105 protein-coding genes, 2 tRNA genes, 1 other RNA gene and 2 riboswitches (2 of these 110 only partly in view) are annotated in these 112155 nt (G+C 70.3%); of the genes, 53 read left to right on the plus strand and 55 right to left on the minus strand.

Features of this window, described 5'->3' with window-relative positions; translation table 11 throughout:
• On the plus strand, nucleotides 1–196 hold the final stretch of the coding sequence (locus tag NVV32_RS01395) for a LacI family DNA-binding transcriptional regulator (RefSeq protein ID WP_055765513.1). It extends 815 nt beyond the left edge of the window; only the last 196 of its 1011 coding nucleotides appear in the window; the start codon falls outside the window, past its left edge; the stop codon is at nucleotides 194–196.
• Between the two features lie 109 nt (nucleotides 197–305).
• On the opposite strand, the gene NVV32_RS01400 is transcribed toward NVV32_RS01395, so the two are convergent.
• The 6 genes from NVV32_RS01400 to NVV32_RS01425 form a co-directional block, all read right to left on the minus strand.
• Nucleotides 306–1154, minus strand: coding sequence for a hypothetical protein (locus tag NVV32_RS01400; protein ID WP_422391109.1), 849 nt, complete (start codon nucleotides 1152–1154; stop codon nucleotides 306–308).
• A complete protein-coding gene (locus tag NVV32_RS01405; RefSeq protein ID WP_422391110.1) occupies nucleotides 1151–1960 on the minus strand; it encodes an exodeoxyribonuclease III in 810 nt (269 codons plus the stop codon). Before NVV32_RS01405 ends, NVV32_RS01400 begins: the two co-directional genes overlap by 4 nt.
• 26 nt (nucleotides 1961–1986) lie before the next feature.
• Complete coding sequence (gene nadE, locus NVV32_RS01410) at nucleotides 1987–2811, minus strand: ammonia-dependent NAD(+) synthetase (protein WP_055765504.1); 825 nt, start codon at nucleotides 2809–2811, stop codon at nucleotides 1987–1989.
• A gap of 155 nt (nucleotides 2812–2966) precedes the next feature.
• Nucleotides 2967–3965, minus strand: a complete 999-nt coding sequence (locus tag NVV32_RS01415; RefSeq protein WP_422391111.1) for a sugar phosphate isomerase/epimerase family protein — start codon at nucleotides 3963–3965, stop codon at nucleotides 2967–2969.
• A gap of 38 nt (nucleotides 3966–4003) precedes the next feature.
• Nucleotides 4004–5176: a Gfo/Idh/MocA family protein gene (locus NVV32_RS01420; RefSeq protein ID WP_422391112.1), complete on the minus strand. Its 1173-nt coding sequence runs from the start codon at nucleotides 5174–5176 to the stop codon at nucleotides 4004–4006.
• A 93-nt stretch (nucleotides 5177–5269) separates the two neighbouring features.
• Entirely contained in the window at nucleotides 5270–6313 is a 1044-nt protein-coding gene (locus NVV32_RS01425) for a substrate-binding domain-containing protein (protein WP_422391113.1), read from the minus strand.
• A 149-nt stretch (nucleotides 6314–6462) separates the two neighbouring features.
• Here NVV32_RS01425 and NVV32_RS01430 point away from each other — a divergent pair, with 149 nt between their 5' ends.
• From NVV32_RS01430 to NVV32_RS01450, 5 genes are all read left to right on the plus strand, one after another.
• Entirely contained in the window at nucleotides 6463–7983 is a 1521-nt protein-coding gene (locus NVV32_RS01430) for a sugar ABC transporter ATP-binding protein (RefSeq protein ID WP_422391114.1), read from the plus strand.
• A complete protein-coding gene (locus NVV32_RS01435) occupies nucleotides 7980–9065 on the plus strand; it encodes an ABC transporter permease (protein ID WP_422391115.1) in 1086 nt (361 codons plus the stop codon). Before NVV32_RS01430 ends, NVV32_RS01435 begins: the two co-directional genes overlap by 4 nt.
• A gap of 85 nt (nucleotides 9066–9150) precedes the next feature.
• Nucleotides 9151–10359 carry an ROK family transcriptional regulator gene (locus NVV32_RS01440; RefSeq protein ID WP_055765490.1) on the plus strand — a complete coding sequence of 403 codons (1209 nt, stop codon included), beginning with the start codon at nucleotides 9151–9153 and terminating at the stop codon, nucleotides 10357–10359.
• A gap of 60 nt (nucleotides 10360–10419) precedes the next feature.
• Complete coding sequence (gene pyrE / locus NVV32_RS01445) at nucleotides 10420–10995, plus strand: orotate phosphoribosyltransferase (protein ID WP_055765488.1); 576 nt, start codon at nucleotides 10420–10422, stop codon at nucleotides 10993–10995.
• A 38-nt stretch (nucleotides 10996–11033) separates the two neighbouring features.
• On the plus strand, nucleotides 11034–12032 hold the full coding sequence (locus tag NVV32_RS01450; RefSeq protein ID WP_422391116.1) for an alpha/beta fold hydrolase: 999 nt from the start codon (nucleotides 11034–11036) through the stop codon (nucleotides 12030–12032).
• Between the two features lie 26 nt (nucleotides 12033–12058).
• Here the strand turns inward: NVV32_RS01450 and NVV32_RS01455 are convergent, their stop codons facing one another.
• Complete coding sequence (locus tag NVV32_RS01455) at nucleotides 12059–12838, minus strand: HAD-IIA family hydrolase (RefSeq protein ID WP_055765482.1); 780 nt, start codon at nucleotides 12836–12838, stop codon at nucleotides 12059–12061.
• A 79-nt stretch (nucleotides 12839–12917) separates the two neighbouring features.
• Here NVV32_RS01455 and NVV32_RS01460 point away from each other — a divergent pair, with 79 nt between their 5' ends.
• From NVV32_RS01460 to NVV32_RS01490, 7 genes are all read left to right on the plus strand, one after another.
• On the plus strand, nucleotides 12918–13589 hold the full coding sequence (locus NVV32_RS01460) for a TrmH family RNA methyltransferase (protein ID WP_422392076.1): 672 nt from the start codon (nucleotides 12918–12920) through the stop codon (nucleotides 13587–13589).
• An 89-nt stretch (nucleotides 13590–13678) separates the two neighbouring features.
• Nucleotides 13679–14698, plus strand: coding sequence for a class II fructose-bisphosphate aldolase (gene fbaA / locus NVV32_RS01465; protein ID WP_055765477.1), 1020 nt, complete (start codon nucleotides 13679–13681; stop codon nucleotides 14696–14698).
• A gap of 3 nt (nucleotides 14699–14701) precedes the next feature.
• On the plus strand, nucleotides 14702–15121 hold the full coding sequence (locus NVV32_RS01470; protein WP_055765474.1) for a DUF3151 domain-containing protein: 420 nt from the start codon (nucleotides 14702–14704) through the stop codon (nucleotides 15119–15121).
• Nucleotides 15122–15335: 214 nt separating this feature from the next.
• Nucleotides 15336–15539: a helix-turn-helix domain-containing protein gene (locus NVV32_RS01475; RefSeq protein WP_055768847.1), complete on the plus strand. Its 204-nt coding sequence runs from the start codon at nucleotides 15336–15338 to the stop codon at nucleotides 15537–15539.
• Nucleotides 15540–15689: 150 nt separating this feature from the next.
• Nucleotides 15690–16187 (plus strand): DUF2975 domain-containing protein, encoded by a 498-nt coding sequence (locus tag NVV32_RS01480; RefSeq protein ID WP_422391117.1) that lies wholly within the window; start codon nucleotides 15690–15692, stop codon nucleotides 16185–16187.
• Nucleotides 16187–16438, plus strand: a complete 252-nt coding sequence (locus NVV32_RS01485; RefSeq protein WP_422391118.1) for a helix-turn-helix domain-containing protein — start codon at nucleotides 16187–16189, stop codon at nucleotides 16436–16438. Before NVV32_RS01480 ends, NVV32_RS01485 begins: the two co-directional genes overlap by 1 nt.
• A complete protein-coding gene (locus NVV32_RS01490) occupies nucleotides 16435–17298 on the plus strand; it encodes an oxygenase MpaB family protein (RefSeq protein WP_422391119.1) in 864 nt (287 codons plus the stop codon). Before NVV32_RS01485 ends, NVV32_RS01490 begins: the two co-directional genes overlap by 4 nt.
• Nucleotides 17299–17360: 62 nt before the next feature.
• Here the strand turns inward: NVV32_RS01490 and NVV32_RS01495 are convergent, their stop codons facing one another.
• Nucleotides 17361–17963: a hypothetical protein gene (locus tag NVV32_RS01495; RefSeq protein ID WP_422391120.1), complete on the minus strand. Its 603-nt coding sequence runs from the start codon at nucleotides 17961–17963 to the stop codon at nucleotides 17361–17363.
• Between the two features lie 226 nt (nucleotides 17964–18189).
• Here NVV32_RS01495 and NVV32_RS01500 point away from each other — a divergent pair, with 226 nt between their 5' ends.
• Nucleotides 18190–19479: an adenylosuccinate synthase gene (locus NVV32_RS01500; protein ID WP_055768844.1), complete on the plus strand. Its 1290-nt coding sequence runs from the start codon at nucleotides 18190–18192 to the stop codon at nucleotides 19477–19479.
• Between the two features lie 82 nt (nucleotides 19480–19561).
• Here NVV32_RS01500 and NVV32_RS01505 read toward each other — a convergent pair whose 3' ends face one another.
• Both NVV32_RS01505 and NVV32_RS01510 read right to left on the minus strand, forming a co-directional pair.
• Nucleotides 19562–20347, minus strand: coding sequence for a SurA N-terminal domain-containing protein (locus tag NVV32_RS01505; protein ID WP_055765459.1), 786 nt, complete (start codon nucleotides 20345–20347; stop codon nucleotides 19562–19564).
• A 139-nt stretch (nucleotides 20348–20486) separates the two neighbouring features.
• Nucleotides 20487–20993, minus strand: a complete 507-nt coding sequence (locus NVV32_RS01510; RefSeq protein WP_235498556.1) for a DUF427 domain-containing protein — start codon at nucleotides 20991–20993, stop codon at nucleotides 20487–20489.
• Between the two features lie 77 nt (nucleotides 20994–21070).
• Between NVV32_RS01510 and NVV32_RS01515 the strand changes: the two genes are divergently transcribed.
• The 10 genes from NVV32_RS01515 (at nucleotide 21071) to NVV32_RS01560 (ending at nucleotide 33667) form a co-directional block, all read left to right on the plus strand.
• On the plus strand, nucleotides 21071–21877 hold the full coding sequence (locus NVV32_RS01515) for a carbon-nitrogen hydrolase family protein (protein WP_055765455.1): 807 nt from the start codon (nucleotides 21071–21073) through the stop codon (nucleotides 21875–21877).
• 4 nt (nucleotides 21878–21881) lie between these two features.
• Nucleotides 21882–22928 carry a LacI family DNA-binding transcriptional regulator gene (locus tag NVV32_RS01520; RefSeq protein ID WP_422391121.1) on the plus strand — a complete coding sequence of 349 codons (1047 nt, stop codon included), beginning with the start codon at nucleotides 21882–21884 and terminating at the stop codon, nucleotides 22926–22928.
• Between the two features lie 280 nt (nucleotides 22929–23208).
• Entirely contained in the window at nucleotides 23209–24936 is a 1728-nt protein-coding gene (araB, locus tag NVV32_RS01525; protein WP_422391122.1) for a ribulokinase, read from the plus strand.
• Nucleotides 24933–25661 (plus strand): L-ribulose-5-phosphate 4-epimerase, encoded by a 729-nt coding sequence (locus tag NVV32_RS01530; protein ID WP_055765445.1) that lies wholly within the window; start codon nucleotides 24933–24935, stop codon nucleotides 25659–25661. Before araB ends, NVV32_RS01530 begins: the two co-directional genes overlap by 4 nt.
• Nucleotides 25658–27172 (plus strand): L-arabinose isomerase, encoded by a 1515-nt coding sequence (gene araA / locus NVV32_RS01535; protein WP_055765442.1) that lies wholly within the window; start codon nucleotides 25658–25660, stop codon nucleotides 27170–27172. Before NVV32_RS01530 ends, araA begins: the two co-directional genes overlap by 4 nt.
• A 58-nt stretch (nucleotides 27173–27230) precedes the next feature.
• Nucleotides 27231–28349 carry a multiple monosaccharide ABC transporter substrate-binding protein gene (chvE, locus tag NVV32_RS01540; RefSeq protein ID WP_055765439.1) on the plus strand — a complete coding sequence of 373 codons (1119 nt, stop codon included), beginning with the start codon at nucleotides 27231–27233 and terminating at the stop codon, nucleotides 28347–28349.
• Nucleotides 28350–28466: 117 nt separating this feature from the next.
• Nucleotides 28467–29996, plus strand: a complete 1530-nt coding sequence (gene mmsA, locus NVV32_RS01545; RefSeq protein WP_422391123.1) for a multiple monosaccharide ABC transporter ATP-binding protein — start codon at nucleotides 28467–28469, stop codon at nucleotides 29994–29996.
• A gap of 4 nt (nucleotides 29997–30000) precedes the next feature.
• Nucleotides 30001–31236 carry a multiple monosaccharide ABC transporter permease gene (mmsB, locus tag NVV32_RS01550; RefSeq protein WP_082471137.1) on the plus strand — a complete coding sequence of 412 codons (1236 nt, stop codon included), beginning with the start codon at nucleotides 30001–30003 and terminating at the stop codon, nucleotides 31234–31236.
• Nucleotides 31237–31436: 200 nt separating this feature from the next.
• Nucleotides 31437–31991, plus strand: a complete 555-nt coding sequence (locus NVV32_RS01555; RefSeq protein ID WP_422391124.1) for an RNA polymerase sigma factor — start codon at nucleotides 31437–31439, stop codon at nucleotides 31989–31991.
• Complete coding sequence (locus NVV32_RS01560) at nucleotides 31988–33667, plus strand: hypothetical protein (protein WP_422391125.1); 1680 nt, start codon at nucleotides 31988–31990, stop codon at nucleotides 33665–33667. The genes NVV32_RS01555 and NVV32_RS01560 overlap by 4 nt, the downstream gene beginning before the upstream one ends.
• Here the strand turns inward: NVV32_RS01560 and NVV32_RS01565 are convergent.
• The 3 genes from NVV32_RS01565 to sfnG are packed head-to-tail and all read right to left on the minus strand — an operon-like array spanning nucleotide 33664 to nucleotide 36709.
• Nucleotides 33664–34167: a CoA-binding protein gene (locus tag NVV32_RS01565; protein ID WP_422391126.1), complete on the minus strand. Its 504-nt coding sequence runs from the start codon at nucleotides 34165–34167 to the stop codon at nucleotides 33664–33666. The two genes, NVV32_RS01560 and NVV32_RS01565, sit on opposite strands and share 4 nt — an antisense overlap.
• Entirely contained in the window at nucleotides 34164–35543 is a 1380-nt protein-coding gene (locus tag NVV32_RS01570; protein ID WP_422391127.1) for an O-acetylhomoserine aminocarboxypropyltransferase/cysteine synthase family protein, read from the minus strand. The genes NVV32_RS01565 and NVV32_RS01570 overlap by 4 nt, the downstream gene beginning before the upstream one ends.
• Entirely contained in the window at nucleotides 35543–36709 is a 1167-nt protein-coding gene (sfnG, locus tag NVV32_RS01575; RefSeq protein WP_422391128.1) for a dimethylsulfone monooxygenase SfnG, read from the minus strand. The genes NVV32_RS01570 and sfnG overlap by 1 nt, the downstream gene beginning before the upstream one ends.
• A 5-nt stretch (nucleotides 36710–36714) precedes the next feature.
• Nucleotides 36715–36818: riboswitch (SAM riboswitch) on the minus strand.
• A gap of 104 nt (nucleotides 36819–36922) precedes the next feature.
• On the opposite strand from sfnG, the gene NVV32_RS01580 reads away from it, so the two are divergent.
• Nucleotides 36923–37198, plus strand: coding sequence for a hypothetical protein (locus NVV32_RS01580; RefSeq protein ID WP_422391129.1), 276 nt, complete (start codon nucleotides 36923–36925; stop codon nucleotides 37196–37198).
• Between the two features lie 135 nt (nucleotides 37199–37333).
• Nucleotides 37334–37509: riboswitch (cyclic di-AMP (ydaO/yuaA leader) on the plus strand.
• Between the two features lie 3 nt (nucleotides 37510–37512).
• Nucleotides 37513–38403 (plus strand): C40 family peptidase, encoded by an 891-nt coding sequence (locus NVV32_RS01585; protein WP_422391130.1) that lies wholly within the window; start codon nucleotides 37513–37515, stop codon nucleotides 38401–38403.
• Nucleotides 38404–38467: 64 nt separating this feature from the next.
• Here the strand turns inward: NVV32_RS01585 and acs are convergent, their stop codons facing one another.
• From acs to NVV32_RS01605, 4 genes are all read right to left on the minus strand, one after another.
• Nucleotides 38468–40435, minus strand: a complete 1968-nt coding sequence (gene acs / locus NVV32_RS01590) for an acetate--CoA ligase (RefSeq protein ID WP_422391131.1) — start codon at nucleotides 40433–40435, stop codon at nucleotides 38468–38470.
• Nucleotides 40426–41319, minus strand: coding sequence for an ABC transporter permease (locus NVV32_RS01595; protein ID WP_082471135.1), 894 nt, complete (start codon nucleotides 41317–41319; stop codon nucleotides 40426–40428). Before NVV32_RS01595 ends, acs begins: the two co-directional genes overlap by 10 nt.
• On the minus strand, nucleotides 41316–42356 hold the full coding sequence (locus NVV32_RS01600) for an aliphatic sulfonate ABC transporter substrate-binding protein (RefSeq protein ID WP_422391132.1): 1041 nt from the start codon (nucleotides 42354–42356) through the stop codon (nucleotides 41316–41318). The genes NVV32_RS01595 and NVV32_RS01600 overlap by 4 nt, the downstream gene beginning before the upstream one ends.
• A 94-nt stretch (nucleotides 42357–42450) precedes the next feature.
• On the minus strand, nucleotides 42451–43275 hold the full coding sequence (locus NVV32_RS01605; protein WP_422391133.1) for an ABC transporter ATP-binding protein: 825 nt from the start codon (nucleotides 43273–43275) through the stop codon (nucleotides 42451–42453).
• A 269-nt stretch (nucleotides 43276–43544) separates the two neighbouring features.
• Here NVV32_RS01605 and NVV32_RS01610 point away from each other — a divergent pair, with 269 nt between their 5' ends.
• Nucleotides 43545–43961, plus strand: coding sequence for a CoA-binding protein (locus tag NVV32_RS01610; protein ID WP_422391134.1), 417 nt, complete (start codon nucleotides 43545–43547; stop codon nucleotides 43959–43961).
• Between the two features lie 10 nt (nucleotides 43962–43971).
• Here the strand turns inward: NVV32_RS01610 and NVV32_RS01615 are convergent, their stop codons facing one another.
• A complete protein-coding gene (locus NVV32_RS01615) occupies nucleotides 43972–44832 on the minus strand; it encodes a DUF1206 domain-containing protein (protein ID WP_422391135.1) in 861 nt (286 codons plus the stop codon).
• Nucleotides 44833–45043: 211 nt separating this feature from the next.
• Between NVV32_RS01615 and NVV32_RS01620 the strand changes: the two genes are divergently transcribed.
• Nucleotides 45044–45610, plus strand: a complete 567-nt coding sequence (locus tag NVV32_RS01620; protein WP_055765402.1) for a DUF1990 family protein — start codon at nucleotides 45044–45046, stop codon at nucleotides 45608–45610.
• Nucleotides 45611–45662: 52 nt separating this feature from the next.
• Here the strand turns inward: NVV32_RS01620 and NVV32_RS01625 are convergent, their stop codons facing one another.
• Nucleotides 45663–46070, minus strand: coding sequence for a DUF1304 domain-containing protein (locus NVV32_RS01625; RefSeq protein ID WP_422391136.1), 408 nt, complete (start codon nucleotides 46068–46070; stop codon nucleotides 45663–45665).
• A gap of 135 nt (nucleotides 46071–46205) precedes the next feature.
• On the opposite strand from NVV32_RS01625, the gene NVV32_RS01630 reads away from it, so the two are divergent.
• From NVV32_RS01630 to NVV32_RS01640, 3 genes are all read left to right on the plus strand, one after another.
• Complete coding sequence (locus NVV32_RS01630) at nucleotides 46206–47606, plus strand: acetamidase/formamidase family protein (protein ID WP_422391137.1); 1401 nt, start codon at nucleotides 46206–46208, stop codon at nucleotides 47604–47606.
• A 343-nt stretch (nucleotides 47607–47949) separates the two neighbouring features.
• Complete coding sequence (locus NVV32_RS01635; RefSeq protein ID WP_422391138.1) at nucleotides 47950–49044, plus strand: hypothetical protein; 1095 nt, start codon at nucleotides 47950–47952, stop codon at nucleotides 49042–49044.
• A 98-nt stretch (nucleotides 49045–49142) separates the two neighbouring features.
• Nucleotides 49143–49880 (plus strand): class F sortase, encoded by a 738-nt coding sequence (locus tag NVV32_RS01640; RefSeq protein ID WP_422391139.1) that lies wholly within the window; start codon nucleotides 49143–49145, stop codon nucleotides 49878–49880.
• Nucleotides 49881–49954: 74 nt separating this feature from the next.
• Here the strand turns inward: NVV32_RS01640 and NVV32_RS01645 are convergent, their stop codons facing one another.
• The 6 genes from NVV32_RS01645 to NVV32_RS01670 form a co-directional block, all read right to left on the minus strand.
• Nucleotides 49955–51580, minus strand: coding sequence for an amidase family protein (locus NVV32_RS01645; RefSeq protein WP_422391140.1), 1626 nt, complete (start codon nucleotides 51578–51580; stop codon nucleotides 49955–49957).
• Nucleotides 51581–51828: 248 nt separating this feature from the next.
• On the minus strand, nucleotides 51829–54114 hold the full coding sequence (gene purL / locus NVV32_RS01650; protein ID WP_422391141.1) for a phosphoribosylformylglycinamidine synthase subunit PurL: 2286 nt from the start codon (nucleotides 54112–54114) through the stop codon (nucleotides 51829–51831).
• Nucleotides 54115–54912 (minus strand): phosphoribosylformylglycinamidine synthase subunit PurQ, encoded by a 798-nt coding sequence (gene purQ, locus NVV32_RS01655; RefSeq protein ID WP_055765383.1) that lies wholly within the window; start codon nucleotides 54910–54912, stop codon nucleotides 54115–54117.
• A complete protein-coding gene (purS, locus tag NVV32_RS01660; protein WP_422391142.1) occupies nucleotides 54909–55169 on the minus strand; it encodes a phosphoribosylformylglycinamidine synthase subunit PurS in 261 nt (86 codons plus the stop codon). Before purS ends, purQ begins: the two co-directional genes overlap by 4 nt.
• Before the next feature lie 214 nt (nucleotides 55170–55383).
• Nucleotides 55384–55953, minus strand: a complete 570-nt coding sequence (locus NVV32_RS01665) for an SSI family serine proteinase inhibitor (protein ID WP_422391143.1) — start codon at nucleotides 55951–55953, stop codon at nucleotides 55384–55386.
• 143 nt (nucleotides 55954–56096) lie between these two features.
• A complete protein-coding gene (locus NVV32_RS01670; protein ID WP_422391144.1) occupies nucleotides 56097–56981 on the minus strand; it encodes a 3-methyladenine DNA glycosylase in 885 nt (294 codons plus the stop codon).
• 219 nt (nucleotides 56982–57200) lie between these two features.
• On the opposite strand from NVV32_RS01670, the gene NVV32_RS01675 reads away from it, so the two are divergent.
• The gene (locus NVV32_RS01675; RefSeq protein WP_422391145.1) at nucleotides 57201–60374 is read left to right on the plus strand and encodes a S8 family serine peptidase; all 3174 of its coding nucleotides are present in this window, start codon (nucleotides 57201–57203) and stop codon (nucleotides 60372–60374) included.
• 249 nt (nucleotides 60375–60623) lie between these two features.
• On the opposite strand, the gene NVV32_RS01680 is transcribed toward NVV32_RS01675, so the two are convergent.
• Entirely contained in the window at nucleotides 60624–61913 is a 1290-nt protein-coding gene (locus NVV32_RS01680; RefSeq protein WP_082471132.1) for an aspartate kinase, read from the minus strand.
• Nucleotides 61914–62130: 217 nt separating this feature from the next.
• On the opposite strand from NVV32_RS01680, the gene NVV32_RS01685 reads away from it, so the two are divergent.
• Together NVV32_RS01685 and NVV32_RS01690 are read left to right on the plus strand one after the other, a co-directional pair.
• Nucleotides 62131–63063: an ABC transporter ATP-binding protein gene (locus tag NVV32_RS01685; protein ID WP_422391146.1), complete on the plus strand. Its 933-nt coding sequence runs from the start codon at nucleotides 62131–62133 to the stop codon at nucleotides 63061–63063.
• Nucleotides 63060–64193 (plus strand): ABC transporter permease, encoded by a 1134-nt coding sequence (locus tag NVV32_RS01690; RefSeq protein WP_422391147.1) that lies wholly within the window; start codon nucleotides 63060–63062, stop codon nucleotides 64191–64193. Before NVV32_RS01685 ends, NVV32_RS01690 begins: the two co-directional genes overlap by 4 nt.
• A gap of 16 nt (nucleotides 64194–64209) precedes the next feature.
• Here the strand turns inward: NVV32_RS01690 and recR are convergent, their stop codons facing one another.
• The 4 genes from recR to ffs all read right to left on the minus strand — a co-directional run bounded on the left by recR (nucleotide 64210) and on the right by ffs (nucleotide 70253).
• Nucleotides 64210–64806 carry a recombination mediator RecR gene (gene recR / locus NVV32_RS01695; protein WP_422391148.1) on the minus strand — a complete coding sequence of 199 codons (597 nt, stop codon included), beginning with the start codon at nucleotides 64804–64806 and terminating at the stop codon, nucleotides 64210–64212.
• Nucleotides 64807–65054: 248 nt separating this feature from the next.
• Nucleotides 65055–69176: a DNA polymerase III subunit gamma and tau gene (locus NVV32_RS01700; protein ID WP_422391149.1), complete on the minus strand. Its 4122-nt coding sequence runs from the start codon at nucleotides 69174–69176 to the stop codon at nucleotides 65055–65057.
• Nucleotides 69173–70126: a tRNA glutamyl-Q(34) synthetase GluQRS gene (gene gluQRS, locus NVV32_RS01705; protein ID WP_422391150.1), complete on the minus strand. Its 954-nt coding sequence runs from the start codon at nucleotides 70124–70126 to the stop codon at nucleotides 69173–69175. The genes NVV32_RS01700 and gluQRS overlap by 4 nt, the downstream gene beginning before the upstream one ends.
• Nucleotides 70127–70157: 31 nt before the next feature.
• Nucleotides 70158–70253, minus strand: an RNA gene (gene ffs / locus NVV32_RS01710) — signal recognition particle sRNA small type.
• 112 nt (nucleotides 70254–70365) lie between these two features.
• On the opposite strand from ffs, the gene NVV32_RS01715 reads away from it, so the two are divergent.
• Nucleotides 70366–70450, plus strand: a tRNA-Ser gene (locus tag NVV32_RS01715).
• Nucleotides 70451–70498: 48 nt separating this feature from the next.
• Here the strand turns inward: NVV32_RS01715 and NVV32_RS01720 are convergent.
• Complete coding sequence (locus NVV32_RS01720; protein WP_422391151.1) at nucleotides 70499–71407, minus strand: oxygenase MpaB family protein; 909 nt, start codon at nucleotides 71405–71407, stop codon at nucleotides 70499–70501.
• A gap of 153 nt (nucleotides 71408–71560) precedes the next feature.
• On the opposite strand from NVV32_RS01720, the gene NVV32_RS01725 reads away from it, so the two are divergent.
• On the plus strand, nucleotides 71561–72064 hold the full coding sequence (locus NVV32_RS01725; RefSeq protein ID WP_422391152.1) for a glutathione peroxidase: 504 nt from the start codon (nucleotides 71561–71563) through the stop codon (nucleotides 72062–72064).
• A gap of 61 nt (nucleotides 72065–72125) precedes the next feature.
• Here the strand turns inward: NVV32_RS01725 and NVV32_RS01730 are convergent, their stop codons facing one another.
• Nucleotides 72126–73046: a hypothetical protein gene (locus NVV32_RS01730; protein ID WP_422391153.1), complete on the minus strand. Its 921-nt coding sequence runs from the start codon at nucleotides 73044–73046 to the stop codon at nucleotides 72126–72128.
• A gap of 133 nt (nucleotides 73047–73179) precedes the next feature.
• Here NVV32_RS01730 and NVV32_RS01735 point away from each other — a divergent pair, with 133 nt between their 5' ends.
• The 8 genes from NVV32_RS01735 to NVV32_RS01770 all read left to right on the plus strand — a co-directional run bounded on the left by NVV32_RS01735 (nucleotide 73180) and on the right by NVV32_RS01770 (nucleotide 80091).
• On the plus strand, nucleotides 73180–74184 hold the full coding sequence (locus NVV32_RS01735) for a LacI family DNA-binding transcriptional regulator (RefSeq protein WP_422391154.1): 1005 nt from the start codon (nucleotides 73180–73182) through the stop codon (nucleotides 74182–74184).
• Nucleotides 74181–75710 (plus strand): sugar ABC transporter ATP-binding protein, encoded by a 1530-nt coding sequence (locus tag NVV32_RS01740; RefSeq protein ID WP_422391155.1) that lies wholly within the window; start codon nucleotides 74181–74183, stop codon nucleotides 75708–75710. The genes NVV32_RS01735 and NVV32_RS01740 overlap by 4 nt, the downstream gene beginning before the upstream one ends.
• On the plus strand, nucleotides 75707–76687 hold the full coding sequence (locus NVV32_RS01745; RefSeq protein ID WP_422391156.1) for an ABC transporter permease: 981 nt from the start codon (nucleotides 75707–75709) through the stop codon (nucleotides 76685–76687). Before NVV32_RS01740 ends, NVV32_RS01745 begins: the two co-directional genes overlap by 4 nt.
• Before the next feature lie 56 nt (nucleotides 76688–76743).
• Nucleotides 76744–77688 carry a substrate-binding domain-containing protein gene (locus NVV32_RS01750; RefSeq protein WP_422391157.1) on the plus strand — a complete coding sequence of 315 codons (945 nt, stop codon included), beginning with the start codon at nucleotides 76744–76746 and terminating at the stop codon, nucleotides 77686–77688.
• Entirely contained in the window at nucleotides 77689–78642 is a 954-nt protein-coding gene (locus tag NVV32_RS01755) for a ribokinase (RefSeq protein ID WP_055765336.1), read from the plus strand.
• Entirely contained in the window at nucleotides 78639–79022 is a 384-nt protein-coding gene (gene rbsD / locus NVV32_RS01760) for a D-ribose pyranase (protein WP_055765333.1), read from the plus strand. Before NVV32_RS01755 ends, rbsD begins: the two co-directional genes overlap by 4 nt.
• A 99-nt stretch (nucleotides 79023–79121) precedes the next feature.
• On the plus strand, nucleotides 79122–79421 hold the full coding sequence (locus NVV32_RS01765; protein ID WP_055765330.1) for a type II toxin-antitoxin system VapB family antitoxin: 300 nt from the start codon (nucleotides 79122–79124) through the stop codon (nucleotides 79419–79421).
• A complete protein-coding gene (locus NVV32_RS01770) occupies nucleotides 79414–80091 on the plus strand; it encodes a LytR C-terminal domain-containing protein (RefSeq protein WP_055765327.1) in 678 nt (225 codons plus the stop codon). Before NVV32_RS01765 ends, NVV32_RS01770 begins: the two co-directional genes overlap by 8 nt.
• A gap of 12 nt (nucleotides 80092–80103) precedes the next feature.
• Here NVV32_RS01770 and NVV32_RS01775 read toward each other — a convergent pair whose 3' ends face one another.
• The 10 genes from NVV32_RS01775 to NVV32_RS01820 form a co-directional block, all read right to left on the minus strand.
• On the minus strand, nucleotides 80104–80595 hold the full coding sequence (locus tag NVV32_RS01775; RefSeq protein ID WP_422391158.1) for a DUF6328 family protein: 492 nt from the start codon (nucleotides 80593–80595) through the stop codon (nucleotides 80104–80106).
• A 30-nt stretch (nucleotides 80596–80625) separates the two neighbouring features.
• Entirely contained in the window at nucleotides 80626–81447 is an 822-nt protein-coding gene (locus NVV32_RS01780) for a hydroxymethylpyrimidine/phosphomethylpyrimidine kinase (RefSeq protein ID WP_055765321.1), read from the minus strand.
• A gap of 4 nt (nucleotides 81448–81451) precedes the next feature.
• A complete protein-coding gene (locus NVV32_RS01785; RefSeq protein WP_422391159.1) occupies nucleotides 81452–82402 on the minus strand; it encodes a TIGR01777 family oxidoreductase in 951 nt (316 codons plus the stop codon).
• A complete protein-coding gene (locus NVV32_RS01790; RefSeq protein WP_422391160.1) occupies nucleotides 82399–82902 on the minus strand; it encodes a hypothetical protein in 504 nt (167 codons plus the stop codon). The genes NVV32_RS01785 and NVV32_RS01790 overlap by 4 nt, the downstream gene beginning before the upstream one ends.
• On the minus strand, nucleotides 82899–83564 hold the full coding sequence (locus NVV32_RS01795) for a TetR/AcrR family transcriptional regulator (RefSeq protein WP_055765311.1): 666 nt from the start codon (nucleotides 83562–83564) through the stop codon (nucleotides 82899–82901). The genes NVV32_RS01790 and NVV32_RS01795 overlap by 4 nt, the downstream gene beginning before the upstream one ends.
• A 112-nt stretch (nucleotides 83565–83676) precedes the next feature.
• A complete protein-coding gene (tgt, locus tag NVV32_RS01800; RefSeq protein ID WP_422391161.1) occupies nucleotides 83677–84942 on the minus strand; it encodes a tRNA guanosine(34) transglycosylase Tgt in 1266 nt (421 codons plus the stop codon).
• Nucleotides 84943–84991: 49 nt separating this feature from the next.
• Complete coding sequence (locus tag NVV32_RS01805) at nucleotides 84992–85861, minus strand: DUF6707 family protein (RefSeq protein WP_422391162.1); 870 nt, start codon at nucleotides 85859–85861, stop codon at nucleotides 84992–84994.
• A 105-nt stretch (nucleotides 85862–85966) separates the two neighbouring features.
• Complete coding sequence (locus tag NVV32_RS01810) at nucleotides 85967–86506, minus strand: NUDIX hydrolase family protein (protein ID WP_055765306.1); 540 nt, start codon at nucleotides 86504–86506, stop codon at nucleotides 85967–85969.
• A gap of 106 nt (nucleotides 86507–86612) precedes the next feature.
• A complete protein-coding gene (locus tag NVV32_RS01815) occupies nucleotides 86613–87326 on the minus strand; it encodes a VOC family protein (protein ID WP_422391163.1) in 714 nt (237 codons plus the stop codon).
• Nucleotides 87326–87469: a CopG family transcriptional regulator gene (locus tag NVV32_RS01820; RefSeq protein WP_055765301.1), complete on the minus strand. Its 144-nt coding sequence runs from the start codon at nucleotides 87467–87469 to the stop codon at nucleotides 87326–87328. Before NVV32_RS01820 ends, NVV32_RS01815 begins: the two co-directional genes overlap by 1 nt.
• A gap of 56 nt (nucleotides 87470–87525) precedes the next feature.
• Here NVV32_RS01820 and NVV32_RS01825 point away from each other — a divergent pair, with 56 nt between their 5' ends.
• Nucleotides 87526–88128 (plus strand): YdeI/OmpD-associated family protein, encoded by a 603-nt coding sequence (locus NVV32_RS01825; protein ID WP_422391164.1) that lies wholly within the window; start codon nucleotides 87526–87528, stop codon nucleotides 88126–88128.
• Between the two features lie 174 nt (nucleotides 88129–88302).
• On the opposite strand, the gene NVV32_RS01830 is transcribed toward NVV32_RS01825, so the two are convergent.
• Nucleotides 88303–89535 carry a saccharopine dehydrogenase family protein gene (locus tag NVV32_RS01830; RefSeq protein WP_422391165.1) on the minus strand — a complete coding sequence of 411 codons (1233 nt, stop codon included), beginning with the start codon at nucleotides 89533–89535 and terminating at the stop codon, nucleotides 88303–88305.
• Nucleotides 89536–89574: 39 nt separating this feature from the next.
• The gene (locus tag NVV32_RS01835) at nucleotides 89575–90618 is read right to left on the minus strand and encodes a glycoside hydrolase family 76 protein (protein WP_422391166.1); all 1044 of its coding nucleotides are present in this window, start codon (nucleotides 90616–90618) and stop codon (nucleotides 89575–89577) included.
• A 143-nt stretch (nucleotides 90619–90761) separates the two neighbouring features.
• On the opposite strand from NVV32_RS01835, the gene NVV32_RS01840 reads away from it, so the two are divergent.
• The 4 genes from NVV32_RS01840 (at nucleotide 90762) to NVV32_RS01855 (ending at nucleotide 96949) form a co-directional block, all read left to right on the plus strand.
• Nucleotides 90762–91547 carry an SDR family NAD(P)-dependent oxidoreductase gene (locus NVV32_RS01840; RefSeq protein ID WP_422391167.1) on the plus strand — a complete coding sequence of 262 codons (786 nt, stop codon included), beginning with the start codon at nucleotides 90762–90764 and terminating at the stop codon, nucleotides 91545–91547.
• 46 nt (nucleotides 91548–91593) lie between these two features.
• Nucleotides 91594–92757, plus strand: a complete 1164-nt coding sequence (locus tag NVV32_RS01845; RefSeq protein WP_422391168.1) for an acyl-CoA dehydrogenase family protein — start codon at nucleotides 91594–91596, stop codon at nucleotides 92755–92757.
• A 200-nt stretch (nucleotides 92758–92957) separates the two neighbouring features.
• Nucleotides 92958–95774, plus strand: coding sequence for a phosphoenolpyruvate carboxylase (gene ppc / locus NVV32_RS01850; RefSeq protein WP_422391985.1), 2817 nt, complete (start codon nucleotides 92958–92960; stop codon nucleotides 95772–95774).
• A 236-nt stretch (nucleotides 95775–96010) separates the two neighbouring features.
• Entirely contained in the window at nucleotides 96011–96949 is a 939-nt protein-coding gene (locus NVV32_RS01855; RefSeq protein WP_422391169.1) for an NADP-dependent oxidoreductase, read from the plus strand.
• A gap of 172 nt (nucleotides 96950–97121) precedes the next feature.
• Here NVV32_RS01855 and NVV32_RS01860 read toward each other — a convergent pair whose 3' ends face one another.
• The 5 genes from NVV32_RS01860 to NVV32_RS01880 are packed head-to-tail and all read right to left on the minus strand — an operon-like array spanning nucleotide 97122 to nucleotide 106311.
• Entirely contained in the window at nucleotides 97122–98750 is a 1629-nt protein-coding gene (locus NVV32_RS01860) for a TspO/MBR family protein (RefSeq protein ID WP_422391170.1), read from the minus strand.
• Nucleotides 98713–99348, minus strand: a complete 636-nt coding sequence (locus tag NVV32_RS01865) for a DedA family protein (RefSeq protein ID WP_422391171.1) — start codon at nucleotides 99346–99348, stop codon at nucleotides 98713–98715. The genes NVV32_RS01860 and NVV32_RS01865 overlap by 38 nt, the downstream gene beginning before the upstream one ends.
• Before the next feature lie 59 nt (nucleotides 99349–99407).
• On the minus strand, nucleotides 99408–100319 hold the full coding sequence (locus tag NVV32_RS01870; RefSeq protein ID WP_422391986.1) for a pseudouridine synthase: 912 nt from the start codon (nucleotides 100317–100319) through the stop codon (nucleotides 99408–99410).
• Between the two features lie 54 nt (nucleotides 100320–100373).
• Nucleotides 100374–101192, minus strand: a complete 819-nt coding sequence (locus NVV32_RS01875; protein ID WP_055765280.1) for an Fpg/Nei family DNA glycosylase — start codon at nucleotides 101190–101192, stop codon at nucleotides 100374–100376.
• Nucleotides 101185–106311: an Lhr family ATP-dependent helicase gene (locus NVV32_RS01880; protein WP_422391172.1), complete on the minus strand. Its 5127-nt coding sequence runs from the start codon at nucleotides 106309–106311 to the stop codon at nucleotides 101185–101187. Before NVV32_RS01880 ends, NVV32_RS01875 begins: the two co-directional genes overlap by 8 nt.
• On the opposite strand from NVV32_RS01880, the gene NVV32_RS01885 reads away from it, so the two are divergent.
• Nucleotides 106310–106903 carry a hypothetical protein gene (locus NVV32_RS01885; protein ID WP_422391173.1) on the plus strand — a complete coding sequence of 198 codons (594 nt, stop codon included), beginning with the start codon at nucleotides 106310–106312 and terminating at the stop codon, nucleotides 106901–106903. The two genes, NVV32_RS01880 and NVV32_RS01885, sit on opposite strands and share 2 nt — an antisense overlap.
• On the opposite strand, the gene NVV32_RS01890 is transcribed toward NVV32_RS01885, so the two are convergent.
• Both NVV32_RS01890 and NVV32_RS01895 read right to left on the minus strand, forming a co-directional pair.
• Entirely contained in the window at nucleotides 106869–107609 is a 741-nt protein-coding gene (locus tag NVV32_RS01890; protein WP_422391174.1) for a DUF4232 domain-containing protein, read from the minus strand. The genes NVV32_RS01885 and NVV32_RS01890 overlap by 35 nt on opposite strands.
• A 77-nt stretch (nucleotides 107610–107686) precedes the next feature.
• Nucleotides 107687–108142, minus strand: a complete 456-nt coding sequence (locus NVV32_RS01895; RefSeq protein ID WP_200914758.1) for a 23S rRNA (pseudouridine(1915)-N(3))-methyltransferase RlmH — start codon at nucleotides 108140–108142, stop codon at nucleotides 107687–107689.
• A gap of 149 nt (nucleotides 108143–108291) precedes the next feature.
• On the opposite strand from NVV32_RS01895, the gene NVV32_RS01900 reads away from it, so the two are divergent.
• Both NVV32_RS01900 and NVV32_RS01905 read left to right on the plus strand, forming a co-directional pair.
• Nucleotides 108292–109059 (plus strand): type 1 glutamine amidotransferase domain-containing protein, encoded by a 768-nt coding sequence (locus NVV32_RS01900; RefSeq protein ID WP_422391175.1) that lies wholly within the window; start codon nucleotides 108292–108294, stop codon nucleotides 109057–109059.
• A gap of 109 nt (nucleotides 109060–109168) precedes the next feature.
• Nucleotides 109169–110020 carry an SAM-dependent methyltransferase gene (locus NVV32_RS01905; protein WP_422391176.1) on the plus strand — a complete coding sequence of 284 codons (852 nt, stop codon included), beginning with the start codon at nucleotides 109169–109171 and terminating at the stop codon, nucleotides 110018–110020.
• Nucleotides 110021–110162: 142 nt separating this feature from the next.
• Here the strand turns inward: NVV32_RS01905 and NVV32_RS01910 are convergent, their stop codons facing one another.
• On the minus strand, nucleotides 110163–110381 hold the full coding sequence (locus NVV32_RS01910; RefSeq protein WP_422391177.1) for a hypothetical protein: 219 nt from the start codon (nucleotides 110379–110381) through the stop codon (nucleotides 110163–110165).
• A gap of 73 nt (nucleotides 110382–110454) precedes the next feature.
• Here NVV32_RS01910 and NVV32_RS01915 point away from each other — a divergent pair, with 73 nt between their 5' ends.
• A complete protein-coding gene (locus NVV32_RS01915; RefSeq protein ID WP_422391178.1) occupies nucleotides 110455–111030 on the plus strand; it encodes a dihydrofolate reductase family protein in 576 nt (191 codons plus the stop codon).
• A gap of 103 nt (nucleotides 111031–111133) precedes the next feature.
• Here NVV32_RS01915 and NVV32_RS01920 read toward each other — a convergent pair.
• From NVV32_RS01920 to tadA, 3 genes are all read right to left on the minus strand, one after another.
• Nucleotides 111134–111223: transfer RNA gene (locus NVV32_RS01920), tRNA-Ser, on the minus strand.
• 56 nt (nucleotides 111224–111279) lie between these two features.
• The gene (locus NVV32_RS01925; protein ID WP_055765227.1) at nucleotides 111280–111768 is read right to left on the minus strand and encodes a pyridoxamine 5'-phosphate oxidase family protein; all 489 of its coding nucleotides are present in this window, start codon (nucleotides 111766–111768) and stop codon (nucleotides 111280–111282) included.
• Nucleotides 111769–111807: 39 nt separating this feature from the next.
• A protein-coding gene (tadA, locus tag NVV32_RS01930) for a tRNA adenosine(34) deaminase TadA (RefSeq protein ID WP_422391179.1) crosses the window boundary here: on the minus strand, nucleotides 111808–112155 show its 3' portion. It continues 150 nt past the right edge of the window; 348 of the gene's 498 nt are visible here — the last part of the coding sequence; the start codon falls outside the window, past its right edge; its stop codon occupies nucleotides 111808–111810.

Genomic DNA, 112155 nt, shown 5'->3' on the forward strand with positions numbered 1-112155 from the left:
CGTCATCGGCATCGACGACCACGAGTTCGCGGAGCCGATGGGCCTGACCACCATCCGCCAGGACCCCGAGGACCAGGGCGCCTTCGCCGCGGACCTCCTGCTCGGCGAGCTGCTGCGCAACCAGCCGGCAGACTACCCGCCGTCGCGACCGCACACCCTCGTCGAGCGCTGGACGACGGGGCCGGTCAGGCCCTGATCCGCCGTCGTCGTGCCGGGCGGGGAGCGGCACCGCGCGCCCGTTCCCGCGGTGCGGACCTCGGGCGGCTTCCGGCGGCTTCCGGCGGTGCGGGCCGGCGGCCGCGTGCTCAGGAGGAGCGGGCGAGCTGCCGGATGGGGATCCAGCGTGAGGCGAGCCGTCGGTAGGACGCCGCGGCGCCCATCATGTCCGCCTCGGCGAGGCTCTCGATGCCGAGGCGCACGTCCATCGGCGAGTCGTCGGGGAAGACGCGATCGGCGACGGGACCGTAGTCCACCTCGACCACCGCATCACGGCGGAACACCTCGAGCCACTCGACGATCTCCGTGAGTTCGTCGAGGAGGTCCATCTCCGGGGCGCCGATGGCGAGCTGGGCGACCGAACGGCGTCCGCGGTCGATGCAGTCGCCGATCCTCGCCGTGACGCGGACGGTGGTGACACGGCCGTCGTCCTCGACGACCTCCGTGAGGTCGTCCTCGTGGATCAGGGCGAACCAGGCGAACGGCACTCCCCACGTCGCCGACCGCGTGTGCAGCTTGGCCACGGAGTCCGCGAACGTGTCGGGATCGAGCCGGGCCTGATGGGCCTCGCGTGCCACCTCGGGGACGAGGACATCGATCAAGGGACCGCGCAGGCTCTGGTCGAGCGATTCGGCGGCCAGGGTGGTGCGGACGGCCAGCTGGTTGGGGCAGTAGTAGGGCGCCGTCGCGCCGTTCACGCCGGGGAAGTGCGTCACCCTGACGAGCTCGGGCTCGTGGTGGGGGAACGGATCGGAGACCGGACGCATCGCCCGGCGCAGCGACTGCTCCTGCTCCATCGACTCCGTCAGTCCGCGCCCACGGGAGCGCTGCTGCAGGATCACGAGCTGCTGCGCGTCGGAGAAGGCGTCGAGGGGCTCGTAGACGCGGAGGTAGGAGACGTACGGGAAGGGCCGGGCGTGAGCGCCCCCGCGGCTCACGGCCCGCTGAGTTCCACGATGACGGGGGCGTGGTCCGAGGCGCCCTTGCCCTTGCGTTCCTCACGGTCCACGAAGGCATGGGTGGCGCGTCCCGCCAGGGCGGGGGAGCCGAGCACGAAGTCGATGCGCATGCCCTCCTTCTTGGGGAACCGCAGCTGCTTGTAGTCCCAGTAGGTGTAGAGGCCCGGGCCGGGGGTGAACGGCCGGGCGAGATCGGCGAAGCCCGTGTCCAGGAAGGCCTGGAAGGCGGCGCGCTCGGCCGGGCTCACATGGGTGTAGCCGCCGTCGACGAAGAGATCGATGTCCCACACGTCCTCGTCCTGCGGGGCGATGTTCCAGTCACCCATGAGCGCGATCTGCGCCTCCGGGTCCTCGGTGATCCACTGGGCGGCGTGGCCGCGAAGGGTGTCCAGCCAGTCGATCTTGTAGGGCATGTGCGGATCATCGAGGGCACGCCCGTTCGGGACGTACAGGCTCCACACGCGGACCCCGCCACAGGTCGCCGCGATGGCGCGGGCCTCCTGCACGGCTTCGGTGCCCGGCTTGCCGAAGGTGGGCTGGTCGGGGAAGGTGCGCTCGACGTCGTCGAGGCCCACGCGGGAGGCGATCGCGACGCCGTTCCACTGGCTCAGGCCGAAGTGCGCCACCTCGAATCCGCTGTTCTCGAACAGGTCCCAGGGGAAGTTGTCGTCCTTGCACTTCGTCTCCTGCAGCGCGACCACGTCGACGTCGGACCGGTTGAGCCAGGCTTCGACGCGGTCGGCGCGGGCACGGAGGGAGTTGACGTTCCAGGTGGCGATCTTCACGGTCCCTACGTTACCAACGGCGCTGTTTACTCCCGCCACCAGGAGTCGAAGATGGTCACGGGTACGGTGCGCTTGTGCCGCGTGATGGAGTAGCGGTGCTCGATGGCCTTCGCTGCGTCGGGGTCCACGTCGCGACCCTCGAGGTAGTCGTCGATCTGCTCGTACGTCAGGCCGAGCTCGTGCTCGTCGGCCTGGCCCGGCAGGTCGTCGAGCAGGTCCGCCGTCGGGATCTTGTTGTACAGGGCGGCGGGTGCGCCGAGCTCCTGCAGCAGTGCCCGGTTCTGGCGCTTGTTCAGGCCGAACAGCGGCAGGATGTCCGCCCCGCCGTCACCGAACTTGGTGAAGAAGCCCGTCACGGATTCCGCACCGTGGTCCGTGCCGATCACCAGCAGGTTGTGCTGGCCCGCGATCGCGTACTGGGCCACCATCCGGGCACGGGCCTTGGTGTTGCCCTTGGTGAAGTCGGTGACCCGCTCGCCGAGGGCGTCCGCGTACTCCTGCTGGATGCCGTCCACGGCGGGGGCCACGTTGAAGACCTTCGCGGTGCGGGGTTCGATGAAGGCGAGCGCGGCCTGCGCGTCCTCCTCGTCCTTCTGCACGTTGTAGGGCAGGCGCAGGGCGATGAAGTCGGCGTCCGCTCCCTCGGAGCGCAGTTCGTCCACGGCGAGCTGGGCGAGCCTGCCGGCGAGCGTCGAGTCGAGCCCACCGCTGATACCGAGGACGAAGCCCCGGGTGCCCGTGGACCGGACGTACTCCTTCAGGAATCCGACCCGGCGGCGCACCTCCGCCGCCGGGTCGATGGTGGGCTCGACGCCCATCTCCGCGATGATCTGAGCCTGGATTTCACGCATGCCCCAAGGCTACTCCCGTTCCATTTCTACAAGGTTACGAAATCTGGGGGATGTCGGAGCGGGGTCGGCGGACCGCACCGGGCTGCCGGACCCGCGTGCGCTCCTGCGGGTCCAGCACGCCGGTCGGGTGTGCACCCGGCGTGCTCCGCCCCGGGCTACTGGCTGAACGCCGCGTCGAAGGAGGTGTCCGACGGCGAGAAGTCGAAGCGCTTCAGGAAGGCGAGCGCCTCGGGAGCGCCCTGCAGCCGGTCCATGCCGGCGTCCTCCCACTCCACCGAGATGGGGCCGGTGTAGCCGATCGCGGTGAGCGCCCTGAAGCTGTCCTCCCAGGGCACGTCGCCGCGGCCCGTCGAGACGAAGTCCCACCCGCGACGCGGGTCCCCCCAGGGCAGGTGCGAGGACATGATGCCGTTGCGCCCACCGCCCATGCGCATCTTCGTGTCCTTGCAGTCCACGTGGTAGATCCGGTCCTTGAAGTCGGAGATGAACGCCACCGGGTCGATCTGCTGCCACATGAAGTGGCTCGGGTCCCAGTTGAGGCCGAACGCGGGGCGGTGGCCGATGGCCTCGAGGGTGCGCTGGGTGGACCAGTAGTCGTAGGCGATCTCCGAGGGGTGGACCTCGTGGGCGAAGCGGACACCGCACTCGTCGAAGACGTCGAGGATGGGGTTCCAGCGGTCGGCGAAGTCCTGGTACCCGGCCTCGATCGTGGACGCCGGAACCGGTGGGAACATCGCGACGTACTGCCAGATGGAGGAGCCGGTGAAGCCCACCACGGTGTCCACGCCGAGCTTCTTCGCGAGCCTCGCGGTCAGCTTCATCTCCTCGGCGGCGCGCTGCCGGACGCCCTCCGGGTCGCCGTCGCCCCACACCCTCGGGCCGACGATCGCCTGGTGGCGGAAGTCGATCGGGTCGTCGCAGACGGCCTGGCCCTTCAGGTGGTTCGAGATGGTCCACACCTTGAGGCCGTTGCGCTCGAGGATGTCGAGGCGGTCCTGGATGTAGGCGTCGTCGTCCCAGCGCCAGGCGTCGAGGTGGTCGCCCGAGACGGCGATCTCGAGTCCGTCGTAGCCCCACTGGCCGGCCAGTTGGGCGACCTTCTCGAAGGGGAGATCGGCCCACTGGCCGGTGAACAGGGTGAATTTGCGGGACATTCGGGCTCCTTGGAAGAGTGTGGTCGGGGGCGGTGCCGCTAGATGATGCTGGTCCAGATGCTGTCGCTGACCGCGCTGCGCTCCACGCCGGCGAGGACCCTCTGGACCTGGAGTCCGTCGGCGAAGGAGGGGGCCGGCTGGCGCTTCTCCGCGACGGCCTCGATGAAGTCCTTCGCCTGGTGGACGAAGCCGTGCTCGTATCCGAGGGCGTGGCCCGCAGGCCACCACGCGGAGAGGTAGGGATGATCCGGTTCCGTCACCATGATCTCGGTGAATCCCTGCCGCGTCTGCGGTGCCGTCGCGTCGTAGAATCCCAGCGAATTCATGCTCTCCAGGTCGAAGGAGATCGCTCCCGTGGTGCCTGCCACCTCCAGGCGCAGCGCGTTCTTCCGCCCGGTGGACATCCGCGTCGCCTCGAACGAACCGACCGCTCCGCCGTCGAACCGGCCGGTGAACAGCGCGAGGTCGTCGACGGTGACCTGCCCGCGGTCCAGGCCGGGCGTGCCTCCGAGCCCGACTGCGTCGAGGGGGATCGGACGCTCGTGCACGAACGTGGTGAGCAGGCCGCTCACCCCGGTCACCTTCTGGCCGGTGATGAACTGTGCCAGGTCGACCGCGTGCGCTCCCAGGTCTCCGAGTGCGCCTGATCCTGCCTGATCCTTCTTGAGGCGCCAGGTGAGCGGTGCCTCCGGATCAACCAGCCAGTCCTGCAGGTAGCTGGCCCGGACCTGGCGCACGTCGCCGATGGCGCCGGAGAGGACGAGATCCCGTGCGAAGGCCGCTGCGGGGACCCGCCGGTAGGTGAAGCCGACCATCGCGAAGACGTCGGTGCCGGCGCGGTCGGCCGCATCCGCCATCGCCTCGGCTTCCGCCAGGGTGTTGGCCAGGGGCTTCTCGCACAGGACATGTTTCCCCGCCGCGAGCGCCGCGATGGCGATCTCGGCGTGGGAGCCACCCGGCGTGACGATGTCGATGACGTCGATGTCGTCACGGTCGACGGCCTCCCGCCAATCCGTGGCGGTCTCCTGCCAGCCCCATTTCCCGGCTGCTGCATCCACCGCCCCGGCGTTCCGCCCCACGAGCAGCGTCATCTCGGGCCGGACGGGCAGGTCGTGGAACCGCGGTGCGACCCGCCATCCCTGGGAGTGTGCGGCTCCCATGAAACCGTGCCCGATCAGGGCGATCTTCAGGGGCGCGACGTCGTGGGGCATAGTTCCTCTATCTCATGGCGGACGCAGTGGGTCGGCGCGGGGTCAGGGCACCCCGGTCCGTGAAGACCGGGATGCCCCCTCGATCCCCCGGGCCTAGGATTCGAAGGCGGTGGGCAGGTAGCGGTCGACGTTGTCGCTCGTCACCACCGGGGCGTTCAGGACGACGCGCTTGGGCACCTCGACTTCCACGAGGTCGCTCATGGCCTTGTCCTGGGCGATCAGGCGTGCCATGCGGATGCCGTCGGCTGCCTGGGTGGACGGGTAGATCACCGTTGCTTCGAGCACGCTCTCGCCGGACTGGATCTCGCGCATGGCGTTGGCTGAGCCGGCTCCGCCGACCATGAAGAACTCGTCCCGCCCGGCATTGTCGATGGCGGCGAGGACGCCGATCCCCTGATCGTCGTCGTGGTTCCAGATGGCGTCGATCTTCGGTGCCGCGGAGAGGAGCTGCGACGTCGTCGCCTCGCCGCCCTGGACCGTGAAGTCGGCGGCGACCCGGTTGTCCACGTCGAGTCCGCAGGACTCGAGCGCATCGGCGAAGCCCTGACTACGGTCCTGCGTCAGCGGCAGGGAGTCGATGCCCGCGATCTCCGCGACGACCGCGTCCTCGTTCCCGCCGAGCTTCTCGCAGATGTAGGTCCCGGCGCTGACGCCCATCCCGTAGTTGTCGCCCAGGACCGTGGCACGTGCTGCGAAGGAGCTGGAGAACTCGCGGTCGACGTTGATGACGGGGATGCCCGCCTCCATGGCCTGGGTGGCGACGGGTGTCAGCGCCGCGCCGTCGGTCGGAAGCAGCACGATGGCGTCGACGCCGTCGTTGATGAACTGTTCCACCTGGCTGATCTGCAGATTGGCGTCGTTGGTCCCCTCCGCCACGCGCAGGTCGATGTCGGGGAACTCCTCGGCCGTGGCGAGCGCCGCCGCGTTGATGGCACCGAGCCATCCGTGGTCCGCCGCCGGCCCCGAGAAGCCGATCACCACGGTGTCCCCCTCGGCCTGGTTCCCTTCGGCGGAGGCGTTGGTCGGCTGGGTGTTCGTCGCGTCGTCACCCGGTGTGCATCCGGTCAGGAGGGCGCCGATGGAGATGAAGGCCCCGGTCGTGACGAGCACTCTCCGGTTCACAGGAACTGCAAGCATGGTTTCTCCTCTTTGAGTAATGAACTTGGCAGAGCCGCGATCCTCGCCCGAGTGGGGCAACTCAGCGTGACTTGCCTCACAGTAACAGAAGCATGGAAGGAATCGACGGCTTTCCACCGATAATCGACATAACGTGTTACCTTCGTCACATGTTCGATGACGATCAGTCCCTGCCCCTGCTGGAAGTCCGCGGGATCACCAAGCACTTCGCCGGGGTCCAGGCCCTCAAGGGGGTGGACCTGCAGGTGCGCCGGGGGGAGGTGCACTGCGTCATGGGCCAGAACGGTGCCGGCAAGTCGACGCTCATCAAGACGCTGTCCGGTGTCCATCAGCCCGACGGCGGGCAGATCTACTGGGAGGGCGAGGCGATCTCCCTGCCCGGTCCGACCGCGGCGCTCGCCCTCGGGATCGCCACGATGTACCAGGAGCTCGATGTGGTCGACGGACTGTCGATCGCCGAGAACATCTTCCTCGGGCACGAGGTGTCCAGCGGGGGAGTGCTCCGCGTCCGGAAGGCCCACGGGCTGACGCGGGCACTGCTCGACCGTCTCGGTCATGGTCGGCTGTCGCCGTCGACGGAAGTCGGGGCGCTGTCGGCGGCCAACAAACAGATCGTCAGCCTGGCTCGCGCGCTGTCGCGGGACACGAAGCTCATCATCATGGACGAGCCGAGCGCCATCCTGGACTCGGGCGAGGTCGCCAATCTGTTCCGGGTGGTGCGTGAGCTCACCACGCAGGGGATCGCCGTGGTCTACATCTCCCACCGGCTGGAGGAGATCAGGCAGATCGGTGATCGCATCTCCGTCATCAAGGACGGTCGGAGCACCGCGACGGGCCTCGACGTCCGGGACACCCCGCGAGCCGAGCTGATCCGCCTCATGACCGGCCGGGACATCGAGAACGTGTTCCCCGAGCGGCGGCCCCCGGCTGCTGACGCGCCGGTCGTGCTGACGGTGGAGGACCTCGAGCTCGACGGCCACTTCGACAGGCTGAGCTTCACCCTGCGCGCCGGTGAGGTCCTGGGGCTCGCCGGACTGGTGGGCTCGAAGCGCTCGGAGATCATCGAGACCATCTACGGAGCGCGCAAGGCGTCCTCGGGGACGGTCACCGTCCACGGGAAGGTCCTTCGCCCGGGCTCCGTCACCGCGGCCGTCGATGCCGGTATCGGCCTGTCCCCGGAGGAGCGCAAGAGCCAGGGACTCATCCTGGACGAACCCGTCTTCAAGAACGTCACGCTGTCCACCTTCGGGCGGTTCGCCCGAGCCGGGTATCTGGACGAGGCGGCCGAGCGGCAGGCTGCACGCGAGCAGATCGCGGCGCTGGAATTGCGTCCCGCCGATCCCGACCGCCCGGCCCGGACCCTCTCCGGCGGCAATCAGCAGAAGATCCTGCTGGGCCGGTGGCTCGTGCACGGCACCTCGGTGCTCCTGCTCGACGAACCGACGCGCGGCGTCGACGTCGGAGCGAGGGCCGAGATCTACGAGCTCATCCGTGCGCTCGCCGTCGCCGGCACCGCCATCATCGTCATCTCGAGTGAGATCGAAGAAGTCCTGGGACTCGCGGACACGGTGCTCGTCATCGACGACGGCAGGGTCCTCACCCAGACGAACGCCAGCGACCTGGACGAGCACGGCGTGCTCGACCTCATCATGAAGGGAAGTGCCGCGTGAGCGAGCAGAACACGAAGGTGGCCGAGCCGAACCCCCGTGCGACGGAGCACGGACGGCCCGTGCGGGCCAATCCGCTGCACGCCTTCCTGCGGGGTTCGGCAGGGCGCAACCTCGGACTGGTCATCGCGCTCGCCCTGCTCCTCGTCGTGGGAGCGATCACCAGTGGGGACCGCTTCCTGAACCTCGAGAACATGCTCACGATCCTCCGGTACGCATCGATCATCGGTGTGGTGAGCATCGGCGTGACCTTCGTCATCACCGCCGGCGGGATCGACCTGTCCGTCGGGTCGGTGATCGGCCTGACGACGGTCGTGGCGAGCCTCACCAGCGTGCAGATGGCGGCCGCGCAGTCCTCATGGCTCCTCATGGTGATCGTCGCCCTCGCCGTCGGTGCCGCTGCCGGGCTCGTCAACGGCGTCCTGATCGCGTACGGCAAAGTGGTGGCCTTCATCGCCACCCTGGCGATGCTCATCGGTGCACGTGGCCTCGCGGAGCTCATCTCGGGCCGCAGGACGCAGGTGGTCAGCAACCGTGACTTCCTCGAGGTCCTGCGCGCCGACCTGCTCGGCGTCCCCATCCTGGTCTGGATCTTCGCCGTGGTCGCCGCGGGCGGCTGGTTCCTCCTGAACCGCACCACCTTCGGTCGGCGCACCATCGCCATCGGCGGGAACCTCGAGGCATCCCGGCTGGCCGGCATCAAGGTGAGGCGCCACCTGGTGTACCTCTACGTCCTCGCGGGGTTCACGGCGGGTATCGGCGGCATCATGTACCTCGGCCGCACCACGGCCGGTACCTCCACGCACGGGCTGCTCGTCGAACTCGACGTCATCGCCGCCGTCGTCGTCGGCGGGACCCTGCTCGTCGGGGGCCGGGGCACGATCATGGGCACCGTGCTCGGGGTGCTGATCTTCAGTACCCTCATCAACGTCTTCACCCAGAACAACCTCGACACCTCCATCCAGGCGCTGGCCCGGGCCCTCATCCTCGTGGGGGCCGTCCTCCTGCAGCAGCGATTCGCCGCGCAGGGGCCGCGCAGACGCCTGAAGAACGCGGTCCGCACGGACGCGGCGGCGGCGAACTGATCACCGTGGAGCGGCGTACCAGGGGTGGATCACGCACCGTCCCAGGCGACCCTTGTTCCGTCGGTTTCCATGCTGTAATGAGTCGATGCGTGACGTAAGTAGCTTCAACGGCCTCGGCTCCTCCGGAGCCAGCGAGCTCTTCCAGATCCTGCGCGACGGACGGCCCCGCACCCGATCCGAGCTCGCCGCCCAGATGGGACTCGCGCGCTCCACGGTGACGCTGCGCATCGAATCCCTGATGGAGCTGGGCCTGGTCGGTTTCGTCGACGATGCCGTCTCCACGGGCGGGCGGCCGTCCTCGCGGATCGCCCTCAAGGCGGGGAGCAAGGTGGTCCTGGGTGTGGACATCGGGGCGTCGCACCTGCGCGTGGCACTGACCGACCTCACGGGTCACCAGCTGCGTGAAGCCGCTCGTTCGATTGAGGTGGCCATCGGCCCGACCGCGGTCCTCGATGCGGTGGTGGAGATGGCCTCCGAACTGCTGGCGGACTCGGACCGCGACCTCGCGGATCTGCTGGCGATCGGGGTCGGTGTGCCGGGGCCCGTGGAGCACAGGACGGGCATGCCCATCAACCCGCCGATCATGCCCGGCTGGAACCGCTTCGACGTCCCGGGCTACCTGCAGGACCACTTCCACGTCCCGGTCCTCGTGGACAACGATGTCAACGTCATGGCCGTCGGGGAGCGGAACGCGGCGTGGCCGGACACCGGTGAGCTGATCTACGTGAAGGTCGCCACGGGCATCGGCTCGGGCATCGTCTCCAACGGCATGCTGCAGCGTGGGGCGGACGGTGTCGCCGGCGATATCGGGCACATCCGCGTGCACGACGGCACGGGCGTCCCCTGCCACTGCGGAAACCTGGACTGCCTCGAGGCCGTCGCCTCCGGCCCGGCCGTCGCCGCGAAGCTCCGTGCGCTCGGGCTGGACGCCCGTACTGCCGAGGATGTCGTCCGTCTCGTGGGAAGCGGGAACAAGGACGCGGTCCATGCAGTGCGCCAGGCCGGTCGTGATGTGGGAGAGGTCCTCTCGGCGTGCGTGAGCCTGATGAATCCGTCGGTCATCGTCATCGGCGGGTCGATGGCGCTCACGGGCGAGCATTTCATCGCCGGTATCCGTGAGGTCGTCTACTCGCGCACGGTCCCCCTCGCCACGCAGCACCTGCAGATCGTGCAGTCGTCCTCCGGGATCGATGCGGGCGTCCTGGGCGCGAGCATGCTGGCCATCCATGACGCGATGTCCCCCCAGCGGATCGACGACATGGTCCTCGGCCTCGGGGAGACGATCCCGGGCTGAGACCAGCGATCGCCGCTGGCCCGTGCGCAGCGTGACACGCGCTCTCGATAGACTGGCCGCATGACCGCCGAGACCTCCGTGCAGACCTCCGACCGCTCCCGGCTCCTGGAGCTGATCAAGGACCTCGCCGTGGTGCACGAGCGCGTGACGCTCTCCAGCGGCGTCGAGGCGGACTACTACATCGACCTCCGGCGGATCACCCTCCACCACGAGGCGTCGGTGCTCGTGGGCCGGGTCATGCTCGCGCTGCTCGACGACGCCGGCATCGCGTTCGAGGCTGCCGGCGGTCTGACCATGGGCGCCGATCCGGTGGGTAACGCCGTCATGCACGCCGCCGCGCAGGCCGGCCGGCCCATCGACGCCTTCGTGGTCCGCAAGACCCAGAAGACGCACGGGATGGGCCGCCAGGTCGAGGGGCCGGACGTGTCCGGCCGTCCCGTCGTCGTCCTCGAGGACACCTCCACCACGGGCGGTTCCGCCCTGACCGCGGTCGAGGGCGTGCGCCGTGCCGGCGGTGACGTCCGGGCGGTCGCCGTGATCGTGGACAGGACCACGGGGTCCAAGGAGCGGATCGAGTCCGAGGCCGGGGTGCCCTACCTCTTCGCCTTCGGCAAGGAAGAGCTGGGCCTCGCCTGACGGGCACCTCCGGCAGCGCGGACGGAGTCGAGCGGCGGGTGGACGACGACGCACTCTCTCTGCAGCGTGCCCGCGACTTCCGCGAGTCCTCCCGCCGGTCCTTCCTCATCGGCTCGGCGCTCGCCGCTGTGGTCGGCACCGACCTCGCGTTCACGCGGGTCATCCAGTCCCAGCGCGAGCAGACGCGGATCCTGCCGCTCGACGACGACGCGGCGCGCGCCCGCTTCCCGAACGACCGCTGGGTGCTGTTCCCCGGGTACAAGACCAGCTGGGAGGAGGGGCTCTGGATCCTCAACTCCCTCCGGCCGGCCCTGGCACGGCGTGCACAGATGGCCGTCATGGGGTACTCGAACAGGGGCTTGGACATCAACAACGTGGTCGCCACCATGAACCGCTACGTCGACAACTTCCGGCTCGAGAAGCTGTACTTCTACGGCCACAGCTTCGGCGGGATGGTGGCGGTCGAGGTGGCCGCCCGCCTGCGGGACCGCGGCATCCCCGTGGAACTGGTCCTCCTCGATTCCTCCCCGTCCAGCCGGTTCGACGTGCGGGACCAGCGCATGTTCGACGGCGTGGTGCTGCTCTACGAAGCCGGTGTCCGCGTGCCGATCAGCCTGCGCGGCACGTACGAGCTCGGCGAGCGGATCGTCCACAAGAACGAGCGGACCTGGAGCCAGATCGTCGACCAGACCCTCGAGCAGGTCTCGCCCCTGGCTCCCAGCAGCGAACTCATCCAGTCCGAGTCCTCGTACATCTACCACTTCGACGTCTCGCGCTTCAGCCTGTCCCTCGGGGACACGAAGGTGGTGTTCGCCGGCAACCCGGACGACGGCGTCGTCGACTACGCGACGGCGCGGACGGGCTGGGCGCGGGCACTGCCCGACAACGTGGTGGCGACGGACTATGTCACCGGGGGTGCGCTTCCGGCCCACGCCAGCCCCCAGTGGAACCCCGGTATCTACCAGTCGATCGTCACCGCGGTGCAGGACGCGTACGTCCCGGCTCCCGGCGGCGGCGGGTGGAAGCGCTACTTCTGAGGCGGGTCCGACCGTGTCCGCTCGCGTCAGACCTGGTCGATCAGGTCCGCGACGGAGTCGACGATCTGCGCCGGGCGAAAGGGATAGGCCTCGATGTCGGCCGGCTGCGTGATCCCGCTCAGGACGAGCACGGTGTGCAGCCCGGCCTCCATGCCCGCGATGATGTCGGTGTCCATCCGGTCGCCGATCATCGCCGTGGTCTCGGAGTGCGCGTCGATCTGGTTCATCGCCGAGCGGAACATCATGGGGTTCGGCTTGCCGACGATGTAGGGGTCGCGGCTCGTCGCCGCCGTGATCATCGCGGCGATCGCGCCCGTCGCGGGGAGCGGGCCCTCCTTGGACGGACCGGTGACGTCCGGATTGGTCGCGATGAACCGTGCACCGTCGAGGATGAGGCGCACGGCCTTGGTGATCGCCTCGAACGAGTACGTGCGCGTCTCGCCGAGCACCACGTAGTCCGGGTTCGTATCCGTGAGGACGAAGCCTGCCTCGTGCAGCGCCGTCGTCAGTCCGGCCTCGCCGATCACGTAGGCGCGGCCGCCCGGCAGCTGGTCCCGCAGGAACTGCGCGGTGGCGAGCGCGGACGTCCAGAGGTTCTCCTCGGGGATCTCGAGGCCCGATGCCTTCAGGCGGGCCGCGAGGTCGCGAGGCGTGTAGATCGAGTTGTTCGTCAGCACCAGGAACCGCTTGGACGTGGCGACCCATCGGTCGATCAGTTCGGCCGCGCCGGGGATGGCGTGGTTCTCGTGCACCAGGACCCCGTCCATGTCGGTGAGCCAGCACTCGATGTGTTCGTTCTCGCGCATGTTCGTCCTTCCGGGGTGGGCCGTCCGCTGCCAGTCTTCCACCTTTGCCGCCGTCTACGCTGGGACGGTGGAAGAAACCCTGCCTGAGCCCGGACGCACCGACGACGACCCGGCGGCGGCTCGGGACGGCGCGCCCGGTGCGCCCCCGGTCGGGGTCGGTCCCTGGGCGGGCGCGTGGCCCGACGGCGACCACTGGGACCGCGAGCTGCTGGCGGCGGGGGACACCCGGAACGTCGTGGACAGGTACCGCTACTGGACCCACGAGGCCATCGTCGCGGACCTCGACGGACGCAGGCACGGCTTCCACGTCGCCATCGAGAACTGGCAGCACGATCTCAACATCGGCTCGGTGGTGCGCACGGCCAACGCCTTCCTCGCCCAGGAGGTGCACATCATCGGACGACGACGGTGGAACCGGCGTGGGGCGATGGTGACGGACCGCTACCAGCACGTACGGCACCACCCGACGGTCGCGGACTTCACCGCCTGGGCGGCAGGGGAGGGCCTCGCGGTGATCGGGATCGACAACTTCCCCGACTCGGTGCCGCTCGAGACGTACGACCTGCCCGAGCGCTGCGTCCTCGTCTTCGGACAGGAGGGCCCGGGCCTGACGCCCGAGGTGCACGAGGCGGCGGAGGCGACGCTGTCGATCGCCCAGTTCGGCTCGACCCGCTCCATCAACGCCTCCGCCGCGGCCGCCATCGCGATGCACGGCTGGGTGCGGCGCCATGTATTCGGCCAGCACGCCTGAACGGGCCGTCCGGGCCGACTTCTTCTGCGCCCGGAAGACCCGCTCGCTAGGATGAGGCAAGCACTCACCACCACGAAGGAGTCCTCAGCATGCCTATAGCAACCCCTGATGTTTACGCCGAGATGATCGACCGCGCGAAGGCGGGCGGGTTCGCATTCCCGGCAGTGAACGTGACCTCCTCGCAGACCCTGAACGCCGCGATGCGCGGCTTCGCCGAGGCCGGCTCGGACGGCATCGTGCAGGTCTCGACGGGCGGCGCCGCCTACTGGTCCGGCGCGAGCGTCAAGGACATGGTCGCCGGTTCGCTGGGCTTCGCCGCCTTCGCGAAGGAGGTGGCCAGGAAGTACGACGTCAACATCGCCCTGCACACCGACCACTGCCCCAAGGACAAGCTGGACGACTTCGTGCTGCCGCTGCTCGCCGCGTCCGAGGAGGCCGTGAAGAACGGCCGCGACCCCATCTTCAACTCGCACATGTGGGACGGCTCCGCGGAGACGCTCGAGGAGAACCTGCGCATCGCCCGGGAGATCCTGCCCCGCGCCGCCGCCGCGAAGATCATCCTCGAGGTCGAGATCGGCACCGTGGGAGGCGAGGAGGACGGCGTCGAGCACGCCATCAACGACAAGCTCTACACCACGGTCGAGGACGCCCTCGCGACCATCGATGCCCTCGGCGCAGGCGAGCACGGCCGCTACATCACGGCGTTGACCTTCGGCAACGTGCACGGCGTGTACAAGCCGGGCGGCGTGAAGCTGCGGCCGGAGATCCTCAAGGAGATCCAGGACCAGGTGGGGCAGAAGCTCGGCAAGGACAAGCCCTTCGACCTCGTCTTCCACGGCGGATCCGGTTCCTCCGACCAGGAGATCGCGGATGCCGTCTCCTACGGCGTCATCAAGATGAACATCGACACGGACACCCAGTACGCCTTCACACGCCCCGTCGCGGACCACATGCTGCGCAACTACGACGGCGTCCTCAAGGTCGACGGCGAGGTCGGCAACAAGAAGACGTACGACCCCCGCGTCTGGGGCGCCTCCGCCGAGGCCGGCCTCGCGGCCCGCGTCGTGGCCGCCGCGACGTCGCTCGGGTCCGCCGGAAAGAAGCTCTGACCCGTGTCGGACGAGTTCCGCAGGAACCTGCTGGGTCCGGAGCCGACGCTGCTGCCCGAGGAGACCGACGTCGTCGAGCGCCTCGCCGCAGGTGACGAGGCCGTGGATCTCGCGGCCAGGCACCCGACGTCGTCGCTGGTCTGGGCGATCCTCGCCGACGAGGCCTACGGCGAGGGACGCACCATCGAGTCCTACGCCTACGCCCGCACCGGCTACCACCGCGGGCTGGATGCGCTGCGGCGCAACGGCTGGCGGGGTACGGGTCCCGTCCCGTACTCGCACGAACCGAACCGTGGCTTCCTGCGCGCCCTGTACGCGCTGGGACGTGCCGCGGCGTCGATCGGCGAGATCGAGGAGGCCGAGCGGATCGCGGTGTTCCTCAGGGAATCGGATCCGGAAGCGAGCGCCCAGCTCGCGAACTGACGGCGACCATGGATCTCAGGACGGGCGGAGCGGCGCGAGCCCCCGCCCGTCCTGCTGTCCGGGCGCCCTGGGCCAAGCAGGTCCTAACACACTCCGAATCGTGATGCCCGGAACCATTAACGAGTAGTGCATTTCCTTGTGCAGCTGTTACGCGTGCGGCCAGAGTTAAAGGCTCCACAGAGCGTGGTGAGGCGAATCGGGAGCGGTGCTGGATATGTCGACAGGTGTGACCACGGGACAGTTGTACACGGTCGCGGAAGTAGCGGCGATGATGCGGGTCTCGAAGATGACCGTCTACCGGCTGGTGCAATCGGGGACCATCCAGAGCATCAGGTTCGGCAGGTCCTACCGGGTGCCGCAGAGCGCGGTGCGCGACTACATCGACTCCACGAACCGCGGGTCCGACTACTCGATTTGAGGGTGGAGGCCCACTCCGGCCCGTCCCCGGAGAGGACCTGATGGACTGCGGCGGCACGAGCGGTGCCGGGCATAATCCGTCTGTCGTTAGGCTTGTGATATCGATCGATGAACGATAGCTTTATGCTGACCATCAGTAGAAGGAGCTGTCATGCACCACATCACCGTCGTGGCCCTGCGCATCGTGCTGGGCCTCATCTTCGCCGGTTCGGTCGTCATCCAGGTCGTGATGCTCTCGTTGCTGACCCTCGACGTCTCGACCGCCGACCCCGACGTGGCCCTCATCAGGACACCGCTGGTCGTCCTCACGGTGCTCGGCATCCTCGCCCTGCAGGTCGTTGTCGTCTGTGTGTGGGGGCTGCTGACCATGGTGCGGCGCGGCACGGTCTTCTCGACGGATGCCTTCCGCCTGGTGGACATCGTGATCGGGGCCTTCACCGCCGCGAGCCTGCTGGCCTTCGGACTCGGCGTGGCCCTCGCCCCCGGGGAGGCGGTGGCCCCCGGCGTCGTCCTGCTCATCGGCGGCGTGGCGGTGATGATCGGTGCGGTGGCGCTGATCGTCCTCGTGCTGCGGGCGCTGCTCGTGCAGGCCGTCCGCACCGACCTCGAGGCACGCCAGCTGCGCACCGAACTCGACGAGGTCATCTGATGGCGATCATCGTGCGGATCGACGTCGAACTCGCGCGCCGGAAGATGAGCGTCGGGGAGTTCGCCGAGCGCATCGGCCTGACGCCCGCCAATGTCGCCGTGCTGAAGAACGGCCGCGCGAAGGCCGTCCGCTTCAGCACGCTCGAAGCGATGTGCAGGGTGCTCGACTGCCAGCCCGGCGACCTGCTGGAGTGGACCGACGAGGACGACTCCGCGTCCGGCGGCGTCCCCTCGGACGAGGATCCTGCATGAAGGGCCTGACCCGGTTCTTCCCCGGGGCCCCGGCGCCCGGCCTGCCCGGCGATGCGGGCCTCTTCGGTCCCGACTCCACGGCCTGGCGTGTGGCCCGCGAGCGGCTGATCGTGGCGGGCGGCCCGGCAGCCCTCCTGCTGCAGGTGGCCCACCCGCTCGTCGCCGAGGGCGTGCGCGCCCACAGCGGCTTCGCCTCCGATCCGCTGCAACGACTGCGCGGGACGCTCGACGCCGTCCTGACCGTCACGTTCGGGGACCACGGCCAGGTCAGGGACGCGGCACGGGAGGTCGCGGGGAAGCACCGTCCCGTCCATGGCACACTGCCCGACGACGCCGCGTCCATGCCCGCCGGTACCGCCTACAGTGCCTTCGATCCGGGTCTGGCCCTCTGGGTCTTCTCGACTCTCGTCTGGACGGCGATCGAGGTGACGGACGGGTTCCTGCGCCCGCTCGGGCCCGGGGAGCGGACGGACTACTACCGCGACATGAAGCAACTGGGCCGGGTCTTCGGGGTTCCCGAGGCGCTCCTGCCCGAGGACTACCCGGGCCTCGAGCGCTACGTCGACGAGCAGGTACGCGACGTGCTCGACGTCGGCCCCACCGCCCGGCTGATCGCCGGGCAGATCCTCGCGCCGGAACCGCCGATCGTTGCCCGGCCGCTGCGCCCCGTCCCGTCCGTCCTGGCTGCGGCAGTCCTCCCCGAGACCCTGCGGCAGGCCTACGGGTTGCCCTGGCGACGCCGGGAACGGCTGGCGTTCGCCGTCATCCGGCGCGCCGCGCGCGTCGTCGTGCCCCTGCTCCCGGACCGGCTCCGCCACTGGCCGCACTACCGGGTGGCGCGCGATCGGATGGGCCGGTAGCAGGGGGAGGTCGTGGCGGCGCCCCGCGACCCGGCGCGGACGCATGGGCCAGGCCCGGCAGGTCAGGCCCCGGGGCGCCTGATCGTCGTCGTCACGGTGACCAGCTGGGGGCGCGGTGGCGCCGAACTGAACCCGAAGCGGACGGGCGGGCTGACGGCGGCCAGCGTGCCGAGGTCCGAGCCGCGCCAGGACGCCGTCGCCCCCGTGAGGGAGCGGGCGGATGTCACGCCGTAGTACTCGGTCCGGCCGTTGCCCGCGGAGCCCGCCGTCGCGACCCCCTTGACCAGGAGCGATGCCACGGGGTTGATCAGTGCCAGCCAGCGGGGATGGGTGGCCAGGCGCGAGGGGAGGACGCCGAGCAGCCGCCCGAGCAGCGTCACCGGACCGACCTCGGCCTGGACCTGCAGGTCCCCGGCATCGACGAGGAGGCGGGACGAGTCCAGCGACGAGACGATCTCGAGGAGGACGACGTCGTCGAAGGTGTAGGTCGCCCCCACGTAGTCAGCGATCTCCCGGCTCGGCGCGAGCAGGGTGCGCACGCCGGCCGAGTCCTCCATCATGACGTCGGTGAAGGCGCCGAACGGAGACGCGTCCCACCTCCCGATCACCAGTCGCGTACCCGAGGCGGTGCCGATCCCGGCGATGTGTCCTTCGAAGCGGTCCATGGGCCCATTCTCCACGCCCCGGCGCGGGTGGACGCCGGTGTCACACCGGCCGGTCCCGCCCCCGTCATCCCCGACGCCTTTCGACGGCCCGTGAGCGCCTCGGCTAAACTCGGACGGTAAGAGCCCCAGTGGCCGCGCTCCGTGCGGCCGGTTGGGGCGTTCTGATGCACGGCGAACTCCACCGCGGTCGCGCGGGGAGGACCCGTACCGAATGGGGGAGGATCCCATGCCAGCAATCGTCATCGTCGGCGCCCAGTGGGGCGACGAGGGTAAGGGCAAGGCCACTGACCTGCTGGGCGGCCGGGTCGACTACGTCGTGAAGCCGAACGGCGGCAACAACGCCGGGCACACCGTCGTCGTCAATGGCGAGAAGTACGAGCTGAAGCTCCTTCCCGCGGGCATCCTCAGCCCCAATGCCGTCCCGATCATCGGCAACGGCTGCGTCATCAACCTCGAGGCACTCTTCGACGAGATCGACGGACTCCAGGCCCGCGGGGCGGACACGTCGAAGCTGCGCATCTCCGCCAACGCCCACCTCGTGGCGCCGTACCACCAGGTGCTCGACAAGGTCACCGAGCGTTTCCTCGGCAAGCGCGCCATCGGCACCACGGGCCGCGGGATCGGTCCGGCCTACATGGACAAGGTGGCCCGGCTCGGCCTGCGGGTGCAGGACGTCTTCGACGAGTCCATCCTCCGCCAGAAGGTCGAGGGCTCCCTCAAGCAGAAGAACGAGCTGCTGGTGAAGGTCTACAACCGCCGCGACGTCGAGGTCGAGGAGGTCGTCGAGTACTTCCTGTCCTTCGCCGAGCGGCTCAAGCCCCTCGTCATCGACTCCACCTTCGTGCTCAACGAGGCGCTCGACGCCGGCAAGGTGGTCCTCATGGAGGGCGGCCAGGCCACCTTCCTCGACGTCGACCACGGCACCTACCCGTTCGTGACGTCGTCGAACCCCACCGCGGGCGGCGCGTCCGTCGGATCCGGGATCGGTCCCACGCGCATCTCCCGCTCGATCGGCATCATCAAGGCGTACACCACGCGCGTGGGCGCCGGTCCCTTCCCGACCGAACTCTTCGACGAGATGGGCCTGTACCTGCAGAAGACCGGCGGTGAGTTCGGCGTCAACACCGGGCGTCCACGCCGTTGCGGCTGGTACGACGCCGTGCTGGCGCGCCACGCCTCGCGGGTCAACGGCTTCACCGACTACTTCGTCACGAAGCTCGACGTCCTCACGGGCATCGAGACCATCCCCGTGTGCGTGGCGTACGACGTCGACGGTGTGCGCCACGACGAGATGCCCATGACGCAGACCGACTTCCACCACGCGAAGCCGATCTTCGAGTACTTCGACGGCTGGACCGAGGACATCACGGGAGCGCGGACCATCGAGGACCTGCCGGACAACGCGCAGACCTACGTGCGGGCCCTCGAGAAGCTGTCCGGCACGCGGTTCTCCGCGATCGGCGTGGGGCCGGACCGGGACCAGACCATCGTGATCAACGACCTTATCGGCGACTGAGCCCGGCCGGCCCGAACCCGGCCGCAGACACGGGCGGCACCCCGCGCTGCGGGGTGCCGTCGCCGTTCCGATCGCGCATGGATCACAGGTTGACGGTGATGTCCGCATCCTCGCGCAGCTGCGCGATCAGGGTCTGCGTCGCCGTGGACAGCTTCTCGCCGGAGAGCTGCTCCTCGATCTGCTCACGCACGTCCTCCAGCGGGGGGATCGGCGTGCTCGTCTCGCCGCTGGCCTCCTGCTGCGCAACGGCGGAATCGTAGGTGTCCTGGATCTCCTGGTCGCTGGGGGCGGTGTCGCCGGCCTCCTCGGCGAGCAGCGCGTCCAGCTTCACCTGGTCCGAGAGCTGCTGGTCGAAGGCGCCCTCGTCGAGGCCCTGCTCCGCGAAGGCTGCGCGCAGTTCCTCCTCGGACCCCAGACCGCTGGTCTCCAGGAGGTCGCTGATCGCCGCGGCGCGGGCCTCGTCGGTGGCCTCGATGCCCCGGGCGTCCGCCTCCTGCCGGAGCAGCTCGGTGCTCACGAGGTTGTCCGCAACGGTGGTCTTCAGCAGGTCCTGATCGAGTTCCTGCCCGCCGGCCTGGGCCGAGGCGGCGGCCTGCTGGAACTGGCTCGTGTACGTGGTGGTGAAGGTGTCGCGGCTGATCTCGGTCCCGTTGACCACGGCGACGACGTCGGGCAGGCCCTCGAGGTCCGGCTCCGGCAGGGCAGGGGCCGATTCCGCGGTGCCCGTCGCCGGGTCGCTCGCGGCGCTCGACGCGGGGGCGCTGTCCGCGGTCCCGCCATCGCCGCTGCAGGCGGTCAGTACTGCCGCCGCCCCGATGAACACGGCAGCGAGCAGCTGCCTCTTCCGTGCTGTGGCTCCGAAGGCCATGGTCCTTGTCCTCACCTCGTGGTCCGGGTCAGCGTGCCACTGTAGCAACCGCGGGTGACAGGCGGCGGCGTGAGCGCCGGCGGTCCGCTGGTTGCAGGGCTGCGGCGGAGCGGGGGTCCCTGGGGCCGCTGCTCCCGCATCACCAGCCCCAGGTGCCGGCGCCACCCTTGAACGGCCCGACGATCGACCCCGTGATCCAGCCACCGTAGAAGTCGCCCTCCTGCGCCTGCACCGTCTCTCCGTCGACCGTGCAGGAGTCCATCTGCGACGGATAGATGGCGGCGCGGGTGGACAGCTCCCCGTACCCGGGGACGGGGGCGGGGTAGGTCCACGCGCCGCGGGTGTTCCGGGCACTGCCGGCGACCACGTCGAAGTAGCTCGCCGCGCCCTTGAACTCGCAGTGCGTGGTGCCCTCGACCGGGACCAGCACACCGGGTGCGAAGTCGTCCAGGGGCAGGTAGTACACGGGCGGGTGGCTGGTCTCGAGGACCCGAACCGCCCGGGTGGTCCGGACGATCACCTGCCCGCCGAAGCGGACCTCGATGGTGGCGGGCGAGGCCTCGACGCGCGGGGGCCGCGGGTAGTCCCAGACGGACTCCTGGCCGGGTCCGGGCGTGACGCGCTTGTTCTTCATCGGGTTCCTCATGCCACGAGGCTACTCCGGGAGGCTGGGCGTGAGTCTGTACGCTGGACGCACCATACCGCCTACACGTGAGGTTCAGCATGAAAGTCAGCGTTGGCCAGTTCAGACCCGGCGGGGAGGCGACGGCGAACCTCGCGGTCATGCGGGAGCTGGCCGCCGAGGCCACATCCGAGGGCGCGGAACTGATCGTCTTCCCCGAGGAGTCGATGTTCTCGATCGGCAGGGTCGAGGGTTCGCTCCAGCAGGCGGTGGAGGAGAACTGGACGTCCTTCGTCCAGCAGCTGTCCTTCCTCGCGGCGGAGCAGTCCATCGCGGTGGTCGCGGGCGGGTACGAGTCCAGCGGCGAGGAGCGGCCGTTCAACACGCTCGTCCTCATCGACGCCACGGGGCGGATCGTGGACACCTACCGCAAGCTGCACCTCTACGACGCCTTCAGCTACCAGGAGTCCACGCGCATCAAGCCGGGCGACGGCGGCATCAAGGTCGCGGAGCTCGGGGGCGTGCGGGTGGGACTGATGACTTGCTACGACGTCCGCTTCCCGGAGCAGGCGAGAGCCCTGGCCGACGCCGGCGCGGACCTCATCTGCGTGCCGGCGGCCTGGTTCAAGGGCGAGCACAAGATCGACCACTGGGAGACGCTGCTGAAGGCGCGGGCCATCGAGAACACGCTGTGGGTCGCGGCGGCGGGTACCTCCGGCGGCCACACCATCGGGCACTCGGCCATCATCGATCCCATGGGCATCCCGCAGGTGTACCTCGAGGACGAGGAGCGCGGCGTCGTCACCACCGAGGTCACGCGCCGCCGGGTCGACGACGTCCGCGAGTTCCTGCCGGTACTCCGCAACAGGCGCTTCGCCCGGAACGACACCATTGTCGACTCCCACTGACGCGGTGACGGCTTCGGACGGCCCGGCGCCGCCGCGAGCCCCGAACATCCGCGACGTCGCCCGACTCGCCGGGGTCTCGCACCAGACGGTGTCGCGGGTCCTCAACGGTCACCCGAGCCTCCGCGCCGAGACGCGTGACCGCGTGCTCGCGGCCATGGAGGAGCTGAGCTTCCGGCCCAACCGTGCTGCCCGCGCGCTGGTGACGAGCCGCTCCACCACCATCGGTGTGCTCGTGAGCAAGGGCTTCGAGTACGGGCCCGCAGCCAGCCTCCAGGCGATCGACAGCGCGGCCCGGGAGGCGGGGTACGGGGTGGACGTGGCACACCTCGACGACGTCGACGACGGTTCCATCCGGTCCGCCCTCGACCGCCTGCTCGCGCACGGGGTGGACGGCCTCATCATCCTCGCGCCGCAGACCCGGACGCTGGCGGAGATCGAGCACCTGTCCATCACCCTGCCCTTCGTGACGGTGCACTCCGCGCAGGGCCACGACGACCACCGGCTCTCGGTCGACCAGTCGGGCGGGGCGGCGCTCGCCACGCGGCACCTCATCGACCTCGGCCACCGGCGGATAGCGCACGTCGCCGGGCCCGACGGGTGGCTCGAGACGGAGGCGCGCATCCGCGGATACCGCCGCGCGATGCGGGACGCGGGCCTCGACCCGGAGCCGCTCCTCGCGGGCACCTGGACGGCCGACTCCGGCTACCGCGCCGGCCACACCCTGCTCGCCGGGGCCTCCTCCCGGGGCGTGACGGCGGTCTTCTCCTCGAACGACCAGATGGCCCTCGGCCTGCTCCATGCCCTGCGTGAGGGGGGACGGAGCGTGCCGGAGGACATGAGCGTGGTCGGGTTCGACGACGTCCCCGAGGCCGCCCACTACCAGCCACCGCTCACGACGGTGCGGCAGGACTTCCCCGAGCTGGGCCGGCGGTGTGTCGCGCGGCTGCTCGGGCTCATCGGTGAGGCGGAGCCCCATCGGGGCGGGGACGCCGCCCCCGAGGTCCGCACGGAACTCGTGCCGAGGGGTTCGACGGCGCGTCCGCCCTCCTGACCCCTGCGGCACCGGGACGCCCGAGGCGCCGTCCCACCCGCAGGGCGTGCGGGCGCCTCGCTCGTGGAACCATGCTCCGGCTGCCCTCGCGCGGGCCGGTTCCGGGGCGGGACGACAGCTCGGCCGGTCGTCCCCCGGGCGTGACCGTTGACACAGCCCACCCGGAAGGACCTACACTGTTAGCCGTTGATGTGAACGGTCACATGGCCGATCACGTACAGCTCTCCGATCCACCAGAGCATCGCTTCGCGGTCTCGAGAAGAACAAAGAGGTCCTTCCCTTGAGTGACTCCACCCCGGGCTCCGCGACGACTCCGGCCGGTGCCGGCGGCGCTACCTACGTGATCGGCGTCGACTACGGCACCCTGTCCGGCCGTGCCGTCGTCGTCCGCGTCTCCGACGGTGCCGAACTCGGTGCCGCGACGCTCGAGTACCCCCACGCCGTCATGGACACCACGCTCGCGGCCACGGGTGCGCAGCTGCCGCCCGAGTGGGCCCTGCAGGTGCCCTCCGACTACGTCGACGTCCTCCGCTCCGCGGTCCCCGCCGCCGTCCGCGAGGCGGGCATCGACCCGCAGGACGTCGTCGGCATCGCGACCGACTTCACCGCGTGCACCATGGTGCCCACCCTCGCGGACGGCACCCCCCTCAACGAGGTGCCGGGCTACGAGGGCCGCCCCCACGCCTACGTGAAGCTGTGGAAGCACCACGCGGCCCAGGCGCAGGCCAACCGCATCAACGAGCTCGCGGCCGCACGCGGCGAGGCGTGGCTGCCCCGCTACGGCGGGCTCATCTCCAGCGAGTGGGAGTTCGCCAAGGGCCTCCAGCTGCTCGAGGAGGACCGCGAGCTGTACGACGTCATGGAGCACTGGGTCGAGGCTGCCGACTGGATCGTCTGGCAGCTCACGGGGGAGTACGTGCGGAACGCGTGCACCGCGGGCTACAAGGGCATCTACCAGGGCGGCGCCTATCCGTCCGAGGAGTTCCTCGCCGCACTCAACCCCGACTTCGCCAGCTTCGCCCGCGACAAGGTGGAGCACACCATCGGCGCCCTGGCGTCGAGGGCGGGATCCCTCTCCGAGGAGGCCGCCGCCTGGACGGGCCTGCCCGCGGGCATCGCCGTCGCCGTCGGGAACGTGGACGCCCACGTCACCGCTCCCGCGGCGCAGGCCACGGACCCGGGCCAGATGGTGGCCATCATGGGTACCTCCACCTGCCACGTCATGAACTCCGACCGCCTGAGCGAGGTACCGGGCATGTGCGGCGTCGTCGACGGCGGGATCGTGGCGGGCTTCTACGGCTACGAGGCCGGCCAGTCCGGCGTCGGCGACATCTTCGCGTGGTTCGTCGCGAACCAGGTGCCGGGGGAGATCCGGGATGCCGCTGCGGCAGAGGGACTCAGCGTGCACGAGTACCTCACCGGGCAGGCGCAGGGGGAACCCGTCGGCGCCCACGGCCTGGTGGCCCTCGACTGGCACTCCGGCAACCGGTCCGTCCTGGTGGACCACGAGCTGTCCGGGACGATCGTGGGCCTCACCCTCGCGACCAAGCCGCACGAGGTCTACCGTGCGCTGCTGGAGTCCACGGCGTTCGGCACCCGGAAGATCGTCGAGACCTTCAACGCGTCCGGCGTCCCGGTGACGGAGTTCGTCGCCGCCGGCGGGCTCATCCGGAACCCGTTCCTCATGCAGGTCTACGCGGACGTCCTGAACATGCCCATCTCCGTGATCGGCAGCGCGCAGGGCCCCGCCCTCGGCTCCGCCATCCATGCCGCCGTCGCCGCCGGTGCGTACGAGGACATCCACGCGGCAGCCGCGGCGATGGGCCACCTGGACCGCGCCGCCTACACCCCTGACCCGGAGAGGGCCGACGCGTACGACGCCCTGTACCGCGAATACACCGACCTGCACGACTACTTCGGCCGCGGCACCAACGACGTCATGCACCGGCTCAAAGCCCTGCGCCGTGCGGCCCGCACCGCCGCTGCCCCGCAGGCGGTGTCGGCATGAGCACCTCGACCCCCGCGACCTTCAGCCCCGAGGTCGAGGCGGCGATCCTCGCCGTCCGGGAGGACGTCGCCGCCCTCCACGCCGAACTCGTGCGCTACGGACTCGTCGTCTGGACGGGCGGGAACGTCTCCGGCCGCGTGCCGGGCGCCGACCTGTTCGTCATCAAGCCCTCCGGCGTCAGCTACGACGAGCTGGCGCCGGAGAACCAGATCCTCTGCGACCTCGACGGCAACGTCGTCGACGGCACTCCCGGATCCGAGCGGTCGCCCTCGAGCGACACCGCCGCCCACGCGTACGTCTACCGCCACATGCCCGACGTCGGCGGCGTGGTGCACACGCACTCCACCTACGCCGTCGCCTGGGCCGCCCGCGGCGAGCCGATCCCCTGCGTGATCACGGCCATGGCGGACGAGTTCGGCGGGGAGATCCCGGTAGGTCCGTTCGCGATCATCGGTGACGATTCGATCGGCCGCGGCATCGTGGACACCCTCACCGGCCACCGCTCACGCGGCGTGCTCATGAAGAGCCACGGGCCCTTCACCATCGGCAGGGACGCGAAGGATGCCGTCAAGGCGGCCGTCATGCTCGAGGACGTGGCACGGACCGTCCACATCTCCCGCCAGCTCGGTGCGCCCGCCGGGATCCAGTCCGAGCACATCGACTCACTCTTCGACCGGTACCAGAACGTGTACGGTCAGCCCTCGACCCCAGGAGCCCCAGCATGAGCCCGCTCAGCACCACCCTCGACACCTACGAAGTCTGGTTCCTCACCGGCAGCCAGGACCTCTACGGCGAGGAGACCCTGCAGCAGGTCGCGGAGCAGTCCCAGGAGATCGTGCGGATGCTCGCGGACTCGGGGCTCCCCGTGAAGGTCGTGTGGAAGCCGACCCTTAAGGACTCCGCCTCGATCCGCCGCATGGCGCTCGAGGCCAACGCGGCGGACCACGCGATCGGCGTGATCGCCTGGATGCACACCTTCAGCCCCGCCAAGATGTGGATCGCGGGCCTCGACGCCCTCCGCAAGCCGTTGCTGCACCTGCACACGCAGATCAACGTGGCGCTGCCGTGGGCCGAGATCGACTTCGACTTCATGAACCTCAACCAGGCCGCGCACGGCGACCGCGAGTTCGGGTACATCCAGTCGCGCCTCGGAGTGCCGCGGAAGACCGTCGTCGGACACGTCAGCAGTCCCGACGTCTGCGCGAAGGTCGCCTCGTGGCAGCGCGCCGCCGCCGGCTGGGCCGCCGTCCACGAGCTCAAGGTGGCCCGCTTCGGCGACAACATGCGCAACGTCGCCGTCACCGAGGGGGACAAGACCGAGGCCGAGCTCCGCTTCGGCGTCTCCATCAACACGTGGGGCGTCAACGACCTCGTCGCGGCGGTCGAGGCACAGTCGGACGACGACGTCGACGCCCTCGTGGCCGAGTACGAGGAGACCTACGACGTGGTCCCGGAACTGCGCCGGGGAGGTGACCGCCACGAGTCGCTGCGCTATGGTGCCCGCCAGGAACTCGGCCTGCTGTCCTTCCTCGAGGAGGGCGGTTTCGGTGCGTTCACCACCAACTTCGAGGACCTCGGCGCGCTCCGGCAGCTGCCCGGCCTCGCCGTGCAGCGGCTCATGGCCCGTGGCTACGGCTTCGGGGCCGAAGGCGACTGGAAGACCGCCGTCCTCGTCCGTGCCGCGAAGGTCATGGGCTCCGGACTCCCCGGCGGCGCCTCCCTCATGGAGGACTACACGTACCACCTGACGCCGGGGGAGGAGAAGATCCTCGGCGCGCACATGCTCGAGATCTGCCCCACCCTCACCACGTCGAAGCCCTCCCTCGAGGTGCACCCGCTCGGGATCGGCGGCAAGGAGGATCCGGTGCGGCTGGTGTTCGACACGGACGCCGGAGCCGGCGTCGTCGTCGCGATGTCCGACATGCGGGACCGCTTCCGCCTCACGGCCAACGCCGTCGAGGTCGTCCCGCCGGACGCCCCGCTGCCCAACCTGCCGGTCGCGCGCGCAGTCTGGAAGCCGGAGCCGAGCCTCGAGACGTCCGCGGCGGCCTGGCTGAGCGCCGGCGCCGCGCACCACACCGTCCTCACCACCGCGGTGGGCCTCGAGGTCTTCGAGGACTTCGCGGACATCGCCGAGGTCGAACTGCTGCGGATCGACGCCGACACGAAGCTGCGGGACTTCCAGCGCGAGCTGCGCTGGAACGCCGCGTACTATCGGCTCGCGCAGAAACTGTAGAAGCCACTCCCCGAAAGCCGGCACTGCCGCCGGAAACCACTCACAAGAAAGTTCCACCATGAATCGGAAATACCTGGCCGGCATCGCGGCCGCCAGCATCCTGACCCTCAGCCTCACCGCCTGCGGTGGAAGCAGGGGCGGCGGCGACGACGCCGCTGCGGAGGGCGGCTCCAACGAGGGCGCCAAGATCGGTGTGGCCATGCCCACGCAGCAGTCGGAGCGATGGATCGCCGACGGCGAGAACGTCAAGAGCCAGCTGGAGGACCTCGGCTACGAGGTCGACCTCCAGTACGCCAACGACGACATCCCCACCCAGGTCAGCCAGATCGAGAACATGATCAACGGCGGCGTGAAGGCCCTGGTCGTCGCCTCGATCGACGGCACCACGCTGACGAGCGTGCTGGACCAGGCGGAGGAGCAGGACATCCCCGTCATCGCCTACGACCGCCTCATCAACGGCTCCGACACCGTGGACTACTACACCACCTTCGACAACGAGGAGGTCGGCGTCCAGCAGGCCACCTCCCTCCTGACGGGCCTCGGGATCCTCGACGCCGAGGGCGCCGAGACCGGCGAGGAAGGGCCGTTCGACGTCGAGCTCTTCGCCGGCAGCCCGGACGACAACAACGCCACCTTCTTCTGGGACGGCGCAATGAAGACCCTCCAGCCCTACCTCGACAGCGGCGTGCTGCGCGTGCCCAGCGGCCAGACCGAGTTCGAGCAGGCCGCGATCCTCCGCTGGCTCCCCGACACCGCGCAGGACCGCATGGAGGACCTCCTCACGGTCGGTGGCGGTGAGCAGCTCGAGGGCGTCCTGTCGCCCTACGACGGCCTGTCCATCGGCATCATCTCGGCCCTGACCTCCGGCGGCTACTCCGCGGACGACCTCCCGGTCGTCACCGGCCAGGACGCCGAGGTCGGCTCCGTGAAGTCGATCATCGCCGACGAGCAGTACTCGACGATCTTCAAGGACGTCCGCGAGCTCGGCAAGCAGGCCGTCACCATGGTGGACGCCCTCATGAAGGGCGAGGAGCCCGAGGTCAACGACACCGAGACGTACGACAACGGCGAGAAGATCGTCCCGTCCTACCTGCTCGAGTCGCAGATCGTCACGGTCGACAACTACGAGGCCGCGCTCGTCGAGACCGGCTACTACACCGAGGACGAGCTCAAGTAGCCGTCCCGCAGCACCCATGATGCCTGTGGCTCCGGACCGACCCTGGTCCGGAGCCACAGGCGCTGTACCTCGCCCGGCCCCTGCCGGGACTTCCACTCAAGTAAGCGAGGCTCGACCATGGCGGAGAACATCCTCAGGATGCACCGCATCACCAAGACCTTCCCTGGCGTGAAGGCACTGCAGGACGTCAACCTCGACGTCGCGCGCGGAGAAGTCCACGCGATCTGCGGGGAGAACGGGGCCGGCAAGTCGACCCTCATGAAGGTGCTGTCCGGGGTCTACCCCCACGGCACGTACGACGGCGACATCGAGTTCGAGGGCGGGGTCGTCGAATTCAAGGACATCCGCGACAGCGAACGCGACGGGATCGTCATCATCCACCAGGAACTGGCCCTGTCCCCGTTCCTCTCCGTCGCCGAGAACATCTTCCTCGGCAACGAGCGCGAGAAGCGCGGGTTCATCGACTGGAACGAGACCAACCTGGAGGCGGCCAAGCTCCTCCGCCGCGTGGGGCTCGACCTCAATCCCGTGGTCCGTGCCGGTGACATCGGCGTGGGGAAGCAGCAGCTCGTGGAGATCGCGAAGGCGCTGTCCAAGAACGTCAAGCTGCTGATCCTCGACGAGCCCACCGCAGCCCTGAACGACGAGGATTCCGCGCACCTCCTCGGGCTCGTGAAAGGACTCCGCAAGGAGGGCATCACGAGCATCATCATCAGCCACAAGCTCAACGAGATCAGGGCGATCGCGGACTCCGTGACGATCCTCCGTGACGGCCGCACCATCGAGACGCTGAGCCTGCACGACGGCTCCGTCACGGAGGAACGCATCATCAAGGGGATGGTCGGCCGGGACATGGCAAGCCGCTACCCCGACCGCACACCGGTGATCGGCGAGGAGGTGCTCCGCGTCGAGGACTGGACGGTGCACCACCCGCAGGAGTCGGCCCGCGTGGTCGTCGATGCGGCCAACCTCTCCGTGCGTGCCGGCGAGGTGGTCGGCATCGCCGGCCTCATGGGTGCAGGCCGCACCGAACTCGCCATGAGCATCTTCGGCCGCAGCTACGGCTCGAACATCACCGGGACGCTCTACAAGAACGGTGCTCCGATCACGGCGCGCACCGTCGGCGAGGCGATCCGGCACGGCATCGCGTACGCCACGGAGGACCGCAAGAAGTACGGCCTCAACCTGATCGACGACATCAAGCGCAACGTGTCCGGTGCCGCCCTCGGCAAGCTCGCGAAGCGCGGCTGGGTCGACAGCGGCCGTGAAGCCGTCGTCGCCGGCGACTACCGGCGGTCCATGAACATCAAGGCCCCGACGGTCACGGCCATCACCGGCAAGCTCTCGGGTGGGAACCAGCAGAAGGTGGTGCTCTCCAAGTGGATGTTCTCGGACCCCGACGTCCTGATTCTCGACGAGCCCACCCGCGGGATCGACGTCGGCGCCAAGTACGAGATCTACACGATCATCAACCGCCTCGCCGCCGAGGGAAAGGCCGTCATCGTGATCTCCTCCGAGCTGCCCGAGCTGCTCGGCATCTGCGACCGCATCTACACCCTCGCCGAAGGCCGCATCACCGCGGAAGTGCCCATCGGGCAGGCGACCCCCGAACTCCTCATGCAGTACATGACCAAGGAAAAGGACTGACTCCATGGCTACCACCGTCAAGGACCCCGCGGTGACCGCGCCGCCGCCTCCCGTGAAGCACGGGCTGGCCTTCCTCACGAGCCGGCTGCGGCAGATCGGCATCTTCGTCGCCCTCATCGTCATCGTCGCCCTGTTCCAGGTGCTGACCGGCGGCGCGCTGCTGATGCCGGACAACGTCTCGAACATCATCGTCCAGAACAGCTACATCCTGCTCCTGGCCATCGGCATGGTCATGATCATCGTCGCCGGGCACATCGACCTGTCCGTCGGATCGGTGGCGGCCTTCGTCGGTGCCATGTCCGGGATCATGGTGCAGGACTGGTCCTTCCCCTGGTGGCTGGCCTTCATCGTCTCCCTCGTCATCGGCGGCCTCGTGGGCGCCTGGCAGGGTTTCTGGGTGGCCTACGTCGGTATCCCGGCCTTCATCGTGACCCTCGCGGGCATGCTCGTCTTCCGCGGGCTCACGCAGATCGTCCTCGAGAACCAGCGCATCACCGGATTCCCCGAGGAGTACCGCCAGCTCGGTGGGGGCTTCCTGTTCCCCGGACTCTTCCCGGCGGAGACCAACATCCTCGACTGGACCACGGTGGGCCTCGGCGTGATCGCCGTCGTCCTGCTCGTGGTCAGCCAGCTCCGGGGGCGGGCCACGCGCGCCCGCCTCGCCCTCGAGGACGAGCCCGCGGCGTGGTTCTTCACCAAGCTGGCGTTCATCGCCGTCCTCATCCTGGGACTGACCTACCTGCTGGCCGGTTCCCGCAGCGGGACACCGATCGTGCTGGTGGTGCTCGGGATCCTGATCGTCGCCTACAGCCTCGTCATGAGCAACAGCGTGTTCGGTCGCCACGTCTACGCCCGTGGTGGCAACCTCCAGGCGGCCCAGCTCTCCGGCGTCAACACCAAGCGGATCGACTTCATGCTCTTCGTGAACATGGGCGTGCTCGCGGCACTGGCAGGACTGATCTTCACCGGCCGGCTCAACTCCGCCGGCCCGGGTGCGGGCAACCTCTTCGAGCTCGACGCCATCGCGGCGGCGTTCATCGGCGGGGCGGCCGTGACGGGCGGGGTGGGAACGGTCATCGGTGCCATCACCGGCGGCCTCATCATGGGCGTGCTCAACAACGGCATGTCCCTGCTGGGCGTCGGCATCGACTACCAGCAGTTCATCAAGGGCATGGTGCTGCTGCTCGCCGTCGGCTTCGACGTCTTCAACAAGCGCCGCGCATCCAGCGCCCTGAAGTAGGCGGGAAGAAAAAACCGGAGAGGGCGTAACCTTCCCGTCCCGCCCGTCGATTACGAGTATGTAAGCGCCGCACCGAGGCTTATCCCCCAACGGGCCTCGGTGCGGCCTTTTCTTTGCCGCAGGCCTTCGAGGCCGGAGCCTGCGGGTGGGACAGAGCGGTTACGATGGTGTCGCCGCCCCGCCCGAACAAGGAATAGACCGTGGTCACACCGCTGCCTGAGGATGCGCTCACCCGCGCTCAAGCAGGCGAACCCGCGGCCTTCTCCCTCCTCTACCAGGCGCTCGGTCCGGCAGTGCTGGGATACTTCGCGGGGCGCGGCTCCGAGGATCCGGAAGCCCTGACCCAGGAGGTGTTCCTCACCGTCTTCTCGAAACTCGACACCGTGGCAGGGGGGCTCGCCGGACTCCGGACCTTCACGTTCTCCGTCGCGCACGCCCGCTACGTGGACGAGGTGCGGAGGAGGGCCCGGACACCCGTGGTCGTCGGCTACGAGGCGGACGGTGACACGCGGCTGACGGACTCCGCCGAGACCGTGGCCCTCGGGCAGCTCGACCTCGGAGGTGCGGGAACCATGCTCGCCCAGCTCAATGACGATCAGCGTGATGTGCTCCTGCTCCGCATCGTCGCCGAACTGCCGATCGACCAGGTGGCCGGGATCCTGGGGAGATCGGCGGGATCGGTCAAGCAGTTGCAGCGGCGGGGACTGCTCAAGCTGAAGGAACTCGTACACCCCAACGAATCGGACGCGCTATGACTGGTCATGACACCCCGTCGCCGGACCCCGTGCTGCCTCTCCTCCAGGAGTCCGGCATCCCCGAGGACCCGGCCCTCGTCCGCGCCGTCGGGATCGTCCGGGACCTCGCCGCGGGCCCCGCGCCCGATGCGTCCGCAGCCCTGGCACAGCTCATGGCCGACGGCGGCAAGGCAGGGCAGGGGCGGCGCCACAAGCGCCGCATCACCTTCATCGGCGGTGCACTCGCCGTCTCGATGGGAGTCGGGATATCCGGCGTCGCCGCGGGCACGGTCCACTTCCCCCAGGGGATCGGTGACGCCGTCGAGTCGATCACCCGCTTCTCCATCCGCGACAGCGCTGATCGCGCCGAGCTCGGCCCTGCCCCGCTGGTCCAGGCCGGTGCCGGCAGGGCGCCGTCCGGTCCGGCCGGCGGCGCGCCCCTGACGCTTCCGGCCGCACCACCGCCGGCACCTGCCGCGGCCCCGGCCCCCGGTGGTCCTGCAGCCGGGCCGGGAGCGGGTGACGCCCTGCCCGGCGGAGCGCCCGCCCCACGCGACAGGGCTCCCGGTGCATCCCCCGGTGGTGCAGGAGCTCCGACGAGCGTGCCCGCCTCGGTGTCGGGTGCTGCTCCCGCCGCGGCGTCGGTTCCCGCCGTGCGGTCCGTCGTCGCCCCCTCGTACCCGATGCCGACCGCGGCTGCGCCGACCGCCACCTCGCCGGGCAGTCCGACGACGGCGGGAGCGAACCGCGTACCCGCAACCCGGGCGCCCGTGCCCGCGCCCGCGCCCGGGACGACCACCGCGCCGGGCCGGCCACCGGGTGCCCCCGGTCCCCGTCAGGAGCGCCCGGCGCCGGGTCCGGGCAAGGCCACGCCCGGCGTCCCGGCCGGTCCCCGGGACACGAACGCCGGCACGAAGGCTGTCCGCGAGCAGGCTCGGCGCATCGGCGATCCCGGGCTCCGGGGGTCCACCCACGCGGTCCATCCCGATGGTGCTCCGACGTCGCCGCACGCCGCGCCGATGCCCGGTCCGCAGCACCGCTTCCTGCTGATGGCGCCCGTCGAGCCATGGGACGCGCCGGTCCTGTCCGCCCCGCTGTGGGAGGAGGATCCGTGGCTGTACACGTTCGTCGCCGACCCGGGAATCGATGACGGGACCTGGTGGAGCCTCCCCGCGGATGCTCCGGTGCCGGTCGATCCTGCAGCTGCGCCGGAGGAAGCCCCGGTGCGCGACGGGACACTCCACCACGGTCCCGTCGACGCCCCGGTGCCTGGGGTGACTGCTGTGCCCGACGCTCAGGTCGATGCTTCAGCGGGCGTCGCCCCGGCCGGGAACACGGGCGGAGCGGTATCCGTCGACGGCGCGGCTCCCGGTCCGGTCGACCCTGCCGCGCCGGACGACGGATCAGCAGACGCAGCGATCACGGCGCCGGAGGCCGAGACCTCCGGGTCGGGTTCCGTGTCGACCTCCGACGGCGGCACGCTGACGGGACCTGCCATGGCGCCCAGCAGTGACGGCCCCGTGCCGGTACCGGCCGGCACCGGAGTGACGACCCCTAGTGTCCCGGGCGTCGTTTCCGCCGCGGACGTTTCCGCCGCGGACGATGCCGACGCGGGAGACGACGACGCGGACGATGGCGCCCCGGCCCACGCAGGCGACACCCCGACGGAGGACAGCGCTGCAGCGCCGGCCGGCTAGGACGTGATCTGCCGCTTCGAGGAGATGACTCCGGTGTTGAAGCCCGCAAGGTTGAGTCCGCCGTGGAAGCGCGCGTGCTCGATCTTGATGCAGCGGTCCATCACGACGTCCAGGCCCGCCGCCTCCGCGGAACGCGCCACGTCCTCGTGCCAGGAGCCGAGCTGCAGCCACAGCGTCTTCGCTCCGACCTCGAGGGTCTCCTCCAGCACGGACGGCAGGTCGTCGTGCTTCCGGAACACGTCGACCACGTCGGGGACCTCGGGGAGATCCTTGAGCGACGCGTAGGCGGGCTGCCCGAGGATCCGGCCGGCCACCGGATTGACGAAGTACAGGCGGTAGGGCGAGGACGACTGCAGGTAGGTCGCCACGAAGTAGGACGCCCGCGACGGCTTGTCGGAGGCGCCGACGATCGCGACGGACCGGGCGCTCCGGAGCAGGGCGAGCCGCTCGGGCGCCGAGGGCCCCTCCCACGTGCGAGGTGCTGCTTCCGTGCCGCTCATGCTCCCACTCCCACTGCGCGCGTCGCCGACGCGTCGTCGTCGTTCCCGCCCGCCGCTTCCTGCGGGAGGTCGTCGAAGGCCTCGTCCGTCGCATCGACCGCGAGGGCGAGTGCCTGGTCGATGTCCCACAGGATGTCGGCCAGGTCCTCCAGGCCCACGGAGATGCGGACGAGGTCCTCGGGAACGCCCGCCGCGACCAGCTGTTCGGTGGAGAGCTGCTGGTGCGTCGTCGAGCCCGGGTGGATCACGAGCGTCCGGGAGTCGCCGACGTTCGCGAGGTGCGAGGCGAGCTGCAGCGACTCGATGAACTTCTGGCCCGCTTTCCGCCCGCCCCGGATGCCGAAGCTGAACACGGACCCCGGCCCCTGCGGGAGGTAGGTCCTCGCGCGCTCATGGTGCGGGTGGGTGGGCAGGCCTGCGTAGTTGACGTACTCCACGCGGGGATCGGCCTGGAGCCACTGCGCTACGGCGAGGGCGTTCTCGAGGTGCTCGTCGAGGCGCTGGGCGAGCGTCTCGACGCCCTGCAGGAGCTGGAAGGCCGACGTCGGCGAGAGGGACGGGCCGATGTCGCGGAGCTGCTCGGTGCGGAGCTTGGTGAGGAACCCGTACTCACCGAAGTTCGCCCACCACTGGATGTTGCCGTAGGAGGGCACCGGCTCGGTCATCATGGGGAACTTGCCGTTGCCCCAGTCGAACCGGCCGCTCTCGACGATCACGCCGCCGAGGGTGGTGCCGTGGCCGCCGATGAACTTGGTGGCCGAGTGGATGACGATGTCGGCGCCGTGCTCGATGGGCCGCACGAGGTAGGGGGTGCTCAGTGTGGAGTCGACGATGAAGGGGATGCCGGCGTCGTGCGCCACCTTCGCGAGTCCCGCGAGGTCGGAGATCTCACCGGACGGGTTCGCGATCACCTCGGCGTAGACGGCCTTCGTGTTCTCGCGGATGGCCGCTGCGTAGTCCGCCGGGTCGGTGCCCGGCACGAAGGTGGTCTCGATGCCGAAGCGGCGCAGCGTGACGTCGAGCTGGGTCACCGTCCCGCCGTACAACTGGGAGGCGGCGACGATGTGATCGCCCGCCTGGCACAGGGCCGCGAAGGTGATGAACTCGGCACTCATGCCCGACGCCGTCGCCACTGCGCCGATCCCGCCCTCGAGGGAGGCGATGCGCTCCTCGAAGGCCGCGACGGTGGGGTTGCCGATGCGCGAGTAGATGTTGCCGTACTTCTGCAGCGCGAAGAGGTTCGCGGCGTCGTTCGTGTCCTTGAACACGAAGGACGTGGTCTGGTAGATCGGGACGGCCCGCGCGCCGTGCGTCGCGTCGGGGGTTCCGCCGGCGTGGAGCGCACGCGTGCGGAAACCGAAGGAACGTTCTGCCATCAGACACCTGCCTTGCTGGGATGGGTTCCGGCGAGGGTCTCGTCCGGATCGAAGTCGACGCCGGCCCTGCGGGCCGCATCCGCCTCGAGCTCGCGCACGATCGGGAGGATGTCCGTCCCGAAGGCGGCGACCTCCTCCTGGAAGTGCAGGTAGCAGGTCAGGAAGAGGTTGACGCCGATCTTCTTGTACTCGACGATCCGCTCGGCGATCTGCTCCGGAGTGCCGATCAGCTGCGTCCGGAAGCCGTCGTTGTACTGGATGAGGTCCTCGAAGGAGGAATCGGCCCACATGCCCTTGCCGTCCTTCGTGGAGGCGCCCGCTTCCTGCACGGCGTCGCGGAAGCCCTCGACCGCGGGACGGTGGGCCTTGGCCACGATCTCACGGAGCGTGTCACGCGCCTCCTTCTCGGAGTCGCGGGCGATGACGAAGCCGTTCAGCCCGTACCGGGGACGGCGCCCGGCGGCGGTGGCCGAGGCCTGCACCCCGGCGATGTTCTCCCTGAAGCCGTCGAGGTCCTTCCCGTTCGAGAAGTACCAGTCGGCGACCCGGCCGGCAGTGGCCTGCGCCGCCGTCGAATTGCCGCCGAAGAAGACTTCCGGGTGCGGGCGGCCGGGGACGTCGACGGGCGGGGGGCTCAGTGTGAAGTCCGTGATGTCGTAGTACTTCCCCGACTGGCTGTAGCCCTGTTCGGTCCACAGGCCCCTGAGCACGCGGATGAACTCCTCCGTGCGGACATAGCGCTCGTCGTGCTCGAGCCACTCGAGGCCGAAGTTCACGAACTCGTCCTTCAGCCAGCCGGAGACGATGTTCACGGCCGCGCGGCCGTTCGAGATGTGGTCGGCCGTGATGATGAACTTGGCCAGCACGCCCGGGTGCCACATCCCGGGGTGGACGGCGGCGATCACCTTGAGTCTCTCGGTCGCGGCGAGGAGGGCGAGCGAGAAGCTCGTGGCCTCGTGCTGCTTGTCCGCGCCGTACGAGGCGGCGTACCGCGTCTGCGAGAGGGCGTACTCGAAACCGGCGTCCTCCGCGATCCGGGCGAGCTTGCGGTTGTAGTCGAAGTCCCAGCTGGTGCGCTGCTCGATGGTCGAGACCACGAGACCACCACTGACGTTGGGGACCCAGTAGGCGAACTTCAGGGGAGTGGACAGGTCGGCGACGCTCATGACTTCCTCCATCGTTCTGGCAGTAGCACCCTACTGTCCCCGTGGTGCACGGGGGCCAGGGTTGCTGCGGCGTCAATGAGCCAGATCTCTCGGCCGCTCGGGATGGTCAAGCACGAGTGTGACATCGGGGTCGCGACAATCCAAACAATGTGTCGTTCTGCGTGGTGCCGGATGTCAGGGCGGAGTCCTGGTCCGTACGCCTAGGGTTGGTGCATGGATCACGGCGGAACCGAGGAGTGGAGGGCTGCTACGCGCGAGCAGGAGCGCCTCCTGTGGAACACCCTGTGCTGGGTCGGTGCCGTCCTCACGCTCGTCCTGGGCGGCAGCATCGTGACGGCATCGAGTATCGGCGGGACATCCGTCGGAGTGTGGTTCTTCGTGCAGCAGTGCGGCCTGCTGATCCTCAGCGCGACGGGGACCGTGCTCGCCTTCCGCCGGTGGCGTTCCGCGGGATCGCGCCGGGAGCGCACGCCGCAGGGCGATCGGTGACCGGCGGGAAGGGCAGGATACGCCCCGTTACAGAAATGTGACAAACGCCCGGAGCGCTGGGTACTCTCAGTCGGTGCTCCCGTCCACGTGGGGCGCTCCCGCACGGATTGCCGAGCCCTGCCGCCGATCGGGATACGTCCGCATACACCGAAGGCAGGGACGGGGGAACCATCAGTTCCACCGGACGCGCAGGATCCCTGCACGCGTCCTCGGGGTTAAGTCGCACCGCACCGCCCACCGGCGGTGCCCGCGGCCGGGTGACTCCCATCCGAACCCGACAGCTCACCCCGCAGGCATGGGAGAGGTATAGAACCATGTCACGAATCACTTCACCGGCACGCCACCGCGCGGACGTCGACGGAAACCTCGCGCTGCAGGGCCTGTCCCGCGCCGCGAAGAGCGGAGCCACCGCCGTGGGCCGCCCGGTCGCCATCGTCGCCGTGACGTCGGGCCTCGCCCTCAGCGCCGTCGGCACCGCACACGCCGGCACCTACACCGCCGAGGGCACGACGGCTCAGACCGCCGCGGTCGCCCCCGCTGCCGCAGCAAGCGCCGCGGGCACCGCCCACACCGTCGCCGCCGGCGACACCCTGGGTGCCATCTCGGCCCGCTACGGCGTCGAGCTCACCACGGTCCTGACCGCCAACGGCCTCTCGCTCGCATCGGTCATCTTCCCCGGACAGACGATCGTCATCCCCGCCGCCGGTGCTGCTGTCGCGGCGCCGGCCCAGACGGTGTCCGCCCCGGTCGCCGCAGCACCAGCTGCTCCTGCCGTCCAGCAGGCCGCCGCAATCGCTCCGGCTCCGGCCGTGTCCACGGAAGCCGGATCGGGTGTCTACCTGGCCTCGGCAGCGATCACCCCGGTCGCCGCCGAGACCGCTCCCTCGGGCAACGCCGCGGGCGCCATCCTCGGCTCCGCCCGGGCGCAGCTCGCTGCCGGTGCCGTGCAGGACTGCACCGTGCTGGTCGAGAAGGCCCTGCGCGCGGCAGGTATCTCCGTCGGAGATCTCGGCCCCTCGCAGTTCTTCCAGTTCGGCGCCCAGGTGTCCACCCCCGCTCCCGGTGACCTCGTCATCACGGGCGGCCACGTGGCCGTCTACGTCGGCGGCGGCCAGGTCATCAGCAGCGGCATGAACGGCATCAACGCCACCATGCAGCACCCTCTCTCGGATCTTCCGGGAGCATCCTTCGTCCGGGTGGGCTAATACCGGACGGACCACGCACGGGAGACGGCAGGCGCTTGGACGGGGCGCCTGCCGTCTCCTTCGTTTAACCGCGGTGCAGACCTGTCGGAGTGGCGCCTCGGACGCTGAGGCGGAGGACGTCCTGGATCCCGGGGATGCACCCCTCGTTCTGCAGGGATGTCGTGTCCCCCAGCTCCGTGCCCTCGAAGAGCTGAGTGAGCAGGCGCCGCATGATCTTGCCGGAGCGCGTCTTCGGCACGTCCTCGACGACCACGACGGCCGAGGGGCGTGCGATCGGGCCGATCGCCTCGGCGACCTGGGCCCGCAGCGTCCCGGAGACGTCGATCGACGGATCGGTACCGGTGGCCAGCACCACGAAGGCCGCGATGGCATGGCCCGTCACCGGATGGGCGATCGGGCACACGCCCGCCTCGACGACGAGCGGGTGGGCGACGAGGGCCGACTCGATCTCGATCGTCGACAGCCGGTGACCGGACACGTTGATCACGTCGTCCACGCGCCCGAGGATCCAGGTGTCGCCGTCGTCGTCGTACCGCGCGCCGTCGCCGGCGAGGAACCACCCCTCGGCAGCGAACATCCGCCAGTAGGAGTCGAGGTAGCGCTGGGGATCGCCCCAGACGGTCCGGGCCATCGCAGGGCCGTGACGGTCGACGACGATCAGGCCCTGCTCGCCCGCCGGCACCGCCGCGCCGTGCCGGTCGACGATCCGCGTGGAGACCCCCGGCAGGGCCCGCGCCGCGCAGCCCGGCTTGAACGAGGAGTCCGTGGGGCTGGGGGAGAGGATCGTGGCGCCGGTCTCGGACTGCCACCACGTGTCGACGACGGGGAGCTCGTCGCGGCCGAGGTTCCGGCGGAACCAGCGCCAGGCTTCGGGGTTCACGGCCTCGCCGACCGTCCCGAGGACGCGGAGGCTCGAGAGGTCCCAGGTGGACGGGACACCGTCCGGGAACCAGCCCATGAGGGAACGGACCAGGGTGGGCGCCGTGTAGTAGCTCGTCACGCCGTAGCGTTCGATGATCTCGAAGTGGCGGCCGGGGTGGGGCGTGTCGGGTGTGCCTTCGAAGATCACCTGCGTGGCGCCGTTGGAGAGCGGACCGTAGATCTCGTAGGTGTGTGCCGTCACCCAGGCGAGATCGGCGGTGCACCAGTGCACGTCGTCGTCGCGCTGCGCCGGATCGGGGTGGCTGAACAGGTGCTCGAAGCTCCACGACGCCTGCGTGAGGTAACCGCCCGCGGTGTGGACCAGACCCTTCGGCCTGCCCGTGGTCCCCGAGGTGTACATGATGAACAGGGGCGTCTCGGCGTCGAACGCCTCCGGCTCGTGGTCGCTGGGCGCGGCGTCGACGGCGTCGTGCCACCAGACGTCGCGGCCGTCCGTCCACGGGACGTCCGAGCCGGTGCGCCGGATCACGAGGACGTGCTCGATGCTGCTGCTGCCCGCCACGGCGGCGTCCGCGTTCGCCTTGACCGGCACGGCCGTTCCGCGGCGGTACTGGCCGTCCGTGGTGACGAGGAGTCTGGCTCCGGTGTCCTCCACGCGGAAGCGCAGCGCCTCGGCGGAGAACCCGCCGAAGACGAGCGAGTGGACCGCGCCGATCCGCGCGCACGCGAGGGTGATGACGACGGTCTCGACGAGGACCGGGAGATACACGACCACGCGGTCGCCCTTCCCGATCCCGAGGGCGAGCAGCGCATTCGCCGCACGGCACACCTCGTCCTGCAGGTCCGCGTAGGTCACCGTCCGGCGGTCACCGGGTTCACCCTCGAAGTGCAGGGCCACGCGGTCCCCGCGACCGGCACGGACATGCCGGTCCGCGCAGTTGACGGCGACGTTCAGAGTTCCGCCGGCGAACCATTCGATGACGGGGACGCTCAGCGTCCCGTCCGCCCGGGGCTCTGCCTTCGCGAAGGAGTGCAGTGTGTCCCAGGGTCCGGTCCATTCGAGCCGGGCCGCCTGCTCGGCCCAGAAGGCCAGGCGCGCCGCCTCGTCCTGCGCGGGTGCCGCGGCGTGCGTCGTCGTGCCTAGGCCCACCGGCGCACCGCCCAGCGCTCGGCGATCCCGAGCAGGGCGTCCGTGGTCTTGCCGATGATCGCCAGCAGGATGATGGCGAGGAGGATGCGGTCCACGCGCCCGTTCTGCTGGGAGTCGACGAGCAGGAAGCCGAGCCCCATCGACGAGGCGATGAGCTCCGCCGCGACGAGGAACAGCCACGACTGGGCGAGCGCCAGCCGCAGGCCGGAGAACAGGGCGGGCACGACGGCGGGGAGCTGCACCGTGGTCAGCAGGCGCAGGCCGTTGACCCCGAAGGCCCGGGCCGCCTCGACGAGGTTCCGGTCCACGTGGCGCAGTCCGAGGTAGAGCGTCGTGAAGACGGGGAAGAAGGCGCCGATGGTGATCAGGGTGACCTTCGAGTCCTCGTTGATGCCGATCCACAGGACCAGGAGCGGCACCCAGGCCAGCGACGGGACGGCGCGCAGGGCGCCGACCGTCGGGGTGAGCAGGATGTCCGCGACGCGGGAGAGGCCGAGGACCGCGCCAGCCACCACGCCGAGCACGGACCCGATCAGGAAGCCGAGGACCACGCGCTGGGTGGAGATGAGGATGTGCGTGGCGAGCTGGCCGCGGTCCACGAGATCGACGGCGGCCGCGAGGACCGAGGCGGGGGAGGGCAGCTGCGACGGCTTGAAGAAGCCCGACGCCGTGCTGAGGTGCCAGCCGAGCAGCAGGAGGGCGGGGACGATCAGGCCGAGGAGGATGATGCCGATGCGGCGTCCCGTGCTGCGCCGGGCACCGCTGCCGGACCCTGCCGGGACATCGCCCCGGCCGACGGCGTCCTCGGCTGTGACGGGAGAGCCGATGGCCGCCAACCCGGCCCGGCTGATCGGGACGGCCCGCTGCCCCACCTCGGAGCTCATGAGCCGGCGCCGATCGAGGCGGGATCGGCCTTCTCGACCAGCGAGGGATCGAGGAGGGACCCGAGGGCCTCGTCGATCTGCTCCTGCGACTGGACGTCGCCGGTCTCGACGAACACGGGGCCGATCTTCTCGAGCACGGCGCGCTGCGCGTCACCCGGGGCCGGGTCGACGTCGAGGTTGGTGCGCTCGATGATGACGGAGTTCGCGACCGCCGGGTCGATGGCAGCGACCTCCGCGAGGATGGCTGCCGTCTCCTCGGGGTTCTCCTTGGCCCACTCCCGCGCCTTCTCGTAGGCGTTCACCACGGTCTGGGCGACGTCGGGCTTCTCCGCGAGGAAGTCCTCCGTCGCGTTGAGGAACCCGTAGCTGTTGAAGTCGATGTCGCGGAAGAACAGCTGCGCGCCGTCCTGCTCCGCCGCGGCCATGATCGGATCGAGGCCGGCCCACGCGTCGACGGCGCCGCTCGCGAGTGCCGCGCGGCCGTCCGCGTGCTGCAGGTTCTCGATGGTCACCTCGGACTGGTCCACGCCCGCCGCCTCGAGCGCCTGCAGGAGGAAGAAGTAGGGGTCGGTACCCCTGGTCGCAGCGATGGACTTGCCGCGCAGGTCCTCCACGCTCGTGATGCCCGAGTCCGGCAGCGTCACCAGGGCGGACCACTCGGGCTGCGAGTAGATGTCGATGGCCTTGATGGGGGACCCGTTGGACCGGGCGAGGAGCGCTGCCGATCCCGCCGTGGAGCCGACGTCGATCGCTCCGGCGCGCAGGGCCTCGTTCGCCTTGTTGGAGCCCGCGGACTGCACCCAGGTGACGGTGATGTCCTGGTCGGCGAGTTCCTCCTCGAGCCAGCCCTGCTCCTTGATGATGAGGCTCAGGGGGTTGTACGTGGCGAAGTCGATGTTCAGGGTGCCGCCCTGCGTGCCGCCGTCCGCTGCGGCAGGGGCGGTATCGGAGGCGTTCTCACCTGCGAGGCACCCGCTCAGGCTGAGCGAGAGCGCGGAGGCGAGGGCGAGGGTGGGCAGGAGGGCGCGGCGGTTCATGGTGGTCCTTCATCGAAAGGGAGGTGCGGAAAGGGAGCGAGGGCGCCAGGGAAGTCCCCGGCGGGACCCGGCGGGCAGTGCGGCGGAGGGCGGGCTAGTGCCCGGTGACGCCGAGCAGGGAGAGCAGCGAGCTGCGGAGCGCGCCGAGATCCGCGGAGTTGCGGTCCCGTGGCCGGGCGCCCGGGACGGTGACGAGCTCCGTGATCGTGGAGCCCTCGCGTGCGTCGTCGTGGCCGTCGTCGTCGCGCCCGAGGACCAGGATGCGGTCCGCGAGCTGGAGGGCCTCGTCGACGTCGTGCGTCACGAGCAGCACCGTGGTGGGCTGCGCGCTGTGGATGTCGAGGAGGAGGTCCTGCATCCGGAGGCGCGTCAGCGCGTCGAGTGCCCCGAACGGTTCGTCCAGCAGCAGGACGCCGGGATTGCGGGCGAGGGCCCGTGCCAGGGAGGTGCGCTGCGCCATGCCGCCGGAGACTTCCCGTGGACGGTGCTTCGCGAAGGCGTCGAGGCCCACGAGCTTCAGCAGTTCGAGGACCTTCGCCTTGCCCGCGCTGGCACTCGAGGACTTGGGCAGTCCGATCGCCACGTTGGCCTGCAGTGTGTGCCACGGCAGCAGGCGCGGTTCCTGGAAGGCCACGGCGCAGCGTTCGTCGATCCCGGAGACGGGCGTGCCGTCGATGAGGACCTCGCCGCTGTCCGGCACGTCGAGTCCCGCGGCGGCCCGCAGGAGCGTGGACTTGCCGCAGCCGCTCGTGCCGAGGATGGCCAGGATCTCGCCCGGCTCCACCTCCACCGACACGTCCCGGAGGACCGCGCGGCGGCTGCCTGCGGCACCGAAACTCCGACCCAGGCCGGAGAAGTGCACGCCGAGGGCCTGCTTGGAGGTGGTGCGGGTGGTGCCGGGTGCCAGAACTGCAGTCATGGTGTCTCCATCGGTCCTGGCGGTAGCACCCTACGGACCGGGCCTTCGCCACCGCGGAGCGGTGGTTCCCAGGGCTCGGACCTCGCTATCGCCGCGCGTCCGGGGGATGCACGACGACCAGGGTTGCTGCGGCTTCACTGATCCAGGTCTCTCGGCCGCTCGGGATGGTCACTCCCATGAAACGCCCGCGGCACGGCAGGAGCAAAATAGGGCATGTAACAAAGGCTGTAACAATCCCCGCGCGGGCTCGACGCATCGGAAAGAGGCACATGGCACACCGGAACGATCCAGCCGTGATCGGCAGGCTCCTGGGCGAGCACGGGCGGTGGGCCGTCGTCGGGCTGTCGAACAATCCGCGGAGGGCTGCCGTCGGGGTGTCGAGGTTCCTGATGGACAGGCTCGGGATGGAGGTGGTCCCGGTGAGCCTCAAGGGCGACGACGTCCACGGGCAGAAGGGCTATACGCGCCTCGCTGACGTCCCGGGAAGCATCGATGTCGTCGACTGCTTCGTGAACTCGAGCCGGGTCGGCGCGGTCGTCGATCAGGCGATCGCCGTGGGGGCGCGTGCGGTGTGGCTGCAGCTGGGGGTCATCGACGAGGACGCCGCCCGTCGGGCCGCGGACGCCGGGCTCGAGGTCGTCATGGACACCTGCCCCGTCATGGAGGCCCCCGCCCTGGGGCTGTAGCGCCCCTGACTCACATGCGCTGGTACTTCGAGCGCACCACCATGAACACGCCGTAGGCCATGAGCCCGAGTGCGACGGCGCCGAGCAGCCACGTCCCGAAGGGCTGGTCCCGCAGGGACTTCAGTGCGCCGTCCAACCCGGTGGACTGCTCCGGGTTGTTCGTGACCGTGGCGACGAGGATCAGCACGCCGAGGACCCCGAGCGCGAAACCCTTCGCCACATAGCCCACGGTGCCGAGCGCTGTGACCGCGGTGCCGATCCCTCCGGTGGGCAGGCCGGAGAGCTTCCTGCGGAAACGGCGCGTCGCCCCGCTGTAGATGAAATAGCCGCCGACGACGAGGATACCGACACCGACCGCGAAGAGGAGCGCCACGCCGGCCGGCTGCGCCATGAGGGACGCACTGAGTGAACTGCTGGAGCTGCTGCTGTCGCTCGACCCGCCAAGCGCGAACTGCCCGAAGGTCGCACCGATGACCGCGTACACCACGGCCTGGCCACCGTTCTTCGCGCGGGCCGTCAGCTTCTCCTTCCCGCTGAGCGCGCGGACACCGAAGAAGATCTCGCTGAGGAAGAAGAGGGCGAGCGCGATGCAGCCCAGGAAGCAGAACCACAGCAGTGCGGTGCCCCCGGGACTGCCGGCGAGCTGGCCGATGGCTCCGCTCTGGTCGGCGCTCCCCGATCCGCCCGCCGCGAGTCCCAGCGCGATCACGCCGATGACGACGTGCAGGATCCCCGCAGCGACGTAGCCGGCGCGGGCCGCGAGTTCGAAGCCCTTCGAGTCGGCTGCTTCCTCCGCGGCGTCCGAGGCCCGGTCCATCGCGTCACCGTTCCCGCCCCCCGCGCTCCTGCCCGACGTCGTCCCTGATGCCATGGTGGTCCCGCCTTCCTGGTGGCGCGGCGGGGGATGTCTCGGATGAGTCCCGCCGGTCCGGACCTCATCCTGCCACTGCTTCCCCGGGATGGGGAGCCACGGCGGGTGGTCCGCCCCCGGGCCGTCCGGCCCGCGACCGGCGCGGTGGTCCACTAGGTTGGGTCCGGGGCGGCGGCCGGCACGGCACCGCACACCGACGGAAGAGGATGCCATGGAGCAGTTCACGTACGAGGAGCGCGGCGCGACCGATCGGCCGTTCCCCGACTCGCTGGAGGGCGGCTGGCCCTCCGGGTACACCGTGATGGTCGAGTCCCGCGAGATCGCCACCGACGATCCGTCCGCATCGTTCATCGCGCTGACCGAGGGCATCCTGGCGTGGGAACTGCACCGGGGTGCCGGGCTCACTATGGATTCGCCCGTCGAACGGGCCGAGCCCGGGGCGCACGTCATCTCCGGATTCGGCCTCGGGCGAGCGCGCATCAAGGCACCGTGCCGCGTGATCTGGTCCAGGGCACCCCAGCTCGACGGCGCCGGCAGGGCGGTACCCGGCCAGCGGGGCGGCTTCGGGTACGGAACGCTGCCGGGCCACCCCGTGCGGGGCGAGGAGGGTTTCTACGCCGAACTGACGGCGGACAACCGGTTGCTGTTCATCTGCTCCGCCTACAGTGTCCCGGCCGGCCCCCTGTTCCGGCTCGCCGCGCCGGTCACCCGTCTGACGCAGCGCTACGTCCTCTCGCGCTACGTCGCGGCGGCACGGGCACTGGCCCGTCTCGGCTAGGCCGGACCTGCCCAGGGCTTGTCCGGCAACCCGTCCGGCGGCCGGGCCGCAATCACACCAGGACGAGGAGCCCGAGCAGGGCGATCAGGGGAGGCAGGCCCTGGATCGCCGCCGGGCGGGCGAGCTTCCTGTTGCCGAGGATCAGCACGAGCGCCGCAGCGAGCATGGAGCCCGTGGACAGGACGATGAACCCGAGCCCGATCGCCGCGGCTGTCACTCCGCCGAGGAGCATGAGGACGACGCCGGCCAGCGCGCCGACCGCGAGGAACAGATTGTAGAAGCCCTGGTTGAAGGCGAGCGGCTGCGTGGTCTCCGCATCCTCCTGGCTCGCGATCCCGAAGACGCGCCACGTCCGCTCCAGCCGCCAGCGGACCGACTCCAGGACGAAGATCAGGACGTGGACGAGCGCGGCGGCGACGGCGGCCACGGCGGTCAGGGGCGGGAGCGGCAGGGGTTCCATGCGTCAGAGCGTACGTGGCCTGATCGGCCTTCGAGCGGGCGGAGGCGCAGGACTTCTGGCCGAATCGGATCCGAAACGGGAACGTAACCACCGGCGCATAGCTTGTGAAGCTCCACGACCCGGAAGAGGTTCAGCATGGATGACGCAGTGGGGCAGCAAGCGGCCGAGGTACTCGCCGACGGATTGGGCAGGCGGAGATTCATGGGGGTGGTGGCGGCGCTCGGCACCCTGTCCGCGGCGTCGGTCGCGGGGGCACCCTCTGCGCTCGCAACCGCTCCCGGAGGCGGCGTCGTCGTGCCTGCCAAGGCTCCTGACGCCCCGGGGAAGCCGCCCGGCAAGGGTGGGCCCGGCGCCGACGTCCTGCAGCCCGGACGGGGGCGGATCACGGGGGACAGCTACCTCTCGTCCACGCCGGACGAGGTGCTGTGGGGGTACGTGCCCACGGTGCACGCCACGCCGGTGATGACCATCCGGTCCGGGAGGACCGTGACCATCGACGCGCTCTCGCACGAGGGGATCCTCGAGGACCAAGGGCGGGATCCGCTCGAGTACTTCGGGTCGCTGGGCGTGGACAGATCCTCCGTGCTGACGGACGCCGTCGAGATCGCGGCGGGCTACCGGCGGACCCAGCGGCGGTTCGACGTGGACGGGCCGCACATCGTGACGGGTCCGATCGCCGTCGAAGGTGCCGAACCGGGGGACGTGCTGAAGATCGAGACCCTGGACGTGGTGCCACGCGTCCCGTACGGCGTGGTCTCCAGCCGGCACGGCAAGGGCGGCCTGGCATCACTCCCGGGCCCCGCCGCACCCGCCGGCATCACCCTCGACGAGGTCATGCCACCGGTGGCGACCGACAACCGCGCATCGGGTGTGCCGACCGACTACGGGAACGTCTCGGTGTTCACCAGGATCGAGAAGGGCAAGGGTGTGATGACGAGCGGGGACATGGAGGTCCGGTTCCCCCTGCGGCCCTTCATGGGGATGATGGGCGTCGCCTTCGCCGAGGCCGAGGGACTGACGGCCCCCGAGGCCAATTCGGTTCCCCCCACCCTCGGCGGGGGGAACATCGACATCCGGCACCTCGGTGCAGGCTCCACTTTCTACCTTCCGGTGCGGGCCCCGGGCGGACTCTTCTACGTCGGGGATCCGCACATGGGCATGGGCGACGGCGAGGTGGCCCTCACTGCGATGGAAGGGTCCCTCCGCGGGACCTTCCGCCTGACGGTCTGCAAGCCGGGCTCGGGCGATGCGCCGTCCGTCGCCTACTCCTATCCCTTCGCGGAGACCAAGGACGCGTGGATCCCGATCGGCCTGTCCGATCCGGACGGTCTCGCCGGCGGAGGAGTGTCGAGCGACCTGGACGTCGCGATGCGCCGCGCCGTCGTGAATGCCCTGGACTTCCTCGAGCACGATCGCGGCATGGACCGGGCCATCGCCTACGCGTACCTGTCCGCCGCGGCGGACTTCGCCATCTCGCAGGTGGTCGACCGCACCGTCGGCGTCCACGGACTGATCGCGAAGGCGCACTTCGGCTGACACCGGAGGCACGACGGGAGGCGCCGGAGGGCGGTACCCCTGTCCCTCCGGCGTGCCGCGCTGCAACGGAATCGGCCGACGTTACGCCCGATGCCAAACCGTTACATCCAGGACCACCCGGTCCATTGCCCACGGCACCGATCACGCCTAGGTTGAAAAGTACAGCGATCGCCCAGCCCATCCTCAGGAACCTCTGGGCTTGGGGCAGGACCACCCGATCGGCGGACCACGGTTTTCTGCAGGCGGCGCCCTCCCCGGAGGACGCCGCCTGCTTGTGGCGCCGCAGGCTGCGCCGTCGGGAATGGCCCGGGGGAATCTACGTGTTTTCAGGAGACGCGCACACATGATCGTTGCAAAAAAATGGGTTGCTGCCGGATCGACGGCCACCCTTCTCGCCGGTGGACTGTTCCTCGGCGCTCCGATGGCAGCAGCCGCACCCGGTGATGCCGCCTGCCTGCAGGCGTCCACGCAGTTCAACGCTGCTCTCGGCCTCGCCGGGATCGACGTCACCTTCGTCAACCAGTTCGAAGCCGCGACGGCCGCCGTCGTGACCACGGCGGCGGAGTACGAAGCCATCGCCCTGTCCCTCAACATCGACGCCCTGCTCGCGGATGCCGAGACGACGAACATCGCTGCCGAGGACGCACAGGTCGCCGTCGAGCTCGCACAGGTCGCCGTCTCGGAAGCGCAGATCGCCGCAGACGCTGCGTCGGCTGCCGCCGCCGCCGCACTCGTGGCCGCCGGCGACGCCCAGGCCGATGTCGATGCCGCAGTGACTGCTGTCGGTGTTGCGATCGACGCATCCGATCCGGTGGCCTACCCGGATGTGGCGACGGACCCCGCGGTCATCGCTGCCCGCGCCGACCTCGAAACCGCCGAGGCCGCGCTCGTCACTGCTGACGCTGCAGTCGTCGACGCTGATAGCGCAGTCGTCACGACCGGCACCGCTCTTGCCGAAGCCGGCGTCGCGCTCGACGCGGCAGCAACTGCGGAGACCGCCGCCGTCGAGGCCGCGATCGTCGCTGCTGCTGCAGCGGACGCCGCGCTGAACGACTCGTCGTTGCTCGCCGCGGAGGCGAACCTCGAAGCAGCCAGCGCCGAAGCCGAGCGCCTCGCGCTTCAGCTGAGCAGCGATCCGGCCGTTGCGGCGGAGCTCGTCGAACTGTTCAAGGCGTTCCTCGCTGCCTGTGACGCCGGTGCCATCGGCGTCACCCCGGTCGCCCCGGTCGCCCCGGTCGGCGTGTCCGCGCCCACCACCTCGGCTCCCGGCGTCAAGGGTCCTACCGGCACCAACAAGGGCCTCAACGTGCAGACCGCCGTCACTACCGAGGACAACAGCCCGGCTGTCGCACTCATCGCGGCACTGCTGGCGGTCGGTGTCGCGGTTCCCGTGGCGACCGCGGCCCGCATGCGTCGTCTGGAGCGCGCACAGCGCTAGTACACTGGCTGTCCCGGTGCGGGTCGCGGTCTTCCGACCGCGCCTCCCGCACCGGGACAGTGCACCCTCCCTCTTCCAACCCGAGGACAGCGCAGCACATGGTCCAGCACCGCAGTCCCGACGTAGCCCCCGGTGACGAGCCCGGCGCCCCCGCACCGGAACCCGCCAGGCGGACGTTCGGGAAGCGCTGGCTCGCCCTGCCGCTCGTCGCGGCTGCCGGCCTGGCGATCGCCGTCTCGGTCATGCCCCCGGAATCCGCCGGAGCCCCGACCGCAGCGGCGTCGTCCACGGCCGCTCCTTCCCTCTCGGCATCGGCATCGGCAGCGCCATCGGCCATCGTTCCCGCGCCGGCCCCCGTCGAGACGTCACCTCCTGCCGTCGATCCTGGACCGGCGGCCGCCCAGCCTACCGGCCTGTCCTTCCCTGCAGCCGCGATCGACATGGCCGTTCTCCCGCTCACCCCGAGCGAGGAGGACCTCTCGTCCCAGAGCCTCGTGCCGCCGCTGACGACCGACGCCTACTGGATCAGCTCATACGGTGTCCCGGGTGCCGGATCGGTCAACACCACGTACATCGCCGGCCACAGCTGGGACGGCAAGGACGCACCCTTCAACCGGCTCAGCGACGAGTCGCTCGTGGGCCAGGAGTTCACGCTCGCCACGCAGACAGGCAGCATGACCTACGTGGTGGACTCGGTCATCACCCACGACAAGGACACCCTGAAGGACAGCGATATCTGGAACATCGTGCCCAATCGGGTGGTGCTCATCAGCTGCTACACCGAGGACCCCTGGGGCAAGAACGTCGTGGTCACGGCCATGCCGAAAGCTGCCTGACAGGATTCTCCCCGGCACGGAGGAGGCCCCCACCCGCGAAGGGTGGGGGCCTCCTGTGCTCACCCGGTGCGTGCCTACTTCCTGCCCTTGCCCGGCTTGACCGCTGTCGTCGTGCACGAGGCGTCCCACTCTGTCACCGGAACCACCGAGGTGCACCGGAACAACGACGGGTTGAGGTTCTGGGGCGACTGCCAGGCCTTGACGGCCTGCTCGAAGTCGTAGGCGAAGCCCAGCAGGTCCTCCTCGCTCCATGCGGTCCCGAGGAAGACGACGCCGGAGGGGCGCCGGTTGGCCTCGGTGTAGCCGGACGGCACGATCACCGACGGGTAGCCGGCCCGCGCGCCGACCCCCACGGTCGCCGAGTTGGAGACGATCGCGTCGAGGTCGTTCGTGGTGAGGAGCGTGTCGATCGCCGCGCGGCTCTCTGCCAGTCCTGTGTCCCTCGCCGCGACGTACTGCGACTCCTGCACCGGGTCGTCCAGGTCCACGGCCTCGGAGGCGGTGAGCAGCGTCTGCCCGAACTTCAGCGCCGCCGGAGCATTCGCGGTGTTGTACGCGATGATGTCGCTCAGCGTGTCCATCGGAGCATCCTCGGGGAGGCGCGCCAGGTAGGCGTTCAGGTCACGTTCGAACTCCAGGGTGAGGATGCTGGGTGCCGCGCTGCCGCCGACCGTCACGGGTACCAGGGTGGCACCCTGCGCCCGGAGCTGGTCCAGCGCAGCGGTGTAGACGGGGTCGGTGGTGCTCGCGACGTAACCGAGCCGCCGACCCTCGAGCGCGGTGTCGCTGAGGGCCCCCGTGAAGTCGACGTCGTCGCTCGGGTTCGCCGCCGTCGCGGGGTCCTCGGGATCGATGCTGGTCATGGCCGTCAGGAGGGCCGCGGCGTCGTACACGGACCTGGTCATGGGTCCCGCGGTGTCCTGCGTCGCCGAGATCGGGATGATGCCGGTCCTGCTGGCGATGCCGACGGTCGGTTTGACGCCGACCAGCGAGTTGGCGCGAGCGGGACTGAGGATCGAGCCGGAGGTCTCCGTGCCGATGGTCAGGGTGGCCAGGCCGGTGGCGCCTGCCGAGCCCGATCCGGCGCTCGAGCCGCTCGGCGTCTGGCTCACGTCGTAGGGGTTGAGGACCTGGCCGCCGAGGGAGCTGTACCCGGCGGGCATCCCGCTGGTCATGAAGTTCGCGAACTCGGTGAGGTTCGTCTTGCCGATGATGATGGCACCGGCCTTCCTCAATTCCGTGACCAGCGGGGCGTCCGCAGCCGGATAGGAGTTCGCGAGGGCGACCGATCCCGCGGTGGTCGGCATGCCGGCGACGTCGATGTTGTCCTTCACGAGGACGGGCACCCCGTGCAGGGGGCCGCGCACGGTGCCCTTCTTGCGCTCCTGGTCGAGGGCCTTGGCTTCCGCCAGGGCGGAGGGGTTGATCGACCGCACGGAGTTGAGGTGCGGGCCGTCGATGCTGAGGGCCTGGATCCGGTCGAGGTAGGCCTGGGTCAGCGTCTCGGACGTGAAGCTGCGCGCCGCGAGTCCTGCCTGCACCTCGGCGACACCGGCGGTGCTGAGGTCGAGGGGAAGCGGCTTCGGCGCGGCGACCGCCGGACCGGGTCCCGCGACGACGGCGGCGGCGAGCAGCCCGGTGGCGAGGCCTGCGGTGACGCGCCGGGTACGGGGCCGTGCGGAGGGGATCGTGAAGGGCATTCTGGTGTCCTCTGTCGGAGTGATGGATCCGGCCCGGAACGACGCTGTGGGAGCGCTCCGAGCAGTCCTGTCATCCCAGCAGGGCCGCGTTTCCGGAGCGCCGCGCTCGCGTTACGCGCCGGTTACGCCGACAGCCACCTCCACTCCTTCGACGCCTTCGACGCCTTCGACGGCTCCCGCACCGGTCGTCGTCCGGCTCGGCGGGCCACCTCCGGGGCGGCCGGCGGGACTCCCCGCCGGCCGGGACCCTAGCCGAAGTGCTTCGGCAGTGTGCCCTCGTGCGCCTCGCGGAGCTGGTCGATCGGCAGGTTGAAGTAGCCCTGCACGTCGAGCGCCTGGTTCTCGGTGTCCACCACGCCGATCCGGATGGTCGGGAAGTTCCGCGCTGTGCACATGTCGTTGAAGCGGACCTCCTCCGAGCGGGGGACCGCGACGACCGCGCGTGCCTGGCTCTCGCTGAACAGTGCCGTGAAGGCATCGATCCCGTCGCGCTCGCACAGTTCGTCGAGGCCGATCCGCGCGCCGACGCCGAAGCGCAGCGCCATCTCGCTCAGTCCTGCCGCGAGCCCGCCCTCGGAGAGGTCGTGGGCGCCGTCGATCATGCCGTCGCGTGAGCAGTTCACGAGGATCGCGGCGAGGGTCTTCTCCGCCGCGAGGTCCACCACCGGCGGCTGTCCGCCGAGGTGCCCGCGCAGGTTGGCCCACTCGGAGCCGTCGAGCTCGTCCGCCGTCGTCCCCAGCAGGTAGACGGCCTGGCCGTCCTCACGCCAGCCGGAGGGCGTGCGGCGGGCGACGTCGTCGAACACGCCGAGCACGCCCACCACCGGGGTGGGGTGGATGGCGATGCCGCCGGTCTGGTTGTACAGCGAGACGTTCCCGCCGGTCACCGGGACGCCGAGTTCCTGGCAGGCGTCGGCGAGGCCGCGGACCGTCTCGGCGAACTGCCACATGACCTCGGGGTCCTCGGGGGACCCGAAGTTCAGGCAGTCGGTGACGGCGAGGGGCTCGGCGCCCGACGTCGCCACGTTGCGGTACGCCTCCGCGAGGGCCAGGCGCGCTCCCTCGTAGGGGTTGAGGTAGGAGTAGCGTCCGTTGGCGTCCGTGGAGATCGCGACGCCCAGGCCGGTCTCCTCGTCGACCCGGACCACGCCCGCGTCGTCGGGCATGGCGAGAGCCGTGTTGCCCTGCACGTAGCGGTCGTACTGGTCGGTCACCCAGTCCTTCGAGCACATGTTCGGTGATGCCATGAGTTCGAGGACGGCCGCGCGGAGGTCCGTGGGCCGCTCGGCGGCGAAGCCGTTCGCCTGGACGCCGTCGAGCCACTCGGGGCGGTGGTAGGGCCGCTCGTAGACGGGACCCTCGTGGGCCACGGTGCGGGGATCGACGTCGACGATCTTCTCGCCGTCCCACTCGATGATGAGGCGGCCCGTGTCGGTGACCTCGCCGAGCCAGGAGTACTCGACGGCCCACTTGTCCATGATGGCCTCGAAGTCCGCGACGTTCCCGGGCGTGACGACGGCCATCATGCGCTCCTGCGACTCCGACATGAGGATCTCGCCGGGGGTCAGGGAGGGGTCACGCAGTAGCACGTTGGTGAGCTCGACATGCATGCCGCCGTCGCCGTTGGAGGCCAGCTCGGACGTCGCGCAGGAGATCCCCGCGGCGCCGAGGTCCTGGATGCCCTCGACCACGGAGGCCTTGAACAGCTCGAGGCAGCACTCGATCAGCACCTTCTCGGCGAACGGATCGCCCACCTGCACGGCCGGGCGCTTGGACGGCTTCGAGGAGTCGAAGGACTCCGACGCGAGCACGGAGGCGCCACCGATCCCGTCGCCGCCGGTGCGGGCGCCGAAGAGGACCACCCTGTTGCCGGCGCCGGAGGCGTTGGCGAGGCGGATGTCTTCGTGCCGCAGGACGCCGACGGCAAGGGCGTTGACCAGCGGGTTGCCCTGGTAGACGGAGTCGAAGACCACTTCGCCGCCGATGTTCGGCAGGCCGAGGGAGTTGCCGTAGCCGCCGATGCCCGCGACGATCCCGTGGACGAGGCGCGCGGTGTCCGGGTGGTCGATCGCGCCGAAGCGCAGCGGATCCATGACGGCGACCGGGCGGGCGCCCATCGAGATGATGTCGCGGACGATCCCGCCGACCCCGGTGGCCGCACCCTGGTAGGGCTCCACGAAGGAGGGGTGGTTGTGGCTCTCCACCTTGAACGTCACGGCCCAGCCGTCACCGATGTCCACCACGCCGGCGTTCTCGCCGATGCCCACGAGGAGGTGCTCCTTCATGGCGTCGGTGACCTTCTCCCCGAACTGCCGCAGGTGCACCTTGGAGGACTTGTAGGAGCAGTGCTCGCTCCACATCACCGAGTACATGGCGAGTTCGGCGCCGGTGGGACGGCGGCCGAGGATCTCCTCGACCCGCTGGTACTCGTTCTCCTTCAGGCCGAGCTCGGCCCACGGGAGCGCCTGGCCGGGCGTGGCCTCGGCGTTCGCGACGGTGTCGATGTTGAACCTACGGGACGTCTCTGCAGTCACTTAGCCCACCAGTTTCTTGAGTACCGAGGTGAAGATGCCGAGCCCGTCGGTGCCCCCGCGGACGCCGACCTCGCCGCGTGCGGAGGAGTCGGGGCCGAAGCCCGCCTCGACGGCGTGCTCGGGGTGCGGCATGAGGCCGACGACGTTGCCTGCCGCGTTCGAGATGCCGGCGATGTCGCGGCGCGAGCCGTTCGGATTGCCGTCGACGTACCGGAACACCACGCGGCCCTCGCCCTCGAGCTCGTCGAGCGTGCGGTTGTCGGCCACGAACTGCCCGTCCTGGTTCTTCAGCGGGATGACGATCTCCTCACCCTGGCCGTAGTCGGAGGTCCAGAAGGTACCGGCGTTCTCGACGCGCAGTCGCTGGTCCCGGCAGATGAAGTGGAGGTGGTTGTTCTTGATCATGGAACCGGGCAGCAGGTGCGCCTCGGTGAGGACCTGGAATCCGTTGCAGATGCCGAGCACGGGCAGGGCGTCGGCGCCGCCGGAGGCAGCAGAGGTGATCTGCTCCATCAGCGGGGCGAAGCGGGAGATCGCGCCGGCGCGGAGGTAGTCGCCGTAGGAGAAACCACCGGGGATGATGACGGCGTCCACGTTCCGGAGGTCGTGGTCGCCGTGCCAGAGGTGGATGGCGCTGCCGCCCGCGAGGCGGACGGCCCGGACGGCGTCGCGGTCGTCGAGCGAGCCCGGGAAGGTGACCACACCGACGGTCACGCCGTTCAGCGGGCTGTCACCATTGGTCGAGGCGACGGGCTGCGGCCCGCCGATGAGGGGCGTCTCGAGGCCTGCGGCGGTCACTGGCCGTCCTCCTCGATGACCTCCACGCGGGTGACATCCTCGATGACCGGGTTGGACAGCAGCGTCGTCGCGGCGTGGCGCGCCTGCTCGAGGACCTCTTCGGTCACCTCGCCGTCGACGGTCAGTTCGAAGCGCTTGCCCTGGCGGACGCCGGCGAAGCCGGTAAGGCCGATCCGGGGAAGGGCTCCCGCGATCGCCTTACCCTGCGGGTCGAGGATCTCGGGCTTGGGCATGACGTCGACAACGATCCGGGGCATCCGGCAACTCCTGTGCGTGAGCGGCAAGTGCTGGGGGTTCCAGCATTGAATGCAGGAGCCCGGAAGTGCCGTCTCACGCCGTGTCCGAGGGACCGTCCTGAGGACTGTCCGGGATGACACCGGCGCTCCGCGAGCTTGCCCGACAAGTCTACCGGGAACCGGAGGGCGCCCTGGGCCGCCGGTGCGCGCACCGCCGCGCGATGACGCAGCGCCGCTACTGCGCGCCGGGCGTGCCCAGGATGTCCTTCACCCGGTCCCAGCGCGAGATCTCGCAGCCGTCGGTCAGCGCGAACGCCGCGACCACGGAGGTCCCGTCGATGTCGCCGGTGATGCTCGCGGTCTGCGGGCCGCCGTACTGCTGGGTGCAGATGACGTCCTTGTTCGGGCGGGCGGTGAAGAACTGCGCGCCGAGTTCTCCCAGGCGCGAGCAGGCTGCCTCCGCATCGGGCAGGGTCGACGCCGGCCCGGGGGTGCCGTCGACGCACTCGAGTACGTACTGCACGGGTTCGGCCGCTGCGTCCTGCTTGAAGGAGATGGTCAGCCTGGCGTTGGTGCCCGAGGCCGTGGTGGCCGGCGCCGTCGCCGGACGGGTGGGCGGAGTCGTCGGACCCGTGGCGGGGGCGGACGGCGCGGGCGTCGGCTCCGGCGCTCCGGACGACGGCGAGGGCTGGGGAGTGGCTGACTGCACGGTGGTCTCCTGCTGGGTCGGTTCTGCGGCCGGACCGCCCTGGCTGCATGCCGTCAGGGCGAGGGACAACGCGACGAGGGGCGGAACGAGCGCCACGATCCTTCGGCGCGGTCCGTGCGGTGCGGTCGTCGGACCGATCATGTTCATGGCGTCCCCCTCGGCTGGCTCACCAGCGTAACCGCTGGTCGAAGGACAACGAAGGACGACGGCGGCACGTCCCGCCGTCGTGCCCGGACGGTTCAGGTGTCAGCGAGCGCGCGCCCGAGGTGCTCCAGGAGGCGGGCGCGGAGGATCTGCGACTCCTCGGCGAAGCCCCGCTGCAGCCGGACGTACTCGGCCTTGCCCTGCGCCGACTCGATCTCGATGGGCTCGTACCCCCACTCGGCGAGGTCATAGGGGGAAGCACGCATGTCCATGGTGCGGATGCGCCAGGACAGTTCGAAGCAGTCCATGACGATCCCGCTGGGCAGCAGCGGCGTGAGCTTGTACGCCCACTTGTACAGGTCCATGTTGGCGTGCAGGCACCCGGGCTGCTCCAGGTCGCGCTGCGTCTCACGCGTGGGCGTGAGTTCGTTCAGCGGGACGGCTTCCGGCGTGTAGAAGCGGAAGGCGTCGAAGTGCGTGCAGCGGATGCGGGCGGCCTCGACGACGTCGTCCGTGCCCGCGGCGCCGAGCCTGAGGTGGAGGTACTCGTGGCGGATGCCGTTGACGGCGGAGCGGTACGCCATGGCCCACTCGTGGAGGCCGAAGCAGCCGAACTGCGCGGGGCGCGCGGCGGTCCTGGCGAGGATGAGGCGGGCGAAGTCGATCGCCTCACGCCGCTCCTCAGCGAACCGGCGGGCGTCCACGCGGACGCCGTCACCCTCGACGACGTAGTACTTCCAGTCCGCCCGCTCCCGGGCCGCCGGGCCTTCGAGGAGCACGCCCGCACCCGGGTGCCACCGCAGCAGCCGGCCGGGCTTCTGGTTGTAGTAGGTGAAGAGGAAGTCCTCCACGGGGTGCTTGGCCCCACGCGACCGGCGCTCGAGGTAGGGGTCGGAGAATCGGGACACCCGCTCGTGGTGACGGTGCGCCTCGTCCTGCCAGTCCGCTTCTGTGCGGTGGGTCAGGAGGGCGGCAGGCATTGACCCATTATCACCCCGACCGGAATTGGTAAATACCCTGTGTAAATTCTGCGTGACGCGGCCCCGATGCGGTGGCAAGCGTGTGTTGCCTCGGGTAAGTTTGTGCACGCCGTGGCGTCTGTGAGCATCATCACAGGTCGGGGGTCCTATCCAGGAGACCGCGGCACCGGGGGAACGGCTGTGGCCGGCCCGCACTTTTACGAGAGGCACTACCTTCCTATGACACAACGGAGAAAAGCCGGGCAGGGGCGCAGCACCCTGCGCACTGCCACGGCTATCGTTCTGGGTCTGCCGCTACTGGTGACGTCGACGGCCGTGGCGCCTGCTGCCTTCGCAGCGCCCCTGCCCGCCACCACGGTCTCACCCCAGAAGGCACCCGCCAAGGAGCTCGACCCCGCGCAGTACCCGGACGGCAAGTACATCGTCGTACTCGCCGACAAGCCGGTGGCCACGTACGAGGGCGGCGTCGAGGGAATCGCCCCGACCAAGCCCGAGGAAGGCGCCAAGCTGGACGCCACCGCCGGGAACGTCCAGCAGTACTCGGAGTTCCTCGAGACCAAGCAGCAGGAGGTCGCAGCAGAGGGTGACGTCGAGATCAAGCGCACCTACACCGCTGCGATCAACGGCTTCGCCGCCGACCTCAGCACCGACCAGGCCGTGGAGCTCGCCAAGAGCGACGACGTCCTGTTCGTCGCTCCGGACGTCGAGAACGCACCCGACTACTCGAGCATCGACTTCCTCGGCCTCAACGGCAACAAGGGGTCCTGGAAGACCCAGTTCGGCGGAGAGAAGAATGCCGGCAAGGGCACGGTGGTCGGCGTGATCGACACCGGCTACGCCCCCGACAACCCCTTCTTCGCCGGATCACTTGTCAAGCCGCTCAAGGGCAACTCGAAGCCCAAGGTGGGCGAGCCCTACCTGAACGCCGCAGGTAAGATCGCGATGCTGAAGACCGACGGCAGCACCTTCATCGGTGAATGCCAGGTCGGCGAGGACTTCGACGGCAGCCTCTGCAACTCGAAGGTCCTCTCCGCCCAGTACTTCGCCGACACCTTCCTCGACAGTGTCGGAGAAGCGGACCGTGCACCCCAGGAAGTCATCTCCCCGGTCGATATCGACAACCACGGTACGCACACCGCGAGCACCGCCGCCGGCAACGCCGGTGTGACCCAGCGGGTGGACGGCCGCGACTTCGGCGTCTCCTCCGGCGTCGCCCCCGCCGCCAAGATCTCCGTCTACAAGACCTGCTGGGAGGACAACGATCCCGAGACCGGCGGTTGCTACTCCTCGGCCGCCATCGATGCGATCAACAAGGCGATCCTCGACGGCGTCGACGTCCTGAACTACTCGATCTCCGGCAGCGCGACGACGACGACGGACCCCGTGTCCCTGGCCTTCCTCTCGGCCACCTCGGCCGGGATCTTCGTGGCCGCTTCGGCGGGCAACTCCGGCCCCACCGCCAGCACCGTCAACCACGGTGCTCCGTGGATGACGACGGTCGCCGCCAGCACGTTCAACTACGAACTGCAGGGCACCGCCGAGTTCTCCGACGGCACCAAGTACCGTGGCGCGTCGATCATGCGCAACGGCGTTGCGGCGAGCCCCGTCGTACTGGCCGTGAACGCAGCAGCAGCCGGTGCCACCAACCCGAACCTGTGCGGCCCCAACACCCTGGATCCCGCGAAGGTCGCCGGCAAGATCGTGGTCTGTGACCGCGGCGTCGTCGACCGCACCGCCAAGAGTGCAGAGGTTGCACGCGGCGGCGGCGTGGGCATGATCCTCGTGAACCTGGTCGATTCCTCCACGGACACGGACCAGCACGCCATCCCCACCGTGCACGTGAACGCCCCCGAGGCGCTCGAGCTCAAGGCGAAGGTCGCCGCCAACCCGGCCATCACCGTCGCACTGAAGGCCACGGACACCACGGGCAAGCCCCTGCCTCCCACCCCGCAGATCGCAGGATTCTCCTCGCGCGGTCCGCTGCTCGCCACCGATTCCGACCTGCTGAAGCCGGACATCACGGCTCCCGGTGTCGCCGTCCTCGCGGGCGTCTCCACCGTCGGTTCCAATGGCGCACAGTTCGGTTTCCTGTCCGGCACCTCGATGGCATCGCCCCACGTGGCGGGTCTCGGAGCGCTCGTGCTCGGCAAGAACCCCACGTGGTCGCCCGCAGCCGTCAAGTCGGCCATGATGACCACCGCCTACCCGCTGAAGACCGCCACCGGCGGCGTCGAGACCGACGTCCTCGCCGTGGGCGCCGGCCACATCAACCCGGCCACCGTCCTCAGCCCGGGCCTGGTCTACGACCAGAACGAGGACGACTACCTCAGCTTCATCGAGGGAACCGGCGTCGCGCTCGGTATCGACGGCATCGAGCCCGTCGCCGCGAAGGACACCAACGTGCCGTCCTTCGCGCTCGGCAACCTCACCGGCCGCACCGAAGTGACCCGAACGGTCACCGCGGTCACGCCCGGCATCTACCGCGCCACGTCCAACGTGCCCGGAGTGAAGGTCACGGTCACGCCGTCGATCCTCAACTTCAGCAAGGCGGGCGAGACCCGGACGTTCAAGGTCTCCTTCGAGAACCAGAGCGCGCCCTTCGGGTCCTTCGCCGCCGGTTCGCTCACCTGGTCCGGCCAGGGCAAGAAGGTCACCTCCCCGGTGGCGGTCCGCCCCCAGGCCCTGAACGCTCCCGCCGACGCCGCGTTCACCTCGGCGGGCCCTGACGGGTCCGGCAGCTACGACGTCATCTCGGGGACCAACACCCCCATCCAGATGACGCTCGAGGGCCTCTCGAAGGCGGAGACCGCGGACATCGAGCTCGTGCCCGGTGGCTCCGCCAACGCGAACAACGCGAGCAACGCCGTGAAGGACGTCGTCGTCCCCGAAGGCGCGACGGCCGCAAGGTTCTCGGTGCGCTCGGACGATCCCACGGCTGACTTCGACATGTTCCTGATCACGCCCGCCGGGACGGTCGAGCAGGTCGCGACCTCCGACGCCAGTGAGACGTTCGTCCTCGAGGATCCGGCTCCCGGCACCTACCGCATCATCGCGAACCTGTACTCGAGCGTCGACAACAGGGCCACCTCCGGCACCATCGAAGGTGTGGCCCTCGGCGCGAACGAGGACAACGCGACCCTCACCCCGAACCCGCTCGCACTGGCGAACGGCACCACGGGCGCCGTGACCCTCAACTGGACCGGCCTCACCGCCGGCGCCTACGTGGGCCGCGTCAGCTACGCAGGATCCTCGGCCATCACGTATGTGAGTGTCGCGGTCGGCGGAGCGGGCGAGGTCGCGGTCGCACCGGCGGCCGAGCTCCCCTCCGTCAGTCCTGCGGACAAGCTCGTGACCGGTCCCCGCGAGGCGATCACCCCCACGGGCAACAAGTAGGCCATGCCTGACTGATCGACGACACGAAGAAGGCCGGCGGATCCTGATCCGCCGGCCTTCTTCGCGTCCCGGCCCGATCGGGGCGGGCTTCCCTCCCACCGACCGGACCCCATCCGCGGGAATGTCCGCTCCTGTCCACCCTGCGGAGGTCGTCGGTGGGAGGGGCGACGTCGGACGCCCGCCCGACAGCCGTCACCTCCGCAGCCACTGCTCCGCCGGGGCGATCGCGCTGCAGGTGGATCCGGCAGGTCAGCGCCCGCTGCCGGCGTAGACCGTGGCGGTGGTGTCGCCGTCGAGCTCGAAGGCCGCGTGGACGGCCCGGACCGCGGTGTCGAGCAACTCGGCGCCGGTGACGACGGAGATGCGGATCTCCGAGGTGGAGATCATGTCGATGTTCACGCCGGCGTCGGACAGGGCCCGGAAGAAACGGTAGGAGACGCCCGGATTGGAGCGCATGCCCGCACCGATCAGGGAGAGCTTGCCGATCTTCTCGTCGTACTCGACCGTCTCGAAGCCCACGCGGTCCTGCGCCGCGCCCAGGGCGGCGAGCGCATCCGCGCCGTCGACGATGGGCAGCGTGAAGGAGATGTCGGTGCGGCCGGAGCCGTGCGTCGAGACGTTCTGCACGATCATGTCGATGTTCGTGTTGGCACCCGCGACGATGCCGAAGATCTCCGCGGCCTTGCCGGGGATGTCGGGTACCCCGACCACCGTGACCTTCGCCTCGGAGCGGTCGTGTGCAACGCCGGAGATGATGGGCTGTTCCAAGGGTTCTCCCTCTTGAATCTTGATCTGGTCGTCGGGACTGGGCAGCACCCAGGTGCCTTCGTTGTGGCTGAACGATGAGCGGACGTGGAGGGGTACCCCGAAACGCCGTGCGTACTCGACACAGCGCAGGTGCAGGATCTTCGCGCCGGACGCGGCCATCTCCAGCATCTCCTCGCTGGAGATGGTGTCGATCTTCTGCGCGGACGGGACCACGCGCGGATCCGCCGTGTAGACGCCGTCGACGTCGGTGTAGATCTCGCAGACGTCGGCGTCGAGCGCTGCCGCGAGGGCGACGGCGGTGGTGTCCGAACCGCCGCGGCCGAGCGTCGTGATGTCGTTGCTGTCCCGGCTCATGCCCTGGAACCCGGCCACGATCGCGACGTCGCCCTTCTCGATGGCCGTCCGGATGCGGTGCGGGGAGACGTCGATGATGCGGGCCTTGCCGTGGATGGCGTCGGTGATCATGCCGGCCTGGCTGCCGGTGAAGGATTGGGCGGACGCTCCGATGCCGTGGATGGCCATCGCGAGCAGGGCCATCGAGATGCGCTCGCCGGCACTGAGGAGCATGTCCATCTCGCGCGCGTCGGACGCCGCGGGACTCACCTGGCCGGCGAGGTCCAGCAACTCGTCCGTGCTGTCGCCCATCGCGGAGACGACGACCACCACCTGATGGCCTGCGGACTGGGTGTCGACGACACGCCGGGCCACCCGCTTGATGCCCTCGGCGTCGGCGACCGAGGACCCGCCGAATTTCTGGACTATGAGGCTCATGCACTCGCTCACTGGTGAAGGGCGGACGACGGCGGTGGACCCGGCCGCACGGATGGTTGCGAAAGGGGCGGCAGCATCGGCGCCTCGGCGGGCGGCGGGCGTGGGCCCGGCGCCGGTGCAAGTGTAGCGGCGCCCTCTTTGCGCTCCCAAAGTCTGGGTCCGAATAAGTAGGGACCCCTACCGGTGCAGACGGAGTCCCGTCGCATACCCTCATACCATGACCAACGACTATGGGGGAATAGTTGTCGAGGGGGTTGCGCGGCGTTTCGGCACCGTGCAGGCGATCCGCGACATCGATTTCGAAGCTCCGCCCGGAGAAGTGACCGCACTGATCGGTCCCAACGGTTCCGGCAAGACCACACTGATGCTGATCCTCGCGAGCCTCCTGGCTCCCGATCTCGGCACGGTCCGGGTGGCAGGATTCGATCCCGTCAGCCACCCGGCCGAGGTGCGGAGCCGCGTCGGCTGGATGCCGGACACCCTCGGCGTCTGGGATTCGCTCACCTCGCTCGAGGTGCTGAAGACGCTCGGGGCGCTCTACGGGATGAGCGCGGCCGACTCTGCCCGGCGGGCGGAGGAACTCCTGGTCTCCGTGAACCTCACCGAGTTCGGTCGGCAGCCCGCCCGCGTCCTGTCCCGCGGTCAGCAGCAACGGCTCAGCCTCGCGCGGGCGCTCATCCACGACCCCGCGGTGCTGCTGCTCGACGAGCCGGCCTCGGGCCTGGATCCCGGGTCCAGGGTGGAACTCCGGTCGCTCCTGCGCTCCCTGGCCGCCGACGGCAAGACCGTCGTCGTCTCCAGCCATGTCCTCTCGGAACTCGACGAGATCGCCGACCGGGCGGTGTTCGTGAGCCGCGGACAGTCGGTGAAGAGCCAGACGCTCGACGAAGCCGGCAGCCAGACGCGCCGCTACTACGTCCAGGCCGAGCCCATGTCCGCCCTCGCCGAGGCATTGCAGAGTTACGGCGTGCGGTTCGAGACGCGCGGTGACTCGCGGCGCGAGGAGTTCCTCGTCCAACTCGGCAGCACCGCGGAAGCGTCCTGGCTGCTGCGCACCCTGGTGATGAGCGACGTCGTCGTCACCGCTTTCGCGCCCGCCGGCGGCGCGCTCGAGGAGACCTACATGAGCCTGGATACGGATCGACGATGAGCACCGTGACTGAACCCTCGAGCCCGCAGCCCGTCCGCACGGTGGCCCTCCCCTTCCGGTCCGCCGTCCGCACCATCTTCGTCCTGGAGATGAAGCAGCGGCTCCGCGGCAAGGGCTGGTACTGGATGCTCGGTATCGGGTTCGTGGTGATCGGCTTCATCTTCGTCCTCGGAACGGGGGTGATCGGCACCATGGACAACCAGGGCGGCATCCTGTTCGACCTGATCGTCGGATTCGTGCTGCTGTTCGGCCTGCTCGTCGCCCCCGGTCTGTCCGCGAACGCCGTCAACGGGGACCGCGCGGGCGGTACGCTCGCCATCCTGCAGGTCACCCTCATCACCCCGGGGCAGCTCCTGGCCGGCAAGTGGCTCGCGTCCTGGGTGGGGTCCCTCGCGTTCCTCGTCCTCAGCTGCCCGTTCATCTTCTGGGCACTGGCCCTCGGGGGCGTCAACCTGCCGGAGGCCCTGGTCTCGCTGGTGATGCTCGCCGTCGAGCTCGGGGTGGCCTGCGCCATCGGTGTGGGCGTCTCCTCGCTCGCTACCCGTCCGCTCTTCTCCATCGTGAGCACCTACATGCTGGTGGCGCTGCTCGCCGTCGGCACGGTGATCGTCTTCGGGCTGAGCACCCTGCTGGTGATGGAGGAGCGGACGGTGCGGTCCTCGTACTACACCTATCCGGAGAGCAGCATCGACAGCCTCGGAGTTCCCGCTCCGGACGCCGAGATGGAATGCGTGGCCCAGACGTACACCACCGACCTGCCGGACACGCAGTACATCACCTGGATCCTCGCGGCCAATCCGTTCGTGGTGGTCGCCGACGCCGTCCCGTACACCCTGCCCGAACCCGGCAGTACCGGCGGTCAGCCGATGGGGTACTCCACCGGCCCGTTCTACACACCCGGCGTCATGGAGACCATCAGTCAGGGAGTCCGCTCTGCCCAGGCGGGCCCGGACCTCGAGGTGACGTGCGAGGAGTCGATGGGCGGCATGCAGCCACTCCCGCAGGGGGTGCCGATCTGGCCGCTCGGGCTGGGGATCCAGCTCCTGCTGGCGGGCGGACTCCTCCTGATCGGCCGGCGGAGACTGACCATGCCGGCCAGACGGCTGACGCAGGGGACGCGCATCGCCTGACGCAGGTGTGCGGGGCTCAGGACATGACGCGGCGACCCTCGAAGGCGCGGCCGAGGGTGACCTCGTCCGCGTACTCGAGGTCCCCGCCGACCGGCAGGCCCGAGGCGAGCCTGGTCACCGGGATGCCGATGGTCTTGAGCATGCGCACCAGGTAGGTCGCCGTCGCCTCACCCTCGAGGTTCGGGTCCGTGGCGATGATGATCTCCTGGATCTGATCGTCCGAGAGGCGCGCGAGCAGTTCCCGGATGCGCAGCTGGTCCGGACCGACACCGGCGATCGGATTGATGGCACCTCCGAGGACGTGGTACCGGCCCCGGAAGGACCGGGTCCGCTCGACGGCGATGACGTCCTTGGACTCCTCGACCACGCAGATCATGGTCGGATCTCGGCGCGTGTCGCGGCAGATGGCGCACTTGTCCTGCTCCGCCACGTTGCCGCAGACGATGCAGAACTTCACCCGTTCCTTGACGGTCGTGATGGCCGTGACGAGCCGTTTCATGTCGTCACTGTCCGCCTCGAGGATGTGGAACGCGAGGCGTTGGGCGGACTTCGGCCCCACCCCGGGCAGGCGTCCGAGCTCGTCGATCAGCTCCTGCACTGCTCCTTCGTACACGCTGTTCCCTCTCTGCACTGCTTCGGTGGTGGTCGTGCGGGCGCCGGTCGACGGCGGCTGCCTCCGGTGATGGAGTGGCCGGCGTCGGCGCCGCGGTGTCCGTGCGCCGCCGTCCAGGCCGGCCGCCACACGAGGACCCGGCACTGCTTCCATTGTCCGCCCTGTGGGGGCGCCTGGCGTCCAGAATCGCGCGCCCCCATCGACTCCACCCGGCAGCGGGCGACGCCGTCCTGGCGGGAGCGGGCAGCCTACTGACCGTCGAGGCTCCGCTCCTCGACGAGCCGCCCGTTGAGGATCCGCTCGATCGCGGTCCTGCCCACGAGGCCGGACTCCTCGATCGTCTCGTCATCGGCGCTCGGCTCGTCCTCGACGAAGCGGAGGTCGACCGTACTGCGCACAGCGGCTGCTTCCTCAGCCCGTTTCCGCTCGGCCTCGTCGAGCAGTTTCTGGTAGCGGCTGACCGGCTTGCGCTGCGCGTTGCCGGGATCGGCCGGTCGGTCGGACGGTGAGCCGACCCTCTCCGCTGCGTCGCCGGGCGCGACGACGGCAGCGGATCCTCCTGCCATCGGTGCCGGTGCGGGTGGGCCCTGGGCGGCGGGCGCGGAACCGGAACTGCTGTCCACCGCAGGAGCGTCCCTGCGGATGAAGCTCGGAATGACGGGGCCGGCGGGACGTGCGCCGGCAGGTGATGCCCGCGGCCCATCGGCCTGAGGCGATGCGTCCGGTCCACCGGCCTCGGGTGGGCGCTGGGCAGGCTGCACCTGCGGCGACAGTCCGTCCCCGGGATCGGCCCGGTCGGCGGTCCTTGCGTCGCCGTCCGGCGATCGGTCGGGCGATCGGTCCGGCGTAGGGGCGGGAGGGCTCCACACGACACTGCGTGATGCGGTCCGCTCGGACGCCTGCTGATCGGCTCGTCCCGCCGGGGCGGGCGCCTGCCGAGATGATCCGCCGTCGGGCGGGAGGCTGTGCTGATCGGCTTGTCCGGACGGAGCGGAGCCCGGTGCGCGCGGGGCCTGGGCCGTTGGATCGGCACTGCCGGAGTGTCCTGAGGTGCGGGGGCCCGGGCGGACAGGACCACCTGACCGCTGGCCCACTCCTCCGGCGGCGGCGTGTGAGCCGGACCGCTCGGGCGGATGGCTGGCACTCGGCTGCGCTGCACGTCCGCCCCGCTGTCCGCCGCCACGGTCCGGGCGGGAGGCCTGGTCGACGCCGGGCGACGGCGATCGACGGTCGTAGGGATCCGCGGGGACGGATCCCCAGCCGGGGCCGGGGTCGAAGGCTTCCTCCGGTGGTTCCACCAGAGCCCAGGAATCGTCGGACATGGACGGATCCCAGGCGCCGACCGCCTCCTGCCGAGTCTCGTCACGGGTGCCCGGTCCGGTCGTGCCCTTCGGGTGCTGTGCGGCAGGTCGACCCTGGTGATCGGTGAGAGCGCCTCTGCCGGCTGCGGCGTTGCGGGACGCTGGCGTGCCCGATGAGGCAAATGCGGCATCGGGCGCCGGGCCGGTGCTGGCAGGACCACGTCGTGGAGCCTCCGCACCCGTCCCGGGCGGCGTGGCCGAGGGTGGGGATGCGACGGTTCCTGGGGCGTCTGCGTCATCCCTCGGGGATGCCGTCCCAGCTGGCGTGGGGACCCTATCGGCCGAAGATCCAGCCGGGCCGGGCTCAGCAGCTGCGGCAGGTGCACTGACGACCGGCGTCCCACCGCGGCGGGGTGCGGCAGCAGCGTGCGAGGAGGCGCTGTCGGACGAGGGTGCGACGGGGCCGGGTGCGGCAGCAGCGGGCGAGGAGGCGCTGTCGGACGAGGGTGCGACGGGGCCGGGTGCGGCAGCAGTGTACGAGGAGGCGCTGTCGGACGAGGGTGCAGCGGGGCCCGGTGCGGTGGAAGCAGCAGGGCCTGGAGCAGCGGGTGCACCGACGCCCGGCGTTCCACCAGGGCGGGATCCGGCGGCGCCGGACGAGGGGCTCTCGGCGGGCGGTGCGGGAGGGCCGGCTGCAGCAGCAGCGCCGACGCTCGTGGGCCGCTCTGCAGGCCCAGGAGTGGGCACGGTGAAGCCCGGGTCCGGGCTCCCCGGACCGTTCTGGCTAGCCGGTACTTTTGGGCCCGACTCACCCGCCCCGTCGGCGTCATGGACCGCTTCGATGGAACAGGTCAATCCGAGGACCTTGTGGATGGCCTGCTTCACGTTGTCCATGTGCTGACCGCGCTGGAACCCGATGGCCGTTCCCTGGTTGGCGAAAGCGAGGACCAGTTGGTTGCCCTCGAAGGAGTGCGGTTTCGCGGACACGTTCACGATCAGCCAGGTGGCCCGCTTGATCTTGGCCACCTCGTCCATGATCTCCGGCCAAGCCCGCCGCACCATCTCCACATTCCCGCCACCGCGGGCCGTTGGCGGAGCACCCTGCGCACCTGCAGATGCGCCGGGCTCGGCAGTGGGGGTCGGCCGGGCTTCCGGACCAGAACCGTGGACGTCCGCTGGACGGGGGGCTGGACCGCCGTCGTCCTGCTCGGGACGGCGTCCCTGGGCGTCACCGCGGGACACCGCAGGTTGCGTCGACTGCCTGTCCTCCGCAGCACCCTGTGCGCCGCGATCGGATGACGAGGTGCCGGGGTGCGCGTCGCTCGGTGCGACGGACGAAGCGGGGCGGGAAGGGGTAGGGCCGGATGCGGCGGGACCGGCTGCGATAGGCCCGGACGGTTCCTCGGCTGCGGCTGCGGTTGCAGCTGGAGCAGAACCCGTGCCGCCTGACGTGGGACCGGCACCGGCACCGGCGCCGGCACCCGCGCCGGCTGCGGCACCGGCGGCACCTGGATCGGTCCCGGCTCCGGATGAAACAGGAGCCGCACCATCGCCGGAGGCCCTCCGGTCCGCCGGCCCGTCGTTGAAGGCCGAATCGGTGGAGACGCCCCAAGCGCCACCCCAGTCGGGTGACGAGTCCGCCGGCGCGGAGCCCTGCCCGGCACGATCGGCGCGCGCGGCTGCAGGGACGGCCGGCACGGCGGGGGAATCGGCCGACCGTACTGCTGCGGGGATGGCCGGAGCGGCGGGATCGGCTGCGGGAAGCGACCAGCGCGCCGCCGCTTCTTCGGCGTTGCGTGGGACGTCCAGCCGCGGCCGCGCCGGGCGCGCTGGCGCTGCATCGGATTCCGTCTCGGGTGACGCCTCGGGTGATGCAGTGGGTGACGCCGTGGCCGGGGCGCCGCCGGCGTACTCGAGGCGCCGCTCGATGCGGTCCACGCGGGCGAGGGTCCCCCGGACCGATGTGTCGGCGGCGGGCAGCAGGAGCCGCGCGCACAGGAGTTCGAGGTGCAGTCGTGGCGAGGTGGCGCCGGTCATCTCGGTCAGCGCCGTGTTGGTGATGTCAGCCGAGCGGGACAGCTCCCCGGCGCCGAGCTGCGTCGCCTGCGTCCGCATGCGGTTCAGCTGGTCGTCCGGGACACCCCGGAGGATCGAGGAGGCACCCTCGGGTACCGCATTGATGACGATCAGGTCCCTGAAGCGCTCGAGCAGGTCCTCGACGAAACGCCGCGGATCGTGACCGGTCTGGATGACGCGGTCCACGGCGTCGAACACCGTCCCGGCGTCTCCTGCCGCGATCGACTCGACGACGTCGTCGAGCAGGGTGGCGTGCGTGTACCCGAGGAGGGAGACCGCGAGCTCGTAGTCGAGGCCTGCTTCGCCGGCGCCTGCCATGAGCTGGTCGAGCACGGAGAGAGAGTCGCGGACGGAGCCGCCGCCCGCTCGGATGACGAGCGACAGGACGCCCGGCGCCACCGGCACGTTCTCCTGCCGGCACAGCAGTTCGAGGTACCCCATGAGGGGCTCCGGCGGAACGAGCCGGAAGGGGTAGTGGTGCGTCCGCGAGCGGATGGTGCCGATGACCTTGTCCGGTTCGGTGGTCGCGAAGATGAAGAGGATGTGCTCCGGTGGCTCCTCCACGATCTTCAGGAGGGCGTTGAACCCGGCGGACGTGACCATGTGGGCCTCGTCGATGATGAAGATCTTGAAGCGGTCGCGGACGGGCGCGAACGTGGCGCGCTCACGGAGGTCCCGGGCGTCGTCCACGCCACCGTGGCTCGCGGCGTCGATCTCGATGACGTCGAGGCTCCCGGAACCGTTGCGGGCGAGTTCCACGCAACTGTCGCAGACGCCGCAGGGCGTGGAGGTGGGCCCCTGCGCGCAGTTCAGGCATCGGGCGAGGATGCGCGCGGAGGTGGTCTTGCCGCAGCCGCGCGGCCCGGAGAACAGATAGGCGTGGTTGATGCGATCCTTGTCGATCGCTGCCATCAGGGGGTCGGTGACATGCTCCTGACCGATGACGTCCGCAAAGGTCTCCGGACGGTAGCGACGGTAGAGGGCTGTACTCACGGAAGAACCTTATCGGTTGATGCTGACGGTTTGCATGCCGGGCCGGCGGGGGTGGAGAACAGGTCCGAGGGGTCCACGACCCACGGCTGCCGCGGGAGGCGCGCCGGGTCGAACGCCCCGAGCGCGGCCTGGAGCGATCCCTCCGGAAGCCCGAGGGAGGACAGCAGGAGCGCGAGGACCGCACCGGGCGTCCGCCCCTGAACGGCGAGGTCCTCCAGTGTCACGGCTCCATCCCGTTTGGCGAGGCGGCGCCCCTCGGCCGTGACCGCCAGGGGGACGTGCGCGTATGCCGGGGCGGGCAGGCCGAGCAGGGAGGCGAGGTAGGCCTGGCGCGGCGCGGACGTGAGCAGGTCGTCCCCGCGCACCACCTGGTCGACGCCCTGCGCGGCGTCGTCGACGACGACGGCGAGGTTGTAGGCGATCACCCCGTCGTTCCGCCGCAGCACGACGTCGTCGACCGGCGCTGTCACACTCCCGGCGAGGACGTCGTCGACGGTCCAGGTGTCCACCGCGGATCTCAACCGGAGCGCCGGCGGGCGCTCGCGGCGCCGTCGTGCCCGGTCCTCCGTGGTGAGGTCACGGCACGTGCCGGGGTAGAAGCCCGGACGCGCATGCGGTGCGCCGGCCGCTTCGGCGACATCGCGGCGCGTGCAGAAGCACTCATAGGCGAGGTCCCGCTCGATCAGCGTGCGGAGGGCCCCGGAGTAGAGATCGGTGCGGTCGCTCTGTCGGAGGACGGGGGAGTCGGAGGTGATCCCCAGAGCGGCGAGTTCCGCCAGCTGATCCGCCTCGGCACCTGCCCGGACGCGGTCGAGGTCCTCGACCCGGAGGAGGAAACGGCGCCCGGTGGACCGGGCGAACAACCAGGCGACGACGGCGGTCCGGAGATTGCCGACGTGCAGCCGGCCGGAGGGGCTGGGTGCGAAGCGACCGGCGCCCGTGTCTGCCACCGTGCACCCTCCTCGGCTGGACTCGCTTAAAAGTGAAGACCCCCCATGCACCTGCCAGAGCCCGCTTACCCTTGCTACCTTCCGGTCCTGGGGGAGTTCACAGGATGACACCACATGAGGGGCCGGGAAATAGTCTACACAGCTGACAGCGCCGCTCCCGAATCGACGGCGGGGCCCGGAACGGGGCGCGATTCGGCAGGATCCGCTTGTATGGGTATTCTGGTATCTGCTCCGAACGAGGAGGATTCGCCTAGCGGCCTATGGCGCACGCCTGGAACGCGTGTTGGGTTCACGCCCTCGGGGGTTCAAATCCCCCATCCTCCGCTCATAGCAATCAGCAGGACCCCGGCATCCGTGCCGGGGTCCTGCTGTCTATGCGGGCGAGCCGCCGCCGATCCTGCGGATGCGGGTCTTCGCGGCCGCCTCGGCGGGACCCTCGGGCCCGAGCCCGAGCCGGATGACGCCGAGGACGAGCCGCACCGCCGGACGGATGGGCAGCGGGAGGGGGCCGAGCGACGGGACGCGCAGCCCGAGCATCTCGCGGTGCCGCGGCTCGAGCGTCGCCACCGCGCCCGCCAGGAGGATCTGGTAGCCGAGGCGCTGGGACCGTGGCAGGGGCGGGTGCCGGATGTACGCGAGCGCCTCCTGCACCTGGTCGCTCCCGGTCAGCTCGTCGTCGAAGGCTGCCAGCTGGGCCCGGAGTTCCGCCTCGGACCGCGGCGGGTCGTCGAGGCCCATCAGCTCGCCCGCGGCCGCCCACTCGCGGACGTACTCGTCGACACCGCCGGGGATGGGCCCGCCGTACGCCCGGTGCGCCGCCACGAAGGCGTCGGTGAAGGCCAGGTGCACCCACCGGATGAGGTCCGGATCCGCTGCCGAGTAGGCCTTCTCGGTCCCGCGGCTGTCGACGTAGGTGCCGTGCACCCTCGTGTGGAGCCGCTGCACGAAGGCGGAGCCCTCCTGCGCGGCGACCCTCGAGCCGTAGGTGACGGTGTAGATCCAGCGGATGGTGTTGGCCAGGCGCCCGAGCGGCTCCTCGCGGAAGCTGGAGTGCGCGTGCACGCCCGCCATCGCGCCGGGATGCAGGGCCTGGAGCAGGAGGGCGCGGATGCCCGCGACGGTCGGGGTGATGGAGCTGTGGACGGTCCACACCGCGGATCCAACCGGGAAGTAGCCGGGATCGTCGCCCTTCTCGAACTCGAACTGCCACTGCGGGATGGTGGGATCGCCGTCGGTGAAGGTGGTGCGGAGTTGCGTCTTCCACGTGGCGATGATTCCCATGCGGCGATCCGTCCTGTCGGTGCTTCCGCGGCCTGGAGGGCCGTCAGCCTTCCAACGTCCTCCCGCCCCGGTTTGCTCCGGGGACCGCGGTGGTGCCCATCCGCATGGCAGGGTGGAACGAAGCAGGAGCACACCACCTACCAGGGAGCAGCCATGTCCTCGACGGACCTGTACGGGATCGATCTCACCATGAACGACGGCACGCCGAGGTCGTTCGGCGACTTCCGCGGCCGGCCCGTCCTGGTGGTCAACGTCGCGTCCAAGTGTGGTTTCACGCCCCAGTACGCGGGGCTGGAGGCGCTGTACAGCAGGTACTCCGAGCAGGGCCTCGTGGTCCTCGGCATGCCCTGCAACCAGTTCATGGGGCAGGAACCCCTGAACGACGGCGAGATCGCCGAGTTCTGCTCCACCACGTTCGGCGTGACGTTCCCGCTGATGGCCAAGGGCGATGTCCGCGGGAAGGACCAGCACCCGCTCTACCAGCAGCTGACGACCTTCAAGAACGGTGTCTTGCCGGGCCTCGTGAAGTGGAACTTCGAGAAGTTCCTCGTCAACCGCGACGGCGAGATCGTCGCACGCTTCGCGCCCACGGTGGAGCCGGACGCCCCCGAGGTCGTCGCCGCCATCGAGAAGGTCCTGGAAGCCCAGGCGGCCTGAGCCGGACGCCCCCGGCAGCAACCCTCGTGCACCGGCCAGTGGGCGCCGGCGCCCAGGGATCCTAGCCGAGCGAGGCCACGCACCGGGCGAGGAAGGCGGCGCCCGCCTCCTCGTGGATGAGGGCACCTTCGGTGATGACCTCGTAGGGCTTCGCCGGGACGCCGTCCGCGGGCCGGACGTCCACGTGTGCGACGTCGAACCCCTGCTCGTGCAGGTAGTCGGCCATGGCGTAGTCGGTCCGGGAGTCGCCCACGGTCCGCCAGGCGCGCGGAGGGTCCATGAAGGGTGCGACGAGCGTGAGGGCCCGTTCGGCACCCACGTCCTTGCCCGTCCGCACCGATTCGATGTCGGTCGAGATGATGGTCGGGTCCACGCGGTAGTCGATGTGGCCGTTGCTGTCCGGTTCCTCGCGGTCGAGGCGGGACGCACCCATGTCGTGGCTGTGCAGGATGTCCATCGCGTCGTCGTCGAACCCCTGCTGCCCCACCAGGTAGTCCGCGTTGGTCGCGGTGAGCAGCTGCTCCACCGAGACCATGGCGAGCTTGGTCTGGTCGAAGAACATGAGGTCGGCGTACTTCTCCTCCACGAGATCGCGCACGTCGTCGGCGAAACTCACCGGCAGGGCGAGGTCGCGGTCCACGAAGACCTCCCCGGCGCCGTCGGCCGTGAACGAGAACCAGGTGGCACCCTTCTCGCAGACGGCGTGGAAGGTGACGCCGACCGGGATGCCGGCCGCCATCATGGGCGCCATCACCTGCTCCCGGATGAAGGCGTCCGAGCGGCCTGTGTTGAAGACGACGGGCCAGCCCGCGGCGGCGAGGGTGAGCAGATCCGCGATGATGCCTGCCGGGACGGTGCGCGTCACCGGACTGGCGACGGGCCCGTCGACATCGAGCAGGAGTCCCACCGTGGGCTGCCCCGAAGCTGCGATGGGCAGTGCGGGGGCGTCGGGCAGGAGGTCGAGTGGGGCATCCGTAGGCATGTCCCCATTATGTTCCCGCCCGGGCCGCCCTTCCATCCGCGGCTGTTTGACAGCCGACGTGATCTGCAACATACTCGTGGAATCGATTCCATGGAATCGATTCCACAACGGCGTAGGGAGCAGCGTGCGGTCAGTGACGATCAAGGATGTCGCCGGGAGGGCGGGCGTCTCCACCGCGACGGCGTCCCGCGTCCTGTCCGGTCATCCCAGTACGTCCCCCGCGGCACGGACCGCCGTCGAGCAGGCCGTCGCCGACCTCGGGTTCCGCCCCAATGCGCAGGCGAGGTCGCTCCGCAGGACGACGACCCAGACTCTCGGGCTCCTCCTGCCCGACATCCGCAATCCCTTCTTCGCCGACCTCGCGCATGCCGTCGAGCAGCGTGCACGCGACTTCGGCTACCTCACGCTGTTCGGCAACGCGAACGAGAGCGTGGAGCAGCAGGACCGCTACTTCGACGTCATGCTCTCGCAGCGCGTGGACGGGCTGATCGCTGCTCCCCAGGGTGACAGGGCGAGCCTCGCCGGTATCCTCGGCAGCGGGCTGCCCACGGTCTTCGTGGACCGGGTGATCGACGGCGCCGACGTGCCGAGCATCAGCCCCGACAACCGGACCGGCATCCATGAGGCCGTGGAACACCTGCTCGGGCTGGGACACCGGCGCATCGGCTACATCGCCGGGCCACAGAGCACGTCCACGGGCCGCGAGCGGCTCCGGGCGTACCAGGAAGCGATCAGCGGAACCGCCGCGGACGACGACGGCGACCTGGTCCACGTCGGCGACTTCCAGGCGGCGAGCGGCGCTGCCGGCGCGCATGCGCTGCTCGACCTGGCCGACCCGCCGACGGCCGTCCTCGCGGCCGACAGCCTCATGTCCATCGGGGCCATCGGCGTCTGCAACAAGCGCGGAGTCGCCATCGGCGCGGACCTGGCCTTCGTGGGCTACGACGACATCGAGGCCTTCGCGCTGCTGAACCCGGCCCTCACCGTGATCGCACACGACGTCGATGCGATGGGACGGGGTGCGGTCGAGATGCTCGTGGCCGTGATCGCCGGCGAAGCGGCGGAGTCCCGGGTCCTGCCGAGCCGGCTGATCGTCCGCGGTTCCACCATGGATTCCCCGAAAGGACCCTCCGCATGAGCACGCCCATCCTGTCCCTCGAGCGCGTGACGAAGTCCTTCGGATCGGTCACCGTCATCGACGGCGTCTCCGTGGACGTCCACCCCGGCAGGGTCCAGGTACTCCTGGGGGAGAACGGCGCCGGGAAGTCGACGCTCATCAAGATGATGGCGGGGGTGTACCAGCCCGACGGCGGTCGGATCCTCGTCGACGGCCGCGAGGTCACCCTGCCGGACACGAAGGCCTCCGAGGCACTCGGCATCGCCACCATCCACCAGGAACTCAACCTCGTGGGCTCCATGAGCATCGCCGAGAACATCTCGCTGGGACGCCTGCCGAAGCGCTTCGGACTCGTGGATCGGCGGAGGATGAAGGAGGACGCCCGCGCGGCCCTCGCCCTGATCGGCCTGGACCTCGATGTGGACCAGCACGTCGGTGAACTCGGCATCGCCCGGCAGCAGCTCGTCGAGATCGCGAAGGCGCTGAGCATGGATGCCCGCATGCTCATCCTCGACGAACCCACGGCGGCACTGACCAAGCGCGAGATCGCAGCCCTGTTCGGCGTCGTCGACGACCTCCGGGCCCGCGGCGTCGGCATGGTCTTCATCTCCCACCACCTCGACGAGATCGCCGCGATCGGGGATTCCGTGTCCGTCCTCCGGGACGGTACCTTCATCGCCGAGGTCCCCGCGACCACCGACGAGGACGAGCTCGTCCGCCTGATGGTGGGCCGCGACATCGCGCAGCAGTTCCCGCGCCGCCGTGAGTTCGACGGCGTCCCCGAGACGCTCCTGTCGGTCCGGAACCTCTCCACGAAGGGAATGGTCAACGACGTCTCCTTCGAGGTGCACGCCGGGGAGGTCGTGGCCCTCGCCGGGCTCGTCGGGGCGGGACGCACCGAAGTGGTGCGGGCCATCGCGGGCGTCGATCCCTACCTCACGGGTTCCGTCGCCGTCCGCGGCAGGGAGCTGCCGAGGCTCGACGTCGGGGCAGCCATCCGCGCCGGCGTGGGCCACGTTCCCGAGGACCGGAAGGTGCAGGGCCTCGTGCTGGGAGCGAGCGTCAACGACAACATCGGCTACGCGACCCTGGCCTCGACGGCGAAGGCGGGAGTCGTCGACTTCGCCGGCCAGCGCGCCCGCGCGCAGGGCGTGGCGGACACCCTGCGCATCCGGATGCGTGATCTCGATCAGCCCGTGGGCAGCCTGTCCGGAGGCAACCAGCAGAAAGCCGTCTTCGCGCGGTGGATCCTCGCCGAATCCTCGGTCCTGCTGCTGGACGAACCGACACGCGGCGTCGACGTCGGGGCGAAGGTCGAGATCTACGAGTTGATCAACGCCATCACGGCTGCCGGAGGCGCCGTCGTGATGGTCTCCAGCGAACTCCCCGAGGTCCTCGGGATGGCGGACCGCATCCTCGTGATGAGCGGCGGCCACATCTCGGGCGAACTCGACGCCACCACCGCAACCCAGGACGCCGTCATGTCCCTCGCCGTCCGTGACGTGCAGAGGGACCTCGAAGACCAGCAGATGAAGGACGAGGCATGAGCATCGCAAGCCGACCAGCCGTACGGAAGCCCGGTACGGGCGCCACCCGGGTCAGGACGTTCGTCGCGGAGAACGGCGCTCTCGTGGGTCTCGTGGTCCTCGGGCTCGCGCTCTTCATCGCGACGCCGGACTTCCTGACCGGGCCGAACCTCCTGAACATCGGGATCCAGGCGTCGGTCATCGCCGTCCTCGCCTTCGGTCTGACCTTCGTGATCGTGGCCGGCGGGATCGACCTCTCGGTGGGCTCCGTCGCCGCGCTCAGCGCCATGGGGTCCGCCTACATGTTCAGCACCGCGGCCCTGCCGGGATGGCTGGCACTGATCGGCGGACTCCTCGTCGGGACGCTCGCCGGCGCCGTCAGCGGATTCGCGGTCGCCTTCGGCAGGCTGCCCTCCTTCATCGCGACCCTCGCGATGCTCAGTGTGGCCCGCGGACTCACGCTCGTGCTCTCCGACGGCAGGCCCATCGCGACGGCGCCCGCCGTGTCCTTCCTCGGCGGCAACGTGGGTCCCGTCCCCATGCCGATCGTGATCCTCGTGATCGCCGGGATCGTGGCCGCCCTGATCCTCAACTACACCGTGATCGGCCGCTACATGTACGCGGTCGGCGGCAACACGGAGGCAGCCCGCCTCTCGGGCATCCCCGTGCGCCGGGTCCTCGTCACGGTCTTCGCGCTGTCCGGCCTGTTCGCAGCCCTCGCGGGGCTGCTGCTCTCCGGTCGCCTGGACTCCGCACAGCCCCAGGCCGCGGCGGGCTACGAGCTCGACGCCATCGCCGCCGTGGTCATCGGCGGAGCCTCCCTCGCCGGGGGCGTCGGCCGGATCAGCGGCACCCTGATCGGCGCGCTGGTGCTCGTGGTCATCCGCAACGGCCTGAACCTGCTCAACGTGTCCTCCTTCTGGCAGCAGGTGGTGATCGGCGTGGTCATCGCCCTCGCCGTCGGCATCGACTCCCTCCGCCGGAAGACCGGCCACTAGCCCCACCCCGCAGCACCGTCCCGTCCGAAACACCACCCCCACTCCAGAAGGATCCGATGATGAACTCCTCCACACCCCTCAAGGCCGCGGCCGTCACCATGTCGCTCGCACTGCTCCTCGGCACCACGGCGTGCAACCGCGGCGGTGACGACGCCGCCGCGGACAGCCGGAGCGTCACGCTCTCCGTCTCCACGCTGAACAACCCGTTCTTCGTCGAACTGCGCGACGGCGCCCAGGAAGCGGCGGACGCAGCAGGCGTCGACCTCGAAGTGGTCGATGCCCAGAACGATTCCGCCACCCAGACCAACCAGCTCGCCACCGCGGCGACCAGCGGCACCGACGGCGTGATCATCAATCCCGTGGACTCCGACGCCGCAGCAGCGTCGGTGGCCCCCCTCGTGTCGAACAGCACGCCGATCGTCGCCGTGGACCGCGCTGTCAACGGCGCCGAGGTCCAGTCCCTCGTCTCCAGCGACAACGTGGCCGGCGGCAAGCAGGCCGCGGACGAGCTCGCGAAGGCGATGGGGGAGCAGGGCACGGTGATCGTCCTCCAGGGTGTCGCCGGGACCTCCGCCAGCCGCGACCGGGGAGCCGGCTTCGCCGAAGGCATGGAGGCCTACCCCGGCATCGAGATCGTCGCCCAGCAGACCGCCAACTTCGATCGTGCCGAGGCCCTCAACGTGGCCACCAATCTCCTGCAGGCGAATCCGGGGGTCACCGGTCTCTTCGCCGAGAACGACGAGATGGCCCTCGGTGCCATCCAGGCCCTCGGCGCCCGGGCCGGCGAGGACGTGAAGGTCGTCGGGTTCGACGGCACGGCCGACGGCCTGGCCGCCATCGAGGCCGGCACGCTCACCGCGACGATCGCGCAGCAGCCCGCCGAGCTGGGCAAGCGCTCCGTCGAGGTCCTCGTGCAGCTGCTCGATGAGGAGGCCGTCGAGGAAGCCATCCCGGTCCCCGTCACGACCGTCACCACCGAGAATGTCGCGGACTTCGCCTAGATGAGCACACTGTCGCCGGGCATCGTCGTCGTCGGGTCCATCAACGCGGACCTCGTGGTCACCCTCGCACGGCACCCGCACCCTGGTGAGACCGTGCTCGGGCGCTCGATGACGGTGCTGCCCGGCGGCAAGGGCGCCAACCAGGCGGTGGCGGCCGCGCTGCTGGGCGCGGACGTCGCGATGATCGGTGCCGTGGGATCGGACGCCTACGCGGACGTCGCGTTGTCCGCACTGTCGGCCGCGGGCGTCGACCTCGGCGCGGTCAGCAGGCTCGACGGCGGGACCGGCGTCGCCGTCGTCGAGGTGTCCGACGACGGGGAGAACACCATCGTGGTGCTGCCCGGTGCCAACAAGCAGGTCACGGCGGACCTCGTTGCGGCGTCCGCGGAGGCGATCCGCGGCGCTGCCGTCGTCATCGTCCAGGGCGAACTGCCGGCAGCATCCATCGAGGCCGCTGTGCGGGCCGCTACCGGGCGCGTCGTCGTCAACCTGGCGCCCGTCATCGGGATCGAGCGCGACGTCCTGCTCCGGGCAGATCCGCTCGTGGTCAACGAGCACGAGGGAGCCCTGGTCCTCGAGCAGCTCGGCGGAGCCGCGACGGGCGGCCACGGCTCCGTGGTCGAGGCGCTCCTCGCCTGCGGCTTCGCCTCCGTGGTGATGACGCTCGGCGGCGCGGGAGCGCTGCTGTCCGACGGCGCCGCCGTGCGTCCGGTCCCGGCGCCCACGGTCTCCGCGGTGGACACCACGGGTGCGGGGGACGCCTTCGTGGGCGCGCTCGCGGCCCGGCTCGCCGCCGGGAGCACCCTCGACGATGCCGTGCACTTCGCCGTCCGCGTCGGCTCCTACGCCGTCCAGCACCCGGGAGCCCAGCCCTCCTACCCCACGCTCGATGACGAGCTGCCCGAACCACAGCACCCGCGCATCGCGGGTCCCCAGCAGGAATCGAGTCCGTGAAGAAGTCAGGCATCATCAACGCACCCCTCAGCCGGGCTCTGGCGACGCTCGGCCACGGCCACCTCGTGGTCATCGCCGACTGCGGACTCCCGCTGCCGGATTCGGCGTCCGTCCTGGACCTGGCGCTGGTGCGCGGAATCCCGTCCTTCACCCAGGTGCTGGACGCGGTGCTCGCCGAGATCGTGGTGGAGGGCAGTACGGCCGCCGCGGAGGCCCGGGGGTCGGCCGTGGACGCCTGGCTCGAGGACAGGGGCCTGCAGCCCACACGGATCTCCCACGAGGACCTGAAGGCACTCCTGTCCGAGGCGCGGCTCATCATCCGGACCGGAGAGGCCACTCCCTACGCCAACGTCGTCCTGCAGTGCGGCGTCGACTTCTGACGTGTGCGTTCCGTGCCCGGGGGTAACCTTTGGGCCACGAGATGCCTGCTTCCGGGCGACCGCGTTCCATTGCCCCGCGCAATTACCTAGGCTGTAGCAGTGATCTTCAAAGCAGTCAGTGACGGCCGGCCGTACCCCGACCACGGACACGTGACCCCCAAGGACTGGGCCGAGGTGCCCCCGCGGCAGGTCCGGCTCGACGAACTCGTGACCACCAAGACGACGCTCGACCTCGAGGCGCTGCTGGCCGAGGACTCGACCTTCTTCGGCGACCTGTTCCCCCATGTGGTGCAGTGGAACGAGACCATGTACCTGGAGGACGGCCTGCACCGCGCCGTGCGGACCGCGCTGCACCAGCGGACCATCCTGCACGCGAGGGTCCTCGTCCTCAATGACTGAGGAGGACTCGCCGCGCCGTCAGCGGGCGCAGGCGAAGCGGGATCCCACCGAGTGGCACGGGCACAGGATCGTCACGGAGACGGATCTCGGCGCGGTGTTCCAGGAGGACGACGCCGCCCGTCGACGTCGTGCCTCGATGCGGCGCATCCGCCACGGAGTGGTGCTGGTCGTCCTGATCGGCCTGCTCGCCGCCGCCGTGTACGTGGCGCTCGGGATCGCCCGGGGTGACATCAGCGTCGGTGCGGCCGAGGCCTCCCCCGAACCGACGTCCACCTGCCCGGCCGGGCCGTTCGACTACCAGGACCCGAGCGCGATCACCGTCAACGTCTTCAACAGCACCACGATCGACGGCCTGGCGACGACGGCGGCCGACCAGCTGCGCGGGCGCGCCTTCGCGGTGCGGGACATCGGCAACAGGCAGGTCGGATCCACCGGGATGACGGCGATCATCGTCTCGGGCGAGGGCGGACGAGCCAACGCGTTCACCGTGCAGCGGACGATCCCCGATTCGCTCTATGTGGCCGACGATCGCGAGGACCGGACGGTGGACGTGATCGTCGGGTCCTCCTATACGGGCATCGTGCCCCCGGAGGGCGTCGACATCACCCCCGCGGCGCTCAGGTGCGCCGGTGGGGACGAGACGCCCGCCCCGACTCCCGCCGCTCCCTAGCAGGCGTGGGCGTCAGGCCCGCCGTCGCAGGGCTGCGCGCCGGACACCGAGGGGGTACACGACCCAGAGGACCAGCACGACGGCGAGCACGGACGCGCCGACGGTCAGCCCCGCCGCACGGTTCACCACCAGGTCGAAGACCAGCCACGCCGTACCGGCGAGCACCAGCCCCACGAGGGCGATCGTCGTCCGGATGAGGGCCGCGGTGCGGCGGACGAGCGTCGCCTTCACCCGGAGGCCGAAGAGGACGCGGTGCAGGTTGACCGAGGTCAGCACGAGTGCCGTGATCAGGGCGGACAGACAGACCAGGCAGAGATACACGGTGACCTGGACGTCATCGAGTTCGGTGAAGCGGCTCTGGAAGGGCAGCGTCAGGAGGAAGCCCGTCAGGATCTGGATGCCGGTCTGCATCACGCGCAGCTCCTGCAGCATCTCCTGCCAGTTGCGGTCCAGGCGCTGGTTGCTGCTCTCGCCCCGGCCGTCGTCCTCCTCCGGGCTCCTCATCCGGGACGCATCCTCCGCGCGGAGGGTCCGTCAGGCCCGCGCGCCGCCCTGCCAGACGGCGTCGAACGGTGCGTTGGACGCCACCCGGTTGCGGATGCCCTCCGTGACGAAGGCCTTGGCCGTCCGCGCGGCGTCGAGCGGAGCCGCGCCCTTGGAGAGCTCCGCAGCGATGGCGGCGGCGAGCGTGCAGCCCGCGCCACTGACGGCGACCTCGCCGACCTTCGGCTCGGACAGCACCTCGAGGGTCTCGCCGTCGAAGTAGACGTCGACGGCGTCGGGGCCCTCGATGCGCACGCCGCCCTTGGCGAGGACCACCGCGCCGCTCTGCCGGTGGATGATCCGCGCGGCCTCCTTCAGGTCCTCGAGATCGTCGATGGAGATGCCCGAGAGTGATTCGGCCTCGAAGTGGTTCGGCGTGACGAAGGTGGCCAGCGGCAGGATGTTCGCCTTCAGGGCCTGATCCGTGTCCAGCGCGGCGCCGGGCTCCTGGCCCTTGCAGATCAGCACGGGGTCGAGGACCACGTGGTCCCACTCCTGGCTCCCGAGCGCGGTGGCGACGGTGTCGATGGTGGCAGGTGTGCCGAGCATGCCGAGCTTCACGGTCCTGAGCGGGTAGCAGGACTGGATGGCCTCGAGCTGGTCCGCGATGACCTGCTGGTCCACGGGGACGAAGCGGTGCTGCCAGTCCCTCTTCGGGTCGAAGGAGACGATGCAGGTCAGCGCCACGATGCCGTACACACCGAGCTCCTGGAAGGTCTTGAGGTCGGCCTGCGCACCGGCGCCACCGGTCGCCTCGGACCCGGCGATCGTCAGGGTGATGGCGGGGGCAGGGCGGGTCTGGGTATCGGGCATGCCCCTAGTGTGCCCGAACCGGTGCGGGCGCTTCCACCCCGCCGGGGGTGAGGATCTCCTGGAGCGCCGGGCCCAGGGTGGGGTGGTCGAACGTGAACCCGGCGTCGAGGAGTTTGCCCGGGGAGACCCACCGGCTCTTGAGGACCAGCTCGGCCTCGGTGCGGATGATCACGCCGCCGAGTTCGAGGAGCCAGGCCGGCGTCGGCAGGCCGGCCGGGACGTGGAGGCGCTCGCGGACGGCGGCCATCAGCTCGGCATTGGTCACCACACCGGGGGCTGCGAGGTTGACGGGACCCTCGAGGGCCGGGGTCGCAGCGATGAGGACGACGGCGCGGTACAGGTCGTCGAGGTGGATCCAGCTGAACTTCTGCGTGCCCGGCCCCATCCGGCCGCCCAGACCTGCCCGCGCCAGCGTGGAGGGGGGCGTCATGACGCTGCCGGGGCCCAGGACGATCGCGATGCGCAGGGCGACCTTCCGCACGCCGGGCGTGGCGGCGTCGGCGAGGGCCTGCTCCCACGCCCGTGCCACCGCGACGGAGAATCCGGTGCCGAGGTCGCCGTCGTCCTCGGTCTGCGGCCGGTCCATGGCATGCCGGTAGATGGTGCCGGTGCTGGAGTTCATCCACACCCGCGGCGGCGTTCCACCACTCTCCCTGCACAGGGCGAGGGCACGCCCGAGCTCCTCGGTGGTGTCGACCCGGGAGGAGAAGATCGCGTCCGCGTTCCGCTTGCCGTAGCGGCAGTCGACGCTCCGGCCGGCGAGGTTGACGAGGGCATCGGCTCCGTCGAGCACGCTCGCGAGGGCCGCTGTGTCCCCCCAGACGGCGGACCCGCTGCGGCCGATGGTGCGCACCTCCACCCCGGCCTCGGTGAAGCGCCGGACGAGGTGCGTCCCGATGAAGCCGGACGCACCGGCGATGACGGCCGTCTGCACGGTGTTCGGGACGACGGTCATCGCGTGCGGACCAGCCTCCAGACACTGGCGCGGGCCAGGGCGCCCGCACCTCCGATGACGAGCGCCGTGGGGAGACCGTCCCCGAGGGCCGTCGACGGGGACAGCAGGGCGGCGACCACGAAGGCGGCCACCGCGAAGACGGCGAAGAAGACGCCGACATGGATCCACTGGTTGCGGACCGGCCGCAGGAGGTATCCGACGACGACGCCGAGGGGCAGGCCGGTCACCAACCCGATGCCGAGGCCGTACCAGAGGGCGATCACGAAGATGCCGAGGCCGCCGGAACCCCACCGCAGCGCGAAGACCAGGGCGAGGGTGACCACGCCGACCAGGAAACCGACCACCACGGCGCCGACCCCGAAGGTCACGTGGTGCCGGGAGGGCGTCCGTCCGTCGTCGGCCAGGGCGAATGCGTCCGCCAGGGTGCCTTCGTCGTCGTCCGCCGCGCTGCCACGGCCCGTGCCGTCGACCGGTTCGCCGGGGCCACGTGGCGGGATCACTGCCGTGTCCCGCGGATGAGCTGGACGATGTCCTCGACGATCTTGCGGACCACGGGCAGCCGGGACAGGATCACCAGCTTCGACATGAGCGGTGCGGCCTGGTCGATGAGGCGGCGGGTCCGGGCCTGGCCCGGCGAGGAGTCGTACACCCAGAAGAGCGTGACCCCCATGGAGGCGTACCAGAGCAGTTCGGGGAGGTCGTCCCGGATGGCCAGCGGTGGCTGCGGACGGGACATCAGCACTGCCTGCCGGAAGAGGGAGATGGCGCGGGCCCGGGCCACGGCCGATTCGCTGCCGAACGGGCTCGTGGTCGCGGAGGGCTTGATGACGATGCCGATGAAGTTCGAGCCGAAGTCGTGGTACGAGCCCATGACGTCGATCCCCGTGTTCAGCACGATCTTCAGGAGTTCGCCGAGATTCTGGCCCTCACGCAGGAGCGGCAGTGCGCGGGTGCGGTGCTCCTCCTGCAGGCTGCGGTACAGCTCGTGCACGAGGTCGTCCTTGGAGGCGAAGTAGTAGTAGGCGCTGCCCGTGGAGACGCTCGCGGCAGTGGCGATGGCTCGCATGGTCGTCTTCTCGTAGCCGATCTCGCGGAACAGCCGCAGTGCGGTGGACACCAGCAGCTCCCTGGTGGCTTCGCTCTTGGCCGTCGACGTCGGCATCGGACTCCTTCTTGAACCTGTTCAATTCGAAGGGTACGCCCTTTTTGAACACGTTCAATGAATGGCCTAGGCCCGGTCTCCCGACGAAGGGTCCGCCTCCGGCGCCCGGCGATCAGGCGTAGTAGCGGCCGAGCACCTCTGCCTTCAGGTCGTAGAACGTGCCCTCCTCGAGGGCCGCGCGGGCGTCGTCGACCATCCGCACCACGAAGCGCTCGTTGTGGATGGAGATCAGCGTCGCCGAAACCATCTCCTTCGCCTTGAACAGGTGGTGGATGTAGGCGCGCGTGTAGTGCGTGCAGGTGTAGCAGTCGCAGCCCTCGACCAGCGGCGTGAAGTCCCGCTTGAACCGGGCGTTGGAGAGGTTCCACCGGCCGTCCGGCGTGTAGAACGCCGAGTTGCGGGCCACCCGGGTGGGGGAGACGCAGTCGAAGGTGTCCGCCCCGTTCTCGATCCCGGTGAAGAGGTCGTCCGGTTCGGAGATGCCGAGCAGGTGGCGCGGCCTGTCCTCGGGGAGCTCGTCGCTGCACCACCCGAGAATGGTCCCGAGGTTCTCCTTCTCCAGGGCGCCGCCGATGCCGTAGCCGTCGAAGTCCATGGCCCCGAGATCCGCCGAGGCCTTCCGCCGCAGGTCCTCGTACTGGGCCCCCTGGATGACGCCGAACAGTGCCTGGTACGGGCGATGGCTGCGCTCCGCGGTGAGCCGCTGGTGCTCGACGATGCACCGCTCGGCCCACAGGCGGGTGCGTTCGAGCGATTCCTCCTGGTAGCCGCGCGAGTTCATGAGGGTGGTCAGCTCGTCGAAGGCGAACATGATGTCCGCGCCCAACCGGTGCTGCACCTGCATGGAGATCTCCGGCGTGAAGCGGTGCCGGTCGCCGTTGAGGTGGGACTTGAACCAGACGCCGTCGTCGTCGATGTGGGCGAGACGCTCCTTGCCGACGGCCACGCGGTCGTCCGCCCCCGCCGCCTCGGCGTCCACCGGCACATCCATGGTGATGACCTTCTTGAACCCGGAACCGAGGCTCATGACCTGGAACCCGCCCGAGTCGGTGAACGTGGGGCCGGGCCAGTTCATGAAGGCACCGAGCCCGCCGGCCTCGTCGAGGATGTCCGCCCCGGGCTGCAGGTAGAGGTGGTAGGCGTTGGCGAGGAGTGCCTGGGCGCCGAGCTCGGCCATGGCTCCGGGCAGGACGGCCTTGACCGAGGCCTTGGTGCCCACGGGGATGAAGGCCGGTGTGCGGATCTCGCCGTGCGGCGTGGTGATGGTCCCGGTGCGCCCGTGCCGCGGTCCCGGTCCGCCCGCTCCCGGTGTGGTCTCCTCGATCCGGTGGTGGACGGCGAAGGAGAACGAGGACTGCTGGGACTGTGGATGCACCATCCCATTTTGCCAGCCCGACGACGAACGCCCGGACGTGATGCGGGGCCGCCTACCTGCCGGTCAGCCGGCCGTCCAGGGCGGTGACGGCTGCGAGCTCGGCGGCGATACGCCGTTCCAGGACGTCCCGGCTCAGCGTCTCCGATCCGCCGTGTGCCCGCAGGTACAGCAGCACGCCGATGCGCAGGACCCGCCAGTCCCGCTCGACGTCGGTCCGGCCCGCGGCCGACGCGCGGAGGATCTCCGGATCGTAGACGTTGGGCTCGTTGAGCTGCCGCTGCCGGTACATGGCGGCGGTCTTGGCACGGAGCGGGTCCGTCTCGGCGTCGTCGGCCGCGCGAAGGGCGGCGGAGTACCGGGCGGAGCGGGCGTCGTCGTGGCGCGTGAGGTACGCGGCGATCGCCAGGCCGCCCTCGATCCACTTCCACCGGCCGAAGTTGCCGTCGAACGGCAGTCCGGCGAGGAGGTCCGCGACGGAGAGGGCGGACGCCGTGTCCCCCTCGTCCACGAGGAGGGTGAGCGCGAACTGGTGCAGGTCCTGCAGGTTGCTGCCGGACTTCAGGTTGATGCCGCGGGCCAGCCTCGCGGCGACACCCTGCAGGGTGTCGCTGTCCGGGTGCGCCTGAGCGATCTGCGCCACGAGTTCCTCGGGAGAGCCGTGGTCCGCGGCGACGGCGGAGACGCCGAGCTCGGAGTCGACGGGTACGAGGTAGGCCATGGAGCCGGTGGCGATCCTGACCTGCCGACCGTCGGCCAGCGTCGCGACCACGAGGGCGGGTACGCCGAAATCGTCGTTCACGACGGCGATTCCCGTCACCTCCGCCGTCGCGTCGCCGTCGGGCAGTGCGAGGACGTCACTCGCCACCACGACTTCCGCCGGAACCGCGCGCAACCCGGTCCTGTCCATCCTGTTCACCATCATGTGCGTCCTGCCAACCTCTGCCAATAGCCCCCGGACGATCCTCTGCTCCCCAGCGCCCGTCTCACGATACGGGAACCGGGCGTCCGGTCCGGAGCCCCGTCGCGGCTAGCGGCCCCATCCGGCATGCGCGAGCGCCTGGCGGAGCAGATCTGCTCGACCGCCCGAGAACTCGGCCTGGATGGAGGGGCTGAGGGCCTCGGCGGGTGTCAGCCAGGAGAGCTCGAGCGCATCCTGGCGGGGGTTGCACTCGCCGGTGACGGGGATGAGGTAGGCGAGGGCGACGGCGTGCTGACGGTCATCGGTCAGTCCCGTCTCCGAGGGCGAGGGGAAGTACTCGGCGATCGTGAACGGCAGCGGCGACGGCGCCAGCTGCGGAAGGGCCATCGGGCCGAGGTCCTTCTCGAGGTGCCGCAGCAGGGCAGCGCGGATGGTCTCCCGGTACATGACCCGGCCGGAGACGAAGGTCCGCACCATCTCGCCCTGCTCATTGGCCTGTAGGAGCAGTCCCACCTCGTTGACGTACCCGAGGGTGTCGCACCGCACGGGGATCGCTTCGACGTAGACCATCGGCAGGCGGCGGCGAGCCTCGTAGAGATCATCCTCGGAGAGCCAGCCCGGATTGGGGTCAGGGGTGCGTACGTTCATACCCCAGTTCTAGCGCAGACCCCGGCCCCGGCGGAGACGGCGCGCGGTTCTTCGGCCCGTGGCTGAATCCGGCGCAGCGACGGGCAGGGTGCGGACAGGGCGCGGATCAGGGCGCCGTGGGGTTCTCGACGTCACGCTGCGCCTCATGGACGACGACCTCTGCGCCCCACGGTGCGGCCGTACGGAGCGAGCGTCCGTGGCTCTCCTCCACCACGTCGTGGTCGAAACCGGCGCCGGACACGCGGGGGACGAGGTCCCGGACGTCACCCTCGTAGTCGAAGGCCAGTCCGCAGCCGGCGGCGGGCCCGGTGATAGCGGCGACGAGGCCCCCGTTCTTCGCCCGGAAGGCGTGCAGGGTGCCGGCAGGTGATCCGATGCGCGGCTTAGCGCCGAGATCCGCGAGGACGCGCGCTGCGGCGGCGTCGTCGGTGGTGTACCAGAGCGCGAGGACAGCGAGGGGTGACGCCGGGGCCCCGGTGTCCCGCGGTCCGGCGTGGGCCAGGAAGCTCAGGCCGTCGGGCGCCGTGATGCGGGCCGCCGGCCCGTGGCCCTCCGCGGTGAGTTCGACGGCGGTGCCCGCCTCGGCGGTCCGGCGAGCGAACTCGTGCACGTCACCGACCTCGAACGCGAGCGCCGTCGTGCCGTGCTCCTCGCTTCCCGGGGTGCAGGCGTGCAGCGCGACCCTGCCGCTCCCGGCATCGAACACGGCGCAGGAGTCGTCCGGCTCGCGGTCCCGGGCGGGAGTGAGCCCGAGTGCCGTGAGGAAGCGGGTTCCCCGGGCGAGGTCCGCTGTGTACACGAGGGGCCGGACGCGGAGCATCAGTTCTCCTCCAGGTAGGCACGGAGCGCCTGCTCGACGAACGCCGAGAGGCTGAGGGCCTCATCGATGCTGCGGTGCTTGACCTCGCGGACGAGGTCCGGGGGGAGGTAGACGTTGAACTGCACTTTCGCCGGGTCGGGCATGCCCGGATACTAGCAAACTAGTATGATGACGGCTGCCTCCGGCGTACGGTTGACGCATGAAGCCCGAGCCCCCCGAACTCCTGCTGCCGGACGCTGCCGCCTGGCGACGGTGGCTGGAGGACAACCACCGGACCTCGCCCGGCGTGTGGCTCATCGAGCACAAGAAGGGCGGCACGACGACCCTGCTCACCTACGCACAGGCTCTGGACGAGGCCCTGTGCTTCGGCTGGATCGACGGCCAGGCCCGGTCCCGGGACGAGGGCAGCTACTTCCAGCGCTTCACCCCGCGCGGGCCGCGCAGCATCTGGTCGATCCGCAACCGCACCTACGTGGACCGACTCAGGAGTGAGGGCCGGATGCGCGAGGCGGGGGAGCAGGCGGTGGCCGCAGCACAGGCGGACGGCAGATGGGACAGGGCCTACGCGGGCCCGGCGACGGCGGAGGTCCCCGCCGAACTCGCGGCGGCGATCGACGCTGACCCTGCCGCGCTCGCGATGTTCGGCACGCTGTCCTCCCAGAACCGGTACGCCATGATCTTCCGGATCTCCCAGCTGAAGACGCAGGCGGCGAGGGAGCGGAACATCGCGAAGTTCGTCGCGATGCTCGCGCGCGGCGAGACGATCTATCCCCAGAGCGGCCGGACGCGCGGCGGCGGGTAGGCCTGTGGTCAGCGTAGCCAGCCGGGTCCGGTCGCATCAGCTCCCCAGGCCGCGGTTCTCAGGAGAGGGACGGACCCGTGACGCCGGCGGTGCTGGCTCGGGACCGGCATGACGGCGTGGCCGTCCCCGTTCCGTCGGTTCCCACGGGCGCCGTGCAGGGCGACCCCCGTCGGGTCAGTCCAGGGCTGTGACCTCGTAGGTGTGCCCGGCTGCCCTCAGCCGTTCCACCAGGACGGTCCCGAGGGCGGACGCCGGGGTCAGGGAACCGGCGGCAACGGGCAGGCTGTCGCCGTCGAGGGCCAGTGAGAGCGCCGTCTCGCCGGCCATCACCGCGGTGGCGGCATATCCCGGGTCGCCGGGGCCCGAGGCGGTGGCCTGGTAACGCCGGCCACTCTCCGTGGCCGCGGTCACCTGGGAGCGGAACCAGCCCGCCTGCCGCGCAGCCACACCCGGTCCGGATCCTGGCGCCGGAAGGACCCGGTCGAGGATCTTCCGCGTGGGTGGGAGGGCGAGCGCGGCACCGAACGCCCGCAGGCCGAGCGCCGTCGCCCCGGCCATCACCGCGCCCCTCACTCCGCGCCCCGTCCCCATGACCTCGCCGTAGCGCAGGGACCGACCGTACGCCCAGCCCTGCAGCGCATTGCTGCGGCGCACGATCCGCGTGTTCGCGGATGCCATGACGAAGGGCGCCGTCCGCCGCCCGTCCGCCGCCCGGCCGACCCAGCCCAGGTCCCGCGGCTGCCGGGTCGAAGGCTCGGCGGACCGGTCCGGGCTGAGGGAATAGGGGTCCGCCGCCAGCGACCGCTGCACGGGGTCCGACCGCATGCCGTCCAGCTGTCCGCGCATCGAGTCGACCGTGCCCCCGCTGAAGCCGCCCTTGGCGGTCGCGACGAGCTGCACCTCGGTCAGGCCGCCCGCGCCGTCCGCCTCGGCAGCCTGATGCAGGAGGAGTACCGCGAGATCGGAGGGGACGGAATCGTACCCGCAGGCATGGACGATCCGCGCGCCGGTCGTTCTCGCGCGCTCGCCGTACCGGTCGATGGCCTCGCGGACGAAGGACACCTCTCCCGTGAGGTCCCCGTAGTGGGTGCCGGCGTGGGCGCAGGCCTCGACGACCGGCAGCCCGTACTTCGCATAGGGGCCCACCGTGGTGAAGAGGACGCTGGTCCCCTCGGCCAGCGCCGCGAGCGAGTCGGGGTGCTCCGTATCGGCCTCGATGAGAGACCAGTCGTGCGCGGCAGCGGGCAGCCTCGACCGCACGGCCTCGAGTTTCTCCCTCGACCTGCCGGCCAGTCCCACCCGCAGGTCCGCCGGGGCGTGGTCGGCGAGGTAGCCGGCGATCAGTTCGCCGACGAAGCCGGTAGCACCGAAGAGGACGAGGTCATGGGCGCGCGCTGAGGTCTCCATCCCTGCAGTCTTGCACCGCCGGGGCCGGGACGCAGCCGGTCAGTCCCCGGCGGTTCCGGTGGACCCGGCCCTGGACCGAGCCTCGAGCACCATCCACGCCTGCAGCTGGGACGACAGGCTGACCGGGCCGTCCTGCACCGGCGGGAGGACGAGCGTCCCCCCTGCGGTCCGCCGGCCGTCCCACAGGTGGTGCGCCGTCGCGTCGAGCAGCCGCCGGGCCGTCGCCGAGGCGGCGGGGCCGATGCCGGCGACCGCCGCCCCGGCGAGGTACCGGGCGAGGATGCCGGTGAACAGGCCGGCATCGCCGCCCGCGGCCAGCGGCAGCACGCCGTCGTCGTCGGCGACTTCCCGCGCGATGGCGCCGACGAGATCGGCGGCGGCGGAGAGGTTGTCCGCCCCTCCGACCTCGACCAGCGCGCCGAGCACCGTGCCCTGGTTGTAGGTGTGGAGGCCCCGGTCCACACGCCCGTCGGCCTTGATCCCGTCCAGGAAGAGCCCACTATCCTCGTCGAACAGGCGGTCGCGGAGCCAGTCGAGCAGGTCCTGCGCCCGCGCGGTCTCTCCGGCGCGGGCGAAGAACACCGCCGCGGGCGCGGTGCTGGGCGTGTTCTTGTAGTCCCGCGTGGTGTTCCAGTAGACCCCGCCGCCGAGCTCGGCGGTGTGGGCCGAGCGCAGTGCGGCGCCGAGGATCCGCACCCGGCGCCGTGGCCGGCGTCGCCCCTCGACGGCGTCGAGGCGCTGGAGAGCGAGCGCCAGCCATGCCATGTCGTCGTAGTAGGAGTTCCGCCAGCGGCCGCCGTTGCGGAGCCAGATGCCGCGCGCCAGCTTGCGAGCCTCGGGCAGCGCGCCGGTCCCGTCGCCTGCGCCGCCGCCTTCGCCCGCGCCGGAGGTTCGGAGGTGCTCGTCGAGGAGGCAGTCCAGGAAGTGGGCCTGCCACCAGTAGTGCCAGTGGCTGCGGGCGCTCGTCGGCGGCGGGAAGGCGATGGATCCGAGCCGGGTACCGGGGACGTGCAGGCTGCGCCGCGCGAAGAGCTGCCGCACGCCGGCCGCGGTGATCGAAGCTGCGTCGTCGGGGATGGGCATGTGACCACCCTAGCCACGTCGGCGTCACCCGGCATTGGGCAGGATGCGCAATGGATTCCCTGCCGGGTGCGCAGTGGGCCACGTCACAGTACGCTGGGCGCGAGGACGGACCAACGGCGGTCCACCCGGGCGGAAGGGTCGGCATGGACATCAGGGGATCGGTGGCACTCGTCACCGGAGGTGCGTCGGGACTCGGCCTCGCCACCGCCCGGCGGCTGGTCGACGACGGCGCCTCGGTGGTCCTCGTGGACCTCCCGCAGTCCGCCGGAGCCGACGCAGCGCGTACCCTCGACCCCTCGGGCGAGCGGGTCAGGTTCATCCCCGCAGATGTCGCCGACGCCGCTCAGGTGCAGGCGGCCGTCGACGTCGCCGTGGACCTCGGCCCGCTGCGCATCGTGGTCAACTGCGCGGGAATCGCGACGCCGGGCAAGGTCCTCGGGCGCGACGGCGTCCTGCCGCTCGAGCAGTTCACCCGCGTCATCACCGTCAACCTCGTGGGCACCTTCAACGTCATCCGGCTCGCCGCGGATGCCATGGCCCGGACGGCGACGGTCACCGGTGCCGGCGGCTCCGACGAGCGAGGGGTCATCATCAACACCGCGTCGGTCGCCGCCTTCGACGGGCAGATCGGCCAGCCCGCCTACGCCGCGTCGAAGGGCGGGGTCGCAGCCATGACGCTCCCGATCGCGCGTGAACTCGCGCGGTCGCTCATCCGCGTGGTCACCATCGCCCCCGGCATCTTCGAGACGCCCATGATGGCGGGCCTGCCCCAGGAGGCCCAGGATTCATTGGGCGCCCAGGTGCCGCACCCGTCCCGTCTCGGCAAGCCCGTCGAGTACGCGGCGCTTGCAGCACACATCATCGAGAACCAGATGCTCAACGGCGAGACGATCCGCCTCGACGGTGCCATCCGCATGGCGCCGAAGTAGCCGCACCAGGTCCTCCCGGTCTCAGCTCGATTGAAAGGACGGCTCGATGGAGAGCCAGCTTCCCACCGCCGATTTCCTCGGTTTCGAATCCCTCCTCGCCGGTCACGAGCGCGAGAAGCTCCAGGACGTCCGTGACTTCCTGGCCAAGGAGGTGGCTCCGCGATGCGCCGAATGGTGGAACAGGGCCGAGTTCCCGCACGAGATCCTGCCGAAGCTCGCGGGCCTGAACCTCAGCACACCGGTGCAGCAGGGCTACAGCCACCTGTTCAGTGGGCTCGTGATCGCCGAGATGACGCGGGCCGACACCTCGATCGCCACGTTCTTCATGGTGCACCACGATCTCTTCGTCGAAGCCCTGCACATGTTCGGCAGCGAGGAGCAGAAGGCCCGGCTGCTGCAGGACGCCATGGACCTGAAAATCACCGGCGCGTTCGCCCTGACGGAACCCCTGCACGGGTCCGACGTCGCCGGCGGCATGGCGACCACGGCCACCCGCGACGGCGACTCCTGGATCCTCAACGGCGCCAAGCGGTGGATCGGCAACGGCACGTTCTGCGACTACATGCTGCTCTGGGCCCGGGACACGGAGACCGGGGGAGTACGCGGCTTCATCCTCGACGCCACCCTGCCCGGCGTCACCCGCACCACGATCGCCAACAAGACCGCCCTGCGCACCGTCCAGAACGCCGACATCACCCTCACCGACGTGCGCGTCGGCGAGTCCGACCGCTTCGCCGGCATCGAGACCTTCAACGACACCCGGCAGCTCCTGCTCGGCTCCCGCATCCTCGTCGGCTGGCAGGCCGTGGGCCAGCAACTGGCCGCGTTCGACGTCGCCCGGCAGTACGCCGTGGAGCGCCACCAGTTCGGCAGGCCGATCGCGGGCTTCCAGCTCGTCCAGGACCAGCTCGTCACCATGATGGGCAACACGACCGCCTGCCTCGGTGTCATGGCGCGCATCGCCCAGCTGCAGGAGCAGGGCGCATCGGACATGCCCCAGGCCGCCTTCGCCAAGTCCTTCACGACGGGGCGCATGCGGGAGACCGTGGCCCTCGGGCGAGGGATCCTCGGCGGGAACGGGATCGTGACGGACTACGGGATGGCGAAGATCTTCGCGGATGCCGAGGCCGTCTACACCTACGAGGGCTCCTACGAGATCAACAGCCTGATCGTCGGGCGGGCGCTGACCGGCATCTCGGCCTTCGCCTGACGTAGCCGGGCCCGTCAGCGGACCCCGTGCACGAAGCGGCGGCAGGGCGGCCCGGAGGTCACATGACGGACGCGGTGAGGCGCACGCCACATGACTGGGTAGTATCCCAACAGCAATCCGTCGTATCCAGTGCCGCATACGCCTCGTTTTCCGTGCCCTGAAAGCAGGCTGTCGTGACAGTGCCCCTCGAAGTGTCCTCCGTGCGTGCCACCGCTCCGTCCGGTGCGTCCGACGGCGACATCAGCCACGATCTCCGCGCCGACGTGCGCCGGGTCAGTACCCTGCTCGGCGAATCGCTCGTCCGGCAGCACGGCCAGGAGCTGCTCGATCTCGTGGAGCGCGTCCGGCTGCTCACCAAGCAGTCGAAGGAATCGGGCACCGTGGGCGACGCCGGGGAGCGGGCCGCGCTCGCCGGGCAGGTACGCGACCTCCTCGCGGCCCTGCCGATCGACCGGGCAACGGAGCTGGTGCGCGCCTTCGCCGCCTACTTCCACCTCGCCAACGCGGCCGAGCAGGTGCACCGTGTACGGGGACTCCGCACGCGGTCGGAGGAAGACGGGTGGCTGGCGCAGACGGTCTCGCGCATCGCCTCCGACGCCGGCCCGGAAGCGCTCGCCGCCGTCGTGCAGGAACTGGACGTCCGCCCCGTCTTCACGGCACACCCCACCGAGGCCTCGCGCCGCTCCGTGCTCGACAAGCTCCGGCGCCTCTCCGACGTCCTCGCGGAGACCGGTGCGGAGGGATCGCAGCAGCGCCGGCGGCAGGACCGGCGGCTCGCCGAGGTGATCGACCTGATCTGGCAGACCGACGAGCTGCGGCAGGTGCGGCCCACGCCCATCGACGAGGCGCGCAACGCCATGTACTACCTGGGGGACATCCTCACGACCTCCATGCCCGAACTGCTCGAGGACCTCTCTGACCTCCTGGCGCAGCACGGGGTCACCCTGCCGGCCGCTGGGGCGCCGCTGCGATTCGGCTCGTGGATCGGTGGGGACCGCGACGGCAATCCGAACGTCACGGCCGCGGTGACCCGCGAGATCCTCCAAATCCAGAACCAGCAGGCCGTCCGTATCTCCATCCATTTCATCGACCGGCTCATCTCGTCGCTGTCCTCGTCCACGGCGATCGTCGGGGCGTCCGGGGAACTGACCGCGTCGATCGAGCGCGACCTCGCGAACCTCCCGCGGCTCGACAAGCGCGTCCTGGAACTGAACGCGCAGGAGCCCTACCGGCTGAAGCTCACCTGCGTGAAGGCGAAGCTGCTCAACACCGCGGCCCGGGTGCAGAACCAGACGGCGCACGAACCGGGGCGCGACTACCTCGACGCCGCGCAGATCCTCGCGGACCTCGCGCTCGTGGGGGACTCGCTGCGGCAGCACGCGGCGGGCCTCGCGGCCGACGGCGCCCTCGCGACGGCGTCGCGCGTCATCTCCTCGGTGGGTCTCCACCTCGCCACACTCGACATCCGTGAGCACGCCGACATGCACCACGACGTCGTCGCGCAGCTGACCGACCGGCTTGGCGAACTGGACGTGCCCTATCTGGAGCTCGACCGCGAGGGCCGCCTCCGGGCACTGTCCCGTGAACTCGCCTCCCGGCGCCCGCTCGCGACGGTCAACCCACCGCTCGACGACGGCGCACGCCGTACCTTCGACGTCTTCCGTGAGATCGCCTCGGCCCTGCGCACCTATGGCCCCGACGTCATCGAGACCTACATCGTGTCCATGACCCGTGGGGCGGACGACGTCCTGGCGCCCGTGGTGCTCGCACGCGAGGCAGGACTGGTCGACGTCGTCGGGGACGGATCCGGCGGACCGGACTCGGGCGCGTTCGCGAAGATCGGCTTCGCGCCGCTGCTGGAGACCGTGGACGAGCTGCGCGTCTCCGCCGAGATCGTGGACACCCTGCTGTCCGATCCGACCTACCGCGAGGTGGTCCGCCTGCGGGGTGACCTGCAGGAGGTCATGCTCGGGTACTCCGATTCCAACAAGGAGTCCGGGGTGCTGACCAGCCTCTGGGAGATCCACAAGACGCAGCGGCGCCTGCGCGACGTCGCAGCCAAGCACGGCGTCCGCCTCCGGCTCTTCCACGGGCGAGGCGGATCGGTGGGCCGCGGGGGCGGTCCCACGTACGACGCCATCCTCGCGCAGCCCAACGGCGTCCTCGAGGGGGAGATCAAGTTCACCGAGCAGGGCGAGGTCATCAGCGACAAGTACTCGCTGCCGGCACTGGCCCGCGAGAACCTCGAACTCTCCCTCGCCGCCGTGATGCAGGGCTCGGCGCTGCACCGGACACCACGCACGTCCGAGGATGATCGCGGGCGCTGGGCGGAGGTCATGGAGACCGTGTCGGATGCCGCGTTCTCGCGGTACCGCTCGCTGATCGACCATCAGGACCTGCCCGCCTACTTCCTCGCCTCGACGCCGGTGGAGCAACTGGGTTCGCTGAACATCGGCTCTCGTCCGTCGAAGCGCCCCGATTCGGGCAGCGGCCTCGGCGGCCTCCGCGCCATCCCGTGGGTATTCGGCTGGACGCAGTCCCGGCAGATCGTCCCGGGCTGGTTCGGCGTCGGGTCCGGGCTGCGTGCCGCCCGCGAGGCGGGCCACGAGGGCCTGCTGTCCGAGATGCTGGAGCGCTGGCACTTCTTCCGCACCGTGGTCTCCAACGTCGAGATGACCCTCGCGAAGACCGACCTGGAGATCGCCGCGCACTACGTGGAGGCGCTGGTCCCGGCGGAACTCCAGCACCTCTTCGGCGTGATCCGGGCGGAGTACGAGCTGACGCTCGCCGAGATCCGGCACCTCACGGGGGAGCAGGAGCTCCTCGACGACCAGCCGGTGCTCAAGCGGTCCCTCGCCGTGCGGGACCAGTACCTCGACCCGATCTCCTACCTCCAGGTCGAGCTGCTGCGCCGCGTGCGGGCGGAGGCCGACGGCGGACAGCCCGATGGTCGGCTCCAGCGGGCCATGCTCATCACCATCAACGGTGTGGCCGCGGGGATGCGCAACACGGGCTGACCCGGCTCGGCGGGGTTCTGCCGGTGGGTGGGCGTCCTGCGTACCCGGCTCGTGCCCCTCTGCCGGCGCCTACGCGCCCGGTGCGGGCCCCTCTATCGGTGCCTCCGCGTCCCTGGTTCCTCCCGTGCTCGTCGACCGGCACAGCGTGCTCGACGGAATAGCGGCCGGGAGTGGTCGGTTGCCGCCTTCGGAACCCGAACACCGCCGGCAGCGACCGGACGAGCAGGAGGAGCACCATGAAGGCAGTCTTTTACGAGAAGTACGGCGATCCCGACGTCCTGCAGTACGGCGAGCAGCCGGACCCGAAGGTGGGGCCGGACTCGGTGCTCGTCGACGTGCGGGCCTCATCCGTGAACCCCGTGGACTGGAAGATCACCGCCGGGTATCTGGATGCGGCCCTGCCCACCTCCTTCCCCGTGATCCCGGGGTGGGACGTGGCCGGCGTCGTGGTGCAGCCCGGACCGTCCGTCACCGAGTTCGAGGCCGGTGACGAGGTGATCGGGTACGTCCGCATGGACACCGTGGGGCTCGGCACCTTCGCCGAGCAGGTCGCCGCTCCGGTGCGAACGCTCGCCCGCAAACCGCGGAACATCTCCTGGGCGAAGGCGGCGACCATGCCGCTGGCCGGGCTCACCGCCTATCAGTCGCTGCAGGCCGTCGGTGTCGGTGAGGGTGAGACCGTCCTGGTGCACAACGGAGCCGGTGGCGTGGGGACCTATGCCATCCAGATCGCGACGGCGTGGGGCGCCCGGGTACTGGCCACCGCGTCCGAGAAGAACCACGAGTTCCTGCGTTCCCTGGGTGCGGAGCCGTTGACCTACGGGAAAGGGCTCGCGGAGCGCCTCGCCGAGGCAGCGCCGGAAGGGCTCGACGCCGTCGTCGACTTCGTGGGCGGCGAGGACTGGGTCGCTTCCCTGGAGCACCTGAAGTCCCCGGAGCGGATCGCCTCCGTCGCCGACGCCGAGGTCAAGGACCGGGGCGGGCGCTACATCTTCGTCCGCCCGAACCCGGCGGATCTCCTCGCCCTGACGGAACTCGTCGAGGCGGGCAGCGTCACGCCGGTGCTCGCGGAGAGCTTCCCGCTGGAGCGGGCCGCCGATGCCTTCCGCAGCAGCATGGACGGCCACATCCGCGGCAAGATCGCCGTCACCGTCGGTGAGCAGGGCCAGGGGTAGGCGCGCCGGCATCCCGAGGCAGCCTGTCGAGGCGTCGCACCCGTCGGGGCGGCGCCTCAGGTGTGCCGGGATCGCCTGTCCCTCGCAGGGCGCGAGCTCGTGGGACTGGTCGGACGCGGCCGGTCACAGCACGCCGGCGTGGGGGTGCTCAACAAGCGGGAGGGCTCGCGTCCTAGGAGCGTGAGTCCTCGTAGTCGTCGTCGCCCAGCAGGTCGATCGGGTCGCGGAGGGCGTCCTCCTCGGCCCGCAACCAGCGTCGGTAGGCGTGATCGACGCGGTGCCGGCGGGAACCGGCGGTGATGAGGAGCAGGAAGATCGCGAGGGCCGCGGCGAGTGCCACGGCCAGCGAGGGCGGCTCAGCCAGTGCCCGCTCGACGGCGATCCACAGCAGACCCCATGACGTGGCCGCGGCGACCGACAGCCGGCCGCGATCGGTGGAGCAGATGACGGCCGCCGTCAGGAGGATCGCGGCGATACCGACGATCGCCCAGGTGGTGCCCTGCCACTCGAAGAGGTCGAACCGTCCGGCGGTGAAGAACGCCGCTGCATTCGCTCCGGCCGCCAGCAGCACCCAGCCGAGATACAGGCCGATCGGCGCATCCACGAGCGCTCCCTCCACCCGTGTCTGGGTGGGATGGGAGTTCAGGGTGCGCACGGCTGCCAGGAGCGTGAAGAACAGCAGCATGATGACGACGAGGCTCACCGTGAGCCCGCCGGCCTGGGCACTCAGGATCCATGCGAGGTTCAGCAGCATCGAGGCCGCAACGGTCCAGCCGAGACGCCGTTGGCGTCCGGTGCGCCGCTGCGACGGGAACCACTGGAACACCGTGTAGGCCACGAGCCCCGCGTAGATCACGCTCCAGATCGAGAAGGCCGACGACGACGGCGCCAGGAGCGTCGCGTCGGGGGAGAACAGGCCTCCTGCCGCATCCCTGATCGACGGGCCGCCGAAGGCGCCGACCCCGGCCGCCGAACCCAGGATGCAGGCGATCGCGCAGAGCGTCACGGCTGCCTGCCGGACGACGTCGGCGTCCCAGGCGCCGATGTGCCGGATCGTCGCTGTGCTGCCGCGGCGGATCGCCTTCCCCGCGGTGCTGCTGCCTCCGGCGATCGCCATTCCTGCGGCGCTGCTGCCGCGACCGATGGCCTTGCCGGCCGTGGCGCTGCCCTGGCTGATCGCCTTACCGGTAGCGACACCGCTGCGACCGATCGTCCGTCCGGTCACCCCTGCGGCACGGCGGGCCCCCACCGCCGCGACCCGTGCCGCCTCTGCCGCCACCCGCCGCCGTTCGCCGGCGGCCGTGGAGGACGTGCCGTCCGTGGCGCTCGTGTCCGCCGGGATCCGCGCCTTCCCCTTGTCGGACTTGCCGGACTTGCCGGCCTCGTCGGGCCTGCCGGGCCTGCCGGGCCTGCCGGGCCTGTCGGGCCTGCCGGGCCTGTCGTCCTTGTCGGCCTTGTCGTCCTTGTCGGCGCCGTCGGCAGTGGCAGCGGTGCGGTCCGTCCTGGCAAAGCCGGCGTCCGTGGCGGCAACGGAGGCGGTGTCGGAGCCGGAGCGCGTGGACTCCGGGGTTCCTGCGCCGGTGGTCGCCGATGTGCCCTTCGCAGGATCGGAGCCGGCGGACCGTGGAGCCGCGGAATCGTCGCTCGTCGCGGGAACAACCCGGGGCTGCGCTGCCTTGAGCCGTTCGAGGACGCTCGCGGTGTCCGAGGGCAGCTCGGGCGCGGGGCTCTCCTGCACGATCCTCGGCGGCCCCGCCGGCTTCTCAGGGAGCGTCGGACCCGGGTTTCTCGGGGTGCTCATGCGTCGTTTTGGCCTTCCGGTGTTTCTTCAGGGCGAGGATTGCCGCCGTGATGGCTCCCACCAGCGTACCGACCGCCATTCCGAGCAGGGCGCTCACCCCTGCGGGCAGGCCCGTGGACGCTCCTGCCACGAACCCCAGGCCTACGAGCCATGCCGTCCACAGCACGCTGCCGCCGGCGGCAGCGAGCATGAACGGGCGCAGGGGCAGCTCGGCGATCCCGGCGACCGCCACGCTGGCCGTGCGGCCGCCCGGGAGGAACCGGACCGCGACGACGGCCGCGTACGTGGGGGAGCTGCCGGCCTTCTCGATGACGTTGCGCAGCCCGCGGTGGATGGATCGTCCCCAGCGGAACCGGTCGAGGAAGTGCGTCAGCCTGCGGCGGAAGAGCAGGAAGAGGGCGACGTCGCCCACCCAGCTCCCGGCGAAGGCCACGACGACCGCGAACGGGAGGAAGAGCAGGCCGTGCGCCGACATGGTGCCGGCGCCGATGACGAGGAGTTCCGAGGGCACGACGGGGATGATCACGTCCACGACGATCACGGCGAACATGACGAGGAGGTAGAGCGGTGATGGGATGTCCGTGCCGGGCAGGTCCACCCTGTAAATCTACCGCCCAGCACCCCTGTGTGGACCGCCGTCTCGCGCCCGGTCCGTGGCTATCGGGCGAACTCGGCGAGGCCCAGTCGTGAGGCATAGGCCCGCTCGGTGCCGTCCACCGGATCGGTGAACGCGATGCTGTGGGCGAGGAGTTGCAGGGGCCGCGCGTAGTCGTCCGGAGCCTGCGGATGCAGCACGGGGTAGAACGGGTCGTTGATGATCCCCAGCCCGAGAGAGGCCATGTGCAGCCGGAGCTGGTGCGTCTTGCCCGTGTGCGGCTGTAGGCGGTACAGCCCGCGCCCCGCCCGCTCGTCCAGGAGGCTGACGGTCGTGTGCGTGTTCGCGGGTCCCTCCACCTCCTGCGCCAGGAGGTAGGTGCGCGACTTCACGATCCTGCTCCGGACGTCCAGCGGGGCCGTGTCCAGGCCCAGCTCCGGGCGGACGGGCGCGACGGCCCGGTATTCCTTGCTGATGCGCCGGTTCTCGAACAGCAACTGGTAGGCGCCCCGCGTCGCGGGGTCGACGGCGAACATCAGGACGCCCGCCGTCATCCTGTCCAGGCGGTGCATGGGGATCAGGTCCGGCAGGCCGAGCTCCACCCGGAGGCGGACCAGGGCCGATTCCGCCACGTACATGCCGCCCGGAGTGGTCGGCAGGAAGTGTGGTTTGTCGACGACGAGCAGCCGCTCGTCCTGGTGGAGGATCGACAGCTCGACCGGGAGCCGTTCCTCGACGGGCAGTTCGCGGTAGTACCAGACGAACGTGTGCTCGCCGAGCGGGGTGGTGCGCGTCAGCACCTCGCCTCCGAGCGCCACGACCTCGCCGCGGTCGAAGCGCTCGCCGATGCCGTCGGGGTCGACGTGGTCGAAGCGGTCGAGGATGTAGTCGAGGGCCGTCTCCCACGGGCCCTCCGCCGGGAGCCGCAGCCGCGTGGCATTGACGCCGTTGCGCACGGGCAGGGGAGAGCGCATCGCCATCAGGGCGTGACCTGCCCGTGGTGGTCCATCCGGTGGTGACTCATCCCGTCAGGGTAGTGCCGCTCCCGCGGGTGCTTCCACCCGGGGCTGGCAGTGCGGGCAGTAGTAGAGCTCGCGGAGTTCGGTCTCCCTGTCCCCGAGCTGCTCCAGCGCCACGGGCGTACCGCAGCGCAGGCAGCCGCGGCGGGACCGGCCGTAGACCCAGAGCGTGTTGCCGCGGAGCTGGCCCGTGGTCGCCCGGGTGCTGCGGGCCTTGTTCGCCTCCAGCAGCTTCTTGGACAGCTCGACCATGCGCGGCAGATTGGGTACCTCGCCCACGGGGGTCAGCGGATGCACCCCGGCGAGGAAGCACAGCTCGCACCGGTACACGTTGCCGATCCCGGCGAGGTTCCGCTGGTCGAGCAGGGCGAGCCCGATGGGCCGCTCGGGCTGGTCGCGGAGCCGCCGAAGCGCTTCGTCCGGATCCCAGTCCGGCCCCAGGAGGTCCGGTCCGAGGTACCCGACGGCGTCGTCCTCCTCCGCACGCGAGATCACCCGCAGGAAGCCGAGTTCGAAGCCGACGACGACGGCGTCCTCCGTCTCGAGGATGCACCGCGCCTTGAAGGCGGGGCGCCGCCACTTCTCGCCGTGAGCGTAGACGTGCCAGAGCCCCTCCATCTTCAGGTGGGAGTGGATGTCCCAGCCGTCGTCCCCGCCGCCACGGATCAGCAGGTGCTTCCCGCGGGACACGGCCTCCTGGACGGTGTCCCCCGTGAAGTCGACGGTGGCGAACTTCGGCACGCGGACGTCGCAGCGCGTCAGCACCCGGCCCGCGAGTGCCCGGTGCAGTTCACGGGCCGCCCGCCAGACGGTGTCCCCCTCAGGCACGGATCCTCAGTCCCTTCGGTGTGGTGTAGAAACCGGCGTCGGCGAGCGCGCGCCCGATGTCCGTGTCGAGGATCTCGCCGCCGTTCACCTTCTCGAGTGCCATCTTGTCCGCGGCGCCGCGCCGGATGATCAGCACGAGGGCCAGCGCCGCGGCACGGAGGACCAGGGCATCCTCGGTGAACGTCAGGAGGGTCTTGCCGCCCCGTTCGACGTAGAGGGCCAGGGCTCCGTCCACGAGTACCACCAGTGCGCCGGCCTTCCGCCCGGCACGGTGCCCGCCGTCCGCCTGCGGCCAGCTGAGGGCCGCCCCGTAGGGGTTCGCGGGATCCGTGGCGGCCAGGGCGACGGCGTTCAGGGGCGCGGCCTCACCGCCCAGCACGTCCTGGGCCGTGGGCAGCTGGTTGTCGGCGCTGAAGGACCGCAGGCGGTCCACCGTCGCCGGTACGGCGAACTGCGCCGCACCGAGGTGCTCGATGAAGTAGCCGCGTCGGCACCGGCCCATCTCCTCGAGCCGCGCCAGCACCTTGTACATGAGGCCGAATCCGCCCGGGATGCCCTCGTTGCCCACGGCGCCGCGCGTGACCACGCCGTAGCGGTCGAGCAGGAGCTCGGCGGTGGCATGCGCGTGGAGCGTCGTCTCGGCCTCCACCGCGGGCAGCATGTTCCAGCGGCCCGCGGCCAGGGGAGGCGTGGGCCGCTGGTAGCCGCCCGCCCCGCCGTCCTCGGCTGCCGCACTGAGGCGCATGGAGGCGCCGGTCAGGGACTTCCCCGGGGCGCGGCCGAGCCGCCCCGCCCGCGAGGTGCGGGCGCGTGCCGGGACGGGGCGCTGCTTGTGGGCCGTCTTCCCGTTGGCCAGCAGCGAGCGCACCGGCGTGAAGGTGTCATTGCTGATGCGGCCCGCCCACACGAGGTCCCACAGCGCGGTGACGACGGCGGTGTCCGAGGTGGCCTCCTGGACATCGAGCAGGTTGGTCAGCTGCCGGAGGAAGTAGCCACCACCGCCGGCCAGCAGATCCAGCAGCGCGGAGTGCAGCGACGTGGGCTCGAAGGCCGGGTCGGGGCGCAGCGTGAGGGGTGCGTTCTCGGCCAGGTGCAGGGCGATCCAGCCGTCGTTCCCGGCGAGCGACCCGGCCCCCGACCAGACGACCTCGCCCGTCGCGGTCAGCTCGTCGAGCATGGCCGGGGTGTAGTTCGCCACGCGCTGGGCGAGGATCAGGGGCTCCCAGGCCGAGGCGGGGATCGGGACGCCGGAGAGCTGGTCGATCACGGTGACCACGCCGTCGAGTCCCCGCAGGCCCGACCCGATGTGCTGCCAGGCGGGGAGGAACCTGCCGTAGGCGGTCGGGTCGACGGGCTCGACCTCCTGGCGCAGCGCCGCGAGCGAACGGCGGCGCAGCCGCCGCAGCACCTCGACGTCGCACCACTCGCTGGAGGCCGGCGCGTGGAGGGTGATGGTGCCCGGAGCGGCACCCGAGTCCGCGGAGATGTCGAGGACGGGGACCGATTCCGCGGGCCGGAACTCCCCCTCGACCACGCGCCCGGCGCCGGCGAGGCGCTGCAGGGATCCCGTGACGACGGCGACACCGAGGCCCAGCTGGGCCGCCGCCTCGGCGGCGGTGAAGGGACCGTGCGTGCGCGCATAGCGGCCCACGAGGTCGCCGAGCGGATCCGCGACCGGCTCGATGAACGCCAGCGGGATGCCCATCGGCAGGGGGACGCCGATGGCGTCGCGCAGGCGGGCGGCGTCCTCGACGGCGGAGATCCGCTCTACTCCGGCGATGTTCACGGTGAGCGCGCGGTTGGCCTTGACGAGGACGGCGACGTGCTGCCGGACGAGGTCCACCGACGCGGTACCGCGGAGCGGTGCGTCCTCGCCCGGGTCACCCGCCGTGGTGGCGTCCCCGGCGGTGGCGTCCCCGGCGCCGACGTCGTCATGAATCGGCGTGGCTCCGGCACCCTCGGCCGGCGCCGTGGTGCCGGCGGGTGCGTCGAGCCGCTCGGCGATCTCCCCGACGGTGAGGGGCCCGAGGATGCGGATCAGGTCGGCGACGCCCTCGAGCCCGCGGGCCCGCCGGTCCGCCTTCAGGCGCTGCAGCTCCAGCTCCGTCTCGGCGATGACCCGGGCGTCGAGCAGCTCGCGCAGTTCCGCGCGGCCCAGCAGTTCGTTGAGGAGGGTCGGGTCGAGGGACAGTGCCGCGGCCCGGCGTTCGGCCAGCGGCGAGTCTCCCTCGTAGAGGAACGAGGCGACGTACCCGAACAGCATGGACCGGGCGAACGGCGAGGGCTGCTGCGTGGTGACCTCGACGATCCGGAGTTCCCGGCGCTCCAGCGATGCGGCGAGGTCCTTCAGCGCCGGGAGGTCGTAGACGTCCTGCAGGCACTCACGCACGGTCTCGAGCACGATCGGGAAGGTCGGGTACTTCTTGGCGACGTCGAGCAGCTGGGCGGAACGCTGGCGCTGCTGCCACAGCGGGGTGCGCTTGCTCGGGTTCTGGCGCGGCAGGAGCAGGGCCCGCGCGGCACACTCCCTGAACCGCGAGGCGAAGAGTGCGGAGCCGCCCACCTCTGCGGTCACGATCCCGTCCAGTTCCTCCGCGTCGAACAGGAAGAGATCGGCGCCCGGTGGTTCGTCGTCCATGAGCGGCACCCGCAGCACGATGCCGTCGTCGGAGGCCATGGCGGACCCGTCCATGCCGTACCGCTGCTCGAGCCGTGCGCCGACGGCGAGGGCCCAGGGGGCGTGCACGGGCATGCCGAACGGGCTGTGGAGCACCACGCGCCAGTCGCCGAGTTCGTCGTGGAAACGCTCGACGACGAGCGTGCGGTCGTTCGGGACCACCTCGGTGGCCTCGCGCTGCTCGGTCAGGTACGTGATGAGGTTCCCCGCCGCCCAGGCGTCGAGACCGATCCTCTCGCACCGTTCCTGCGCCTTCTCGGGCGTGCTCCCGGACATCTCCCGGTTGAAGGCGCCGAGGGCGCGGCCCAGTTCCACCGGCCGGCCGAGGGAGTCGCCCTTCCAGAAGGGCAGTTTGCCCGGCTGGCCGAACGCCGGGGACACGAGCACGCGGTCGTGCGTGATCTCCTCGATACGCCAGCTCGTGGCGCCGAGCGCGAAGACGTCTCCCACGCGGGACTCGTAGACCATCTCCTCGTCGAGTTCACCGACGCGGCGCCCGCCCGCGCGGGGGCCCTCGCCCTCGGAGCCCACGAGGAAGACGCCGAAGAGCCCGCGGTCGGGGATGGTGCCGCCGGACGTGACGGCGAGGCGCTGCGCTCCGGGCTTGCCCGTGATGGTCCCCTCGACGCGGTCCCAGATGATGCGGGGCCGGAGCTCGGCGAACTCGTCGGAGGGGTACCGACCGGCGAGGAGGTCGAGGGTCGCGTCGAAGGCCGAGCGCGGAAGGGTGGCGAACGGGGCCGATGCGCGGACGACGTCGAACCACTCCTCGACGTCGATGGTGCCCAGCGCTGCTGCCGCGACGGTCTGCTGGGCCAGGATGTCCAGGGGATTGGTGGGGATGTACAGGGGCTCGATCTGCCCGGCGAGCATGCGCTCCACCGTCACGGTCGTGTTGACGAGGTCCCCACGGTGCTTGGGGAACAGGACGCCCTGCGACACCTCGCCCACCTGGTGCCCCGCGCGCCCGACGCGCTGCAGTCCGCTCGCCACGGAGTGCGGCGATTCGACCTGCACCACGAGGTCCACCGCGCCCATGTCGATCCCGAGTTCCAGGGAACTCGTCGCGACCACGCAGCGCAGGCGCCCCGACTTGAGGTCGTCCTCGATGAGGGCACGCTGGTCCTTCGACACCGAGCCGTGGTGGGCGCGCGCCAGCAGCGGTTCGGCACCGGTGCTCTGGCCGGCCTGCGCCATCATCTGCGCGGGTGTCGCGGTCGTATGGGCATAGGGCTGGGCGGAGGAGGACGCCGCCGTCGCGTCGGGGGCGTCGGGGTCACCGCCGGCCGCCCACACGGCATCACGCTCGAGGCGCTCCGCGTGGATCTCGTTGAGCCGCGCGGTGAGCCGCTCGGCGAGCCGCCGCGAGTTGGCGAACACGATCGTGGACCGGTTCTGGCCGATCAGGTCGACGATCTTCTCCTCGACGTGCGGCCAGATGCTGGCCTGGGGCACGGAGTCGCCGTCGTCGTCCCCCGTGGCCACGGCCCCGCCGAGTTCCGTCATGTCCTCCACCGGCACCGTGACCGTCAGGTCCCACTGCTTCTTCGACGGCGGAGCGACGATCTCCACCGGTGCGTTCCCCGAGAGGAAGCGCGCCACCGTCTCCCTCGGCTCCACGGTGGCGGACAGGCCGATGCGCTGCACGGGCTTGTCCAGCAGGGCGTCGAGGCGGGCGAGGGATACGGCGAGGTGCGCGCCGCGCTTGGTGCCGGCGACGGCATGGACCTCGTCGATGATGACGGTGTCCACCTCCATCAGCGTCTCCCGCGCCTTCGACGTGAGCATCAGGAACAGTGATTCGGGCGTGGTGATGAGGATGTCCGGCGGACGCGTCAGCATGGCCCGCCGCTCGGCCTGCGGCGTGTCGCCCGAACGGACGCCCACCGTGATGCTCGGGGCGGGCAGCCCGAGGCGCTTCGCGGTCTGCGTGATGCCGATCAGGGGCGCGCGGAGATTCCGCTCGACGTCGACGCCGAGCGCTTTCAGGGGTGAGATGTAGAGGACGCGCGTGGTGCGCTTCGGCTTCTTCGGTGGGGCCTTCCGGCCCTTCGCCGGTACCTCGGGGGCGTCCTCGTCGGCATCGCCACTCCCCTCGCCCGAGGCGATGAGCCGATCGAGGGCCCAAAGGAACGCCGCGAGGGTCTTGCCCGAGCCGGTCGGGGCGACGACGAGGGCGTTGGAGCCCGCGGAGATCGCGGACCACGCGCCCTCCTGCGCCGGCGTGGGCTCGGCGAAGGCCCCGGCGAACCACTCATGGGTCGCGGGGGTGAACCTCGTCAGCACCGGCGTCGTCACCCCATCATCATGCCCCAGCGCACCGACACTCGGGCCTTCCGCGGATGCGCCGTCCGCCGCACCGCGGGGCTGCCGCGGAACGGGAATGGCGCGCAGTAGGTTTCGACGAAGGGCTGGACGGAACGGCTGACGGGAGCAGGGCATGACGGCCGGAGCAGGCAGGGCGCAGCGACCGGGAGATGCCGGACACGTGTCCAACAACTGGGTGCCAGTGGCCGCGATCGGCGTGCTCTTCCTCGGCGGGGCGGTCGCCGCGGTCCTGGTCGACGGCGACACCGGCCGGATCGCGGCCTATTTCGTCGTGAGCACGCTCGTGCTCGTCCTCGTGACGGCCCCCTGGCTCATCCGTCACCCGCCGGCGATCAGCGCCCGGACGGGCGCCTACCTGGTCCTTGCCGTCGTGGTCGAGCTCGGGGCGCTGCTCGGCGGGGCCGTGGCGGCGTTCCACGGCCTGGGTGCGTGGGTGGTCCTGGGGATCGGCCTCGCGATGTACGGGCTGCTGGAGCGGGGGCGCGTCATGGTGACCGCCGGGGTGGCCACAGCCGTCCTCGGGCTCGCGTCGATCGTCGCCGACCGGCCGTGGCTGACGCTGGTCCTCGCCCTGTCGACCGCCGCGCTCATCGGCTTCGCGGCATGGCGCCTGCGGGAGACGGGCCGGCAGCAGCCGTCGAACCGGCCCCGGGGCGGCCCTCCTGCAGCAGCTAGGACGCGGGCTGCAGTGTTCCCACCCGCATGAGCACGATCGACGCTGCCGAGCACGCCGGGATGTCCTGCGGCAGGACGAGCGAGTCGATCGCGCCCGGGGGGTACACGCGTACACCCGCGGCCTGCGTGATGCCGCAGTCCGCCCCGTAGTTCTCGGCGTTGGTCTGCTGGAGGGTGGTGCTCGCGGAGGCTCCCGGCGCGAGGGTGACGGCGGCCGCCGCCGTCCCGTCGCGCTCCGCGGGAGCTCCGATCTGCGTGCCCGCCGCGTCCACGTAGGAGACGCCCGGGTACCCCTGGACGGTGCACTCCCGGTCGGAGGCATTGGTGAGGACGAGTGTGCGGTAGACGCTGCCCGCGGCACCGCCACCGAGCTGGTCCTCCACCGCACCGGTCAGCTGCGCCGCCGTGCAGGGACCACCGGCGGTCGGCACGGCGACCGAGGGGCTCGGTGAGGCGGACGGCGACGGGGCGTCGCCCGGGGCAGCAGACGCCGACGGCGTCGCGGAGGCGGGTGCGGTCCCCGTGGGACCCGGTGCGGCGGAGGGGGCGGCGGATGGGGCTGTGGACGGTGCAGTGGTCGGGGCGGCCGAGGGGATGGCGGACGCGCCTGCGGTTCCGGCGGACGTCGCCGCCGTCCCGCCGTCGGATCCGGAGGCGGTGCAGCCGGTCACCGCCGCCAGTGCCCCGGCGGCCATCACGGCCGCGATCCAACGCTTGCTCCCCAGCAGAGTAGTCATTTCCTCACCCTACGTCCGGGTGCGGCAGCCGCCGAGGGCGCGGGCGGGGCGTGGTGCGATTGTTACCGGACCGGCCTTCATTCGTGGTGGTAGGACCGTCCGCCTGCGATTTCCTGCGCGCGGTACACCTGCTCCGCGAGGATCAACCGGACGAGCTGGTGCGGGAAGACGAGCGGGGAGAGGGACCAGACGAAGTCGGCCCGCTGGTGCACCGGCCGGTCGACACCGTAGGCACCGCCGATGATGATCGTGACACCGCGGGAGGACTCGAGCGGTGCGAGGAGGGTTCGGGACAGTGCGGGCGAGTCGACGGCCGTACCGCGTTCGTCGAGCAGGATCACGAAGTCCGAGCCGAGCCTGCCGAGCAGCCGCTCGGACTCCTCCTTGCGGGCGGCGTCGTTCTCGCGCGCCGAGTGGGAGATCAGCTGCCAGGAGAGATCGAAGGGCTTCTTCAGCCGCTTCGCGTACCGCTCGATCCCCTCGGACACCCAGCTCTCGTGCTTGCGGCCCACTGCGAGCACCCGTATTGCCATGCGTTCAGGCTATCGCGGGCGCCCCGGCGGCAGGACTCGGGGTGCGCGGACGGCCGTGATGGTGCGCCATCGGCCGACGACGACGACGGCGCCGGATGGCGTGCGGCGGGGCCGGGCGTAGGGTGGGAGGCTGACGAGAGGAGCACCCCATGAAGAAGATCCTCATGGTTCTGACCAGCGTTTCCGAGATCGGCGACACCGGGGAGAAGACCGGCTACAACGTGGCCGAGGCCGCCCATCCCTGGAAGGTCTTCACGGACTCCGGGCACTTCGTCGATTTCGCATCGATCCAGGGCGGACAGCCTCCGCGCGACGAGGTGGACACCTCGGATCCCGTGCAGGTCGCCTTCACGGAGGACGAGACCGCGCGTGCCGGTCTCTACAACACGGCCCGCGTCGACGTCGTCGACCCCGCCCAGTACGACGCCGTCTACCTCGTGGGCGGGCACGGGACCATGTGGGACTTCCCGGACAGCGAAGGTCTCCAGAAGCTGGTGGCGAGCGTCTACGACGCAGGCGGCCTGGTCGGTGCGGTCTGCCACGGGCCGGCCGGGCTGGTGAACGTGGAGCTGGACAACGGGTTCCGCCTGGTCGAGGGCCGGAAGGTGGCCGCCTTCACCAACGACGAGGAGGTCGCCGCGGGCAAGGACACGGTCATCCCCTTCTTCCTGGCGGACCGACTCGAGGAGCAGGGCGCCACCCACGTGTCGGCGGAGGTCTTCGAGGAGAAGGTCGTGGTCGACGACCGCCTGGTGACCGGCCAGAACCCGGCGTCGGCAGCGGGCGTCGCCAAGGAGATGGAGAAGCTGTTCGCGGTGGTCATCCGGCAGGAGAAGGCCGAGGAGCAGCACGAGACGGAGACCCTGCGCGCCGAGAAGGACGCCATCAAGGCTGCCGCGGCCGGCGACGGGGACTGACGCCGGCACTCCTGGCCGGGGACGCGAGCCGGTGGGCGCCGGGCCGGGCGTCGATCGTCGTCGTGCCCGCCCCTTCCGGTGGTACGGATCGGGGCGGTAGCGTGACGGCGTGATCATCCCAGCCAGTTCCCAGACCACCGCGGCGGTCGCGGATCACTACGACGAGCTCGATCCGATCTACCGCAGGGTATGGGGTGAGCACGTTCACCACGGGCTCTGGACCACGGGTCGCGAGTCACCGGCCCAGGCCGTCGACGCGCTCAGTGAGACGGTCGCCGATCGACTGCACCTCCGGCCCGGGGAGGAGTGCGTCGACATCGGCTGCGGCTACGGATCGACGGCCCGGCAACTCGCGGCCTCCCGCGGCGTCCGGGTGACCGGCTTCACGCTCTCGGCCGGGCAGGCGGAGTATGCCGCATCGCGTCCCATGGACGGCGTCGACGTGCGGCTCGGTGACTGGCTCGCCAACGGGTTGGCCGGAGCCTCCGCCGACGCTGCGTGGGCCATCGAGTCGAGCGAGCACATGGAGGACAAAGCCGGGTTCTTCGGCGAGGCATACCGCGTGCTCGCTCCCGATGGCCGCTTCGTCGTCTGCGCCTGGCTGGCCGAGACCGGCGCCGGCGGGTGGAAGGTGCGGCATCTCCTCGAGCCGATCTGCAGGGAGGGCCGCCTGCCCTCCATGGGTACGCGCGAGGAGTACGAGGCGCTGGCGGAGGCGGCCGGCTTCACGGTGATCGGCTACGAGGACGTCAGCCGCAGGGTCGCACGCACCTGGACGATCTGCGTCGGCCGGTTCCTCGAGACCCTGCTCGTCGATCGCGAGACGCGTCACCTCGCCGCCCGCGGACGCAACCGCGTCTTCATGCTGAGCCTTCCCCGCCTGATCCTGGCCTACCGCACGGGTGCGATGCGCTACGGCATCTTCACACTGTCGAAGACGGGCCAGGACGCCGCGCTGTGAGTCCGGTCCTCTCCGGGCGGACTCGCCGGGGAGCCCGGCGTCCGCTCCGCGGGTCCCCCGGCGAGGGTTGATGGTCCGGCCGCGCCGGACGGCGGAGGCCGGGTGTCGGGTGTGCCGCTCGCGGACGCTTCCGTCACCGATGTCATGACGTCTGATTTCCGGCGGTGACCTGCTCCTCCGCGAGAGCTACGCCGGCGAGAGCGCTTGCGCGCGACAGGACGTCGAGCTGCGCCGGGTTGTAGAGGGCCGCCAGCGATTCGACGACCGTGTTCCGGGTGACCTGCACGCTCTTGGACAGGTGCTTCCCTGGCTCCGTGAGCCATGGGTAGTCCCGGAGGGCCTTCGCGATGATCAGGAGCAACCAATGAGTTCCTGCTGCCTGCCGCGTCTACCGTGGACGGGTAGACGATCGAACAACGCAATGGAGGTATCCGATGTCACGGGAACTGGTATGGACGGGATTCATGTCGCTGGACGGAGTCGTCGATTCACCGGGCGGTGTCGAAGAGGGGCACCGCGGTGGCGGATGGGTGCTCAGTACCGAGTTCCTGCCCGAGGCCTTCGCCCTCAAGGGTGAGGAGTTGGAGGAGACGACGGCGCTCATGTTCGGGCGCCGGAGCTATGAGGCGTTCGCCCCGGTCTGGGTCGGCTCCGAGGACCACGCGGCGTACAAGGACCTCCCCAAGTACGTGGTCTCGACCGGTCTGGAGGAGCACGCGCTTGTCGACGGGTGGGGTCCGACGGCGATCCTGCGCTCCGTCGAGGACGTCGCCGCACTCAAGCAGGGCGACGGCGGTGCGATCTTCGTGCACGGGAGCGCCGAGCTCGCGCGGGCTCTGGCCGAGGCCGATCTCATCGACCGGTACAACCTCCTGGTGTTCCCCGTCCTGCTGGGTGCAGGCAAGGGACTCTTCAGTACGGTGGACAGGAACCGGCAGCACCTGCATCTGCGCGAGTCCGAGGCCTACCCCAATGGCGTGGTGAAGGCCGTCTACGACGTCGTCCACTGACGCGAGCGCGTGCCTGCTGGGCGTCCAGCGCTGCTTCGTCCCGTTCCGCGCAGCAAGAAGGCCCCGGTTCCCCTGCCTGCAGGGGAACCGGGGCCTTCTCAGGTGGCGGTGACGGTGGGATTTGAACCCACGTTGGCTTTTACACCAAACAACATTTCGAGTGTTGCACCTTCGGCCGCTCGGACACGTCACCAACGCCGCTACTTTACCGGGTGCAGCGCCCGAGTCCCAAAACGGGATCGGTGAGGGCTAGGGGAGCTCGACGACGTCGTTCTTACCTGAGCTCGGCTTGCTTCCCGTCACGAGTCCCTTGACCATCTTGACGGCCGAGACCACACGGGGTGCGTCCATCGACCAGTACTCGGCGGTGTGGGCGTCGACGTGGATGAGGGCGACGGAGGGATCGTCACGGCCGTCCTCGAACCACGCGGAGACCGACGGCCCCCAGAGTTCATCGATCTTCGCCTGGTCCTTGGTGAGCGTCGCCGTGCCGGCGATAGAGACATAGCCCTTGCCCGTGCTCGCCGAGACGTTCACCTGCGGGTTGGCGCGGATCTCCTCCGCCTTGGGGGAAGGGTCCTCCGTGAAGAACCAGAGGTCGCCGTCGAAGTCCTTCGCCTGGAGAGCCAGCGGCCGGCTCACGAGCTGGCCGTCGAGGTTCACCGTGGTGAGGATCGCGATGTCTGCCTTGCCGAGGATGTCCTGTACTTCCTTCAAACCGTCCTGCTGATCTGCCACGTCTGCTCCTTCGAGAGGGATACTGCGGATTTCCTCAGCCTACGCAGTATTCGCGGGACCGTTCCGTCGAGTGACGAAGAACTCCCTCAGCAAGTGCGCGCACTCCTCCTCGCGGACGCCCGGGAACACCTCGGTCCAGTGGTTGAGCCGGGGCTCGCGGAGCACGTCGAACACCGATCCCGATGCTCCGGCCTTCCCGTCCCAGGCGCCGAACACCACGCGGGGGATGCGCGCCAGGACGGACGCGCCGGCGCACATGGCGCACGGCTCCAGCGTCACCACGAGGGTGCAGCCCTCGAGCCGCCAGGCACCCGTCGCAGCAGCGGCGGCGCGGATGGCCTGCACCTCGGCGTGCGCCGTCGGGTCCCCGAGCTCCTCGCGCTGGTT

The organism is Arthrobacter sp. N1 (assembly GCF_048288285.1).
GTDB lineage: Bacteria > Actinomycetota > Actinomycetes > Actinomycetales > Micrococcaceae > Arthrobacter_D.

What these genes read in the sequence shown, in the direction of transcription:
- nadE (WP_055765504.1), bottom strand. Translation starts at nt 2,811, where the DNA reads ATGCGTGAAATCCAGGCTCAGATCATCGCGGAGATGGGCGTCGAGCCC.
- NVV32_RS01415 (WP_422391111.1), bottom strand. Translation starts at nt 3,965, where the DNA reads ATGTCCCGCAAATTCACCCTGTTCACCGGCCAGTGGGCCGATCTCCCC.
- NVV32_RS01420 (WP_422391112.1), bottom strand. Translation starts at nt 5,176, where the DNA reads ATGCCCCACGACGTCGCGCCCCTGAAGATCGCCCTGATCGGGCACGGT.
- NVV32_RS01425 (WP_422391113.1), bottom strand. Translation starts at nt 6,313, where the DNA reads ATGCTTGCAGTTCCTGTGAACCGGAGAGTGCTCGTCACGACCGGGGCC.
- NVV32_RS01430 (WP_422391114.1), top strand. Translation starts at nt 6,463, where the DNA reads ATGTTCGATGACGATCAGTCCCTGCCCCTGCTGGAAGTCCGCGGGATC.
- NVV32_RS01440 (WP_055765490.1), top strand. Translation starts at nt 9,151, where the DNA reads ATGCGTGACGTAAGTAGCTTCAACGGCCTCGGCTCCTCCGGAGCCAGC.
- pyrE (WP_055765488.1), top strand. Translation starts at nt 10,420, where the DNA reads ATGACCGCCGAGACCTCCGTGCAGACCTCCGACCGCTCCCGGCTCCTG.
- NVV32_RS01455 (WP_055765482.1), bottom strand. Translation starts at nt 12,838, where the DNA reads ATGCGCGAGAACGAACACATCGAGTGCTGGCTCACCGACATGGACGGG.
- fbaA (WP_055765477.1), top strand. Translation starts at nt 13,679, where the DNA reads ATGCCTATAGCAACCCCTGATGTTTACGCCGAGATGATCGACCGCGCG.
- NVV32_RS01475 (WP_055768847.1), top strand. Translation starts at nt 15,336, where the DNA reads ATGTCGACAGGTGTGACCACGGGACAGTTGTACACGGTCGCGGAAGTA.
- NVV32_RS01480 (WP_422391117.1), top strand. Translation starts at nt 15,690, where the DNA reads ATGCACCACATCACCGTCGTGGCCCTGCGCATCGTGCTGGGCCTCATC.
- NVV32_RS01485 (WP_422391118.1), top strand. Translation starts at nt 16,187, where the DNA reads ATGGCGATCATCGTGCGGATCGACGTCGAACTCGCGCGCCGGAAGATG.
- NVV32_RS01490 (WP_422391119.1), top strand. Translation starts at nt 16,435, where the DNA reads ATGAAGGGCCTGACCCGGTTCTTCCCCGGGGCCCCGGCGCCCGGCCTG.
- NVV32_RS01495 (WP_422391120.1), bottom strand. Translation starts at nt 17,963, where the DNA reads ATGGACCGCTTCGAAGGACACATCGCCGGGATCGGCACCGCCTCGGGT.
- NVV32_RS01500 (WP_055768844.1), top strand. Translation starts at nt 18,190, where the DNA reads ATGCCAGCAATCGTCATCGTCGGCGCCCAGTGGGGCGACGAGGGTAAG.
- NVV32_RS01505 (WP_055765459.1), bottom strand. Translation starts at nt 20,347, where the DNA reads ATGGCCTTCGGAGCCACAGCACGGAAGAGGCAGCTGCTCGCTGCCGTG.
- NVV32_RS01510 (WP_235498556.1), bottom strand. Translation starts at nt 20,993, where the DNA reads ATGAGGAACCCGATGAAGAACAAGCGCGTCACGCCCGGACCCGGCCAG.
- NVV32_RS01515 (WP_055765455.1), top strand. Translation starts at nt 21,071, where the DNA reads ATGAAAGTCAGCGTTGGCCAGTTCAGACCCGGCGGGGAGGCGACGGCG.
- NVV32_RS01530 (WP_055765445.1), top strand. Translation starts at nt 24,933, where the DNA reads ATGAGCACCTCGACCCCCGCGACCTTCAGCCCCGAGGTCGAGGCGGCG.
- araA (WP_055765442.1), top strand. Translation starts at nt 25,658, where the DNA reads ATGAGCCCGCTCAGCACCACCCTCGACACCTACGAAGTCTGGTTCCTC.
- chvE (WP_055765439.1), top strand. Translation starts at nt 27,231, where the DNA reads ATGAATCGGAAATACCTGGCCGGCATCGCGGCCGCCAGCATCCTGACC.
- mmsA (WP_422391123.1), top strand. Translation starts at nt 28,467, where the DNA reads ATGGCGGAGAACATCCTCAGGATGCACCGCATCACCAAGACCTTCCCT.
- mmsB (WP_082471137.1), top strand. Translation starts at nt 30,001, where the DNA reads ATGGCTACCACCGTCAAGGACCCCGCGGTGACCGCGCCGCCGCCTCCC.
- NVV32_RS01560 (WP_422391125.1), top strand. Translation starts at nt 31,988, where the DNA reads ATGACTGGTCATGACACCCCGTCGCCGGACCCCGTGCTGCCTCTCCTC.
- NVV32_RS01565 (WP_422391126.1), bottom strand. Translation starts at nt 34,167, where the DNA reads ATGAGCGGCACGGAAGCAGCACCTCGCACGTGGGAGGGGCCCTCGGCG.
- NVV32_RS01570 (WP_422391127.1), bottom strand. Translation starts at nt 35,543, where the DNA reads ATGGCAGAACGTTCCTTCGGTTTCCGCACGCGTGCGCTCCACGCCGGC.
- sfnG (WP_422391128.1), bottom strand. Translation starts at nt 36,709, where the DNA reads ATGAGCGTCGCCGACCTGTCCACTCCCCTGAAGTTCGCCTACTGGGTC.
- NVV32_RS01580 (WP_422391129.1), top strand. Translation starts at nt 36,923, where the DNA reads ATGGATCACGGCGGAACCGAGGAGTGGAGGGCTGCTACGCGCGAGCAG.
- NVV32_RS01585 (WP_422391130.1), top strand. Translation starts at nt 37,513, where the DNA reads ATGTCACGAATCACTTCACCGGCACGCCACCGCGCGGACGTCGACGGA.
- NVV32_RS01595 (WP_082471135.1), bottom strand. Translation starts at nt 41,319, where the DNA reads ATGAGCTCCGAGGTGGGGCAGCGGGCCGTCCCGATCAGCCGGGCCGGG.
- NVV32_RS01600 (WP_422391132.1), bottom strand. Translation starts at nt 42,356, where the DNA reads ATGAACCGCCGCGCCCTCCTGCCCACCCTCGCCCTCGCCTCCGCGCTC.
- NVV32_RS01605 (WP_422391133.1), bottom strand. Translation starts at nt 43,275, where the DNA reads ATGACTGCAGTTCTGGCACCCGGCACCACCCGCACCACCTCCAAGCAG.
- NVV32_RS01610 (WP_422391134.1), top strand. Translation starts at nt 43,545, where the DNA reads ATGGCACACCGGAACGATCCAGCCGTGATCGGCAGGCTCCTGGGCGAG.
- NVV32_RS01615 (WP_422391135.1), bottom strand. Translation starts at nt 44,832, where the DNA reads ATGGCATCAGGGACGACGTCGGGCAGGAGCGCGGGGGGCGGGAACGGT.
- NVV32_RS01620 (WP_055765402.1), top strand. Translation starts at nt 45,044, where the DNA reads ATGGAGCAGTTCACGTACGAGGAGCGCGGCGCGACCGATCGGCCGTTC.
- NVV32_RS01625 (WP_422391136.1), bottom strand. Translation starts at nt 46,070, where the DNA reads ATGGAACCCCTGCCGCTCCCGCCCCTGACCGCCGTGGCCGCCGTCGCC.
- NVV32_RS01630 (WP_422391137.1), top strand. Translation starts at nt 46,206, where the DNA reads ATGGATGACGCAGTGGGGCAGCAAGCGGCCGAGGTACTCGCCGACGGA.
- NVV32_RS01635 (WP_422391138.1), top strand. Translation starts at nt 47,950, where the DNA reads ATGATCGTTGCAAAAAAATGGGTTGCTGCCGGATCGACGGCCACCCTT.
- NVV32_RS01640 (WP_422391139.1), top strand. Translation starts at nt 49,143, where the DNA reads ATGGTCCAGCACCGCAGTCCCGACGTAGCCCCCGGTGACGAGCCCGGC.
- NVV32_RS01645 (WP_422391140.1), bottom strand. Translation starts at nt 51,580, where the DNA reads ATGCCCTTCACGATCCCCTCCGCACGGCCCCGTACCCGGCGCGTCACC.
- purS (WP_422391142.1), bottom strand. Translation starts at nt 55,169, where the DNA reads ATGCCCCGGATCGTTGTCGACGTCATGCCCAAGCCCGAGATCCTCGAC.
- NVV32_RS01670 (WP_422391144.1), bottom strand. Translation starts at nt 56,981, where the DNA reads ATGCCTGCCGCCCTCCTGACCCACCGCACAGAAGCGGACTGGCAGGAC.
- NVV32_RS01675 (WP_422391145.1), top strand. Translation starts at nt 57,201, where the DNA reads ATGACACAACGGAGAAAAGCCGGGCAGGGGCGCAGCACCCTGCGCACT.
- NVV32_RS01680 (WP_082471132.1), bottom strand. Translation starts at nt 61,913, where the DNA reads ATGAGCCTCATAGTCCAGAAATTCGGCGGGTCCTCGGTCGCCGACGCC.
- NVV32_RS01685 (WP_422391146.1), top strand. Translation starts at nt 62,131, where the DNA reads ATGACCAACGACTATGGGGGAATAGTTGTCGAGGGGGTTGCGCGGCGT.
- NVV32_RS01690 (WP_422391147.1), top strand. Translation starts at nt 63,060, where the DNA reads ATGAGCACCGTGACTGAACCCTCGAGCCCGCAGCCCGTCCGCACGGTG.
- NVV32_RS01720 (WP_422391151.1), bottom strand. Translation starts at nt 71,407, where the DNA reads ATGGGAATCATCGCCACGTGGAAGACGCAACTCCGCACCACCTTCACC.
- NVV32_RS01725 (WP_422391152.1), top strand. Translation starts at nt 71,561, where the DNA reads ATGTCCTCGACGGACCTGTACGGGATCGATCTCACCATGAACGACGGC.
- NVV32_RS01730 (WP_422391153.1), bottom strand. Translation starts at nt 73,046, where the DNA reads ATGCCTACGGATGCCCCACTCGACCTCCTGCCCGACGCCCCCGCACTG.
- NVV32_RS01740 (WP_422391155.1), top strand. Translation starts at nt 74,181, where the DNA reads ATGAGCACGCCCATCCTGTCCCTCGAGCGCGTGACGAAGTCCTTCGGA.
- NVV32_RS01745 (WP_422391156.1), top strand. Translation starts at nt 75,707, where the DNA reads ATGAGCATCGCAAGCCGACCAGCCGTACGGAAGCCCGGTACGGGCGCC.
- NVV32_RS01750 (WP_422391157.1), top strand. Translation starts at nt 76,744, where the DNA reads ATGATGAACTCCTCCACACCCCTCAAGGCCGCGGCCGTCACCATGTCG.
- NVV32_RS01755 (WP_055765336.1), top strand. Translation starts at nt 77,689, where the DNA reads ATGAGCACACTGTCGCCGGGCATCGTCGTCGTCGGGTCCATCAACGCG.
- NVV32_RS01770 (WP_055765327.1), top strand. Translation starts at nt 79,414, where the DNA reads ATGACTGAGGAGGACTCGCCGCGCCGTCAGCGGGCGCAGGCGAAGCGG.
- NVV32_RS01775 (WP_422391158.1), bottom strand. Translation starts at nt 80,595, where the DNA reads ATGAGGAGCCCGGAGGAGGACGACGGCCGGGGCGAGAGCAGCAACCAG.
- NVV32_RS01780 (WP_055765321.1), bottom strand. Translation starts at nt 81,447, where the DNA reads ATGCCCGATACCCAGACCCGCCCTGCCCCCGCCATCACCCTGACGATC.
- NVV32_RS01785 (WP_422391159.1), bottom strand. Translation starts at nt 82,402, where the DNA reads ATGACCGTCGTCCCGAACACCGTGCAGACGGCCGTCATCGCCGGTGCG.
- NVV32_RS01795 (WP_055765311.1), bottom strand. Translation starts at nt 83,564, where the DNA reads ATGCCGACGTCGACGGCCAAGAGCGAAGCCACCAGGGAGCTGCTGGTG.
- tgt (WP_422391161.1), bottom strand. Translation starts at nt 84,942, where the DNA reads ATGGTGCATCCACAGTCCCAGCAGTCCTCGTTCTCCTTCGCCGTCCAC.
- NVV32_RS01805 (WP_422391162.1), bottom strand. Translation starts at nt 85,861, where the DNA reads ATGATGGTGAACAGGATGGACAGGACCGGGTTGCGCGCGGTTCCGGCG.
- NVV32_RS01810 (WP_055765306.1), bottom strand. Translation starts at nt 86,506, where the DNA reads ATGAACGTACGCACCCCTGACCCCAATCCGGGCTGGCTCTCCGAGGAT.
- NVV32_RS01815 (WP_422391163.1), bottom strand. Translation starts at nt 87,326, where the DNA reads ATGCTCCGCGTCCGGCCCCTCGTGTACACAGCGGACCTCGCCCGGGGA.
- NVV32_RS01820 (WP_055765301.1), bottom strand. Translation starts at nt 87,469, where the DNA reads ATGCCCGACCCGGCGAAAGTGCAGTTCAACGTCTACCTCCCCCCGGAC.
- NVV32_RS01825 (WP_422391164.1), top strand. Translation starts at nt 87,526, where the DNA reads ATGAAGCCCGAGCCCCCCGAACTCCTGCTGCCGGACGCTGCCGCCTGG.
- NVV32_RS01830 (WP_422391165.1), bottom strand. Translation starts at nt 89,535, where the DNA reads ATGGAGACCTCAGCGCGCGCCCATGACCTCGTCCTCTTCGGTGCTACC.
- NVV32_RS01835 (WP_422391166.1), bottom strand. Translation starts at nt 90,618, where the DNA reads ATGCCCATCCCCGACGACGCAGCTTCGATCACCGCGGCCGGCGTGCGG.
- NVV32_RS01840 (WP_422391167.1), top strand. Translation starts at nt 90,762, where the DNA reads ATGGACATCAGGGGATCGGTGGCACTCGTCACCGGAGGTGCGTCGGGA.
- NVV32_RS01845 (WP_422391168.1), top strand. Translation starts at nt 91,594, where the DNA reads ATGGAGAGCCAGCTTCCCACCGCCGATTTCCTCGGTTTCGAATCCCTC.
- NVV32_RS01855 (WP_422391169.1), top strand. Translation starts at nt 96,011, where the DNA reads ATGAAGGCAGTCTTTTACGAGAAGTACGGCGATCCCGACGTCCTGCAG.
- NVV32_RS01860 (WP_422391170.1), bottom strand. Translation starts at nt 98,750, where the DNA reads ATGAGCACCCCGAGAAACCCGGGTCCGACGCTCCCTGAGAAGCCGGCG.
- NVV32_RS01870 (WP_422391986.1), bottom strand. Translation starts at nt 100,319, where the DNA reads ATGCGCTCTCCCCTGCCCGTGCGCAACGGCGTCAATGCCACGCGGCTG.
- NVV32_RS01885 (WP_422391173.1), top strand. Translation starts at nt 106,310, where the DNA reads ATGACGGCCGGAGCAGGCAGGGCGCAGCGACCGGGAGATGCCGGACAC.
- NVV32_RS01880 (WP_422391172.1), bottom strand. Translation starts at nt 106,311, where the DNA reads ATGCCCTGCTCCCGTCAGCCGTTCCGTCCAGCCCTTCGTCGAAACCTA.
- NVV32_RS01890 (WP_422391174.1), bottom strand. Translation starts at nt 107,609, where the DNA reads ATGACTACTCTGCTGGGGAGCAAGCGTTGGATCGCGGCCGTGATGGCC.
- NVV32_RS01895 (WP_200914758.1), bottom strand. Translation starts at nt 108,142, where the DNA reads ATGGCAATACGGGTGCTCGCAGTGGGCCGCAAGCACGAGAGCTGGGTG.
- NVV32_RS01900 (WP_422391175.1), top strand. Translation starts at nt 108,292, where the DNA reads ATGAAGAAGATCCTCATGGTTCTGACCAGCGTTTCCGAGATCGGCGAC.
- NVV32_RS01915 (WP_422391178.1), top strand. Translation starts at nt 110,455, where the DNA reads ATGTCACGGGAACTGGTATGGACGGGATTCATGTCGCTGGACGGAGTC.